General features: G+C 46.9%; 120 protein-coding genes and 1 tRNA gene (2 of these 121 cut by a window edge). 38 read left to right on the top strand and 83 right to left on the bottom strand.

Annotation, left to right across the window (positions count from 1 at the left end):
* Positions 1-177: the 3' portion of a DUF2938 domain-containing protein gene (locus tag DEU30_RS01980; RefSeq protein ID WP_011234053.1), read on the top strand. It extends 315 nt beyond the left edge of the window; 177 of the gene's 492 nt are visible here — the last part of the coding sequence; the start codon falls outside the window, past its left edge; the stop codon is at positions 175-177.
* Positions 178-226: 49 nt separating this feature from the next.
* On the opposite strand, the gene mazG is transcribed toward DEU30_RS01980, so the two are convergent.
* The 14 genes from mazG to rpoE form a co-directional block, all read right to left on the bottom strand.
* Entirely contained in the window at positions 227-1,000 is a 774-nt protein-coding gene (gene mazG, locus DEU30_RS01975; RefSeq protein WP_114981453.1) for a nucleoside triphosphate pyrophosphohydrolase, read from the bottom strand.
* Positions 1,001-1,022: 22 nt separating this feature from the next.
* Positions 1,023-3,212, bottom strand: coding sequence for a GTP diphosphokinase (gene relA, locus DEU30_RS01970; protein ID WP_114981455.1), 2,190 nt, complete (start codon positions 3,210-3,212; stop codon positions 1,023-1,025).
* Between the two features lie 3 nt (positions 3,213-3,215).
* Positions 3,216-4,568, bottom strand: a complete 1,353-nt coding sequence (gene rlmD, locus DEU30_RS01965; RefSeq protein WP_114981456.1) for a 23S rRNA (uracil(1939)-C(5))-methyltransferase RlmD — start codon at positions 4,566-4,568, stop codon at positions 3,216-3,218.
* 27 nt (positions 4,569-4,595) lie between these two features.
* Entirely contained in the window at positions 4,596-4,976 is a 381-nt protein-coding gene (gene acpS / locus DEU30_RS01960; protein WP_114981458.1) for a holo-ACP synthase, read from the bottom strand.
* Complete coding sequence (pdxJ, locus tag DEU30_RS01955) at positions 4,976-5,704, bottom strand: pyridoxine 5'-phosphate synthase (protein WP_011234058.1); 729 nt, start codon at positions 5,702-5,704, stop codon at positions 4,976-4,978. Before pdxJ ends, acpS begins: the two co-directional genes overlap by 1 nt.
* Before the next feature lie 38 nt (positions 5,705-5,742).
* Entirely contained in the window at positions 5,743-6,447 is a 705-nt protein-coding gene (gene recO / locus DEU30_RS01950) for a DNA repair protein RecO (RefSeq protein WP_114981460.1), read from the bottom strand.
* 3 nt (positions 6,448-6,450) lie between these two features.
* The gene (era, locus tag DEU30_RS01945; protein ID WP_011234060.1) at positions 6,451-7,368 is read right to left on the bottom strand and encodes a GTPase Era; all 918 of its coding nucleotides are present in this window, start codon (positions 7,366-7,368) and stop codon (positions 6,451-6,453) included.
* On the bottom strand, positions 7,365-8,054 hold the full coding sequence (rnc, locus tag DEU30_RS01940; RefSeq protein WP_114981462.1) for a ribonuclease III: 690 nt from the start codon (positions 8,052-8,054) through the stop codon (positions 7,365-7,367). Before rnc ends, era begins: the two co-directional genes overlap by 4 nt.
* Positions 8,051-8,971 (bottom strand): signal peptidase I, encoded by a 921-nt coding sequence (lepB, locus tag DEU30_RS01935; protein ID WP_114981463.1) that lies wholly within the window; start codon positions 8,969-8,971, stop codon positions 8,051-8,053. Before lepB ends, rnc begins: the two co-directional genes overlap by 4 nt.
* 3 nt (positions 8,972-8,974) lie before the next feature.
* Entirely contained in the window at positions 8,975-10,786 is a 1,812-nt protein-coding gene (gene lepA / locus DEU30_RS01930) for a translation elongation factor 4 (RefSeq protein ID WP_114981465.1), read from the bottom strand.
* A gap of 103 nt (positions 10,787-10,889) precedes the next feature.
* Positions 10,890-11,333 (bottom strand): SoxR reducing system RseC family protein, encoded by a 444-nt coding sequence (locus DEU30_RS01925; RefSeq protein WP_011234064.1) that lies wholly within the window; start codon positions 11,331-11,333, stop codon positions 10,890-10,892.
* Complete coding sequence (locus tag DEU30_RS01920; protein WP_110012519.1) at positions 11,333-12,298, bottom strand: MucB/RseB C-terminal domain-containing protein; 966 nt, start codon at positions 12,296-12,298, stop codon at positions 11,333-11,335. Before DEU30_RS01920 ends, DEU30_RS01925 begins: the two co-directional genes overlap by 1 nt.
* A 4-nt stretch (positions 12,299-12,302) precedes the next feature.
* Complete coding sequence (locus DEU30_RS01915) at positions 12,303-12,890, bottom strand: sigma-E factor negative regulatory protein (protein WP_110012520.1); 588 nt, start codon at positions 12,888-12,890, stop codon at positions 12,303-12,305.
* An 18-nt stretch (positions 12,891-12,908) separates the two neighbouring features.
* Positions 12,909-13,487 (bottom strand): RNA polymerase sigma factor RpoE, encoded by a 579-nt coding sequence (gene rpoE, locus DEU30_RS01910; RefSeq protein WP_011234067.1) that lies wholly within the window; start codon positions 13,485-13,487, stop codon positions 12,909-12,911.
* A 145-nt stretch (positions 13,488-13,632) separates the two neighbouring features.
* Between rpoE and nadB the strand changes: the two genes are divergently transcribed.
* Positions 13,633-15,234, top strand: coding sequence for an L-aspartate oxidase (gene nadB, locus DEU30_RS01905; protein WP_011234068.1), 1,602 nt, complete (start codon positions 13,633-13,635; stop codon positions 15,232-15,234).
* Here nadB and DEU30_RS01900 read toward each other — a convergent pair.
* A complete protein-coding gene (locus DEU30_RS01900) occupies positions 15,231-15,500 on the bottom strand; it encodes a hypothetical protein (protein WP_011234069.1) in 270 nt (89 codons plus the stop codon). The two genes, nadB and DEU30_RS01900, sit on opposite strands and share 4 nt — an antisense overlap.
* Before the next feature lie 9 nt (positions 15,501-15,509).
* Complete coding sequence (locus tag DEU30_RS01895; protein ID WP_011234070.1) at positions 15,510-15,782, bottom strand: succinate dehydrogenase assembly factor 2; 273 nt, start codon at positions 15,780-15,782, stop codon at positions 15,510-15,512.
* Positions 15,783-15,862: 80 nt separating this feature from the next.
* Between DEU30_RS01895 and DEU30_RS01890 the strand changes: the two genes are divergently transcribed.
* The gene (locus tag DEU30_RS01890; RefSeq protein ID WP_011234071.1) at positions 15,863-16,756 is read left to right on the top strand and encodes a hypothetical protein; all 894 of its coding nucleotides are present in this window, start codon (positions 15,863-15,865) and stop codon (positions 16,754-16,756) included.
* A gap of 4 nt (positions 16,757-16,760) precedes the next feature.
* Positions 16,761-17,243: a peptidylprolyl isomerase gene (gene slyD / locus DEU30_RS01885; protein ID WP_034820491.1), complete on the top strand. Its 483-nt coding sequence runs from the start codon at positions 16,761-16,763 to the stop codon at positions 17,241-17,243.
* Between the two features lie 62 nt (positions 17,244-17,305).
* Here the strand turns inward: slyD and lysS are convergent, their stop codons facing one another.
* The 6 genes from lysS to DEU30_RS01855 form a co-directional block, all read right to left on the bottom strand.
* Positions 17,306-18,817, bottom strand: a complete 1,512-nt coding sequence (lysS, locus tag DEU30_RS01880) for a lysine--tRNA ligase (RefSeq protein WP_011234073.1) — start codon at positions 18,815-18,817, stop codon at positions 17,306-17,308.
* Positions 18,818-18,853: 36 nt separating this feature from the next.
* A protein-coding gene (prfB, locus tag DEU30_RS01875; RefSeq protein WP_110012522.1) for a peptide chain release factor 2 occupies positions 18,854-19,952 on the bottom strand; the annotation gives its coding sequence in 2 pieces (ribosomal slippage) (positions 18,854-19,876 and positions 19,878-19,952; 1,098 coding nt in all).
* A 39-nt stretch (positions 19,953-19,991) separates the two neighbouring features.
* Positions 19,992-21,704, bottom strand: coding sequence for a single-stranded-DNA-specific exonuclease RecJ (recJ, locus tag DEU30_RS01870; protein ID WP_114981467.1), 1,713 nt, complete (start codon positions 21,702-21,704; stop codon positions 19,992-19,994).
* 3 nt (positions 21,705-21,707) lie between these two features.
* Positions 21,708-22,439, bottom strand: coding sequence for a bifunctional protein-disulfide isomerase/oxidoreductase DsbC (gene dsbC, locus DEU30_RS01865; RefSeq protein ID WP_114981469.1), 732 nt, complete (start codon positions 22,437-22,439; stop codon positions 21,708-21,710).
* A 55-nt stretch (positions 22,440-22,494) separates the two neighbouring features.
* Positions 22,495-23,397: a site-specific tyrosine recombinase XerD gene (gene xerD, locus DEU30_RS01860; protein ID WP_114981471.1), complete on the bottom strand. Its 903-nt coding sequence runs from the start codon at positions 23,395-23,397 to the stop codon at positions 22,495-22,497.
* 101 nt (positions 23,398-23,498) lie between these two features.
* Entirely contained in the window at positions 23,499-23,984 is a 486-nt protein-coding gene (locus DEU30_RS01855) for a VC2046/SO_2500 family protein (protein ID WP_011234078.1), read from the bottom strand.
* A 111-nt stretch (positions 23,985-24,095) separates the two neighbouring features.
* Between DEU30_RS01855 and DEU30_RS01850 the strand changes: the two genes are divergently transcribed.
* Positions 24,096-24,180 (top strand) — tRNA-Tyr (locus DEU30_RS01850).
* 37 nt (positions 24,181-24,217) lie between these two features.
* Here the strand turns inward: DEU30_RS01850 and DEU30_RS01845 are convergent.
* Positions 24,218-25,186 carry an NAD(P)H-quinone oxidoreductase gene (locus DEU30_RS01845; protein ID WP_110012527.1) on the bottom strand — a complete coding sequence of 323 codons (969 nt, stop codon included), beginning with the start codon at positions 25,184-25,186 and terminating at the stop codon, positions 24,218-24,220.
* Positions 25,187-25,270: 84 nt separating this feature from the next.
* On the opposite strand from DEU30_RS01845, the gene DEU30_RS01840 reads away from it, so the two are divergent.
* Complete coding sequence (locus DEU30_RS01840; protein WP_114981473.1) at positions 25,271-26,914, top strand: tetratricopeptide repeat-containing response regulator; 1,644 nt, start codon at positions 25,271-25,273, stop codon at positions 26,912-26,914.
* Here the strand turns inward: DEU30_RS01840 and DEU30_RS01835 are convergent.
* From DEU30_RS01835 to rpsB, 16 genes are all read right to left on the bottom strand, one after another.
* Positions 26,911-27,747, bottom strand: a complete 837-nt coding sequence (locus tag DEU30_RS01835; RefSeq protein WP_114981474.1) for a pirin family protein — start codon at positions 27,745-27,747, stop codon at positions 26,911-26,913. The two genes, DEU30_RS01840 and DEU30_RS01835, sit on opposite strands and share 4 nt — an antisense overlap.
* Positions 27,744-28,706, bottom strand: a complete 963-nt coding sequence (locus tag DEU30_RS01830) for a glutathione S-transferase family protein (protein ID WP_114981475.1) — start codon at positions 28,704-28,706, stop codon at positions 27,744-27,746. Before DEU30_RS01830 ends, DEU30_RS01835 begins: the two co-directional genes overlap by 4 nt.
* 94 nt (positions 28,707-28,800) lie before the next feature.
* Positions 28,801-29,940, bottom strand: coding sequence for a lipid-A-disaccharide synthase (gene lpxB, locus DEU30_RS01825; protein ID WP_114981476.1), 1,140 nt, complete (start codon positions 29,938-29,940; stop codon positions 28,801-28,803).
* Positions 29,940-30,707, bottom strand: coding sequence for an acyl-ACP--UDP-N-acetylglucosamine O-acyltransferase (gene lpxA, locus DEU30_RS01820; protein ID WP_034820458.1), 768 nt, complete (start codon positions 30,705-30,707; stop codon positions 29,940-29,942). Before lpxA ends, lpxB begins: the two co-directional genes overlap by 1 nt.
* Positions 30,708-31,163, bottom strand: coding sequence for a 3-hydroxyacyl-ACP dehydratase FabZ (gene fabZ / locus DEU30_RS01815; protein WP_011234085.1), 456 nt, complete (start codon positions 31,161-31,163; stop codon positions 30,708-30,710).
* A gap of 14 nt (positions 31,164-31,177) precedes the next feature.
* A complete protein-coding gene (gene lpxD, locus DEU30_RS01810) occupies positions 31,178-32,203 on the bottom strand; it encodes a UDP-3-O-(3-hydroxymyristoyl)glucosamine N-acyltransferase (protein WP_114981477.1) in 1,026 nt (341 codons plus the stop codon).
* A 3-nt stretch (positions 32,204-32,206) separates the two neighbouring features.
* Positions 32,207-32,722 (bottom strand): OmpH family outer membrane protein, encoded by a 516-nt coding sequence (locus tag DEU30_RS01805; protein WP_051018736.1) that lies wholly within the window; start codon positions 32,720-32,722, stop codon positions 32,207-32,209.
* Between the two features lie 44 nt (positions 32,723-32,766).
* Positions 32,767-35,268, bottom strand: coding sequence for an outer membrane protein assembly factor BamA (gene bamA / locus DEU30_RS01800; protein ID WP_114981478.1), 2,502 nt, complete (start codon positions 35,266-35,268; stop codon positions 32,767-32,769).
* Between the two features lie 31 nt (positions 35,269-35,299).
* Positions 35,300-36,655, bottom strand: a complete 1,356-nt coding sequence (gene rseP / locus DEU30_RS01795; protein WP_114981479.1) for a sigma E protease regulator RseP — start codon at positions 36,653-36,655, stop codon at positions 35,300-35,302.
* Positions 36,652-37,845: a 1-deoxy-D-xylulose-5-phosphate reductoisomerase gene (gene ispC / locus DEU30_RS01790; RefSeq protein ID WP_114981480.1), complete on the bottom strand. Its 1,194-nt coding sequence runs from the start codon at positions 37,843-37,845 to the stop codon at positions 36,652-36,654. The genes rseP and ispC overlap by 4 nt, the downstream gene beginning before the upstream one ends.
* Before the next feature lie 4 nt (positions 37,846-37,849).
* The gene (locus tag DEU30_RS01785) at positions 37,850-38,713 is read right to left on the bottom strand and encodes a phosphatidate cytidylyltransferase (RefSeq protein WP_011234091.1); all 864 of its coding nucleotides are present in this window, start codon (positions 38,711-38,713) and stop codon (positions 37,850-37,852) included.
* Positions 38,714-38,716: 3 nt separating this feature from the next.
* The gene (gene uppS / locus DEU30_RS01780; RefSeq protein WP_011234092.1) at positions 38,717-39,490 is read right to left on the bottom strand and encodes a polyprenyl diphosphate synthase; all 774 of its coding nucleotides are present in this window, start codon (positions 39,488-39,490) and stop codon (positions 38,717-38,719) included.
* 82 nt (positions 39,491-39,572) lie between these two features.
* Positions 39,573-40,130: a ribosome recycling factor gene (gene frr, locus DEU30_RS01775; protein ID WP_011234093.1), complete on the bottom strand. Its 558-nt coding sequence runs from the start codon at positions 40,128-40,130 to the stop codon at positions 39,573-39,575.
* Positions 40,131-40,161: 31 nt separating this feature from the next.
* Entirely contained in the window at positions 40,162-40,896 is a 735-nt protein-coding gene (gene pyrH / locus DEU30_RS01770) for a UMP kinase (RefSeq protein ID WP_016341299.1), read from the bottom strand.
* A gap of 103 nt (positions 40,897-40,999) precedes the next feature.
* Positions 41,000-41,878 carry a translation elongation factor Ts gene (tsf, locus tag DEU30_RS01765; protein ID WP_011234095.1) on the bottom strand — a complete coding sequence of 293 codons (879 nt, stop codon included), beginning with the start codon at positions 41,876-41,878 and terminating at the stop codon, positions 41,000-41,002.
* 15 nt (positions 41,879-41,893) lie between these two features.
* Entirely contained in the window at positions 41,894-42,622 is a 729-nt protein-coding gene (rpsB, locus tag DEU30_RS01760) for a 30S ribosomal protein S2 (RefSeq protein ID WP_011234096.1), read from the bottom strand.
* A gap of 285 nt (positions 42,623-42,907) precedes the next feature.
* Between rpsB and map the strand changes: the two genes are divergently transcribed.
* The 3 genes from map to dapD are packed head-to-tail and all read left to right on the top strand — an operon-like array spanning position 42,908 to position 47,190.
* Positions 42,908-43,696, top strand: coding sequence for a type I methionyl aminopeptidase (gene map / locus DEU30_RS01755; protein ID WP_034820440.1), 789 nt, complete (start codon positions 42,908-42,910; stop codon positions 43,694-43,696).
* A 20-nt stretch (positions 43,697-43,716) separates the two neighbouring features.
* Positions 43,717-46,356: a [protein-PII] uridylyltransferase gene (gene glnD, locus DEU30_RS01750; protein ID WP_114981481.1), complete on the top strand. Its 2,640-nt coding sequence runs from the start codon at positions 43,717-43,719 to the stop codon at positions 46,354-46,356.
* A gap of 9 nt (positions 46,357-46,365) precedes the next feature.
* A complete protein-coding gene (gene dapD, locus DEU30_RS01745) occupies positions 46,366-47,190 on the top strand; it encodes a 2,3,4,5-tetrahydropyridine-2,6-dicarboxylate N-succinyltransferase (RefSeq protein ID WP_034820436.1) in 825 nt (274 codons plus the stop codon).
* Positions 47,191-47,193: 3 nt separating this feature from the next.
* Here dapD and truC read toward each other — a convergent pair whose 3' ends face one another.
* Together truC and DEU30_RS01735 are read right to left on the bottom strand one after the other, a co-directional pair.
* Positions 47,194-47,904 (bottom strand): tRNA pseudouridine(65) synthase TruC, encoded by a 711-nt coding sequence (truC, locus tag DEU30_RS01740; RefSeq protein WP_114981482.1) that lies wholly within the window; start codon positions 47,902-47,904, stop codon positions 47,194-47,196.
* Between the two features lie 2 nt (positions 47,905-47,906).
* Positions 47,907-48,251: a YqcC family protein gene (locus DEU30_RS01735; RefSeq protein WP_011234101.1), complete on the bottom strand. Its 345-nt coding sequence runs from the start codon at positions 48,249-48,251 to the stop codon at positions 47,907-47,909.
* A gap of 93 nt (positions 48,252-48,344) precedes the next feature.
* Here DEU30_RS01735 and DEU30_RS01730 point away from each other — a divergent pair, with 93 nt between their 5' ends.
* Together DEU30_RS01730 and DEU30_RS01725 are read left to right on the top strand one after the other, a co-directional pair.
* On the top strand, positions 48,345-49,376 hold the full coding sequence (locus tag DEU30_RS01730; protein WP_011234102.1) for a DUF3549 family protein: 1,032 nt from the start codon (positions 48,345-48,347) through the stop codon (positions 49,374-49,376).
* Entirely contained in the window at positions 49,376-49,687 is a 312-nt protein-coding gene (locus DEU30_RS01725; protein ID WP_011234103.1) for a DUF3301 domain-containing protein, read from the top strand. Before DEU30_RS01730 ends, DEU30_RS01725 begins: the two co-directional genes overlap by 1 nt.
* Position 49,688: 1 nt before the next feature.
* On the opposite strand, the gene DEU30_RS01720 is transcribed toward DEU30_RS01725, so the two are convergent.
* Positions 49,689-50,369 (bottom strand): GNAT family N-acetyltransferase, encoded by a 681-nt coding sequence (locus DEU30_RS01720; RefSeq protein ID WP_011234104.1) that lies wholly within the window; start codon positions 50,367-50,369, stop codon positions 49,689-49,691.
* Positions 50,370-50,466: 97 nt separating this feature from the next.
* Complete coding sequence (gene syd / locus DEU30_RS01715; RefSeq protein ID WP_114981483.1) at positions 50,467-51,018, bottom strand: SecY-interacting protein; 552 nt, start codon at positions 51,016-51,018, stop codon at positions 50,467-50,469.
* 59 nt (positions 51,019-51,077) lie between these two features.
* On the opposite strand from syd, the gene queF reads away from it, so the two are divergent.
* On the top strand, positions 51,078-51,902 hold the full coding sequence (queF, locus tag DEU30_RS01710) for an NADPH-dependent 7-cyano-7-deazaguanine reductase QueF (protein ID WP_114981484.1): 825 nt from the start codon (positions 51,078-51,080) through the stop codon (positions 51,900-51,902).
* Between the two features lie 6 nt (positions 51,903-51,908).
* Here the strand turns inward: queF and DEU30_RS01705 are convergent, their stop codons facing one another.
* Positions 51,909-53,714, bottom strand: a complete 1,806-nt coding sequence (locus DEU30_RS01705) for a PDZ domain-containing protein (RefSeq protein ID WP_114981485.1) — start codon at positions 53,712-53,714, stop codon at positions 51,909-51,911.
* 151 nt (positions 53,715-53,865) lie between these two features.
* Between DEU30_RS01705 and DEU30_RS01700 the strand changes: the two genes are divergently transcribed.
* The 5 genes from DEU30_RS01700 (at position 53,866) to DEU30_RS01680 (ending at position 59,843) form a co-directional block, all read left to right on the top strand.
* Positions 53,866-55,389 carry a GGDEF domain-containing protein gene (locus tag DEU30_RS01700; RefSeq protein ID WP_114981486.1) on the top strand — a complete coding sequence of 508 codons (1,524 nt, stop codon included), beginning with the start codon at positions 53,866-53,868 and terminating at the stop codon, positions 55,387-55,389.
* A gap of 74 nt (positions 55,390-55,463) precedes the next feature.
* Positions 55,464-56,819: a nucleotide 5'-monophosphate nucleosidase PpnN gene (gene ppnN, locus DEU30_RS01695; protein ID WP_114981487.1), complete on the top strand. Its 1,356-nt coding sequence runs from the start codon at positions 55,464-55,466 to the stop codon at positions 56,817-56,819.
* A 7-nt stretch (positions 56,820-56,826) separates the two neighbouring features.
* A complete protein-coding gene (locus tag DEU30_RS01690) occupies positions 56,827-57,213 on the top strand; it encodes a DUF3192 domain-containing protein (RefSeq protein ID WP_011234110.1) in 387 nt (128 codons plus the stop codon).
* Positions 57,210-58,733, top strand: coding sequence for a hypothetical protein (locus DEU30_RS01685; RefSeq protein ID WP_114981488.1), 1,524 nt, complete (start codon positions 57,210-57,212; stop codon positions 58,731-58,733). The genes DEU30_RS01690 and DEU30_RS01685 overlap by 4 nt, the downstream gene beginning before the upstream one ends.
* A gap of 105 nt (positions 58,734-58,838) precedes the next feature.
* Complete coding sequence (locus tag DEU30_RS01680) at positions 58,839-59,843, top strand: isocitrate dehydrogenase (RefSeq protein WP_011234112.1); 1,005 nt, start codon at positions 58,839-58,841, stop codon at positions 59,841-59,843.
* A gap of 93 nt (positions 59,844-59,936) precedes the next feature.
* Here DEU30_RS01680 and DEU30_RS01675 read toward each other — a convergent pair whose 3' ends face one another.
* From DEU30_RS01675 to DEU30_RS01625, 11 genes are all read right to left on the bottom strand, one after another.
* On the bottom strand, positions 59,937-60,242 hold the full coding sequence (locus DEU30_RS01675; protein ID WP_114981489.1) for a helix-turn-helix domain-containing protein: 306 nt from the start codon (positions 60,240-60,242) through the stop codon (positions 59,937-59,939).
* 15 nt (positions 60,243-60,257) lie between these two features.
* Entirely contained in the window at positions 60,258-60,614 is a 357-nt protein-coding gene (locus tag DEU30_RS01670) for a type II toxin-antitoxin system RelE/ParE family toxin (RefSeq protein ID WP_114981490.1), read from the bottom strand.
* A 271-nt stretch (positions 60,615-60,885) separates the two neighbouring features.
* Positions 60,886-61,995: a 23S rRNA (cytidine(2498)-2'-O)-methyltransferase RlmM gene (gene rlmM, locus DEU30_RS01665; RefSeq protein ID WP_114981491.1), complete on the bottom strand. Its 1,110-nt coding sequence runs from the start codon at positions 61,993-61,995 to the stop codon at positions 60,886-60,888.
* The gene (locus tag DEU30_RS01660; RefSeq protein WP_114981492.1) at positions 61,995-62,375 is read right to left on the bottom strand and encodes a DUF423 domain-containing protein; all 381 of its coding nucleotides are present in this window, start codon (positions 62,373-62,375) and stop codon (positions 61,995-61,997) included. Before DEU30_RS01660 ends, rlmM begins: the two co-directional genes overlap by 1 nt.
* Positions 62,372-62,995, bottom strand: a complete 624-nt coding sequence (locus DEU30_RS01655; RefSeq protein WP_114981494.1) for an alpha/beta family hydrolase — start codon at positions 62,993-62,995, stop codon at positions 62,372-62,374. The genes DEU30_RS01660 and DEU30_RS01655 overlap by 4 nt, the downstream gene beginning before the upstream one ends.
* Positions 62,995-63,894, bottom strand: a complete 900-nt coding sequence (locus tag DEU30_RS01650; RefSeq protein ID WP_011234116.1) for a transcriptional regulator GcvA — start codon at positions 63,892-63,894, stop codon at positions 62,995-62,997. Before DEU30_RS01650 ends, DEU30_RS01655 begins: the two co-directional genes overlap by 1 nt.
* Before the next feature lie 97 nt (positions 63,895-63,991).
* Complete coding sequence (locus DEU30_RS01645; protein WP_011234117.1) at positions 63,992-64,756, bottom strand: SDR family oxidoreductase; 765 nt, start codon at positions 64,754-64,756, stop codon at positions 63,992-63,994.
* A 20-nt stretch (positions 64,757-64,776) separates the two neighbouring features.
* On the bottom strand, positions 64,777-65,673 hold the full coding sequence (mmsB, locus tag DEU30_RS01640; protein ID WP_011234118.1) for a 3-hydroxyisobutyrate dehydrogenase: 897 nt from the start codon (positions 65,671-65,673) through the stop codon (positions 64,777-64,779).
* A 27-nt stretch (positions 65,674-65,700) separates the two neighbouring features.
* Positions 65,701-66,822: an enoyl-CoA hydratase/isomerase family protein gene (locus DEU30_RS01635; RefSeq protein ID WP_114981496.1), complete on the bottom strand. Its 1,122-nt coding sequence runs from the start codon at positions 66,820-66,822 to the stop codon at positions 65,701-65,703.
* 9 nt (positions 66,823-66,831) lie between these two features.
* On the bottom strand, positions 66,832-67,989 hold the full coding sequence (locus tag DEU30_RS01630) for an acyl-CoA dehydrogenase family protein (protein ID WP_110012549.1): 1,158 nt from the start codon (positions 67,987-67,989) through the stop codon (positions 66,832-66,834).
* 12 nt (positions 67,990-68,001) lie between these two features.
* Positions 68,002-69,501 (bottom strand): CoA-acylating methylmalonate-semialdehyde dehydrogenase, encoded by a 1,500-nt coding sequence (locus DEU30_RS01625; protein ID WP_110012550.1) that lies wholly within the window; start codon positions 69,499-69,501, stop codon positions 68,002-68,004.
* Between the two features lie 69 nt (positions 69,502-69,570).
* On the opposite strand from DEU30_RS01625, the gene DEU30_RS01620 reads away from it, so the two are divergent.
* Positions 69,571-70,449, top strand: a complete 879-nt coding sequence (locus DEU30_RS01620) for an EamA family transporter (RefSeq protein WP_114981497.1) — start codon at positions 69,571-69,573, stop codon at positions 70,447-70,449.
* Between the two features lie 8 nt (positions 70,450-70,457).
* Here the strand turns inward: DEU30_RS01620 and DEU30_RS01615 are convergent, their stop codons facing one another.
* A complete protein-coding gene (locus DEU30_RS01615) occupies positions 70,458-71,639 on the bottom strand; it encodes an acetyl-CoA C-acyltransferase (RefSeq protein WP_034820373.1) in 1,182 nt (393 codons plus the stop codon).
* A 78-nt stretch (positions 71,640-71,717) separates the two neighbouring features.
* On the opposite strand from DEU30_RS01615, the gene DEU30_RS01610 reads away from it, so the two are divergent.
* From DEU30_RS01610 to rcsF, 11 genes are all read left to right on the top strand, one after another.
* Positions 71,718-72,137 (top strand): MerR family DNA-binding transcriptional regulator, encoded by a 420-nt coding sequence (locus tag DEU30_RS01610; protein WP_011234124.1) that lies wholly within the window; start codon positions 71,718-71,720, stop codon positions 72,135-72,137.
* The gene (locus tag DEU30_RS01605) at positions 72,134-73,303 is read left to right on the top strand and encodes an isovaleryl-CoA dehydrogenase (protein WP_110012553.1); all 1,170 of its coding nucleotides are present in this window, start codon (positions 72,134-72,136) and stop codon (positions 73,301-73,303) included. The genes DEU30_RS01610 and DEU30_RS01605 overlap by 4 nt, the downstream gene beginning before the upstream one ends.
* A gap of 15 nt (positions 73,304-73,318) precedes the next feature.
* On the top strand, positions 73,319-74,926 hold the full coding sequence (locus DEU30_RS01600; protein ID WP_011234126.1) for a carboxyl transferase domain-containing protein: 1,608 nt from the start codon (positions 73,319-73,321) through the stop codon (positions 74,924-74,926).
* 16 nt (positions 74,927-74,942) lie between these two features.
* Positions 74,943-75,728: an enoyl-CoA hydratase-related protein gene (locus DEU30_RS01595; RefSeq protein ID WP_110012554.1), complete on the top strand. Its 786-nt coding sequence runs from the start codon at positions 74,943-74,945 to the stop codon at positions 75,726-75,728.
* A gap of 14 nt (positions 75,729-75,742) precedes the next feature.
* Positions 75,743-77,713: an acetyl/propionyl/methylcrotonyl-CoA carboxylase subunit alpha gene (locus DEU30_RS01590; protein ID WP_114981498.1), complete on the top strand. Its 1,971-nt coding sequence runs from the start codon at positions 75,743-75,745 to the stop codon at positions 77,711-77,713.
* 32 nt (positions 77,714-77,745) lie between these two features.
* Positions 77,746-78,645, top strand: a complete 900-nt coding sequence (locus DEU30_RS01585; RefSeq protein WP_114981499.1) for a hydroxymethylglutaryl-CoA lyase — start codon at positions 77,746-77,748, stop codon at positions 78,643-78,645.
* 22 nt (positions 78,646-78,667) lie between these two features.
* Positions 78,668-80,611: an acetoacetate--CoA ligase gene (locus DEU30_RS01580; RefSeq protein ID WP_114981500.1), complete on the top strand. Its 1,944-nt coding sequence runs from the start codon at positions 78,668-78,670 to the stop codon at positions 80,609-80,611.
* A gap of 3 nt (positions 80,612-80,614) precedes the next feature.
* Positions 80,615-82,831 carry an EAL domain-containing protein gene (locus DEU30_RS01575; protein WP_114981501.1) on the top strand — a complete coding sequence of 739 codons (2,217 nt, stop codon included), beginning with the start codon at positions 80,615-80,617 and terminating at the stop codon, positions 82,829-82,831.
* A 17-nt stretch (positions 82,832-82,848) separates the two neighbouring features.
* Positions 82,849-84,498 carry an electron transfer flavoprotein-ubiquinone oxidoreductase gene (locus tag DEU30_RS01570; RefSeq protein ID WP_114981502.1) on the top strand — a complete coding sequence of 550 codons (1,650 nt, stop codon included), beginning with the start codon at positions 82,849-82,851 and terminating at the stop codon, positions 84,496-84,498.
* A 326-nt stretch (positions 84,499-84,824) separates the two neighbouring features.
* Positions 84,825-85,241, top strand: a complete 417-nt coding sequence (locus DEU30_RS01565) for an H-NS family nucleoid-associated regulatory protein (protein WP_011234133.1) — start codon at positions 84,825-84,827, stop codon at positions 85,239-85,241.
* A gap of 113 nt (positions 85,242-85,354) precedes the next feature.
* Positions 85,355-85,723 (top strand): Rcs stress response system protein RcsF, encoded by a 369-nt coding sequence (rcsF, locus tag DEU30_RS01560; RefSeq protein WP_227016305.1) that lies wholly within the window; start codon positions 85,355-85,357, stop codon positions 85,721-85,723.
* Here rcsF and DEU30_RS01555 read toward each other — a convergent pair.
* Positions 85,720-86,361: a hypothetical protein gene (locus tag DEU30_RS01555; RefSeq protein WP_011234135.1), complete on the bottom strand. Its 642-nt coding sequence runs from the start codon at positions 86,359-86,361 to the stop codon at positions 85,720-85,722. The genes rcsF and DEU30_RS01555 overlap by 4 nt on opposite strands.
* A gap of 211 nt (positions 86,362-86,572) precedes the next feature.
* Between DEU30_RS01555 and tsaA the strand changes: the two genes are divergently transcribed.
* Complete coding sequence (tsaA, locus tag DEU30_RS01550) at positions 86,573-87,280, top strand: tRNA (N6-threonylcarbamoyladenosine(37)-N6)-methyltransferase TrmO (protein ID WP_114981503.1); 708 nt, start codon at positions 86,573-86,575, stop codon at positions 87,278-87,280.
* A 78-nt stretch (positions 87,281-87,358) separates the two neighbouring features.
* Positions 87,359-89,062, top strand: coding sequence for a proline--tRNA ligase (locus DEU30_RS01545; protein WP_114981504.1), 1,704 nt, complete (start codon positions 87,359-87,361; stop codon positions 89,060-89,062).
* 80 nt (positions 89,063-89,142) lie between these two features.
* On the opposite strand, the gene gpt is transcribed toward DEU30_RS01545, so the two are convergent.
* Positions 89,143-89,628: a xanthine phosphoribosyltransferase gene (gene gpt / locus DEU30_RS01540; RefSeq protein ID WP_034820335.1), complete on the bottom strand. Its 486-nt coding sequence runs from the start codon at positions 89,626-89,628 to the stop codon at positions 89,143-89,145.
* Positions 89,629-89,635: 7 nt separating this feature from the next.
* Positions 89,636-90,928 carry an NCS2 family permease gene (locus tag DEU30_RS01535; protein ID WP_110012563.1) on the bottom strand — a complete coding sequence of 431 codons (1,293 nt, stop codon included), beginning with the start codon at positions 90,926-90,928 and terminating at the stop codon, positions 89,636-89,638.
* A gap of 108 nt (positions 90,929-91,036) precedes the next feature.
* Between DEU30_RS01535 and DEU30_RS01530 the strand changes: the two genes are divergently transcribed.
* On the top strand, positions 91,037-91,357 hold the full coding sequence (locus tag DEU30_RS01530) for a 2Fe-2S iron-sulfur cluster-binding protein (protein WP_011234139.1): 321 nt from the start codon (positions 91,037-91,039) through the stop codon (positions 91,355-91,357).
* A 12-nt stretch (positions 91,358-91,369) separates the two neighbouring features.
* On the opposite strand, the gene DEU30_RS01525 is transcribed toward DEU30_RS01530, so the two are convergent.
* From DEU30_RS01525 to prmB, 5 genes are read right to left on the bottom strand one after another with little or no spacing between them, the layout of a single operon-like run.
* Positions 91,370-92,512: an ATP-NAD kinase family protein gene (locus DEU30_RS01525; RefSeq protein ID WP_114981505.1), complete on the bottom strand. Its 1,143-nt coding sequence runs from the start codon at positions 92,510-92,512 to the stop codon at positions 91,370-91,372.
* A gap of 2 nt (positions 92,513-92,514) precedes the next feature.
* Positions 92,515-92,643 carry an entericidin A/B family lipoprotein gene (locus tag DEU30_RS01520; RefSeq protein ID WP_110012565.1) on the bottom strand — a complete coding sequence of 43 codons (129 nt, stop codon included), beginning with the start codon at positions 92,641-92,643 and terminating at the stop codon, positions 92,515-92,517.
* A gap of 20 nt (positions 92,644-92,663) precedes the next feature.
* The gene (locus tag DEU30_RS01515; RefSeq protein ID WP_114981506.1) at positions 92,664-93,203 is read right to left on the bottom strand and encodes an elongation factor P hydroxylase; all 540 of its coding nucleotides are present in this window, start codon (positions 93,201-93,203) and stop codon (positions 92,664-92,666) included.
* A gap of 6 nt (positions 93,204-93,209) precedes the next feature.
* Complete coding sequence (aroC, locus tag DEU30_RS01510) at positions 93,210-94,298, bottom strand: chorismate synthase (protein WP_114981507.1); 1,089 nt, start codon at positions 94,296-94,298, stop codon at positions 93,210-93,212.
* On the bottom strand, positions 94,298-95,227 hold the full coding sequence (gene prmB, locus DEU30_RS01505; protein WP_011234144.1) for a 50S ribosomal protein L3 N(5)-glutamine methyltransferase: 930 nt from the start codon (positions 95,225-95,227) through the stop codon (positions 94,298-94,300). Before prmB ends, aroC begins: the two co-directional genes overlap by 1 nt.
* An 86-nt stretch (positions 95,228-95,313) precedes the next feature.
* Between prmB and smrB the strand changes: the two genes are divergently transcribed.
* Positions 95,314-95,877, top strand: coding sequence for an endonuclease SmrB (smrB, locus tag DEU30_RS01500; RefSeq protein WP_114981508.1), 564 nt, complete (start codon positions 95,314-95,316; stop codon positions 95,875-95,877).
* A 3-nt stretch (positions 95,878-95,880) separates the two neighbouring features.
* On the opposite strand, the gene sixA is transcribed toward smrB, so the two are convergent.
* Genes sixA through DEU30_RS01485 form a run of 3 tightly spaced genes read right to left on the bottom strand, consistent with a single transcriptional unit; the run spans position 95,881 to position 97,161 of the window.
* Positions 95,881-96,363, bottom strand: a complete 483-nt coding sequence (gene sixA / locus DEU30_RS01495) for a phosphohistidine phosphatase SixA (RefSeq protein ID WP_114981509.1) — start codon at positions 96,361-96,363, stop codon at positions 95,881-95,883.
* Entirely contained in the window at positions 96,360-96,737 is a 378-nt protein-coding gene (locus tag DEU30_RS01490; RefSeq protein WP_114981510.1) for an RnfH family protein, read from the bottom strand. Before DEU30_RS01490 ends, sixA begins: the two co-directional genes overlap by 4 nt.
* A complete protein-coding gene (locus tag DEU30_RS01485; protein WP_114981511.1) occupies positions 96,715-97,161 on the bottom strand; it encodes a type II toxin-antitoxin system RatA family toxin in 447 nt (148 codons plus the stop codon). Before DEU30_RS01485 ends, DEU30_RS01490 begins: the two co-directional genes overlap by 23 nt.
* Before the next feature lie 106 nt (positions 97,162-97,267).
* Between DEU30_RS01485 and smpB the strand changes: the two genes are divergently transcribed.
* On the top strand, positions 97,268-97,747 hold the full coding sequence (gene smpB, locus DEU30_RS01480) for an SsrA-binding protein SmpB (RefSeq protein WP_034820895.1): 480 nt from the start codon (positions 97,268-97,270) through the stop codon (positions 97,745-97,747).
* Here smpB and DEU30_RS01475 read toward each other — a convergent pair.
* From DEU30_RS01475 to DEU30_RS01415, 13 genes are all read right to left on the bottom strand, one after another.
* The gene (locus tag DEU30_RS01475) at positions 97,689-98,201 is read right to left on the bottom strand and encodes a hypothetical protein (protein WP_133493646.1); all 513 of its coding nucleotides are present in this window, start codon (positions 98,199-98,201) and stop codon (positions 97,689-97,691) included. The two genes, smpB and DEU30_RS01475, sit on opposite strands and share 59 nt — an antisense overlap.
* Positions 98,155-98,547 carry a DUF192 domain-containing protein gene (locus DEU30_RS01470; RefSeq protein ID WP_011234151.1) on the bottom strand — a complete coding sequence of 131 codons (393 nt, stop codon included), beginning with the start codon at positions 98,545-98,547 and terminating at the stop codon, positions 98,155-98,157. The genes DEU30_RS01475 and DEU30_RS01470 overlap by 47 nt, the downstream gene beginning before the upstream one ends.
* Positions 98,544-99,332 carry a type II secretion system F family protein gene (locus tag DEU30_RS01465; protein WP_114981512.1) on the bottom strand — a complete coding sequence of 263 codons (789 nt, stop codon included), beginning with the start codon at positions 99,330-99,332 and terminating at the stop codon, positions 98,544-98,546. The genes DEU30_RS01470 and DEU30_RS01465 overlap by 4 nt, the downstream gene beginning before the upstream one ends.
* Positions 99,329-100,180: a type II secretion system F family protein gene (locus DEU30_RS01460; protein WP_114981513.1), complete on the bottom strand. Its 852-nt coding sequence runs from the start codon at positions 100,178-100,180 to the stop codon at positions 99,329-99,331. Before DEU30_RS01460 ends, DEU30_RS01465 begins: the two co-directional genes overlap by 4 nt.
* Positions 100,162-101,385, bottom strand: a complete 1,224-nt coding sequence (locus DEU30_RS01455) for a CpaF family protein (protein WP_114981514.1) — start codon at positions 101,383-101,385, stop codon at positions 100,162-100,164. The genes DEU30_RS01460 and DEU30_RS01455 overlap by 19 nt, the downstream gene beginning before the upstream one ends.
* A complete protein-coding gene (locus tag DEU30_RS01450) occupies positions 101,382-102,596 on the bottom strand; it encodes a pilus assembly protein N-terminal domain-containing protein (protein ID WP_114981515.1) in 1,215 nt (404 codons plus the stop codon). The genes DEU30_RS01455 and DEU30_RS01450 overlap by 4 nt, the downstream gene beginning before the upstream one ends.
* Positions 102,581-103,288: an SAF domain-containing protein gene (locus DEU30_RS01445; protein WP_114981516.1), complete on the bottom strand. Its 708-nt coding sequence runs from the start codon at positions 103,286-103,288 to the stop codon at positions 102,581-102,583. Before DEU30_RS01445 ends, DEU30_RS01450 begins: the two co-directional genes overlap by 16 nt.
* Complete coding sequence (locus DEU30_RS01440) at positions 103,285-103,476, bottom strand: hypothetical protein (RefSeq protein ID WP_016341303.1); 192 nt, start codon at positions 103,474-103,476, stop codon at positions 103,285-103,287. Before DEU30_RS01440 ends, DEU30_RS01445 begins: the two co-directional genes overlap by 4 nt.
* Positions 103,473-103,979: a hypothetical protein gene (locus DEU30_RS01435; RefSeq protein WP_114981517.1), complete on the bottom strand. Its 507-nt coding sequence runs from the start codon at positions 103,977-103,979 to the stop codon at positions 103,473-103,475. The genes DEU30_RS01440 and DEU30_RS01435 overlap by 4 nt, the downstream gene beginning before the upstream one ends.
* 105 nt (positions 103,980-104,084) lie before the next feature.
* Positions 104,085-104,585, bottom strand: coding sequence for a hypothetical protein (locus DEU30_RS01430; protein ID WP_011234158.1), 501 nt, complete (start codon positions 104,583-104,585; stop codon positions 104,085-104,087).
* A 2-nt stretch (positions 104,586-104,587) separates the two neighbouring features.
* On the bottom strand, positions 104,588-105,127 hold the full coding sequence (locus DEU30_RS01425) for a hypothetical protein (RefSeq protein ID WP_133493645.1): 540 nt from the start codon (positions 105,125-105,127) through the stop codon (positions 104,588-104,590).
* Complete coding sequence (locus DEU30_RS01420) at positions 105,114-106,337, bottom strand: Tad domain-containing protein (protein WP_114981518.1); 1,224 nt, start codon at positions 106,335-106,337, stop codon at positions 105,114-105,116. Before DEU30_RS01420 ends, DEU30_RS01425 begins: the two co-directional genes overlap by 14 nt.
* Positions 106,334-106,612: a pilus assembly protein gene (locus DEU30_RS01415; RefSeq protein WP_011234161.1), complete on the bottom strand. Its 279-nt coding sequence runs from the start codon at positions 106,610-106,612 to the stop codon at positions 106,334-106,336. Before DEU30_RS01415 ends, DEU30_RS01420 begins: the two co-directional genes overlap by 4 nt.
* A 352-nt stretch (positions 106,613-106,964) precedes the next feature.
* On the opposite strand from DEU30_RS01415, the gene DEU30_RS01410 reads away from it, so the two are divergent.
* Together DEU30_RS01410 and DEU30_RS01405 are read left to right on the top strand one after the other, a co-directional pair.
* On the top strand, positions 106,965-107,672 hold the full coding sequence (locus DEU30_RS01410) for a HipA family kinase (RefSeq protein WP_181813903.1): 708 nt from the start codon (positions 106,965-106,967) through the stop codon (positions 107,670-107,672).
* Positions 107,669-108,475, top strand: a complete 807-nt coding sequence (locus DEU30_RS01405) for a DUF3037 domain-containing protein (protein ID WP_114981519.1) — start codon at positions 107,669-107,671, stop codon at positions 108,473-108,475. The genes DEU30_RS01410 and DEU30_RS01405 overlap by 4 nt, the downstream gene beginning before the upstream one ends.
* A gap of 36 nt (positions 108,476-108,511) precedes the next feature.
* Here DEU30_RS01405 and queE read toward each other — a convergent pair whose 3' ends face one another.
* Positions 108,512-109,213 carry a 7-carboxy-7-deazaguanine synthase QueE gene (queE, locus tag DEU30_RS01400; protein ID WP_227016306.1) on the bottom strand — a complete coding sequence of 234 codons (702 nt, stop codon included), beginning with the start codon at positions 109,211-109,213 and terminating at the stop codon, positions 108,512-108,514.
* A gap of 32 nt (positions 109,214-109,245) precedes the next feature.
* Here queE and queC point away from each other — a divergent pair, with 32 nt between their 5' ends.
* Positions 109,246-109,902, top strand: a complete 657-nt coding sequence (gene queC / locus DEU30_RS01395; RefSeq protein ID WP_114981520.1) for a 7-cyano-7-deazaguanine synthase QueC — start codon at positions 109,246-109,248, stop codon at positions 109,900-109,902.
* 1 nt (position 109,903) lies between these two features.
* Here the strand turns inward: queC and nagZ are convergent, their stop codons facing one another.
* Positions 109,904-110,896: a beta-N-acetylhexosaminidase gene (gene nagZ / locus DEU30_RS01390; protein WP_114981521.1), complete on the bottom strand. Its 993-nt coding sequence runs from the start codon at positions 110,894-110,896 to the stop codon at positions 109,904-109,906.
* Between the two features lie 130 nt (positions 110,897-111,026).
* Between nagZ and DEU30_RS01385 the strand changes: the two genes are divergently transcribed.
* Complete coding sequence (locus DEU30_RS01385; RefSeq protein WP_114981522.1) at positions 111,027-112,388, top strand: S41 family peptidase; 1,362 nt, start codon at positions 111,027-111,029, stop codon at positions 112,386-112,388.
* A gap of 31 nt (positions 112,389-112,419) precedes the next feature.
* On the opposite strand, the gene DEU30_RS01380 is transcribed toward DEU30_RS01385, so the two are convergent.
* Positions 112,420-114,681, bottom strand: the 3' portion of a protein-coding gene (locus DEU30_RS01380) for an acyl-CoA dehydrogenase (protein ID WP_011234168.1). It continues 78 nt past the right edge of the window; the window shows 2,262 of its 2,340 coding nt (coding positions 79-2,340); its start codon lies off the right edge, out of view — the gene reads right to left on this strand; it ends in the stop codon at positions 112,420-112,422.

Raw genomic sequence — 114,681 nt, 5'->3', positions numbered from 1 at the left:
ATAGCTACCGTTTTAGCCCCTTTTCTCATTATGCAGCCAGGTATGGGAGCAGGTATTGCAGCGTCCAAAACACAACACCCAGCCTCTGCCCGACTACAGAGCTTAATAACACATACAATTTTTGGTCTCGGCTTATATGTATCCGGCTGGGTAGTAAGACTTTTTTACTCAATATAGAAATACCCGAACCGCTGGTTCAGCCGCATTTCCGATCGCAGGCTTGCCCTTACGCCTTCTTAGCTTGCAGCCAGAGCGCTTCGAGTTCCTCGAGGTTGCAGTCAGTTGGGTGTTTACCCTGCTCGCTCAGGCTTCGCTCTATATGCTGAAAACGGCTTTTGAATTTGTCGTTAGCGCGTTGCAGCGCGGCTTCGGGGTTTACTTGTTTGTGGCGGGCCAGGTTAACTACGGCAAACAATAAGTCACCAATTTCTTCTTCAATATGGTCCTGGTCGGTGGCTTCTTTTACTTCCTGAATCTCTTCATCAACTTTGGCGTAAACCGGTTCGGCTTCGGTCCAGTCAAAACCTACTGACGCGGCACGCTTTTGCAGTTTGGCGGCTTTTAGAATACTGGGCAGTTGGCTGGGTATGTCGTCAAACACAGAGCCTTTGGCATTTTTCTTTGTACGTTCCTGCTGCTTTATCTGCTCCCACTGGGCTTTAATTTCGGCGTCAGACAGATTGCGCTGCGCATCGGTGCCGAACACATGCGGGTGGCGGTTTATCAACTTTTCAGCGGTATGTACAGCTATATCATCCAGCTCAAATTGCTGCTCTTCGCGCGCTAATTGAGCATAAAACACCACCTGAAACAGTAAATCGCCCAGCTCATCTTTTATCGACTGCCAGTTACCCGACTGAATGGCATCCACAACTTCGTAGGTTTCCTCTATGGTGTAAGGAATTAACGAGGTCATGTTCTGCTTTAAGTCCCAGGGGCAGCCGCTTTCTGGGTTGCGTAACTGAGTCATAACCTGTTGCAGTTGTTGCATGCCTTTCACTGAGGTACCTCTATTGTTTCAACTAAAGCTTTAAAGTAATGCGCTGAACTTGCTCAACACCATGAACCTGGCGCAGTCTGTCTGTAATGCGGCTGAGCGCGTCGCTGTCTTTTACGGTCAGAGTTAACACTACTGTCGCCGACTGTGACTGCGCATCGCTCTCGCTGTCCATTTGCGCCACCGCCGCCTTTTCATTCGACAGCACGCTGGTAATGTCATGTAACAAACCATTACGATCTAAAGCCGACACACGCAGGCTTGCCCGGTATTCCTGTTTGGAATGCCCCGACCAGGACACTTCAATACCGCGCTCGGGGTGCTGGTGCAATAAATGCTTCAGTTGATCGCAGTCGCTGTGGTGCACGGACACGCCCCGCCCCTGAGTAATAAACCCGGTAATAGGCTCACCCGGCAGCGGTTCACAGCAGTTAGCAAAGTGCATCATCAGGTTACCAATGCCTTCTACCGTTACGTCCGACTTCGGCGTTTTTGGTGACTGCTTGGCTTTACGACGCTTAGTTAAGCGCTCTACTTTGTCGGCTTCGGTTTCCTGCGGTTTCAGGAAGTTCACCACCTGGTGCAAGCGAACGTCGCCAGCGCCAATAGCGGCTAACAAATCGTCCAACGTCGGCACGTTAAAGCGCTCGACCGCTTTGTTGGCATCCTGCACATGCAGTTGATACTTCTGCAGTTCGTTTTCCAGTAACTCTTTACCGGCCTGCAGGTTCTTTTCCCGGTCTTCTTTTTTGAAGTAGGTGTGAACCTTGGCTCGTGCCCGTGACGAATGCAGGTAACCCAGTTGCGGATTTAACCAGTCGCGCCGTGGTTGGGCGTTTTTCTGAGTCAGAATTTCAACCCGGTCACCGTTTTGCAACTGGTAAGTAAAAGGCACAATGCGGCTGTCGATTTTAGCGCCAATGCACTTATGCCCTACTTGACTGTGAATGTAGTAAGCAAAATCGAGCGGGGTTGAGCCCATGGGCAAATCCACTACCTCGCCCTTCGGGGTAAACACGTACACACGGTCTTCAAACACCTGCGAGCGAATTTCATCTACCAGAGTTTCGCTGCCGGCCATGTCTTCGTGCCAGGCCAGTAGCTTACGCAGCCAGGCTATTTTGTCTTCAAAACCGTGGCGTTTACCGGCGGCTGCGCCCTCTTTGTACATCCAGTGCGCGGCCACGCCCAACTCGGCGTCGTCGTGCATGTCGTGCGAGCGTATCTGAATTTCAACGTTCTTGTGTTCAGGACCAATAACCACGGTATGTATGGACTGGTAGCCGTTCGGTTTAGGCGTTGCCACGTAGTCGTCAAACTCGGACGCAATATGGCGCCAACTGGAATGCACAACGCCTAGTGCGGCGTAACAGTCTTTCAGGTTATGCGTCAGAATACGTACGGCGCGAATGTCGAACAGCTGGTCAAACTGCAGATGCTTTTTCTGCATTTTGCGCCAAATAGAATAAATATGTTTGGGGCGACCATAGACATCGGCATCAATACCCTGCTGCTTCAGTGACTCCTGCAAACCTGACACAAAGTTATCTATGTAGAGTTCGCGGTCGGTACGGCGCTCATCTAAACGCTGAGCAATGGTTTTGTAGGTTTTAGGATGCAGGTAACGGAAAGAAATGTCCTCCAGTTCCCACTTCAGCTGCCCTATGCCTAACCGGTTAGCCAGCGGCGCGTATATTTCCGCGCACTCTTTAGCGGCCAGTACCCGGGTTTCTTCGTCGGCTTTCTTCACTTCGCGCAGGTAGCAAATGCGTTCGGCCAGTTTTATCAGCACCGCGCGCACATCTTCCACCATAGACAGTAACATGCGTCTCACATTGTCTATCTGGCTGCCGTCTGGCTGACCGTGTTGGAAGTGTTGTAAGTCACCTATACTTTGCATTTGCTGTACGTTACGCAGCAGCACAATCAAGGTTTTCGACTGTTTACCGGTGATTTTGTCTAAATCGAGCTTGCCTGCTTCCAGCAATGGCACGTATAACGCCGCCAGCAAGGATTCGGCATCCAGCTTTAGCGGTGCCAGTATTTCGACCATTTCCTGGCCTTTCAGCAAGGCTTCAGCTTCCTCAGGAAACTGCTGCTTCAGTTGCTGAAAAGTACTTTCTAACGGCTCAGGATCACTCACAGCGTTCAGCCAGTGCTGTTCACTGTCTTTGTATTTGGGGTCATCCACGTGGGTACTGCGTACATGGACCATGATTTACGACGCTCTCTCCAGACAAACCATAGTTTCAATGTGATGCGTTTGCGGAAACATGTCAACTGTACTCAGGCCAATTATGCGGTAATTACAGCCCTTGCTTTCGGTTAGCATGCCGGCAATATCCCGCGCCAAAGTATCCGGTGCGCAGGAAACATACAAAATGCGTTGTGGTCTGTGTTCGGGCTTCAGCTTATGCAGCAACTTCACCACACCTTCAGCTCCTGGTCTGGCAGGATCTAAACACCACAAATCAGCGGGTTTGCCTAAGTCTGAAGCAGTTATTTCGTTTAAGTCAGCGCTAAGTGAACTCAGGTTATCCATACCGTTGCTTTCGGCGTTAATGCGCGTCTGCTCGGCCATACGGTAAACACCTTCTACCGCCAGTACCGACTGTGCCCGGCGCGCCAACGGCAGACTGAAGTTACCAATACCGGCGAAAAAGTCATACACGCGCTGTGTTTTTTCTGGCTTCAGCCAGTCCATAGCCTGTTGCACCATGCGCTGGTTAATACCGCCGTTAACTTGTAGAAAGTCACCCGGCTGAAAATACAGCTTGTCGCCGTCGATGCTAGTATCAAAAGGCATTGCAGCACCGGCTAAAGGCTGCAGATCATTCTCGCTCTGTAACCAAATATTGGTTTTATTGACCGTTTGCCACTCCTGCAACGCCTGCATAGCATCACCCGGCAGCGCTTCCGTGATACGCAGCAAAATAACGGGCGTGTTGGTGTTTATTGCTTCAATATGGCCCAGCTTGCTGGCAACAGTCGATGTATTTAATAACGGGTATAGGGTATTTACGCAGTGCAGCAGAATTTCATCGGCTACCAGGCAATCTTCTATGGGCACAATATGGTGGCTTTGCGCTTCTCTGAAACCAATTAGCAGCTTTTGCTCTTTGCCCAGCCAGCGCGTTGCCAGCCTCACTCTGCGACGGTAACGCATCGGTTCGCTGACCAGCGGTTCCTGCCACGGCAGACTGCTGGTTTGGGGATTAAATACGCCAAACTTCTGAAACAGCTCTTCCACCACTTGCCGCTTATGAGCCAGCTGTTTTTGCTCGTCTATGTGCTGAAAGTCGCAACCTCCACAGCTAGCATAATACTGACAAGGCGCTTCGCGACGGTCGCTACTGGGCTCCAGAATACGCTCTAAATGACCACTGTGTTTGCCGGCAGTTTTGTATTCTATAACCTCGCCCGGCAAGGCGCCCATAATAAAACGAGTGGGCTGGCCTTTTATAACTGCACGTACAACCGCACGCGCCTGATGGTCAAGTGCTGACACCTGACCTTTTAGGGTTTTACTTACAGACTTATTGCGCTTCTGCGGCTTAAAAAATTGCGCCATGTTGGTTTTGCTTTACCTGATTTATTTCTAATCTGTTTCTAAAATAACCGTTGCTACCGCGTAGTGCTTTTCGTCACTAATGGATAAATGACTGCCAGTAATGCCCTGCTCTTTTATCCATTGTTCGGCGGTTTCGGTGAAATGCCACTCCGGTTTACCGTATTCGTTATGCACTACCTGCATATGCTGAAAAGACAATCCGGCAGAAATACCACGACCAAAAGCTTTGGAGCAGGCTTCTTTGGCAGCAAAACGTTTGGCCAGAAAAGCAGCTTCGTCAACCGAGGCTGTCATTTCTTCCTGTTCTTTTGGTGTTAACACGCGTTTCACTAAACTGTTGCCACGCGCTAACGACTGCTCTATACGGGTTACTTCAACAATGTCAGTACCTAAGCCCCAAATTGCCATTAGCGTGCCTTATCTAAAATATTGCGCATATCGCGCACAGCCTGATCCAAGCCAACCAATACCGCACGGGCAATAATCGAATGACCAATATTCAGTTCACAAACTTGTGGAATTTCCGCCACTTCTAATGTGTTGTGATAGTGCAGACCGTGACCTACATTCACCTGCAAACCAATAGAATGCGCGTATTCTGACGCTTCCATTAAGCGTGCCAGTTCAACAGTACGCTGCTCTTCAGTTTCGGCCTCAGCGTATTGCCCTGTGTGTAACTCCACAATGGGTGCACCGGCTTTTTTAGCGGCGTCTATTTGCTCATGGTCGGCGTCAATAAACAACGACACCTGAATACCGGCATCACTTAAGCGACGAGTGGCATCGGTGATGGTTTCTAACTGACCGGCAACATTCAGGCCACCTTCCGTAGTCAGTTCCTGGCGTTTTTCCGGTACCAGACAACTGTAAGTAGGCTGCGTCTTTATCGCTATATCGAGCATTTCCTCGGTAACAGCCATTTCCAGATTCATGGGAACGTTCAGTGTCTGCTTCAGCATGGCAACGTCGCGGTCAGTAATGTGGCGGCGGTCTTCACGCAAATGAATGGTAATGCCGTCGGCACCAGCTTGTTCGGCAATAGCTGCCGCAGCTACCGGGTCGGGATAACGAACTCCACGCGCGTTACGCAACGTGGCCACATGGTCAATGTTAACGCCCAGGCGTAAACCTTTCATTATTCAGCTCCTTTCGCTTTCGGCTAGTTCTTCGTAATTCACTGACGCTTAGTGCCTCGGAACAATTCACGACTGCGCAGCGGTTTATCACCTAAGTAAACCGCTAAGGCGTCACGCATAATATATTTTAGCAGTCTTAAGCGGTTTTCGTCGTCAACATCCCACGCGGCCAGTTTTTGAATATCCACCACCGAATACGCTCGTTGTTGATTGTCTCTGGCTTGGGTCACAAAGCCATGATCGGGAATAAAATAGCACCACTTCGAGTCGGACAGCACATTACCGGTGTCGGCGTCATAATGCCAGTCAAATGCCGCTCCTAAATGCTGCAATAACTGCCATTCAAACTGACGCAAAGCAGGCTCTACACGCTCGCTGTTGGTCATGTTTTGTAAGGCTGACAAATAGCTTTCAAAAAGCTCGGGGGCTTCAGCTTCTGCCGGCACCAGCCGTTGAATTAACTCATTGAGGTAAAAGCCACTGTAGAGTTTATCGCCCTGCAACAGCAGCTTTTGGGTTGTCTGCTGCGGCTCCAGCAAGGTTAAGGTTTTTAAGTCGCTGCGCCCCTGAAACTCGGCCAACAGTGGCATAAAAGGTTGTGCTAAACCGCGCCAGGGGCTTTTCGGGCGCTTAGCGCCTTTTGCCACCACCCGAACCCGTCCCTTATCTTCAGTGAACAGATCCAGAATGAGACTGGTTTCCTGATAGTCCCAACGATGCAACACCAGTGCCCGCTGCGCCACCGATTAATCTTCCCGGTAGCCCAGACTTTTCAAGGCTCGTTCGTCGTCCGACCAACCAGATTTTACCTTCACCCAAAGTTTCATCATGACTTTGTTGTCCAGCAGTTTTTCTAGATCGCGCCGGGCTTCGGTGCCTATGGTTTTCAGTTTGCTGCCACCCTGCCCGATAATCATCCGCTTCTGCGCTTCGCGTTCAACCAGTATTAAGGCATGAATATGAGTGGTGCCTTTTTCAGACTGACCAAACTGCTCAATTTCCACTGTCGTTTCATACGGCAGTTCGTCACCGGTAAAACGCATAAGCTTTTCACGCACAATTTCTGCCGCCATAAAGCGCACAGAACGGTCCGTTACGTAGTCTTCCGGATAATAGTGGTAGCCTGGCTGCAAATGCGAACGAACAATTTTTCTTAGCTCGTCAACATTGTCGCCGTGTGTTGCCGATATGGGCAGAATAGCATCAAACTTATGCTGTTCATTCAGCCACTGCAAGTGCGGTAATAAGCGCTCTTTGTCTTTCAATTGGTCAACTTTATTAACCAATAACACTACCGGCACTTTACTGCGCTGAATTTTCTCCAGCACCATTTTGTCGTCTTCTAACCACTTTAGGTTTTCAACCACAAAAAGCACTAGGTCCACATCTTTCAAGGCGGAGGATGCAGTCTGGTTCATCACGCGGTTTATCGCACGAGGTTCCTGTTTGTGCATACCAGGCGTGTCGACATAAATAGCCTGACAGCCATCGTCGGTATCTACGCCTAAAATACGATGACGGGTGGTCTGAGGTTTATTCGAGGTAATACTGATTTTCTGCCCCAGCAACCGATTAATCAGTGTGGATTTCCCCACATTCGGACGACCAACAATGGCGACAAAGCCGCTGTGTTTATTCTCGTCCAGTTCTATATCCAGCGTCATGCGCTCTCCTGCAAATGTTCTAATGCGGCCGTTGCTGCAGCCTGTTCGGCTTTACGGCGGCTGGTACCTGTGCCTTTAAAAGGACTTTCGATACCTTCTACAGAACAGTTTACGGTAAATTGTTGATTATGCGCCTGCCCCTGCGTAGCGACCACGTCGTACTCAGGTAAAGGCTTCTGACGGGACTGCAGTAACTCCTGCAGGCGTGTTTTTGGGTCTTTCTGGCTAGTGCCGGGCTCAATCAAGGTTAACTGGGGTTCAAACCAGTTAAGAATGACCTGCCGAATGGTATCCATGTCACTGTCCAGATAAATGGCACCAATAATGGCTTCTACTGCATCAGCAAGAATGGATTCACGGCGATAACCGCCGCTTTTTAACTCGCCCTGGCCTAGCGACAAAAAATCGCCTAGCCCCATTTTCTTACCCAGCTTCGCCAAAGAACGACCACAAACTATCGCGGCGCGCATGCGGCTTAAATCGCCTTCTGCGACTTTGGGAAATTTTTGATACAAAGCTTCAGCTATTACCAGACCTAAAATAGAATCGCCCAGAAACTCCAGGCGTTCATTGTGCGTTGATGAAGCACTACGGTGGGTCATTGCCTGACGCAAGAAATCCTGCTGTTCAAAGCTATAACCAACAATTTTTTCCAGTTCCGTTAAAGGTGGTTTGGGCAAACTCACTCAATACTCCCTAGCCTTTCAAATCGAACTCCCGTAGGAACCCACGACGGCAACCAACTATCGCTACTGCGATCCATTTCAAAACTCATCCAGATGAACACCGCTTTGCCAACCAGCAGTTCTTCGTCAACGAAGCCCCAATAGCGGCTATCACGAGAATTATCGCGGTTATCACCCATAGCAAAATACTGGCCTTCCGGCACCACCCACTCGTCTTTCTGTGTGCCCGGCTGATTAAAATAAAGCATAGTGCGCGGCGCAACACGTGGGTCGATAAGAATTTCGTGGTTTACATCACCTAAGTGCTCGTCATAAGTGCGTAAAGGTGACGAACCGGAGAAATATTCACCATCTGCTTTTAACGCAGTGGATACCACTTTCATTTCTTCACAATCTTTCTCGCCAACAGCGCAAGCGGGCTGAATATAAAGCGACTTGTCACGGTAAATAATACGGTCACCGGGCAAGCCAATAATGCGCTTTATATAATCTATATTTGGTTCTTCTGGGTACTTAAATACCGCAATATCACCGCGTTCCGGCAACGAGGTATCCACCAGCGTCTTTTGAAAAAGCGGATCTTTAATACCGTAGGAAAACTTTTCTACCAGAATGAAATCACCTTTCAGCAACGTCGGCATCATTGAGCCTGACGGTATCTGGAACGGCTCGTATAACAATGTACGAACCACCAGTACTAAAGCAATAACCGGAAAAATAGACTCGCTCAGCTCCATAAGTTTAGGCTGAGGCGCCAGAGTGTCAATTTGCTCGTCGGTTAAAGCCTTGGTTGTTTTTGTCTCAACCTCCGCAATAACCGCTTTACGCTTTGGCTTCAGTACTCGCGCATCGTAAAGCCATAACAACCCGGACAGAACCGTAATAACGGTTAAAATAATTGAAAAATAATTGGCCATTTCCTATTTGCCTACTTTTAAAACCGCAAGGAAGGCTTCCTGAGGTACTTCTACGTTACCCAGGTTCTTCATGCGCTTTTTACCCTCTTTTTGTTTTTGTAAAAGCTTCTTCTTACGACTAACGTCACCGCCATAACACTTAGCTGTTACGTTTTTACGCAGCTGCTTGACCGTCGAGCGCGCAATAACATGGTTGCCAATGGTCGCCTGAATGGCAATATCAAACATTTGTCGTGGAATTAACTCACGCATTTTATCAACTAACAGGCGGCCGCGCCCTTCAGCATGATCACGGTGGGTGATCATTGCCAGCGCATCTACCCGGTCGCCGTTAATCAGTATATCGACACGAACCATGTCCGCAGGTTCAAATTTCTTGAACTGATAATCCAGTGAAGCGTAACCACGACTGGTCGATTTCAACCGGTCGAAGAAATCCATAACCACTTCTGCCATAGGCAGTTCGTAAGTTACCGCAACTTGTTTACCGTGATAAGCCATAGCCGTTTGTACGCCACGCTTATCAACACATAAGGTAATAACATTACCCAGAAACTCTTGCGGAACCAAAATGTTAGCTTCCACAATAGGTTCATAAATGGTTTCAATATCGTTAACCGCTGGCAAGTTCACCGGGTTATCCACTTTGACTATACTGCCATCGGTCTTTTCAACTTCATAAACAACCGTTGGTGCAGTGGTAATCAGGTCTATGTCGTACTCACGCTCTAAGCGTTCCTGAATAATTTCCATGTGCAGCATGCCAAGGAAACCACAACGAAAACCAAAACCAAGTGCAGCAGAATTTTCCGGCTCATAAAAAAGTGACGCGTCATTTAACGACAACTTACCCAAAGCATCCCTAAACGACTCATAGTCCTCTGAGCTGATTGGGAACATACCTGCGTAAACCTGAGGCTTTACTTTTTTAAAGCCGGGTACCGGCTCTTTTGCCGGGTTACGTGTATTGGTCAGGGTGTCACCGACCGGTGCGCCCAGAATGTCTTTGATACCCGAAATAACATAGCCCACCTCGCCGGTGTGCAAAATGCCGGTCTCGTGAGGTTTCGGGTCAAAATAACCAACTTTATCAATTTGATACGACTGACCAGTGGACATTACTGTCATTTTCTCGCCGGCACGCAACGTTCCATTGCGCACGCGAACCAAAGAAACAACCCCCTGATAATTATCAAACCAGGAGTCAATAATCAGTGCCTGTAATGGCTCTTCTGGTTCGCCCTTAGGCGGCGGTATTTGCCGGACAATGCGCTCAAGCACGTCGCCAATACCTAAACCAGTTTTAGCCGAACACTGAACCGCATCCACAGCTTCAATGCCGACAATGTCCTCTATTTCCTGTGCAACGCCCATAGCATCGGCCTGCGGCAAGTCAATTTTGTTCAATACCGGAACAACTTCCAGGTCCATTTCAATAGCGGTATAACAGTTTGCCAAAGTCTGCGCTTCAACACCCTGAGCTGCATCAACAACCAGCAGTGCGCCTTCACAACCCGCCAACGAACGCGAGACTTCATAAGAGAAGTCAACATGCCCTGGCGTATCGATGAAGTTTAACTGATAGGTTTCACCATCTTTAGCCGTGTAATAAAGGGTTACGCTCTGCGCTTTAATCGTAATACCCCGCTCACGCTCCAAATCCATGGAATCGAGTACTTGCTCAGCCATTTCACGGTCAGTCAGTCCACCGCAATGCTGGATCAAGCGGTCGGACAAGGTGGATTTACCGTGGTCAATGTGAGCGATGATCGAGAAGTTACGAATATTACTTTGCTTGAACGCCCTATTCGGCATTGATGATACCTCTGTAAAACTGAATTCTGGAACTTAAAAAATTAGTCCCGATCATACTCATGTTAGCGGCAAGAACAAAGGACTTTATGACAGTTCAGGGGTTTCAGTGCTGAACTTCAGCCGCGACGGTTTCCAGTTTGACCATTGCATTGACTTGAATGTCACGTTTACGGAACCAGCGTTTTAGTCCCCAGAAGGTAAAAGCAAAGCCAGCAAAGGACAATAAAATAACAAAACCTTCGGGTAACGTGCCTGTGTTTTCCAGTAGCACAGCTAATAGCAACAGTGTCAGTATAGGTAAACCGTAGAGTAGTAGAGCAAAACGTGTTACTGCGGTTTCCGGTACTTCTAGTTGCACCTGGTCGCCGGGACTAAACGTTTGTTCGGTAACCACAGTAAACTGCGCATTTCGGTCGGCAAAAACTTTACTTAAAATGCCAGCGCCACAGTTAGATACCTGCGCGCAACCCGAACAGGCCGTTTTTAACTGGGTGGTAACGGTTACGCGGTTGCCATCAACCGCGGTTACTTCTGCTACTTCTTTCATTATTTAACTTCCGCCGCTATGCGTTGAGCCATGGTTAAAGGTACCTGACCCACCACTGTCACAAGAAAGTTATTATAACGCTTTGAGAACAAAGTGTGTGAAGAAGATAGCGCGAGATCGGTTTCCATACCTTCTGTTAGCTCAGCCACATAAACAGAATATTCGGCGAGGCCATCGGAAAACAAATAATGATCAACCGGCGTTGCGTCAACAACGAGAGTGTGGCTTTGCTGGCTTAATAATTTGAATCCTCGCGGTGCCCACCGCGGCCCAACACTGTAGTTTATCGCACTTTGCACACGGAGGTCTTTTAACAGCGGTGGCATTTCAATATTGCTTATTTCTTTGGTTATTTCGGGAGCGGTATCACGAACCGATAAACTGGTTAGTTGCATTTGCTCCACAACATCGCCGGACTGATTCATCATGATCATTTTAAGCGGCATACCGTTCTTGCGGTCAATCCATAGTGCATAGCTGTAACGTTGATTATCTCGGCTTAAAATACGAATATGCTGCGCATTGCGACCTAAAACCCGTGCACCACCACCCACCATAACTTGATAACTATGGCTAAGACCCTCAAAGGGTTGAGAAAATGCGGCCGGAAAGATAGCGGTAATAGTATCAGACTCTAGCGCGTAATTACTGGATGAGGTATTAAAGTGGGCAACCTTGTTATCCACTCTTAAGATGCGAAAGTCCGGACCGTTCATTTGAATTAACAGTTCGGTACTTCCTGTCTCCGGATCGTTGCCCTGTAGCCACTGATAAGGCTCAATTTGATCACCATGTACATGAACTAAAGAAGCCTCAAAATTCAGTTCAGTTAAAGCTTCTGCCATACGGTTGAACCAGTCAGCGCCACTTTCTGCTGGTTCGTTAGTCTGCTGTGCGCTTACCGAGAAGGTGCTGGCGAATAAAACAGCGCCACATAAAATAGACCGATACAACCGAGTTATCATAGCCTTAATTACCTTTGTTGAGCTCCTGCTCTGACTGCTCATCTTTTTCTGCTTGCTCTGTTTTCTGCTGCAACATCAATTGTTGTTGATGATCAATCAGGTATGACTGAACCTGACGGCGTCTTTGCTGATCGCTGATTTGCGACATTGGCTCAACACGATTCAAGCTCACCGGCTCACGGCCACCACCAATGGGGCTGGTCAGCAGAGTAGGTTCTGCGCTGCTACCATCGGGTGTCGCGGGTTGCTGATAAGTTTGCACTGTCATCACCGCAACCACGGCCACACTTGCTGCAACGGCAACTTTGGCGAAAGGCTGGAACCAACGTGAAGCCGCTTTATTCTGGCTCTTAGAGCGACCAAAACCTGGCTTAACGACATTGGACTCCTGGCTTACGCTAACACGAACACGCTCGCTAATATCAAGGCTGATATCCGAGTTTAAGTCACCTTTTATTGCCGCGCGAATAACACTGTAACGGTGCCACTCCTGCTGAGCCTGTTCATCTTGCAACAGTGCTTCAATTTCATCGGCATTGATGAGTTGTTCATCAAACAGCGCGGATGTTGATTCTGATTTATTCCGAGACATAGATGCCCCTCTGTTAGTTTACCGTTCCAGCAACGGTCGGAGTTGATTATCTATTGCTTCCCGAGCGCGAAAGATGCGAGAGCGGACAGTACCTATAGGACAATCCATTTCTAGCGCAATTTCCTCGTAACCGAGACCTTCAATTTCCCTTAAAGTAATTGCCCGACGTAAATCATCCGGCAATTCATCAATTGTTTTTAATACCACATCTCGAATCTCATCAGAGAGCATTTGCCTTTCCGGAGAGGCGCTGTCTCTTAGCGCACCGGCTCCTTCATAAAACTCTGCGTCTTCTGCATCAATGTCAGATGCGGGCGGTTTTCTACCTTGCGAAACTAAATAGTTTTTCGCCGTATTCACCGCAATTCGGTACAGCCAGGTATAAAAGGCACTGTCGCCACGGAAGTTCGGTAACGCCCGATACGCTTTTATAAACGCTTCCTGTGCAACATCAGCTACGTCGCCCTGTTGTTTGACATAACGCGATATCAAACTCATGACTTTATGCTGATACTTTTTTACCAGCAGATCAAAAGCTCGGTTATCACCTTGTTGTACTCTTTCGACCAGCTGTTGGTCACTCACCTGTTCGCTCATCCGAGCCTGTTCTCCCTTAACCCAGGAACTGCTGGAACTGGCGGCCCGTCCTGTTTCTTACTGACTGTGACAGAGCCGCATGTAAAAAGTTCGCAAAAATATCGTCAAATGCGTAAAATCGTTCAAAATTCACATTGAGTACTTTATGGAACCTGTTGCAAATTATCAATGCGATGTACTGATTATTGGTTCGGGAGCCGCGGGATTAACTACCGCTTTACAGTTGGCCGATAACTTAAACGTTACGGTACTAAGTAAAGGCCCGCTGACTGAAGGCTCAACCTTTTACGCGCAAGGCGGCATTGCCGCAGTATTCGACGAAAACGACAGTATTGAGAGTCACATCGAGGATACCTTAATTGCCGGCGCCGGCCTTTGCGATCCCGAAGCCGTTAAGTTTACCACAGAAAACGCGCGCGCAAGTCTGCAATGGCTGATTGATGCCGGCGTGGGTTTTGATCAAGTCGAGTCTAAAGACAGCAACCCAGCGTACCACCTGAACCGTGAAGGCGGTCACAGTCATCGACGAATTCTGCACGCAGCAGATGCCACCGGCAAAGCGGTACAGACAACATTGCAGAAAAAAGCAATGGAGCATCCAAATATTCAGGTGCTGGAACGATACAACGCGGTCGATTTGATCACGGGTTCTCGTATCGGTAAACCTGACGGTTGCTATGGAGCTTATGTCTGGAGCCGTCAGAAAGAACAAGTGGAAACCGTTGCGGCAGGCTGTGTGGTATTGGCTACGGGCGGTGCAAGTAAGGTATATCAGTATACCAGTAACCCGGATATTGCCAGCGGCGACGGTATTGCCATGGCCTGGCGCGCAGGCTGCAGTGTGGCCAATATGGAATTTAATCAGTTCCATCCAACCTGTTTATTTCACCCCAACGCGCAGAGTTTTCTATTAAGCGAAGCCTTGCGTGGCGAAGGCGCTTTGCTGAAACGGCCCGACGGAACTCGTTTTATGCCGGACTTTCATGAGTCTGCTGAATTGGCTCCGCGCGACGTGGTTGCCCGAGCTATCGACTTTGAAATGAAGCGTTTGGGTGCTGACTGCATGTATCTGGATATTTCTCATAAACCGAAAGACTTTATTCAGCATCACTTCCCTACCATTATGGAAAAATGCTTGTCGCTGGGTATTGATATCAGCAAACAGCCGATGCCGGTTGTTCCTGCGGCCCATTACACCTGTGGCGGTGTTAAAACCGATATGAACGCAGCGACCGATTTACCCAACTTGTATGCTGTTGGTGAGGTTGCCTGCACAGGTCTGCACGGAGCCAATCGCATGGCTAGTAACTCGCTGCTGGAATGTCTGGTTTTCGCCCGTGCGGCGGCTAAAGATATTTTATCTAAGCGCCCTCATCAGAAGGCCTTAAATCATATTCCTGGCTGGGATGAAAGTCAGGTAGGCAATTCCGACGAGGAAGTTATAATTCAACATAACTGGCATGAGCTACGTCTGTTTATGTGGGACTACGTGGGTATTGTACGTACCACCAAACGTCTGGAACGGGCTCTTCATCGAATTCAGTTGCTACAGCGCGAAATTCACGAGTATTACTCGAACTTCCGCGTGAGTAACAATTTACTGGAGTTACGTAACTTAGTGCAGGTATCAGAGCTTATTGTACGAAGCGCTATTAGTCGTAAAGAAAGTCGCGGCTTACATTATACTCTGGACTACCCTGACACATTGCCGGATCCTCAGCCTACGGTGCTGACACCGAAAAGTTAAGGCTCTGACAGCTGTTGTAACTGGCGCCGCAGTTTTATCTGCTGCGCCTTTGACAACTGAAACCACCAAACCCGGAGCCAGTGCCGCTTTTCCTGACCTTTTTCTGTTTTATAGGCAAGCGGCAGTAAAACCAACATACCGCCTACGACCAGTGCCTTGCTGAATAATTGACAACGTTCACCCAGCCACCACCAGTAACGTCCGCACGCTGACACAGACAACACGCGCATAGGTCGCTGTAAACGAAAATAACTGTCAGGGTTCACCGCGCGGGTCTATACCTTAACGCGTGACAACATAAACCGAATCATTTCAGCAAGTTCTTCGTCTTCACACTTCTGGTGACCCATAAACCAGGCAAAAAGATCCGGGTCATCGCAGGTAATTAAACGGCGAAATACCGCTTTTTGTTCTTCACTTAGTTCGTCGTAAGCCTGATCAACAAAAGGTTCAAATAATACATCCAGCTCCAGCATGCCCCGGCGGCACGCCCAACGTAAACGACGCTTGTCTTTTAGTGCTTCTTCTGACTGTTTTAACGGCAACATAAAATCTCCGCAGCAATTGCCCTTGTAATTCGATAATGTGCCCTAATATTACCACGTAAGCCATTTAATAAGGAGTCATTGTGGTTGAGTTAACGCAGCATTTTACTGACGCAAATCAGGATCACCTTTCCGTTCAACTGACGGACTATGGTATCCTCTCGGTTTCTGGCGAAGATGCTGACAGTTTTTTACAGGGTCAGCTGACATGTGATTTACGCAAACTCGACCAGGATAATTGCTTATATGGCGCACATTGCGATCAAACCGGAAAAGCGTTTAGCATCTTCTGGCTTTATCGCGAAGACGACGCCGTTTTTTTAATTATGCATCGCAGTGCAATTGAAGGCTCTTTGGCACAATTAAAGAAATTCGGTGTCTTTAGTAAAGTCACTATTGAAGATGTAAGCGACGACTGGAGCATAGCCGGTGTTTTCGGTAGCAAAGCAGCCAGCGTTGCAGCAGAATTTGATGGCCGGGTAATGCAGGTTGGGACCAGTCCCGACCAATATCTGTTACTCAGCCAACAGCCAATTTCTACGGATTATCCGCAACCTTACTGGGATGCGTTGGAAATTGAACGGGTTCGTCCACAACTTACGTCTGAGAACATCCAGGCGTTTGTCCCGCAAATGATGAATTTGCAGGTGTGGGATGGAATCAGTTTTGACAAAGGATGTTATATCGGCCAGGAGACTATTGCCCGGATGAAATATTTGGGCAAACAGAAACGGGCGCTCTTTCGCTTATCCGGTAAAGTAACGGCTCAAGTTACTGCTGGTACGCAATTAGAGAAAGCCATTGGCGAGAACTGGCGTCGTGCAGGTACGGTCATTATGGCAGTGAACCGCACCGACACCCAAGTGGACTTATTAGCTGTTTTACCCAGTGACATAGACACTGACACGGCTATACGAGTCCGGGATGACGACGCAAGTCTTCTGGAAATACACTCACTGCCTTATCAATTAGGTTAAATTTATGAGCGAAACCATTGCACCAAACAAAGTCGTGGCTATCAACTATGCCGTTAAAACGGAAGATGGCCAGACGCTGGACCAGTCTAAAGATGGCAGCCCACTGAACTTCATCCACGGTCGTGGCATGCTGATTCCTGGTCTGGAAAATGCACTGGAAGGCAAAAAAGTTGGCGATAGCTTCACTGCAGAAGTTAAACCAGAAGAAGCTTATGGCGAACGTCATGACGGCTTAATCCAGACTGTACCACGTAACCTGTTCGGCGAAAACGAAGTACAGCCTGGCATGCAGTTCCGTGCCAGCACGGATCAAGGCGAACAGTCTGTTGTTATCGTTGAAGTAAAAGACGACGAAGTGACTGTTGACGGTAACCACCCACTGGCCGGTGTTAACCTCAACTTTGACGTAGAAGTTATTGAAGTTCGTGAAGCGACTGAGCAAGAACTTGAGCACGGTCACGTTCACACTGACGGCGAAGATCACTAAGCGCTGTTTTTGATAAAAGAAACCCGGCTAATAAGCCGGGTTTTTTTGTTTCAGAGAGGTAATTAATCCGCTTTTGGGCGCATATGCGGGAACAATAATACGTCGCGAATAGACGCAGAATCCGTTAGCAACATTACCAGACGGTCAATACCAATGCCCTGACCGGCTGTTGGCGGCATACCGTGTTCCAGTGCGGTGACATAATCTTCGTCGTAGAACATGGCTTCATCATCGCCCGCTTCTTTCTGTTCAACTTGCTCGCGAAAACGTTCAGCCTGATCTTCAGCATCGTTAAGCTCCGAGAAACCATTCGCCAACTCACGACCACCGGCAAAGAATTCAAACCGGTCGGTCACAAACGGATTGTCGTCGTGACGACGAGCCAACGGTGAAACTTCAGCCGGGTACGCAGTAATAAAGGTAGGCTGAATTAAACGATGCTCAGCAACAGTCTCAAAAATTTCGATCTGAACTTTACCTAAGCCCCATGACGGCTTAACACTGACACCAACCTGCTCGGCAATTTCAGTTGCTGTATTCATGTCATTAAGCTGCTCAAGGCTCACTTCCGGCATGTACTTAACAATAGCTTCCAACACTGTCATGCGCTCAAACGGCTTACCGAAATCATAATCCACGCCCTGGCTGGTAAACTGAGCAGAGCCTAAGACCGACTCAGCCGCGCCGCGTAACATCTGCTCGGTTAAATCCATTAAGTCGTGATAATCCGCGTACGCCCAGTAGAACTCCAGCATAGTAAACTCTGGGTTATGGCGTGTGGAGAGACCTTCATTACGGAAATTACGGTTAATTTCGAACACCTTCTCAAAACCACCAACGACTAAACGTTTCAGGTAAAGTTCTGGTGCAATACGTAAAAACAGCTCCATATCCAGTGCGTTATGGTGCGTGCTGAAAGGACGAGCTGCGGCGCCGCCCGGAATCGCCTGCATCATAGGAGTTTCAACTTCCAGAAACTGACGGTCACTTAAAAAACGACGAATATAGTCAATGATTTTAGAGCGAGCCATGAAAGTACTGCGAGACTCTTCGTTGGTAATCAGGTCCAGATAACGCTGACGATAGCGCATTTCCTGATCTGACAAGCCATGGAATTTATCCGGCAAAGGACGCAGTGCTTTAGTCAGCAAACGTACTTCGTCAACTTGCACGCTTAACTCACCGGTTCCGGTAATAAACAAGGTGCCAGAGGCGCCGAGAATATCGCCTAAATCCCATTTTTTAAATTCCGTGTTGTAATAACCTTCAGGCAGATTGTCGCGGGCAACATACAGTTGAATTTTTCCGCTCATATCCTGAATGGTTGCGAAACTGGCTTTCCCCATAATACGGCGGGTCATCATACGGCCGGCAACTTTCACGCGAATGCCTTTTTCTGCCAGCTCTTCTTTACTCAGATTATCGTATTCAGCGTGTAAGTCAGCAGCTAACGAGTCCCGACGGAAATCGTTCGGGAATGCGATACCCTTATCGCGAAGCGCCGACAGTTTCGCCTTTCGCTGCGCGATCTGTTCGTTTACGTCTACTTCAGGTGCCTGCGATTTATCAGTCATTATCGATTTTCCTCTGTCGGGATACTTAAATTAAACTTACAGCCCGCTTTTCAAGCTGGCTTCAATAAACGGGTCAAGTGCGCCATCAAGCACAGCCTGGGTATTACGGTTTTCGATACCCGTACGTAAATCTTTGATACGCGCATCGTCCAGAACATAAGAGCGAATTTGACTGCCCCAGCCGATATCAGCTTTTGAGTCTTCTAATGCCTGTTTCTCTTCGTTCTGTTTCTGTAATTCAAATTCGTACAATTTCGCTTTCAGCTGTTTCATTGCTGAGTCGCGGTTCTTGTGCTGCGAACGGTCACTCTGACATTGCACCACAATGCCTGTTGGTTCGTGCGTTAAACGAACCGCAGAATCGGTACGGTTAACGTGCTGACCACCGGCACCCGATGCCCGATAGGTATCTACCCTCAGGTCAGACGGATCAATCTCAATATCAATGTCGTCGTCTACTTCCGGGTAAACAAAAACCGAAGCGAAAGATGTATGGCGGCGATTACCTGAGTCGAAGGGGGATTTACGTACCAAACGGTGCACACCGGTTTCAGTACGCAGCCAGCCGTAGGCGTATTCTCCGACCACACGTACCGTGGCCGATTTTATACCAGCGACATCGCCTTCTGACAGCTCAGTAATTTCCGCTTTAAAGTCATGCGCTTCTGCCCAGCGCAAATACATGCGTAGCAGCATATTAGCCCAGTCCTGAGCTTCGGTTCCGCCGGAGCCTGACTGAATATCCAGGTAGCAGTCTGCCGAGTCGTTGTCTTTTGAAAACATACGACGAAACTCTAAAGCTTCCAGCTGTTTCACTAAACCGGACAGCTCTTCATGAGCTTCGTTAAAAGTGTCTTCGTCCTCTGCTTCTACCGCAAGATCAACAAGACCCTCGACATCATCCAGCCCCTGCTGAAGTTTATCCAGGGTTTGTACCACTTGCTCTAATGCCGCACGCTCTTTACCTAAGGCTTGCGCCTTGGGTGGATCATCCCACACATTGGGCTGTTCCATCTCACGAGTAACTTCTTCCAGACGCTCTAACTTAGCATCGTAGTCAAAGATACCCCCTAAGCGAATTACTACGCTCACGCATTTCTTTGATGTTGTTGTAGGTTGCGTTAGTTTCAAACATGCGACTACCTAATTCTGTTAATTCTAAAAGGGGCGTAGTTTAACGTATTGCGCGGATTTGCTCCACCAACAACTGAACGTTTGTGCGTCCGCGGAAGTGATTAAGCTGTGGCTTGTATAAAAGTTCAACAACGGAGGCCTGCCGCGCCGGCCATTGTTGTGTATCGACGTTAAAGGCAATCGCATCTAATAATTCGCCTTGCGGATGACGCACCACCAATTTTAGATGTCGCTCTCCGACAATGCGCTGATCCACCAATTCAAACTGGCCGTCAAACATAGGCTCGGGAAACTGCTGACCCCAGGGACCTGCACTTTGCAGCATATTCACACTGTCCTGCGAAAGTTGCAGTGTTGTGAGTTCGCCATCAGACCAGAACACACGTTGCTTCTGTTCTTCTGACAACCACTCCGACGCAACTTGCTCCGCCAGTTCAGAAAAGCGCGCCAGATTTTCTTTTTTCATGGTTAAGCCGGCGGCCATGGCATGTCCCCCGAAACGTTCCATAATGCCCGGCTCAAGACTATGAACACGTTCCAGTAAGTCTCGCATATGCAGACCACTGACCGAACGTGCGGAGCCTTTTAGGAATTCATCGTCATCGTTGGCTAACGCAATAACCGGACGGTTCACCTGCTCTTTTACCCTGCCCGCGACAATACCGATAACACCCGCATGCCAGTCCGGCTGATACAAAGTGACTAAATCAGGCACCTGTCCCTGATCAAAGCGCAACTTTGCGACAGCGCTTTCAGCGTGCTCGCGCATTTCCGTTTCAATTGATTTACGTTGCTGGTTTAAATCGTTAAGTTGCTGCGCTAACTGCTGCGCCCGGGTTTCACCCGCTAACAAGCATTCTATTCCCAGCCCAATATCGTCTAAACGGCCTGCAGCATTGATTCTCGGACCCAGAGCAAAACCTAAGTCGCTGGCAGCCAGCTGACTGGCATCACGGTTCGCAACTTCCAGCAACGCCTTAATTCCTGGGCGGCTCATACCTTTACGAATACGGGCTATACCCTGTTGCACCAATACGCGGTTGTTATAATCCAGCGGCACAACATCAGCTACAGTGCCAAGAGCAACGAGATCCAGCCAGTCAGCCAGGTTAGGTAGTGGCTCAACACCTTGTTCACGTAACGCTGAGCGCAACGCAAGCAGAACATAAAACGCCACACCCACACCGGCTAAATTTTTGCTTGGAAACTCACAGCCGTGCTGATTCGGGTTCACTATCGCATTAGCCGGAGGCAGTTCTTCAGGTGGTAAATGGTGGTCAGTAACCAGCACTTGTATGCCCTTTTCACGAGCAAGTGCAATGGCGTCATGCGCTGCAATACCGTTATCGACAGTCACAATTAACTGCACATTCTCTACGGCCAGTTGTTCTACCATGGCAACAGACAGGCCATAGCCGTCAGTCATTCGATTTGGTACACGATAACCCACTTGCTGCAGACCAAAGGCCTGCAGGGCCGACACCATTAATGCCGAACTGGTTGCGCCGTCGGCATCAAAATCACCGCAAATACAAACCTTTTCTTGATTTTTTAACGCATTTAGCAGCAGTTCAACGGCTTTATCGATATCTCTTAACGAAGAGAAATGGAGTAAACCGGAGGCTTTCAAAGATAATTCGTCAGCACGACGGACACCCCGGCGGGCATAAATTTGCCGCAACAAAGGCGGTATTTGTTGCGGCAAAAAGTCATCGTCAACGACTTGATAACGACGTATTTCATAATCACTCATGAATTACTGTGACTCACCTTTTTTAATTTCAGCAATTAAACGTGATGCAGGTAGCGCTCCCGGCACTAAACGACCGTCGGGCAGAACAATAGCGGGAGTACCGCTTACCCCAAACGATTTACCGAGTTGGTAGTGCTCCGCAACCGGATTGGAACAGCTTAAGTCGCCACTGTAATTTTCGTCTTCTTTAAAGGCGGTAATGGCCGCTTTTTTGTCATCCGCACACCAAACCGTCTGTAGCTGCTGCCCGCCTTTGCTACTCATACCACCACGGGGAAAGGCCAGGTATTTTATGGTAATGCCCTGTGCGTGATAGCTGTCCATGTTTTCGTGCAAGCGCTGACAATAACCGCAGGTAGTGTCTGTAAAAATCGTTACCTGATATTTCTCGTCCTCAGCCGGGTACACGATCATATCGTTTTCAAAACCTTTCAGCATTTTCAGACGAACTTTAGCCATACCCGCTTCACTTAAGTTTTCCGGTTCACTGCCGGTTATATCAAACACATTGCCGCTAATCAGCCGTTCACCATCATCTGACACATAAAACATGCCCTGATTAGTCACCGCACGGACATAGCCGTCAATTTCACCGGGCTCTGTGGACAACACTTCAATACCAATTTTATTCAGGTGCTGGGTGTCGACTTCACTTTGTTCCGCACTAATAGCCGGCGCACTGAAACTTGCGCCGACCAGCCCGACTAATCCAACTACAGACATTAAATTGCGCATAAATACCTCTTAAATTAACTGTCCGAACCCTACCCTGTTACCAGCCAAAATGCAATTAGCCTCGCGGGTGATGCTGAGCATGTAAGGCCTGCAGACGTTCACGTGCAACCTGGGTATAAATTTGTGTGGTAGATAAATCACTGTGACCTAACAGTAGCTGTAAGACACGTAAGTCGGCGCCATGGTTCAGCAAATGCGTGGCAAAAGCATGGCGTAAAGTGTGCGGCGACAAATGTGCGTAAATGCCGGCTTCTTCGGCGTAATGCTTTAATCTGTACCAAAATGCCTGACGTGTTAATAACGAGCCACGTTGCGTAACAAATATCCAGGGGCTGCTTTTATCCGTTATTGCCGGACGTCCATGCTTTAAATAATTGTCCAGCCACTCCAGCGCTTCTTCTCCTAACGGCACCAAACGTTCTTTGTTGCCTTTGCCAACAACCCGAACTAAGCCTTGCTGGCGGCTCAACTGGTCATATTGCAGACGAATAAGTTCGGTTACCCGTAATCCGGTGGCATAGAGAACTTCCAGCATAGTTCGGTCACGCAGACCAATGGGAGTTTCTGTATCCGGTTGTTCCAATAGAGAAATCACATCCTCTTCGCTTAACGAGTGTGGAATGCTTTGCGGTAATTTAGGGCGTTTCAGGCGTGCTGTTGGGTCTACTGCCACCCACTGCTGTTTTACAGCAAACTGGAAGAATTTCTTCGTCGAACTTAAAAATCGCGAGGTGCTTCGTGGCGATAAGCCTTGCATACGCCGCCACAACAGGTAGTCCTGCAGCACCACTTCATCAGTGTCCATTAAGGATTTTTTAAGCGATAGCAAATATTCACAATAACGGCGTAAGTCACTGCGGTACGCGGCTTGAGTATTATTGCTGGAGCCATGATGCAGCCAGAGGTGCTCAGTAAAAGCATCAATACGGTCTTCGTCCTCTGGGCGGAGTTGCTTCATGGTTTTTTGGAAATTAGCGAAATGATAATGCTATTATGCCGCATAGCGAGAGCGGCTGAAACTGCTTGTGCAAAACTCTCCGAAAAGAATCAAGTTAAGCGCTAATGAGTAATGCCTAGTTTCTGCAGAACATCGTATAGGCCAGCGGGCCCTTTATATTTGTACTCGTTTTTTTCGTCCGTTTGCGGCTGCTTCTTCTTTTCCAGCCGCTGACGAACCCGCCAGTCCAGGTTATGAAGAAGCTCCAGGGGCAAACGATCAGGCGTTGCATCGGGAATAAGCGGCTGAGGATGAGTTGCGTCCTGTAGTTTAAAGTCTGACAACTGACTAACTGTTGCATAGACACCACTAGCCAGCACCATGCCTGGCTTTACATCTAAAGGCCGCGTTCTGCCGGCACCAATGGTTCTTTGCCAGTTAACTTGCGCAGGGCGCTCAGAAATAACCGGGTCGTCACCCAAGGCAGACACCCAATAAGCAAACTCGCCCGCGAAGCCGTGATTAACTGCTTCGCTCGCGTGTTGCTCAAAGAAATGAGCGGCCTGGTTTTCGACAGCACTATTCTGTACAGCTGAAACTTGACTCATTAAGACTCTGGATAATCGGTTACAGATACTTCTGTATCGGCCAAAGTCCTAAAAGTTTAAGTTTTCTCTTTACAGCTAAGCTAAGACTGTTATTATACGCGCCTCTTGAGTGGAGGGGTTCCCGAGTGGCCAAAGGGATCAGACTGTAAATCTGACGGCTCAGCCTTCGCAGGTTCGAATCCTGCCCCCTCCACCATTTCTTTACTGCACCGGCAGTTGGCTATCAGCCTGAATTACTCTTCCGAAAGCGTTATAACCACCTTACCCTGAGTTTTATTATCTGCAACATAATCCAGTGCTTGCTGAATATCGTCAGCGGCAAAAACCTCATCGATGATAGGTTTTATGGTGCTGCTTTTAAACTTATCGCCAAAATCACGCCACAAACCCTGTAAAATTTTTCCTTTGCGTTCCGGTGATAATGCTCGCAGAGTTGAGCCAATCAGCTTTTGGCGCTTCATCAGCATACGTCCGAAATCAACTTCGCCAGTCACGCCAGCCATTAAACCAATTAAAATAATACGGCCATCCTGTGCCAGATACTGCTGGTCTTTTGCTATAGACTCACCAGCGACAGGATTCAGAATGACGTCGACTTCGCCAAGAGCTTTAACTTCTTCAACAATGTTCTGTTTGTGCCGGTTTATCGCATTTTTCGCCCCCAGTTTCAGGCAAAACTCTGATTTCTCTCCACTACCCACTATGGCGGTAAGCTCATTACCACTTTCCCGGCACAACTGGATCAGTGACGAACCCACACCGCTGGCACCCGCATGAGCTAATACCCGCTCTCCGGGCTTTAAGTCAGCCAGCTGATACACATTGAGATAAGCAGTGGCAAAAGTTTCCAGCCAACCCGCAGCTTCTGCATTACTCCAGTTTTCAGGCACCTCCAGTATTTGTTCAGCAGAAACATTCACTTGTTCAGCAAAACCGCCGCCAGCCAATAACGCGCTGACACGTTGCCCGGTTTGCCAGCCATTGACTTCGCTACCTACTTTTTCTATAACCCCACAGACTTCTAGTCCAGGAATAGTTGAGGCACCTTTAGGTGGTGGGTATTTCCCTGCTATTTGCATTAAGTCGGCACGATTAAGCCCGGCGCTCAGTACCCGCAGCTGAACTTCATTAGCCTGTGGCTCGTCCAGCTCAGGATGGTTCTTCCAGTGTACTTTTTGTTCGGAAATAGCAATTGCTTTCATATCAGCCTCTGTTGCCGCTTAACATTATTGAAATTAGCCAGTATGCTGTCGGTATGAATAAGATCAGGATACTGTTTGACGCAAATGGACAAAACCTTAGAGCTCAATAATAAACGCGTATTATTAATAGATGACCAGAAGCCCTTTCAGGTCATGCTCAAAGGCTTGCTGTTAAACTTGGGGGCGCAGGACGTACAAGTCAAGACCACCGGCGAAGCAGGTATTGCCGCTTACATTAAAAACCCGCACGATATTCTGTTAGTAGACTATAACCTTGGGCGTGGTCGCAATGGTCGTCAGGTTTTAGAGGAACTGCAAGTTCGAGGGTTAATGAAAGAGCATACTCTGTTCTTTATTATTACCGGTGACAACACCCGACCTATGGTTCTCAGCGCACTTGAACTGCAACCCGATGATTACTTGATGAAACCGTTTTCACATCGAGTGTTGCGCTCCCGTCTTGTGCGAGCCTATAAGCGTCGCATGTGGTTAAAGGACGTATTCAAAGCGCTGACAAATCATGATTATGAAGCCTGTATTGGTGCTTGCCAGAAACATATTCAATCTAACAGCCGCTACAGTAATTACTGCCGCAAACTGCAAATTGAGTTGTACAACAAAACCGGTCAATTAGATAAAGCGGAAACGGCAATTAAAGAACTACTTGAGGAAAACTCTCACAGTTGGGTCTTTCTAAAACTGGCTGAAACGCGGTTATTACAAAACTCTCCCGAAGAAGCCCTGAATATTCTTAATCATTTAATTAAGCGCATGCCTAATGCTGTTGAAGCTTATGACCTGAAAACCGAATGTTACCTTCAACAACAGCAGCTGGAAGACGCTTTGGAAAGCGCCCGTGATGCCATCACCATGGCGCCATTTTCAATTGAAAGGCAAACCAAACTGGCCCATATTGCCCGCGACAACGGCGACTTTGACATTGCCAAGCAAGCCATGAACAACGTTTTGCAAATAGCTCGTAAATCGGTTTTTCGTAACGCACATCACTTATGCAACTATTTACGCAGCATTTTAGATGCGGCCGAAAATAGCGATACACCGCAGCAAATCAGTAAGTATCAGACGGAAGCAACAATGGAGCTGCAACGAGCCCGCTATGACGAGCATCTGTTGCATGCCGATATTTCGTTTGAGGATTTGGAATCCATTTTATTATCGCGTATTGATTCATTTAATGGTCGTTTACGCGAAGCTCAGCAACGCTTAAACGAGGTTGTTGGCGAAAAACTGGCGCACAACCAGCCTATCAATAAAGACTTACTACCTGACGTTATCGCCATTTTACTGGATGTCGGGGAGTATGAAAAAGCGAATGCGCTAGCAGCGAATCAGGATGAAAACCCGACTCTTGACAGTTATACCACTAAAATTTTACAGGCACGCTTAGCTGCAGCTCAAAAACAGCAGGATAACTTCTTTGAAGTTCATAAGGCGGGCTTAGATGCTTATCAGCAAGGCAACTATATTCGTGCACTGGAGCTGTTTCGTAAAGCCATGGAGGCCGCGCCAATGAATAGTGGTGCTGCACTTAACTTTATTCAGGCGGCCGTCCGTTATGTTGAAGAAATTCCAGGTGGAGAGCGAGTTCGGCTTAAGAAAGAATGCGATAATTGCTTTAAAGTCTTAGAGGGGCTCCAATTATCCAGTAGCCACAGTAACCGCTATGAGCGGTTACTGGAGCAAACTGAAGGGTTGGAACTGCGCTAGCTCAGCTTTTGGTTAGCGGCTAACTGACCTGATTGATAATCCTTAATAGCCTGCTCAATCTGATCCGACGAATTCATGACAAAAGGACCGTGTTGGGCAATGGGTTCTTCAATAGGTTTAGCGGCCAACAAGATAAAGCGCGCATGTTCAGTAGCGGAAAAATCTAAGGTTTCAGCAGGATCAAGCAAGATCAACTCGCCCTCTTTCGCCGCCTCCCCATTCACTGTCAGCTCACCCTGATAAACATAAGCCAAGCGTCGTTTTTGCCCTTGTGACGGCAAGCTGAAGCTTTCACTTCCTAAGTGAACATCCAGCATTAGAAAGTCTCTTCCCGGCGCGTTTACGGGGCCTTCCTGTTGCTGGTATCGCCCTGAAATAATCCTGATCAGAGCATCATTATTTTTCAACTCAGGAATACTGGCTGCCGGATAGTCGTGCCACTCAGGTTCACTCATTTTTTCATCGGCCGGCAAATTGACCCAGAGCTGAAAGCCCCACATAAGGCCTTCAACTTGCTTCGGCATTTCGGCGTGAATAATACCTTTCGCTGCTTTCATCCACTGCACACCACCAGCATCCACTTCACCGCTATTACCAACAGAGTCTTTATGCTCCATCGTACCCGCCAACATATAGGTCAGGGTACAAAAACCACGGTGTGGGTGCGGCGGAAAACCGGCAATATAGTCGTCCGGGTTATCGGAGCGAAACTCATCCAGCATTAAAAACGGGTCCTGATGCTTTAAACCCGGCTGGTTAATAATACGAGTGAGTTTAACTCCCGCGCCGTCCTGCGCTGGCATTCCCCGGTGTTTGGCTAAAATAACACTCATGACTGGCTACTCCCCTTGCTACTACGGTTATGTGCCTGATGAAAATCGATTTCCGGCCCCTTAGGCACTATTTGCGTCGGATTAATGGTTTTATGACTGGCATAGTAATGCGTCTTAATATGGTCCATCACGACGGTCTCCTCCACGCCCGGATGCTGGTATAGCTCCAATAGGTAATTCCACATGTTAGGATAATCGACAATGCGCTTCTTATTGGTTTTAAAATGCCCAAAATAAACCGCATCGAAACGCACCAGAGTAGTGAATAAGCGCCAGTCCGCCTCGGTTAACTCGTCACCGGCTAAATAGCGGTTCTGACTAAGAATGTTCTCTACTTTGTCTAAGGCAGCGAATAGCGATTCATACGCTTCTTCATACGCCTGTTGTGTAGTCGCGAAGCCACTGCGGTAAACACCGTTGTTAATGTCGTTATAAACCCATTCATTAACTTCTTCTATCTGCTTTTGCTTATCTGCAGGAAAGAAGTCCAGTGTATTCCCGGTCAGTTCATTAAACGCGGAATTAAAAATACGGATAATTTCGGCCGACTCATTGTTCACAATGGTCTGATTTTTCTTATCCCACAGTACTGGAACGGTTACTCTTCCGGTGTATTCCGGGTCGGCTTTTAAATACAGCTGATAAAGAAAGTCCGCGTCATACAGTGGTTCGTTAAGTGGCGCATCAGCAAACTCCCAGCCATTCTCCAGCATTAGCGGATGCACAACGGAAACGTCGATATGACTTTCCAGACCTTTTAATTTACGGAAGATAAGCGCCCGGTGAGCCCACGGACATGCGTAAGAAACGTAAAGGTGGTAACGCCCGGATTCAGGCTCAAACTCAGTACCCTGCGCTACGGTATTGCGAAATTGTGATTCGCTACGGACAAAGCGGCCACCATGTTTTTTGGTGTCATACCACTTGTCGTGCCATTGACCATCAACTAATAAACCCATAATAAACTCCTTAAGTTGGTATACCCTTATAATAGAGTCTATTTTTTGGAATTATTAGCGCATTATTTTCTATTTATTTTTCTAAAAAATAGAACTATAGAAAAGATTCAACCACATCAGCGGCTTTTTCGCTCGCCGACACCTTCAATTGCTGGTGAATATTCGTAAACTGCTCCAAAAGCGGCTGGTTGTCTTGCTCAATTAACCGCACTAGCGCTTGTTCGATTGCCTCTTCCGAAGCTTCTGATTGAGCCAGTTCCGGCACAATTTCTTTACCCGCTAAGAGGTTAGGTAAAGAGAAAAAAGGTGCGTGAAACAAACGTTTAATGATTTGATAAGACAACCAATGAAAACGATAAGCGACTACCATTGGCCGTTTAATCAGCAAGGCTTCAAGCGCAACAGTTCCCGACGTTAGCAGTAAATAATTGGCTGCCGCCATAACTTTTCGACTTTCACCAACAGGTAATACAATATCCAGTTCAGGACTGAACTGATCAACTAATTCCCGAAATTGTATGGCTCGAGCTTCGCTTATCATAGGAGCAACAAAGCGTAATTCCGGATATTTTTTTGCTAGCTTGTTCGCTACATTCAGAAATACCGGCGCCATACGGGCAATCTCACCCTTACGACTTCCAGGTAAAATGGCAAGATACGTAACATCAGGTTCAAGTTCCAGCTCGTTACGTGCTTCCGTCTGTTGCCACTGCATAGGAATATCATCTGCCAGAGGGTGACCAACAAAGGTTGCTGGTAGCTGGTGTCTATCGTAGAAGTCTTTCTCAAAAGGCAATAAACACAGTACGTGATCCACTGCCTTTTTTATGCCTTTGATACGACCTTCACGCCATGCCCAGACAGATGGACTGACATAATGAATAGTAGGGATACCGGCTTTTTTAAGGCGAGCTTCAACCGTCAGATTAAAGTCAGGAGCATCAATGCCTATCATCACATCCGGTTGCTCAGAAATAAGATAGTTGACCAGGTTCTTTCTGTGTTTTAACAGCTTAGGAAGTTGCTGAAAGACCTCAGCAATGCCCATAACGGCCAAATCATCCATGGCAAAGAACGAGTCCATTCCCCGTTCTGCCATTAAAGGCCCGCCGACTCCAATAAAAGTTGCATTGGGGTGACGTTTGGCAATGGCCTGCATTAGCCCGGCGCCTAACAGATCACCCGAGTGCTCACCGGCAACAATAGCTATTTTAGGCGGCTGATTGCAGCTCATTACGGACGAATAATGCCTCGTGAACTGTTTTCAACAAAAGCTTTAAAACCATCCAGCACCGGTTCATTTAATGCTGAAATACCTTCCAGGGCTTCGTCTACAGTCAGGCTGGAACGGTACAAAATTTTATAGGCACGACGGACATTTTGAATTTGTTCGGGCGTATAGCCGCGACGCTTTAAACCCTCGGAATTGATTGTTCTGGGCTTGGCGTTATGACCCTGCGCCATCACAAAGGGAGGGATATCCTGAACGATAATAGAGTTAACCGCGGCAAAAGAGTGAGAACCAATATGACAAAATTGATGCACACCACTCATGCCACCCAGAATAACCCAGTCACCTACGTGAACATGGCCAGCCAGAGTAACCTGATTAGCAAAGATATTGTCATTACCTATGACGCAATCATGCGCAACATGTACGTAGGCCATAAACAGGTTATTATCGCCAATTTTAGTTAACGAGTTATCCTGCACCGTGCCACGGTGAATGGTTACCGACTCACGGATGACGTTGTTGTCACCAATCTCAAGCTGTGTCGGTTCACCGTCGTATTTCTTATCCTGACAGTCTTCACCAACCGACGCAAATTGATAAATGGTATTATTTTTACCAATGGTTGTCGGGCCTTTTAAAACAACATGAGAGCGGATATCGCAGTTGTCGCCGATAACAACATCGGGGCCAATAACCGTCCAGGGACCGACACTAACGTTAGTACCGAGTTTGGCGCTGGGATCGATAATTGCGGTTTCGTGAATCACTTAAACTTCTCTTCTTGCACAAATAATTTCGGCAGTACAGGCAACGTCACCGTCGACTTCCGCGCGGCCGGTAAATTTCCAGATACCACGACGTTCTTTTTCGAAGGTAACGAAGAAATCAACGGTATCACCGGGGATAACCTGACGTTTAAAACGAGCATTATCGATACCGGCAAAAAGGTACAAATCGTTTGCATTCTTTTTGCTTTCGGTAATTTTAAAGCCTAATAAACCACAAGCCTGAGCTATAGCTTCGAGCAATAACACTCCCGGGAAAATAGGCTTAGCCGGAAAATGCCCATTAAACATAGGCTCATTAAAAGTCACGTTTTTTATCGCGTGCAATGAGTCTTTAGAGTTTGTTTCTATAACTCTGTCTATTAATAAAAACGGATAACGATGAGGCAGTAAATCTAATACGCCCTGAATATCAAACCCTGATTCCGTAATTTTCAAACCTTTCACCTTACTCAATTATTATCGTCAGCTTGTTTTTCTAACTCTTTGACACGCTTGAAAAGATCATCCAGCTGACGGAATCTCGCTCCATTACGTCGCCATTCACGATGTCCACTGGCAGGAATACCTGACGCATAAACACCTGGCTCGGTGATTTCTTTTATCACCATAGCAAATCCCATAATTTGCACGTCGTCGCACACACTAATATGACCGTTAATAGCCGAAGCTCCGCCTATCATACAACGCTTACCAATGCGACAGCTACCGGCTAGTACAGTACAGCCCGCAATAGCCGTGTCTTCATCAATGAAAACGTTATGTGCTATTTGACATTGGTTATCAATAATACAACCCGACGAAATAATGGTGTCATCCAGCGCTCCACGATCGACCGTTGTACTGGCACCAATTTCAACGTTGTCTTTAATAACGACACGCCCCAACTGAGGGATTTTTAGCCATTTACCATTATCAGGTGCCCAGCCAAAACCGTCAGCACCAATAATAGAACCGGAATGAAACAGGCAGTCATCGCCAATAACACAACGATGGTAGATTTTAACGCCTGACCAAAGTGTGCACCCAGAGCCAATTTGCGTTTCAGAGCCAATATAGCAATGTGATCCAATACTGGTGTTATCACCAATTATAGCGCCATCATCAATGACCGTATATTCGCCAATGCTAACATTTTTGCCTATGCTGGCTGACTGCGCAATTTTCGCAGATTCAGCGACACCCTTCGCTGGTTTCGGCGTAGTGTCTAATAGCTGCGCTATTCGAGCAAAAGCCGCGTAAGGGTTGGACACCCGAATCGCGTTATCAATCGCATCGCTGTCGTCTCTTTCAGAGACAATAACAGCACCCGCAGAGGTTGTTTCTAACTGGCTTTTGTAACGGCTATTCGCCAGAAAAGCGATAGCGTCACCAGTAGCAGACTGCAAGGTCGCCACGCGCAAAATGGGGAGCTGCGAATTGCCTCGCACCTCCCCACCCACATGGTCAGCCAACTGCTGCAATGTGTACTCAGACATAAATTAGTTACCTGAAGTCATTTTCTCGACAACGGCGTTAGACAAGTCATTATCGGCTTTCATGTAAGTAACCGCGTTGCTTTCAAGAACCATGTCGTAGTCTTTAGCTTCTGCAACAGCAGTAATCGCGTCCTGAACTTTTCCAAGTAGCTTGTTACGTTCTTCATTTTGGCGACTACGAGTATCTTCTTGTAACGCTTTGCTCTTCAGCTGTGCTTCAGAGATCGTTTGCTCAAGATCACGCTCTAACTGAGTTTTCTCAGAAGCGGACATGATTGATGCATCGCGTTCCTGTTTTTGACGCAGTTCCTGAACTTTCTGTTCAAGGCGACGCATTTCTTCAAAGCGATCCTGAAACTCAGTTTGCAGTTGTTCTGAAATTTGCTCACGTTGTGGCAACTGCTGGAATACTTCCATCATATCGACCACACCTATTTTTTGTTGTGCCTGTGCGGCACCAGCAAAAAGTGCTGTGGAAACAGCAACCGCTGCAGCTGTAGATTTAATTAACTTTTTCAAGGTAAAACTCCTTCAAATTTTATCACTATATTTAATTATTATTATCAGAATGTGGTTCCGATATTAAATGAGAACACTTGGGTTTCATCACCCTCAACTTCTTTCAAAGCCCGACCTAACGAGAAAGTTAATGGGCCCATTGGAGATATCCATTGCACTGACACACCAGCCGATGCACGGAAGTCCCCCGGCGAACTATAGTCGGTTAACGGTTGTGGACTGGTATTCTCCAAGTCCTTGTATCTATCGTAGTCGAATTCAGTATCCCAAACCATACCAAAATCAACAAAGACACTAGTTCGTATGCTATTACGCATACCCTCATCAACAAATGGCGTCGGTACAATCAGCTCCACTCCGCCAGACACTTTAGCGTTACCGCCTAAAGAGTAATTGTTTTGCACAAACAACTGCTGGTTACCCGTTTCTGAACTGTAGTTCGGTGTCGGCAACCCGGTGAAATCCGGAATACCCTCAGAGTTGACCGACTCAGGTACAACATAGACAGCCCTCGGACCGACAGTATTAGGTTCAAAACCGCGTAAATCGCCCTGACCACCAATACGGAAGTATTCCCAGAACGGTAAGAGGTAATCATTTCCAGCATCGTCTTCACCGTAACCGTTACCATAACCTAAATTCAGTCTGGTGAGAAATGACCACTGCTGGTCACGACTTAACGGATAATAGTGCTTGTACTCATAGTTTAAACGAAAATACTTTACGTCACTAAATGGCGCCGAAATTTCGGCACTAGCACGCTGCGAGGATCCACTAGTCGGGAATGTTCCACGATTAAGCGTCACCCGAGACCAACCGGCATTTAATTCATAAATATCGAAACTGATTGGTCGCTCCGGATTCTGGTCATCCAGATAAGAGCGGTAAAACTGCTGGATTTGCTCGATACTTTGGTTCTGCGAATTAACACTCACTTCCTGATTTTTATAACCCACGCCAAAGTTTAAGCGGTTAATTTCATCTATTGGAAAGCTAAGTCCCGTGGATAACCCATAGGTTTTCTGATTATAGTTAACGAGGTTTTGTGCATTACCTGCGTCAAACTCGCTCATATAAATCTGACCTGAGAGTCCAACACCATTCATAGTGAAATAAGGGTCGGAATACGACACACTGACGTTTTTATTAAAACGACTGGTACTGATATTGAACCCGACTCGGGTACCCGTACCTAAAAAGTTGTTTTGCTGAACACCTGCGTTAAGTTGCAGACCTGAGTAGTCTCCGTAACCAATACCCGCATTAAAGGAACCTGAAGGTTGCTCTTTAACCTTATAAGTCACATCTACCTGATCATCCCGGCCTTCAACCCGTTCAGTGGACGTTTCTACGGTTTCGAAATAGCCCAGACGCTCAAGACGAACTTTACCTTGCTCAATGTTGCTGTCAGACAACCATGCGCCTTCAAGTTGACGCATTTCACGGCGTAACACCCGGTCTTTGGTCGCGCCATTGCCTTCAAAATTAATATGACGAACGTAGACGCGTTTTCCTGGGTTTATCGAAAAGGTAATTTTAACCGTTTTATCTTCATCATCGTGCTCAGGGATAGCTCTAACTTCTGGATACGCATAACCATAGCGACCATAAAAGCGGCTGATCATGTCTTCAATATAAGTAACCTGTGCCGCGTTATAGAGCGTGCCTTTCTCAATTTTAGCAATTTTTCCAACCAACTCGTCATGGCCTTTTAAATCACCAATGACATCGGTCTCGCTAATTTTATATTTATCACCTTCACTGACATTTATAGTGATATAAATGCCTTCGCGATCCGGCGTCATAGAGACCTGTACAGACTCTACCCGGAAGCGCAAATAGCCGCGGTCACGATAAAATGACTCTAAGGTTTCCAGGTCACCGCTTAATTGTTGTTTCTGGTAACGCTTTTCGCCTATAAAGTTCCACCATGGAAGGCTATCCCGAAGTTCAAAGGTATCCAGTAATAGCTCATCAGCGAAAGCTTTATTGCCCACAATATTAATTTGCGCAATTTCCGCCGCATCACCTTCTTCAAAGTTCATGCGTAACTCAACACGGTTACGTGGCAAGTCCACAACCTGAACTTCCACCGACGCATTATATTTACCCACACTGTGATAAAAGTCTTCCAGACCTTTTTCAATGCCAGAAATAGTGGTTCTGTCTAAAGGTTCACCAGTAACAATATTATTATCAACTAAGCTTTCCTGAAGCTGCTCGTCTTTAATATCGCTGTTACCTTCAAAGGTGATTTCGGCAATGGTTGGCCGTTCACTAACAGTGAAGATCAAAGTGTCTTCACTTCTGCGCGCATCGATATAGTCGAAATGAGTAGAAGAATAAAGTGAGCGAATAGCGCTGCGAATTTGCAACTCGCTAACTTCGTCACCGACTCTCACAGGTATGTAGGTTAACGCAGCACCTAAAGCGACACGTTGTAATCCTTTTACTTCAATATCTTCGACAACAAATTCATCTTGTGCGTAGGCTGGTGCTACTGCACCTGCAATCATGGCACTCACTAACAGCTTTTTAAACGTCATTATCACTAGCTACTTATTGTTAATTCGTGACTCAGAATGCGAAACGGGCGATGTCATTTGATATTGCTAACGCCATCAACGCGAATACCAGCACCCCACCAATCCTATAGCAAACGTCTTGCACTCTTTCGGATACCGGCTTACCGCGCACCCATTCAATGCTGTAAAACATCAAATGACCGCCGTCTAATACCGGTAAAGGTAATAAATTAATTATCCCTAAATTGACACTTAACAGCGCCAAAAAACTTAAAAAATAAACGAACCCATTGCTGGCACTAACTCCAGCACCTTCGGCAATACTTAAAGGCCCTGCCAGGTTCTTTACAGAAACATCTCCGGTCAGCAGTTTACCTATCATTTTCACGCTAACAACCATCAATTCCCAAGTTTTTTCTGCGCCTTTCGCTAAGCCGCTAAAAAAACCATATTGATGCGTGAAAACGTAATCATCTGGCAAAGGCTCTGTTACCGGAACTACGCCAAGGTAGCCTATGACACCATTTTGGCTTTCCCGTTCCCCTATTTGAACAGAAATTTGCTGCTCAACCTGATTCCTCTGAACCGTAAATAAAACGTCCTGTCCCGCCGATTCAGCGATTATTTTACGTATTTCAGTCCAACTTTCGACACTTTCATCACCAATTCGGGTGATTGTGTCACCTTCTTTTAATCCGCCGGCCTCGGCTGGGGAGCCACTTTCTACCTGGCTAAGTTCGGTATAAACAGCGGGTTGATAAACCTCAATTCCCAAACTGCCAAAGGTCGATTCCGTTTCCGGATCAAACTGCCAGCCACTTAAATTCAGTGTGCGTTTTACTTCGTCACCGTCCGGCGTTCTTAATGTGAGTACTGTTTCATCGTCGCCAATTGCCGACATAAGCCCCAGCTGAACCTGTTGCCAGTCATAGGCTTCAACATTATCAACTGAGAGAATTTCGCTACCTCTTTCAAGCTGAGCTTCGGCTGCAACAGAGTCGGCTTTTACATAGCCGATAACCGGTTTCACCGTGGGAACACCAATGCCAAACATCAACCATAAAACAGCGACCGCTAAAACAAAGTTCGCGATTGGACCGGCAGCAACTATCGCAAAACGTTTATATACTGATTGCGCGTTAAAGCTAACATCTCGCTCTTCCTCGCTGACATCATCAATACGTTCGTCCAGCATGCGAACGTAGCCACCAAGGGGAATAATCCCCAGTTGATAAACCGTGCCGTCTTTGCCTTCACGTTTCCATATAGCCCTGCCAAAACCTACCGAGAAAGTTAACACTTTTACACCGCAGCGGCGCGCAACCCAAAAGTGCCCAAACTCGTGAAAAGCAACTAAAATACCGAGAGTTACAACGAAGGAAAAGAAATACCAAATTGCGTCTATCACTGTGCGTACTCCTGCAACCATTTATTGGCTGCTAAACGCGCTTGTTTATCTATGGCTAACAGCGTCTCTAAGCTGTCGGCCTCATCAGCTTGTATTGACTGCAATACCGAATCACAAACTTTTGCAATATCAGTAAAACCAACCTGTTCTTGTAAAAATGCAGCAACGGCAACTTCGTTCGCCGCGTTTAAAGCCGTAGTGGCCCACTGCCCTTCCCAACATGCTTCTATCGCCAACTGTAAACACGGATAACGTTGCGCTTCGGGCTGCTTAAAGGTCAGTTCGGCTATTTGAGTAAAATCTAAGCCCGCAACACCGCTTTCTAAACGCTCTGGATAACCCAACGAATGGGCTATAGGCGTGCGCATGTCCGGTTCACCCATTTGAGCAAGTACGGAACCGTCGGTGTATTGCACCATAGAATGAATAACGCTCTGCGGGTGAATAACAACTTTCAGTTGGTCACGCGAACAATTGAATAACCAGCGGGCTTCAATGTATTCCAGCCCCTTGTTCAGCATGGTGGCAGAATCCACTGAAATTTTCCGACCCATGGACCAATTTGGGTGATTGCATGCCGCACCAGGGGTTTGTTGCGGCAACTCCTCAAGAGGTATATCGCGAAACGGACCGCCGGAGCCGGTTAACAGTAAATACTGAATGCCATGCTCCGCTAACGCCATAGTACCAACCTGTTGCTGCGCAGCCTGGGGTAAACACTGAAAAATAGCGTTGTGTTCGCTGTCGACCGGAATAATTCTAGCGCCGGAACGTTGAGCATGATCAATAAACAACTGACCGCTCATAACCAGAGCTTCTTTATTGGCTAACAGTACATCTTTACCTGCGTCAATCGCAGCTAGTGTCGGTGATAGTCCGGCCGCACCGACTATAGCCGCCATAACCACATCCACCTCACCGTCCGAACTGACCTCAGCTAAAGCCTGATCTCCATACATAACCTGAGTTGAAGTCTGTTGACCGAGAAGCGCTTTAAGCTCCGCAGCAGCATTTTGTGAGCCCATAACCGCGTATTGCGGATTATGCTTTACACAAAGCTCAGCCATAGCACTAATCTGGCTATGGGCTGTTAAGGCAAAAACCTGAAAGTCATCCGGATGCCGTGAGACAACGTTCAATGTGTTTTGACCAATAGAGCCGGTTGCTCCCAAAACTGTTATTCGACGCATAGGTTTAATGCAAAAACTCCAGATAAGCTAAGGTGAAAATAGGCACTGCAGCGGTAAGACTGTCAATACGGTCAAGAATTCCCCCGTGCCCGGGTAAAATTGAACCGCTGTCCTTAACCCCTGCACTACGCTTAAACATGCTTTCGTTTAAATCACCAAATACTGAAGCAACCACAGTAAACAATCCGGTTAAGTAATAACCGGTAAACTGATCGGCAGGCACTTTAGTCCAGTGCGCCACAACCATCATCACCACAAAAGCTAAGGTCACACCACCACAAAGGCCTTCCATTGTTTTACCCGGGCTTACCGCTGGCATCATCTTATTACGGCCATAACGCACGCCGGCAAAATACGCACCAACATCAGCAGCCCAAACCAGCAGTAAAATAAAGAGAACCACCCAGCCACCAAAGAAGCGCGACTCATCAATATCAATTGAGCGAACCGTGACTAATGCCGCCCAGGTAGGAATAAAAATTAACAAACCAAATACACCGACAATGGCTCGGGTTCGTGACCACATACGTCGGCTGGAGGGATAATTTACGATCATTGCCAACGCAACGACCCACCAGACACCGCCAGCCAAAATAGTGTAGTAGATGAGTTTAGAGAGCTCACCGCCCTCCCACAAATGCTCGTAGGGAGCCAGCCAGGACAACACGCCAATTATGGCGCCGACAAATAAGGTGTAAGCGATGCGCGCTGAAATGCGACGCACGCCCATTAGCGGAGACCATTCCCAGGCGCCCAGCATAAGGACCCCCTGAATGAAAAGAGCAAAGCCCCACAACGGCAGCATAAAAACACCGTACAGTGCCACCGGAACCAGCAATAGTGCTGTAATAATACGTTGTTTTAGCAAGTGTTATTCCTCTATCCGAGTTTCTATGCCTTGCATTAGCACGGTTAATTGTTCGCTCGTTAAACCAAAACGGCGTTCCCGTTGCGCAAAATCTGTAATTGCCTGAGCAAAGGCCGTATCGTCAAAATCAGGCCATAATACTGAGGTGAAATACAGTTCGGCATAAGCCAGCTGCCATAAAAGAAAGTTACTGATACGATGTTCACCGCCTGTACGAATAAGTAAATCCGGCAAAGGCTGGTCTGCCATCATCAATTCGCCTGCTATTGTCTGTTCAGTAATTTCCGCCGGTTCTATTTCACCCGCTTTCACTCTCTCAGCTAATCTACGACTGGCTTGTGTAATATCCCACTGACCGCCGTAGTTCGCCGCTATGTTTAGATTGAGTCCGCTGTTACTGCGCGTTTGCTCTTCTGCTTCACTCATGCGCTTTTGCAAACGCTTTGAAAAAGCCTCTTTGTCACCAACTATGCGCAAGCGAATATCGTTGTCATCTAATTTTTTAATTTCGCTTTTCAGTACTGACATAAACAATTCCATCAATACCGAGACTTCAGTTGCCGGACGCTTCCAGTTTTCACTACTGAATGCGAACAAAGTCAGTGACTCAATACCGTTACGGCGAGCAAAAGCAACAGCCTTGCGCACTGCTTCCGCGCCGGCTTTATGCCCGAAGGTTCTTATTTTACCGCGTTGTTTCGCCCAGCGCCCGTTACCATCCATTATAATGGCAACATGCTTGGGGACTAACTGCTCAATTGACGGTAATTCTTTCATTCAATCTGCCGTAAACATTAAAAAACGCCGTGCGAGTATACCTGACACGGCGTCATAGACCAACGTAGGGACGGTTTGATGGTTAAATTTCCATCAAATCCGCTTCTTTTGCTTTCAGAGCTTCATCAATTTGCTTCACGAATTTATCGGTCAGTTTTTGAATCTCTTCTTCAGCATTACGTTCTTCGTCTTCAGTAATTTCTTTCTCTTTCAGCAGATCTTTAATATCGCCATTAGCATCGCGACGAATATTACGTACCGCAATACGTCCATTCTCAGCTTCGGCACGAACAATTTTAACTAAGTCGCGACGACGCTCTTCTGTCAACGGAGGTAATGGAATACGAATAACTGCGCCTGCTGAGGCCGGATTCAGACCCAAATCAGAATTAATAATGGCTTTTTCAACTGCCGCTGAAGCTGACTTATCAAACACTGTCAGAGCCAGAGTTCTGGAGTCTTCCGTGGTGATATTAGCTAACTGCTTAAGAGGCGTGTCAGTACCGTAATAGTTCACCATGACACTGTCCAGTATGCTTGGATGAGCACGACCCGTACGCACTTTTGACATTTGACTGCGCAGCGACTCAACACTTTTTTCCATGCGATCTTTAGCGTCTTCTATAGTTTCTTTTATCACTGTCTTATACCCTTTTATTCAATAACTGCGTTTACTCTGCGTTCTTGCTAATCAGTGTACCTTCTTCTTCACCCATTATCACGGCTCGTAAGGCACCCGGCTTATTCATATTAAACACCCGGATAGGCAAAGCGTGATCACGCGCCAGAGTAAAAGCCGCTAAATCCATTACTTTTAACTGTTTTTCCAGTATATCATCGTAATTAATATGCTTATACAAAGTCGCATCCGGGTTACTCACCGGGTCATCAGAATATACTCCGTCAACCTTGGTTCCCTTAAGTACGACTTCAGCTTCAATTTCGATACCGCGCAAACAAGCGGCAGAATCTGTAGTAAAGAACGGATTACCGGTTCCCGCAGAAAATATCACTACACGTCCTGATTTTAGCAAACTGATGGCTTCTGCCCAGTTGTAACTGTCACAAACACCGGTCAATTCAATAGCTGACATTAAACGTGCGTTAACAAAGGCTCGGTGTAAAGCGTCGCGCATAGCCAGGCCATTCATTACTGTGGCCAACATGCCCATGTGGTCGCCCACAACCCGATTCATACCAGCTTTTGCTAAGCCTTCTCCACGGAATAAGTTACCGCCCCCAATGACTAAACCAACCTGAACCCCAAGTTCAACCAATTCTTTAATTTCCTGCGCCATACGATCAAGTACTTTGGCGTCAATACCAAATGGCTCATCTCCCATAAGGGCTTCACCACTGAGTTTTAACAATATGCGTCGATAACTGGGTTTCGGATGGGTGCTCATCATTGCCTCTACTCTTTCCTTTAGTTTAAAAAAAACCGCGTCCTGAACGCTCAAGACGCGGTTTATAATTTTCTATTTCATGGGGCTGGTCGAGACCACGCTATTAGCCTTTACTCGCTGCCGCCACTTGTGCCTGAACTTCAGAAGCGAAATCTTCTTCTTTACGTTCAATACCTTCACCCACTTCAAAGCGAACGAAAGTCACAACATCAGCACCAGCTTTCTTCAGTAACTCACCAACAGTCATTGATGGATCTTTAACGAAAGGCTGACCTGTCAGGCTGATTTCGCCGGTAAACTTACGCATACGGCCTTCAACCATTTTTTCAGCAATTTCTTTCGGCTTACCGCTTTGCATTGCGATATCAACCTGAATAGAACGCTCTTTTTCTACAACTTCAGCTGCAACGTCTTCAGGCTTAACGAATTGCGGGCTGCTTGCTGCAACATGCATGCACAGGTCACGAGCCAGATCTTCGTCACCGCCAGTTAAAGCAACAGCAACACCAATGCGGGCACCGTGAGTATAAGTCGCAACAACGTCGCCAGCTTCAAGAGTTTGAACACGACGAACGTTCATGTTCTCGCCAATTTTAGCCACTAAGTCTTCACGAGTTTTCTCAACAGTCTGACCATCAATGTCAGTTGTTTTTAATGCTTCAACGTCATTTTCTTTATTAGCAAATGCTGCGTTGATAACTTTATCACCGAATTCCAGGAAGCTGTCATCGCGAGCAACAAAGTCGGTTTCACAGTTCAGTTCAACCAAAGTTGCCTGATTACCTTCAGATTTAACTAAGATAACGCCTTCAGCCGCAACACGGCCTGCTTTTTTAGCTGCTTTTGCCTGACCGCTCTTACGCATCAGTTCAATTGCCGCTTCCATATCACCGTCGACTTCCTGCAATGCTTTCTTGCAGTCCATCATGCCAGCGCCTGTGCGCTCGCGCAGTTCTTTAACTAGAGCTGCTGTAATAGCCATGATTCTATTCCTCGATTATTCAGTTGCTTCGACGAAATCGTCTGAGTCTTTCGCTTCAACTTGCGCTGTACGTGCTTCTTTTACCGCTTCAGCAGCAGTGTTCAAGTATAATTGAACCGCACGGATTGCGTCATCGTTACCTGGAACAATGTAGTCCACACCGTCAGGGTTAGAGTTTGTATCCACAACAGAAACAACTGGAATGCCCAGGTTATTTGCTTCTTTAATAGAGATGTGTTCGTGATCAGCGTCGATAACAAACAGAACGTCAGGTAAGCCGCCCATGTTTTTGATACCGCCTAAGCCTTTTTCCAGCTTTTCCATTTCACGAGTATTAACCAAAGCTTCTTTCTTGGTCAGTTTCTCGAAAGTACCGTCCTGGCTCATTGTTTCAAGGTCTTTTAAACGCTTGATTGATTGACGAACTGTTTTCCAGTTAGTCAACATGCCACCTAACCAACGGTGGTTTACATAGTACTGACCACAGTTAATGGCTGCTTCTTTAACCGCTTCAGCTGCTGCGCGCTTAGTACCAACAAACAGGATTTTACCTTTGTTAGAAGCAACGTGCTGCATATAGCTCAACGCGTCGTTGAACATAGGCACAGTTTTTTCGAGGTTAATGATATGAATTTTGTTACGAGCACCAAAAATGTAAGGTTTCATTTTTGGGTTCCAGAAACGAGTTTGGTGACCGAAGTGGACACCCGCTTTCAGCATGTCACGCATTGACACGTTAGCCATAATATTTTCCTTTTTAGGGGGTTAAGCCTCCATACATCCCATAAGCCGACCTGTTCTTAGACAAGCACCCCGCCTTATGTGTCGATGTATGTGTGGATTATAATTTACATACAAGTGTACTTTGTTGGCATAAGGCCAAAAAAGCGTGCGTTTTATACCATAAAGCCGAGCCCTGCACAACAAAAAACCTTCGCTAACTTCTGCTTTGACCCACCTCAAAGATAGCGAATTTTATCAGTCACTGTTAAACTGTCGGCTTTTCCAGCAGTCATGGACAGGAAGAGAATGACCATCTCAATTAAGACACCCGAAGAAATCGAAAAAATGCGCGCCGCAGGCAAACTCGCCGCCAGTGTGCTTGAAATGATTGGTGAATACGTCAAACCAGGCGTAACCACGGAAGAACTGGATGATATCTGCCATAAATACATCACGGATCATAACGCCTATCCAGCACCATTAAACTATCACGGTTTCCCTAAATCGATATGTACGTCGGTTAACCATTGTGTCTGTCATGGTATTCCTGGCCCGAAAAAACTGAAAGACGGCGATATCATGAATATTGACGTTACCGTTAAACTGGATGGTTACCATGGCGACACTTCGAAAATGTTTGTTGTGGGTAAACCTTCAATAATGGCCGAGCGGTTAATTAAGGTAACTCAGGAGTCGCTTTATAAAGCCATAGAAATGGTTAAGCCAGGTATCAAGCTGGGTGACTTTGCTGAAGTTATTCAGAAACACGCCGAAGGCCATGGCTATTCTATTGTTAGAGAGTACTGCGGTCACGGTATTGGCTCTGTATTCCATGAAGACCCACAAATTCTGCATTACGGTGAGGCAGGTACTGGCGAAGAGCTAAAAGCCGGTATGTGTTTCACTATTGAACCTATGGTAAATGTGGGTAAGCGCCATACTAAACTGATGAAAGACGGCTGGACCGTACTGACTAAAGATCGCAGCTTAAGTGCACAGTGGGAACATACATTATTAGTTACCGATAACGGTGTTGAAGTACTGACACTGCGCAGTGATGAGCCTGACTTAGCGCGAGTTATCGAGCACAGCTAACGCATTTGCAGGGGGAGCCTATGGCTAACGTTCAAGAAGATAAAGACTTTCACGGGCGCTGGCCTGACCGAACCCTGCAACCTTGCCTAAAAGACTACAAAGCGCTTTTAGAAAGTTACCAAAACTGGTCTGCAGCACGTTTTGTTACCGCCGATATCGATGAGCTGGTTCATCACCGTGCGACCTTCTTTGACCAGCTAATTAGCCAGTTGTGGCAGCAATTTCAGCTTGAAGACGAGCCGGCAAGTATTTTAGCTGTGGGTGGCTATGGTCGTGAGACTCTGCACCCGGGTTCAGATATCGACCTGCTCATTTTAGTGGGCCCTGAAAATGCTGAAGCCGAAGCTAAGTTGTCTGAAAAACTCGGACAGTTTGTTACCTTTTTATGGGACCTGCACCTGGATATCGGCCATTCGGTACGTACTATCGAAGACTGCTTCGCTCAGTCAGAAAACGATATCACGATAGCCACAAACCTTATTGAAAGCCGATACCTCTCAGGAGCTGAATCGCTTTACAATGAATTTCATCAACAGTTGTTAAATGACTTCCCCTGGTCAAGCCGCGATTTCTATCAGGCCAAGCTGGATGAACAAAAGCAGCGCCACCAGCAATACCACAGTACATCTTATAACCTGGAACCGAATATTAAATCGAGCCCCGGAGGGCTACGTGATATTCAGACCGTAGGCTGGATTGCTAAACGTCATTTCCGTACTCACTCAGATGAAAACCTGGTTGAGTACGGTTATATGACAGCCGATGAATTCGTTGAACTGCGTGACTGCATGAACTGGCTATGGCGCATACGCTTTGCCCTTCATCTGGAAGCAGGTAAACGCGAAGACCGCTTACTCTTTGACTTTCAGCCAGGCGTAGCTGTTCGCCTGGGCTACGGTAATGACGGTAAGGCATCCGTTGAAACCATGATGAAAGATTACTTTAAAGTGGTCTTACGCGTCAGCGAGCTTAACCAGATGCTTCTGCAGTTTTTTCATCAGGCGATATTAGGAACACAGGACTTACAACACGCTGAACATATTAGCGATGACTTTGCGGTTGCGAATAAACTGTTAACAGCACGCCACGACAAAGTATTTGATAATCACTGCAATATTATCCGCGCTTTTGTCTGCATTGCGGAACACCCGCAAATACAGGGCATACACTCGAATACCATACGTTTACTCAGAAATGCCCGAGCCCAATTAAGCGAACCGTTAAGCCATGACCCAGAATGCCGCGACTTATTCAATCAGCTGATTCAGCATCCCAGAGGCTGTGGTTTGTCCTTTGCACTGATGCATCACCACAGTGTACTGGCAAGTTACCTGTCGCAGTGGCAACAAATTGTCGGACAAATGCAGTTTGACCTTTTTCACGCGTACACAGTAGATGAACACACCTTTCGTTTAGTGAGAAACTTATACCGCTTTAGTGACGAAGATTATCAGGACCAATTTCCGCTGTGCGAAAAGCTCGTTGCGCAAATGGATCGCCGTTATTGCCTGTATCTGGCGGGTATCTTCCACGACATAGCTAAAGGTCGCGGCGGTGATCACTCAGAGCTTGGTGAAATGGATGCGCGTAATTTTTGCCACCAACATGGTTACAGCGAAGAAGACGCCGAATTGGTTGCCTGGCTGGTGCGGCATCATTTAACCATGTCGGTTACCGCGCAAAAGCGGGATATTCATGACCCTGAAGTTATTCAGGACTTTGCAAATCAAGTTTCGACGCTCGAGCGGCTAGATTACCTTTACTGTCTTACGGTGGCTGATATTCGGGCAACTAACCAGTCGCTGTGGAACAACTGGAAAGCAACTTTACTGGAAGAGCTTTATAACGCCACTTCTTACTTGCTGCAGCAGGACAGTAATAAGCCTACTCTGGATATTCGCCAAAGAATTAATGAAAATAAAGCCAGTGCAATGGCCTTGCTACTAAGTGCAGGCTTTGAAAAAGCGGAAATTCTGGCGTTATGGGGACGTTTTACCGCAGACTATTTCTTCCGCCATACGGCAGAGCAAATCAGTTGGCATTCACAGCATATTCTGAACCTGCCAAGCGAGCAGTTGCCGCTCATTCTCATTGGAGACGAAAACAACTACGGCACAACCGAGTTGTTTATCTACCATCACGAAGAGGGGCATTTGTTTGCCTCGGTTGCCGGTGTTCTCGACAGTCAGCAACTCAACATTCTGGACGCCCAAATTCTGGCTACCCGCGATGGCTTTGTTATGGATACCTTTGTGGTACTGCAACGAGATGGCAAACCGTTAACAGAGCCTCATCGTATTGAAGAGGTAAAACAACAATTGCTGGATGTTCTGCATAAACGGATACCCGTTCCCAGCACTAAGCGGCCATTGTCGCGTCGCATGAAGAACTTTTCGGTGGCAACTGAGGTCACTTTTATACCCAGTAAACACCACGGCCGTACCACCTTCGAGCTGGTGACACTGGACAGACCGGGGCTTATTGCTAAACTTGCCGCTATTTTACAACAACAGAACGTTATCCTGCTGGCAGCGAAAATCACGACTATAGGCGAGCAGGCAGAAGATTTATTTATTGTCACTACCGAGCAGCAAACCGCCCTTAGCGACAAACAGAAAAAAACATTGAAAGCAAAAATTATCAAAGACCTGGAGTTTTAAATTCTTATCATGGAAAACATAAAGCAGCGCATCATCGATGCATTTGAACAACGTGATCAAATCAATGCCCGTACCGACAACGATGACCTTCGTGAAGCTGTGCGTTACGTTATCGACGAAATTGACCGCGGCGAGTTACGGGTAGCCGAAAAAATTTCCGGTGAGTGGGTTGTTCATCAATGGCTGAAGAAAGCGGTTCTGTTGTCATTTCGCTTAAACGACAACGACCTGATTGAAGGCGGAGAAACCCGCTTCTGGGACAAAGTGCCAGCCAAATTTGCCGACTATGACAGTGCCCGTTTCCGCGCCGAAGGCATGCGTGTTGTACCACCCGCCATGGTTCGTAAAGGTGCCTTTATTGGCCGCAACGTTGTCGTAATGCCATCGTACGTTAATATTGGTGCTTACGTTGGTGAAGGCACTATGGTGGATACCTGGGCTACCGTGGGCTCCTGTGCGCAAATTGGTAAAAATGTTCACTTGTCCGGCGGCGTAGGCATCGGTGGTGTTCTGGAGCCGCTGCAGGCCAACCCAACGATTATTGAAGATAACTGCTTCATTGGTGCGCGCTCAGAAATTGTTGAAGGCGTTATTGTTGAAGAAGGCGCAGTGATTTCCATGGGCGTTTACATTGGCCAGAGTACCCGTATTTATGACCGCGAAAATGACCGCATTCTTTATGGTCGCGTACCTTCGGGTTCCGTTGTTGTACCGGGTTCCTTGCCTTCCGCAAATGGAACGCACAGTCTTTACGCTGCTATCATTGTTAAGCGGGTTGATGCTAAAACTCGTGCCAAAGTCGGTATCAATGCCCTGCTACGCAGCGCGGAATAACTTTTACTTAAGAAATGGCTGGTGAAACTCATTCGGCAGTGGTATTTCCAAATTGATGGACTCGCCACTGACCGGATGTTTAAAGCTAAGTCCAGTCGCTGCCAGCAGTAAACGGTGACAATTAAAGTGCTCGCGAAAGAAGTTATTATGCCGTCCATCACCATGGTTAGTATCACCGACAATGGGATGCCGAATGTGTGCCATGTGCCGACGTAACTGGTGCTTACGACCCGTTTCTGGTTGCATCTGAACCAGTGAATAACGTGTGGTGTCATGTTTTTTACTGACTTTATAAGGCAGTTCAATCTGCTTTAAACATTGATAATGCGTTACCGCAGGCTGCTTATCTTTATCCGGATCCGCGTCTTTATCAGCAAGCTTATCAAGTTCTTCTTTCAGTGCGTAATCAATAGTGCCCTTTTCTGGTAAGTAACCTCTGACCACAGCGTGATATGTTTTGCTCACTTCGCGCGCGGTCAGTTGCTCTGTCATGGTACGGGCAACATCGCTATTTAAGCCAAAAATCAACAAACCGGATGTCGGGCGATCTAAACGATGAACAGGATAAACGTGGCAACCCAGTTGATTCCGCAGCATTTGCATTGCAAACTCACGGGCACCGCTGGCTATACGGCTTCGGTGAACCAATAAGCCACTGGGCTTATTAATAACGGCAAGGTGATCATCCAGATAAACAAGTTCTAACTGACTCACCGTTAGACATCTTCCTGCAAAGGGTCAGTTCCGCTGAGCAACACATCAAATTCACGTATCAGTGCAATAAGTTGTTCGTATTGTTCCAGCTCGCTGCGGTATATATGCGCAGCCATGGGGCTAACGGCAATCCCCTCAGGCAGAGGTCGCTTGCTATCCACTAACGCCCACATTCGGGGAAGCATAATAAACTGCAACCACTGATGAAACTCCAGCGTGTCGACAGCAAAAGGCTGCTGACTCTCTAACGCCTGCACCGGCGGGTGGTGAGACTGCCATAAGCCAAGACTGTTCAGTTCACGCTCTATTCTATCCAGCAATCGAGCGGCTTTCTGATACTGCTCCATATCAGACTCCGTTACCACATCATTGTATAAACCGATATAATGGCGCCATAGTGATTTAATACGCCTTAAAATTCAAGCAAAAAGGGAGCGCCTGTGTCAGCACCGACCATCACCACCTTGGGTGAGTTTTTGCAAGCCGGCCAAGCCGAATACAAAATTTTTGATATTGGCAGATGCCTGACGGAGCTGTCTCAAGAAGAGTTTGCAGCCATTGAGCAACAACAGCGTCCGTACCCCTACCCCATTGCGCGGCAAGCTCAATTGGCAATACTGTTCCAGCATAAACAACATGACCAACAGCCTTTTATTTGGTTTTTGCAATTTCCGTTGGACGAGCGCGGTCTTTTAAATATAGCCGCACGTAATCAATACCTGGAGTATGTGGTCAATGCATTGGGCCATGAAATAACCGGAGAAATGACCGAAGAGCAGCAAAAGCAGCTGCAACAAAACCCGTATTTATTAACGCCGAATGAGCAACAGCGCGCGGCTTTGCATGCCCGGGTTCAGCGCCAGCAAAAGTTGTCGCCGTCTATACATTTTGAAACGGCGGAAGCGTATTTAAAGCAGCCTGAAAGCGGCATAGACTGGCAACAAATGGGCTTGCAGGGGTTACATGACTGCGCTGCCCGGTTAGAGCAATTGCCGGAACTGAGCAAAGCCATAGCAACGCATTTCTCTCATTATCCGAGTGCGGTGCGCCAGCCGTTGGCGGTTGCGCTTGAGCAACAAAGCCTGACGCCACCGGTAAGAGACGCTCTTCTGCAAAACCTCGAGAGCAGTAATGCTCAACTATGCACTGACAGTTTGCGTGCGCTGGCCTCCGCTTCAGCTCATCCTCGGGTAAAAAAGGCAGTAAACAAGCTGGTTCCACATGCCAATGCCGATCAGCTCGTTGTTATTGCTGCGCGTTTATGGCCCGTGCTTTGCGAAGAGCAAAATTTGTTGCGCTACTTAGACGCCATAGCAGAGCTTGATAATTCACTGTTTGATGCCTTATTCCAGGATATTATTGCCCTGCCGGACATACGTCCGTTACTGTTATCTATTATTGCTCAACAAAAACAGTCTGCGGCGGTTAATGAAGCATTAAACCGATTAAAACAACAGACTCAGGGAAGCTGATGAATTTACTCGATGTCATTGTTTTACTGGCGCTGGCAACCGCAATATGGGTGTTTTGGCAACACCGCCAACAGTCAGAAAGCGCACAAAAACATGCAGTATTTTACTGTAAGCAGCAGGGGCTTCAGTTTTTAGATATTCGTCGCGAGGACACGCGCTGGTCTTTTAAAGGCAGCCAGCCGGGCTGGCGTAGTACTTTTAAAATGGGCTTTAGTAGCGACGGCGAAACTCGTTATGAAGGCGACTTAACCCTTCATAACCAGCGTTTGGTAGGTGTTGAGCTACCGCCGTTTCGAATTCCCGCGCAATAATTTAATCAGGCTGCCGTTGGTAGAACAGAACTTCACCTGGCAGCTTTTCCACTTCTATCTGAGCTTGAATGCGATAGCCGCGCTTTTTAAAGAAAGCCTGATAATCCGAACGAGTCACGTAAACGGCTATCCCTTGTGATTCCGGGTCTTCCTCAAAAACCGCTTTGGCAGCTTCAACAAGTAAATGCCCCACTCCCTGCGACTGATACTGTGGTGCTACCGCAATAAATGCCAGCATATGGTAAGGCACATCAGGCATCGCTTCCTGAATTAAGCGTTCCTTTTCAAGTACCTGCTTAGTACTCAAAAAACCAGCCGTTAATAACATGCTTATTCGCCAATGCCAGAAACGTCCGGGACCAAAGCTTTTACCAGGACGGGTAAGACACGCGACACCTAGTAGTGTGCCACCATCTCTAATACCAATAATAGGCTGTCCGCTTTCCCAGAAAGCGTTTAAGTCTTCGCGGATAGCCGCCCGTAAACGCTTATCGTAGTCAGGTTTGTCTGACCGGAAAATCTTTTGCAGTAATTCATCATCGTAATACGTCTGGAACAAAAGCGAGGCCGCTAATTTCAGATCTTCAGCAACAAGGTAAACCAGCTCGCCCTGAACATGCTCATTGCTGTTTTCACCTGCTTCATCAATTTCGTTTTCCGTTTTTTCTGTCAGACCCTGCATAATGAATAGCCAATTGTAAGTTTTTCATAACACCAACTTAACCATTTTTCGGAATTCTGTCGAGAGTCATTTATCCGCCATTCAGGCAAGACTCTCATCAAGAGTTTTTATCAGTCTCAACTTGAGGCTGACAATTATCAAGCCAGTCAGCCAATGAGTCAGACAGAACTTCGTGTTGTTCCTTACCTACCCATTCGAGTCCAACCGCACCACTTTGGTTATCTATGGTTACCAACAACCCGTCATCCTCGCTACCTAAACCAATAAAGACCGTTTCAGGCTGTTTCAAACGACGCTTCATTAAAATGTGACCAGTAATATTCTCTAATAAACGTTCACCGTCTTCTGCACTCTGCGTCTGTAGTAAACTAATTGTGTGCCCCTGATAATCAAGCGCAAGGTCTCCTGCATACCAGCGGCCAAACAAAGTTTTAATACTCTGATGGAAACTCATTTCCAGAGCACTCTCAAGATCATCAAAGTTTAACGCTTCGGGTTGCCGGCACGGCGTCCACTCAACCGTATTCTCATCAATCACAGTTCCGTAAATTGGGCTATTCCACTCTTCTACATACTCGGTATAGCGCACAGGAACATTTTCCTGATAGCGTGTCATTAGTGCATCTATTGATTCTTCTAACGTCTTCATCTGGTACTTACACCTCAGAAAATTTACAATACGGCCATTGTACTTACGGAGCGACTTAAATGCCAAAGAAGGACGCACTAGACCATTTATCACTGGGTCAGCACACCGACTACCCGAATGAATATGATCCGAAGCAGCTGCAGCCAGTCCCCCGCTCACTGAATCGGGAACCTATAGGGCTTAAAGATAAGCTACCTTTTTCGGGTGTGGATTTATGGACCGGTTATGAAGTCTCCTGGCTAAACTCAAACGGACTGCCACAGGTTGCGGTGGGGTATTTTGCAGTGCCAGCAGAAAGCCCTAACCTGGTCGAGTCCAAGTCGTTTAAGCTTTATTTAAACAGCTTCAATGACTCGCGTTTTGAGACCTGGGAGCAGGTGCAACAACTGATGGAGACCGATCTTTCCGCTTGTGCCGGCGCGCCGGTTAAAGTCAAGCTAAAACAGGTATCTGAGCTGGAAGGTGAATCTGTGGCGACTTTCCCGGGTCATTGCATAGATGATCAGAATATCAGTATTTCGCATTACGACTATCAGCCGTCGCTGCTTGCTACAGAACAAAATGAAACAGAAGAAGAACTGCACAGTCATCTGTTAAAATCGAACTGCCTGATAACCAATCAACCCGATTGGGGTTCGGTTTACATTCATTATCAGGGGCCGAAGTTGGATCGCGCTGCGCTGCTGGCTTATCTGGTCTCATTCAGACGTCATAACGAATTCCACGAGCAATGTGTTGAGCGCATTTATCAGGACTTGAAAGCACTAGGAATGAAAAAGTTGACGGTTTATGCCCGTTACACACGTCGTGGCGGTCTGGACATAAACCCATTTCGTTCCGACTTCGAGCCAGCGCTGCAAATGCAACGCATGGCCCGACAATAACGAATTTTAAGCGTTAGGGTGCGGAATTTGTAACCATTGCAGAAAACGAGCTTTCTGTTCAGCTGTGGGCTCGTCCAATGGTTCAATTTTCGCATCGGTTGCAGGGGTTGGTTGCACCGTTAAGGTTTTCTTGTGCAACTGGTCGCGACGGAAGAATGTCACTTCAATTGAATCACCCGCTTTATATTCAGAAAAAGCGTCTTTAAAACGACCATCAACTACGGTGTGTCCGTCGTAAGCAACAATGACATCGCCCGGCGTAAAGCCCGCTTCCCAGGCGGGGCTGCCTTTACTAACCCGGGTCAATTCCATTCCTCCGCTGGCTTCACTGGCACTCCAGCCAGCCCAGACTTTCTCAGCTTCGGGTTCACCCTCGTCTTCATCCTTGTCCTGATCGTAAACCAGCTCTAAACCCACCTGATCCAGCATACTCTCAAACGGAATATTTGCAGCCGGACTTTCAACATTTTCTTGCCACCAGTCCTGCCAGGACTCACCCGTTAAATCTTTCAAAATAGTTAGCACGTCGGCTGAGGTGAAGCCCTGCTCTTCGGCATCGAAGCGCTGATACAATTCATTATGCACGTCGCGATAGCTAACTTCCCCATCAGTTGTTTTCAACAATTCGCTGTCCAGCAGCCAGGAAACCAAAGCACCTTCCGAATAAATATTCACAGAATCGTTGTGCGCACGGTCTCCATATTGATCAATCCACGCCTCAAAAGAGGCCTCAGCCACTGACATAACCTCCCGGCCTGGTTTTGATCGATAACGGTCAATACTAGTTGCTACTCGTTCAAAATATTCAGACGGTTCCATAATGCCCGCCTGTAATAACAAATGGTTCTGGAAGTAGCTGGTTGAACCTTCCGCAATCCAGAATAAATCAGTGTAGTTTTCCTCTTGATAATCGTATGGAACCAGCCCGTCCGGACGATAAGCTTTCACGTTCCATGTATGCACAAACTCGTGTGACGCTGTGGACATAAACGACAGGTAATCATCGCGACTGGCAAAGCTGTATCTGGGGCGCTGGATAATCGTCGAGTTTTTGTGCTCAGTCGCACCACCCGCGCCGGTTGTCGCGTGGATCATGAAAACATAACGCTCAAATGGGTAACTGCTCCAAATCGAATCACCGGTAGCCACCAGCTTGTGTAAGTCTTCGACCGTTTTTTCAGCGTCGTAGTTACCCTCTCCCCAGAATACGACTTCATAATCGCGATTATCCTGAGTGAATTCATAGTGTTTGTTAATGCCCGTTTCTATCGGCGAGTCAACTAAGACATCCCAGTTTGCGGCCGAGAACTGGTGCTCGCCTTCTCTCTCCATACCGGAGTAACTCTTCCACTCGCCCGGAACATCCAGAGAAACGGACACCGGCTCATCACGCCAGGCGTCTGCATACATAAATACAGCAGAGGCATCTAAGTAGGCATGAGTATCATCGATATGACGACTGCGACGCCCAAGTTGATTGGCGTAAATTTCGTAGTCAACGGTTACTTCACCGCTGTCTTCAGGTAAGTATACGCGCCAGGTGCTTTTATCGACCTTTTCCCAGCGAAGTTCTTCCCCGTTGCTCTGAGCATCAAAGTCACGAACGCCATTAGCGAGATTCAAAATGCGATAATAACCTGTTCTCCAGGCTGGCATTTTTACATCCAGAAACTTAGCGTCACTGGCCGGGAAGGTTATAGACACTTCGCCTTTGTGGTGCTCAGGTTGCGTTAAATCAATTTTATAATCGGTATTTGCCAATACAATGGAAGGTGCCAACATAACACCAACAGCTAATAAGCTCTTGCGCACAGTTTATCTCCGTTAGTTTCGCTTTATTTGTTAGTTAACTTGTTCAAAGACTACCACAATTCACCAATAGAAAATAAATTCAGATAGGTTAGACTTTATGGGATTATTTTTCGTATTATGCGTATTGACTTCAACATTTGGTAGGTGAGCATTGGCAATACCGGAAACACCGCAAGAGCAGGTTCAGCACCTTAGCAAGAAGCTACGACAGAGCATCCAGTCGCGTAAACAGATAGAAGACGACTATCTGCGCGATTCGCAACGTTACTCAAACTTTGTGAACGACCTTTGTCTGGCATTAAATGGTGTTGATAGTGAGTTAGACGGTTTACTGCATAAATTACGCGGTCACCTGCAGCAAAATGCGTCCGCTGCGGTTCTAGAGCCCATGATGCAACAAGTGGGTGAGGTAATTTCTCAGCATACCATTCGTATGCAAACGCTGCTGAAAGAAACCAACGAAAGTATCCAACTGGCATTACAGTCTATTAAGCCACGTGATAGCAGTGGCAGAAGCCAGCTGCAAAAAATAGCAAATGAATTCGAGCAACCAACAATGACGGTTTCTCATTATTTGCCATTAGTAAACCAATTACTGGCACTTTCCTACCAGCAGCAAGGTACTCAGACAGAAACCCAAGTAGCTCAATATCAAAGTCAATTGCTTGATTTACTCAGCGAAGTCGAGTTTCTGGGAAATGCTGCTGACACCTTGCAGCAAGTAAAAGTAGCTTTACAAAAGCCGCAAACTAACGAAACCTTGTTAGCTATAACCTTGAAGGTTATGCGGCTGGTGTTTAACAACATCAACGATGAACGCCGCTCAGCACAACTATTTCTGCAACAATTAAATGCTTCTTTAGAGTCTGTTCAGAGTGTATTAGGTAAAACCATAAGTCATTCTGCGGACTTTGCCGACCAGCGACTGCACCTGAACCAACAACTAAAAAGTGGCGTCTCCGAGATAAAAGCTTGTGTCACTGACGCGTATGAACTGAACGATTTAAAAGAATCGGTAGGTTTGCAGCTACACCGTTTAGGTGAAACTTTAAATCAGCACCTAAAGTTGCATGACGAAGAACGTCAAAGTTTCCATAGCAACACACAGGCCATGGAGCAGAAACTCCGTGAAACCGAAGAGCAGGTTTTACATTACAAGCAGGAGCTGGCTAAACAAAAGTTCCGCAGCTTACAGGACAACCTGACCAAGCTGCCTAACCGCTCTGCTTTTGATGAGCGCTTAAACCTGGAATTCCAGCGTTGGGTCAACGATGAAACCCCGCTGAGTATAGCCATTATCGATGTTGATCATTTTAAGAATATTAATGATAGCTTCGGCCACATTGCCGGCGACAAGACCTTACAAGTTATCGCAGGTACTCTTAGCAAATCGTTACGAGAATCAGCTTTTGTTTGTCGCTATGGTGGCGAAGAGTTTGCTATCATATTCTGTTCTGATGGACAAAGTGCCTATCAACATATCGAGAATACGCGGGAGAAAGTGGCTAATATCCCGTTTAAATTTAAAACCGACGATATACGCATTACTATTTCCGCGGGAATAGCCGAATTTAAATACAATGAAGATACACCGCTGGCGGTTTTTGAAAGAGCCGATAAGGCGCTCTATGAAGCAAAAAATAGCGGGCGCAACAAAGTCATCACAGCAAAATAGAAACCAACGCTGAGGATCACCGCCGGCACAAGGATGACGCCGAGTCATCGTTATTACAGGAGTATGGAAAAATAATGAGAGCAAGCATTTCTCCAAGAGGCACTATGTCTCTTTTGTCACAACTGGAAATAGAACGTTTAAAGCAATCCTCAAACAGCCAACTTTATAAATTATTTCGCAACTGCTGTCTCGCGGTCCTAAATGCCGGAAGTAATACCGACAGCAGCGCTGAAATTTACGATAAGTATAAAGATTTCTCCGTTAATATTATCCGCAAAGAGCGCGGTATTAAAATTGAGTTGATTGAACCGCCGGCGGAAGCTTTTGTTGATGGCGAACTCATTGTCGGTATTCGTGAGTTACTGGAATCCGTATTGCGCGATATTCTCTTTACCGGAGAGCGCTACTCAGAAGAAGAACTGAAAGACGCCGACAGCGCTACCCTAACCCACGTGGTGTTCGATATTTTACGCAACGCCCGTACTATTCAGGCCATGCAAGAGCCCGATATGGTTGTTTGCTGGGGTGGTCACTCGATTAACGAAGCTGAGTATAAATACACTAAAGAAGTGGGTTATCAGTTGGGTTTGCGTGGCTTAAATATCTGTACCGGGTGTGGTCCGGGTGCCATGAAAGGCCCTATGAAAGGCGCGACCATTGGTCATGCTAAACAGCGTATTAGTGGTGGTCGTTACCTGGGCCTTACTGAGCCTGGCATTATCGCTGCCGAGCCACCTAATCCTATTGTTAACGAACTGGTTATTTTGCCCGATATTGAAAAACGCCTGGAAGCTTTTGTTCGCTGTGCGCACGGCATCGTTATTTTCCCGGGTGGCGCGGGTACGGCTGAAGAGCTGCTGTATCTTCTTGGCATACTGATGCACCCGAAAAACCAACAACAAAGCTTACCAGTTATATTGACGGGCCCTGAAGCGTCTAAAGATTACTTTGATGCGCTGGATGCCTTCATTGTCGAAACTCTGGGTGAAGAGGCTCGCGGCTTTTACCGTATTATTATTGCTGACCCATCAGGGGTTGCACAGCACATGCACGCAGGCATGGCAGCCGTAAAACAATACCGCCGTGATTCTGGTGACGCTTACTACTTTAACTGGACCTTGTTTATTGATGAAAACTTCCAACGCCCGTTCTACCCGACTCACGAAAATGTGGCGTCACTGAACCTGCACCCGGAACAGCCTAAAGAAGAGTTAGCAGCGGACTTACGCCGCGCATTCTCAGCTATTGTTGCCGGCAATGTGAAAGATGGTGGCATTCGCCAAATTAGAGAAAAAGGCGTATTTACCATTCACGGTGAAAAAGAGTTAATGAAACGACTGGACGTATTGTTAAGAGCATTCGTCGAACAAGGGCGTATGAAATTACCAGGTTCGGTGTATCATCCTTGTTATAAGGTTGTTACTGACTGAAGGATTTATGAAAAATAAAGTCTTTGTCATACTCGCCATTGGCGCTGTTTCTTATCTAGCTATAGTAGGAGCAGTGCTGATGCTTTATCAGGCTGATCCTGCTGATTTACAGTGGCAGGAACGAGAGACCTACAACGCCAGACAAATTGGTCAATTTGATCTGGGTATGTCAAAAGACAGTGTTATTCGAGTTTTAGGCTCACCAGACATAACTGAAGCGAAAGCGTCATCTGAAGGTGACATGCAAGTTCTGTTTTATCGAACTCATCACGTGACTTCTGACGGAATCACGACTAAAGATGAATGTACCCCTTTGGTTTTTCGCGATAATAAGCTTATCGCCTGGGGTAACGACTCTTATCGTGACTATCAGAATTATCAGAGGCGAGAATGAGAGAACTGACCGAGTGTTGTGAAAAAGCGGCAAGTTTACTGAAACAACACGACGTTCGTCAGCTTTATCGTCTGGTTCAGTTTATTGATGAAGAGTATCAACAAAACCGCTGGCCTGAACTGCTTCCCCTTTACGCTCAGCAACATGCTCAGGACAATAATCAGCTAATAAGTGAGTTACTCGCGGTTTGTGTAAACGCGCTGCATTGCGGTTACCAATGGTCTTTGCACTCACATTATCGCCGAATTCTGGCCGCCGCTTGCGTCAGTGAGAAACTCAACCCAGACCCGAACTACTGGAAGCAACTTCATTTAAGACAGCCGCTGTGGCTGTCTGCTTTAGAGTCTTTAACACTAAAATCCGCTGATATTGTCTTTTTTCGCTACTGGGTTAACGCCTTAACTCAGGTTCAGCTGCAACGTAGTAAGCCCACACAGGCATTTTTTCCCTTATTGAATGGCGAATTCCGCTACCGCTTCTGGGCGCTGTTAAATCAGCAGGATACGCTTCCGGTAAGACTCACTGGTCAAAAGTTTTCACATCACAAAAACCAGCAGACCGCGGTACTTTTAGGTTATGAAGGAAAGCACCAGATTCTGGCTCTATTACATAAGCTGGACAGCCCGTTTTATGTCAGCCCGGACGAAACACAAAATTGGCAAGTTAACGACAAACCTCTGACACAGGAACAAATGAGCGCACTGGCTCAGCATCGGTTGCTAAAACAAGAGCAAACAAGCACAACACAACAAACGCCCAGACAACTGTTACGGGCAATAAACCGTTACGCCAATGCCAGTGGCGCCTTAAACGCAGTAATTCAGCAAATTAACCAATTGCCTTTTTTAGCCAGCAGTCTTCATGCCGCCGTGCATCAGAGCGAACGCATTGGCTACAGCGAAGCCAGCCGTATGGACTTGAAACAGTCTTATTTATGGCTAGGCTCTAAACGAGCTTCAGTTATTCTTGCGACCGCTTTTTTACAACACCAATTTTCATTAAATACAATTCCTCTGCATAACGCATTGATGCAAAAGCTCGGCTTACTGACCACAACGCTACAGCACTTATCGGCAGAAACCGGCGTTAGCCTGCCAACCCCGGCTCCGCTACTTGCCCTACTTTCAGGCTCCGATCTTTTTCGTCACCCAGAGCTGCTTAAATCAGCGAAGTGGCCCCGTCCGCGAGAAATAGAACACTGCTATAGCACAAGTTGGGTTGGCTCTGCACTGGATATCAGTGACTTTCGCCGCAGTCGACAATTAGTTAAGCGCTGGCAATTGCCTCCGGCTACCGAAAATTTATTAAACCCCGATAAAGCCGAGACCAGCAAATTAAGTGCACTATTTTTCTTAGCCCACTATTTAACGCTAAGCACTTATTATCCAGAGGTGTCGTTAAGCAGTTCAGTAAAATCGATGCTAAAGTCTTATTGTCAGCAACTGCAAATAAACAGTGAGCAACTGACCCGAATTAAAGCTAAATCGGCTTTTGAAAGTCACTGTTACTCACCGTTATAACCTATATTCACTGGCTGAATAATGCTTTGCTAGTCAGTATTAGCGCGGCAATGGTAGAATTACCGTTCCTGTTTTTGTTGTAACACGGTTTAAAGGAATCAATTCATGAGTAGAACTATCACAGTTATTCCAGGTGACGGCATCGGCCCGGATATTGTCGAGTCTGCAACAGCCATTCTTGATAAAGCAGGTTGTGACTTTGAATATGAATACGTCGACGCTGGTCTGACTGCTTTGGAAAAAACCGGAGAGTTATTACCTCAAAATACTCTTGATGCGATTGAACGTAACGGTGTTACATTAAAAGGTCCACTGACTACTCCGGTTGGCGAAGGCTTCACCTCTATTAATGTCAGCCTGCGTAAACATTTTTCGCTATATGCTAACGTACGCCCTGTTTTGTCTTTTACCGGCACCCAAGCGCGCTACGAAAACATTGATATTATTACCATTCGTGAAAATACCGAAGGTATGTATTCCGGCTTAGGCCAAAAAGTGTCTGAAGACGGTAATGAAGCAGAAGCAGTCAGCAAAATTACCCGTGAAGGCGCTGAGCGGATTGTCCGTTTCGCCTATGAAACCGCACGCCGCGAAGGCCGTAAGAAAGTCACCGCAGTGCATAAAGCCAATATTCTGAAGTCCACTTCTGGTCTATTCTTAAAAGTAGCGCGTGAAATTGCGGAAGAGTATCCGGACATTGAATCAACAGAAATGATTGTTGATGCGGCCTGCATGCGCTTAGTTATGAACCCTGAAGAGTTTGACGTTATTGTTACCACCAACCTGTTTGGCGATATTCTGTCAGACCTGTGCGCAGGTTTGGTCGGCGGCTTAGGTATGGCACCCGGCGCTAACATTGGTAAAGACTGCGCCATTTTCGAAGCTGTACACGGCTCAGCCCCGGATATTGCCGGTAAAAACCTGGCAAACCCAACCTCAGTTATCTTAGCGTCAATTCAGATGCTGGAATACTTGGGCATGCAAGAGCAAGCCGAAAAAATCACCAAAGCACTAGAAGACGTGATTTCCAGTGGTGACCGTACCACTCGTGATTTAGGCGGTTCGCACGGTACCACTGATTTTACTCAGGCAGTTATTGAGCGTCTTTAACAAGACTCAGCTTACAAGGCCAGCCTGAATTAACAGCAGCCAGTTTTCCCGAATTGGGAAAGCTGGTCTAATAGTATAGTCAGACTAACTTATTTACTTAAACTGATTTATCTCAACGTTCTGGCCATCTGGGAACTTAGCGTGTAACTCCAGTGTTCCCCCTAAAGCTTCAACGTAATGTTTCAATGTACTTAGCAGAGCATCAGGCCGTGTCTCGACCTGAGATATATTAGATTGAGCAAGGTTAAGCTTTTTAGCAACAACAGACTGGTTAAACCCCCGCGCTTTTCGTACTTCCGCCAGAGTCATTTCCGCAATGATACCAACCGCTTTAGCTCTCGCAGCGGCTTGTACTTCTGGCTTAATTTTCTTTTTCATCTCGTGCAATGACTTTGCCATAACCACCCTTAATCTCTAGCTACTATCAGTTTTCAAATAATCCAGAAACAACTTTTCAGCTAACGGGATCATTCGTTTATAAAAGGCTTTATCCCTACTTCCATCTTTACGCCCGCCACATAACAAAACTGCCTGTCTTTTAGGATCAAATGCGTAGAACACTCTAAATGGCTTCCCGTCATGTTGAATCCGGAGCTCTTTCAGGTTCTTCAAGGCTTTTGTTCCTTTTAAAGTATCAGCTTGCGGCCTTCCCAAGCCAGGACCTTTAATTTCCAGTACATCTATCATCGCCTGAACATCGACTTGCTCTGCATCATTAAGCGTAAAAAACCAGTCTTCGTAGTCATCCGTAACTAAAATTACCCAATCCATGGTTTACCTCTAAAATATACACTTAAAAGTATATACTTTCAAAAGTATATTACATATATTTATTCACTGAAAAAGTCATCCAGTAAGTGACGGAGTATAGACAGTAATTTAAGAGTTGAAGGCGGGAACTTAGCTCATTCTTACATAGGACATCAGGAGTTAAAGGATATTATTCAATTGTACTTAAAGTCTTAGTGAAAAGCAGAGATATTGAGAGTATGACAGGAAGTACAGGCATAGCCATGAATGAACTCAGGCTATGCCATTAAAGCTAGCTGCGGGGCAGCCAGCGCAAGTGTACGGTAATTTCTTCACGGTCGTGGTAAAGGTGCTTGGCCTGAATTTCAAACGGCTTAGTCCCCTCGGTTTGTAGCTGTTCTTTAATCTGATCCAGGTAGCCTTTAACAGCAGCATAGCGCTGACGCATTGGTAGCTTAAGATTAAAGATGGCTTCTTCACAGTCACCTTCGAGTAACCAACTGGTCATCAGCTCGCCGACACGTGCGGGTTTTTCAACCATATCGCACACCAGCCAGGTAACATTTTTGCGTTTCGGACGAAATTTAAAGCCGTCTTCCTGAATGTGCTTAACCTGCCCGGTTTCCATTAAGGACTCAGCCATCGGGCCGTTATCAACCGCTTGCACCATCATACCGCGGCGAACCAGCTGATAAGTCCAGCCTCCCGGCGCTGCACCAAGATCTACCGCCTTCATGCCCGAGTGAACACGTTTTTCATGTTCGTTTTCAGGTACAAATACCTGAAAGGCTTCATCCAGTTTTAACGTTGAACGGCTTGGTGCCTCTTTTGGCATACGCAAACGCACAATACCACCGTTGTGTAAGGTTTGGTTATAGCTGTATGAATAGCCCACCAAGGCATGCGCCGGGTTGACGAATAACACATGCAGCATCGGTCGTTTAGCTAGCGGCTTATTACTTAAAAGATCTTCTTTACGCAACGCCTGACGCAGCGGCACGCTGAATTTTCGGCAGAATTTGGATAGCTGGTTAGCTTCATTAGTATCTGGAGTTCCCACCCGTAACTCACCGGCTAAACCGAAGGTTTCCTGGTGAGGTTTTAATACCTTTATGACTTCGCTGGCACGGTCTTCAATACCAGCCACTTTAACAGACCCCAGTAAGGCAAACATTTCGCGCGCAAAGACCAGGTCTTTCAGCGTCAGTTTACGGGCAATATGCTCTGCTTCTTCGTGCTGACAATGATAGGTAACGTAAGCTTGCTCGGGTTGTGTCTGGCAATAACCATAAACACCCAGTTCCGCGGTTTTATCCTGAATTTCGGCCGCGCAATCACCTTCGAACCCAGCACGACACAGCAATACAATGCCACTACCTCTGCCGTTAACAATCTCACTCATTAACTACCTGCTCCTAACTTTATTGCGCCAACTAATAAACTGACCCAGCCAGCAATAAATAATAACCCGCCAATAGGCGTTATAGGCCCAAACCATTTAACACCGGTAAGTGCTAAGGCATACAAACTGCCGGAAAATAAAACCACGCCAGCCAGCCACAAATAACCACTGGCAACAAACCAGACTGACTGTGACTGCTTTAACCAAAGCGCTAAAACAAACAGTGCCAACGCGTGATAAAATTGATAAGTGACTCCGGTCTCAAAAGCGCTCAGCAAACTCTCGCTTAATTTCGATTTTAAACCGTGCGAAGCAAAAGCGCCCAACATAACGCCGGTACCGCCTAAAATGGCGGCCACAATTAAAAATATCTGACTCATTGAATAAACTCCTTAATGGCATCTGCGGCCTGTTGCCAAAGCTTAGGCGTATTCTCCGCTTTGGCTTTTGTGGCGGCAAAACCGTGATCGGCACCCTCTAGCCACTGCAACTGCCAGTTATGCGGCAACTCCACGCTTTGCCCCTGCTCCGCTCTTTTTAAAAGCGGTTTACTGAACGGGTCCCGTGTTCCCTGCAAAATAAGACCGGGCGCCTGCGTCATTTCTAATTCTTCAAGGCGTGACTTCTCAGGTTTTTGCGGCGGATGGAACGGAAACCCCAAAGCAATTACTGCTTTCGCGCCGGATTTATCGGCTAAACGCAACATCACCCGGCTTCCTAATGACTTCCCCATCAAAACTAACGGCTTATTATCTTGCTGTAATTCGATCAGTAGTTCATCAATCGCATCGAACAATGCCTGCATTTTATTCGGCGGCCGTGGCTTACCAGTTTCACGAACCTTTTCCCAATACGGAAAGTCCGGACGGACAAGCTCTGCGCCAAGCGCTATGCCCTGCTCCGCAAAGAAATCCATAAAAGCTGTGTCGGGACCACCTCCTGAACCGTGCAAAAACACGATGCGGAAGGCTCCTTCCGGGTTCTGTTGTTGATAACGCATTATTGATTAAACTCTTGCTCTTCTTTTTGAACCAAGTTTAGCAACCACTGACGGAAGGTCGCGATTTTACCTATCTCCGCCTGATTGTCACGACAAACCAGATAAAACGCTTTATTCCGCTGCAAAGCCTGAGGGAAAATACGAACCAGGTGGCCACTGTCAATTTCAGACTTCACCAGCACATTATTGGCTAATGCAATGCCCTGCCCGTGGACCGCCGCCTGTAAAGCCAGGCTCGAATGACTGAATACCGGTCCGTTATCGCCTTTATACTGAGGTAATCCCACCAACTGAAACCAGTCCTTCCAGGCATTACGGGTTTCGTCGTGCAGCAAAGTTTGCTTGAATAAATCTATCGGCTCTTTGATATTCGCTTTGTTCAGTAACAACGGCGAACAAACCGGCCATAAGTATTCTTCATGCAATTGGTATGCTTTTACCCCGGGCCAACGCCCGTCGCCATAATAAATAGCAACGTCCACGTCGTCGGTTAACGAACCACTAATTTCATCCACGGCTTTAATTCGTATATCCATATCCGGGTGTTCTTCGCGAAAACTACTGAGCCGGGGAACAAACCATAAAATAGCGAAACTTGGAGGAACCGACACGGTCAAAGCCCCACGCTCAGACACTAGCCGAAGTTTATCGGTAGCCTGCGCCAGTTGCTCAAAAATATCCCGTAATTCTAAGTAGTATTCCTGCCCTTCTTCGGTCAGTAACAGCGAGCGGTTACGTCGAATAAAAAGCTTAAGCTCAAGAAAGTCTTCTAACGCTTTTACCTGGTGACTGACGGCCGCCTGGGTCACAAATAACTCTTCGGCTGCTTTGGTAAAACTGAGGTGACGCGCTGCCACTTCAAATGATTTAAGCGCGTTTAAGGGAGGTAATTTCCGCATGCCATTAACTAAAAAGCGTCTCTGTTTAGTAGATAACCACCACTATAACAGAGACGCCCTTAGTTCGGCTATTCATCATTACTTTATCTAATGTGACTTACAACCGAACGCCGCCGTCAATTTCGACCACACGGCCGCTGAAGAAGTCATTTTCAATAATGTAGCGCGCACTGTGGGCAATTTCATTAGGCTGGCCCCAGCGTTTTAGCGGAACCATAGACAACGCGCGATCAACAGCTTCAGGTTTCATCTGTGCCGTCATTGGAGTTTCAATAAAGCCCGGCGCAATGGCACCGCAGCGAATGCCGTAACGACCCAGTTCGCGAGCCCAGGTCACCGTCATAGCAACCACACCGGCTTTGGTTGCGGAATAGTTAGTCTGTCCCATATTACCAGCACGCGCGACGCTGGAAATATTGATGATAACGCCTTTCTTGCCGGCTTTTACCATCTGTGCCGCGGCTTCACGGCCGCATAAGAAGGTACCGGTGAGATTCACATCCAGTACCGACTGGAACTGTTGTAAAGGCATTTTCTGTTTCAGTTCGCCGTCTTTGAATTTGATCAGCAAGCCGTCACGCAATAGGCCTGCGTTGTTCACCAGCACATCAATGCCATCAAACTCTTGCTGAATTTGCTCAAATACGGTTTCTACCGACTCTTCGTCGGTGATATCAACTTCATAACCAACCACTTTGGCTGCGCCCAGCTTTTCGCATTGCTCCTGAGCTTCACCTAATACGTCGCCGTTAATATCAATAAGCGCAAGTTTGGCACCTTGTCTGGCGAAATCTTCAGCCATCGCAAGGCCCAGCCCCTGAGCACCACCGGTAATAACAATGACACTGTCTTTAATTTGCATGTGTTTCCCCAATTCTTAGGTTACTTCTGTGACTTAGGTGCCACATAATTAAAAATACTGGAAAAGTCCTGGCGACCATGGCCTTGCTCAGACCAGCTGTGGTAAAGGTTGCGAGTCAGTGATCCCATAGGCGTTGCGGCACCACTTTCTAATGCGGTTTGTTGCGCCAGACCTAAATCTTTAGCCATTAAGTCAACCAGAAAGCCGCCTTGGTAGTCGTTACTTGAAGGCACGTTGTCCATTACCCCTGGGCACGGATTATATACCTGTAATGTCCAATTACTACCCGAGCTTGCCAGCATAATTTCCGATAAAACTTTCGGGTCCAACCCGTTAGCCTTACCTAATTGCAGAGCTTCAGAAGTACCCACCATTAATACTGACAACAACATGTTATTACAGATTTTTGCAATCTGTCCGGCACCGACATCACCGGCGCGGAAAACATTTTTGCCCATGTCGTTAAGCACGCTACGAGCCCGGTCAACGTTAGTTTCTGTACCACCGCAAATAAAGGTTAAGGTACCCGCTTTCGCGCCACCAACACCACCAGAAACAGGAGCGTCGATAAAGGCAATACCAGCTTTCTCTAACTGTTCACCCACATACATAGCGGTTTCAGAAGAAATGGTACTGCAATCAATAACGAGCTGATCTTTATTCAGCTTGTTGATTAGGCCGTCGTCACCAAGGTAAACGCCTTTTACGTGACGGTCTGCAGGCAGCATAGACACCACAAATTCAGCTCCGTCGATGGCTTCAGCTGCTGTTTTCGCAGCCTGTGCACCGTCAGCAACTATCGCTTTAAGTGCTTCCTCAGATAAGTCAAAAGCCTTAACCTTGTGGCCGGCTTTTGCCAGATTGCTGGCCATTGGGCCACCCATGTTACCCAGTCCAATAAATCCTACGGTTGCCATAAAGGCACTCCTTCTTGTTAATTCGTTTTATTTATCAAGATCGGCTAATGGATGCGTTCGCTCGCCCCAGGGCGGTAAAAAGAATGCATCAACCTCTTCCGCTGGTACTTCGGCTACCGAGCTATGCTGCCATTGTGGATTCTTATCTTTATCAATCAGCAGTGCCCGAATACCTTCCACAAAGTCACCACGAACTGCACAGTTACAGGACAAGGTTAGCTCTAAACGGAAACAGTCAGCCAAAGACAAGTCAGAGCCTTGCTGCAACTGGTTCCAGACCAGGTGCGATGTAAACGGACAACCATTGGCCAGGTTCTTACGCGCCCGCGCCAGCCATTTATCATCGGTTTCGTCACTGACAATACGTTCAACAATTTCACCAATATCATTGCCCGTTGTCAGCTCTATTATTAGCTTCTGATGTGGTTCTACCTGAGGCGTGGGTAATGCTGTTGGGTCACTACTTGCCACGTCACTCAGTAAGTCCGTCACTTTTTGTTTGTTCAGAGCCTCGGTATTGCCCCATTGAACTTCTTTCAGCTTATTCAGAATGCTTTCTTTGCTCTCATGCCCAACAAAGTGATCGGCCAGGTTCAGATACAGTGCATCGTTCGCATTCATCGTTGCGCCGGTAATACCTAAGAACAAACCGCAACCTCGTGGCATGCGATTAAGGAAGTAGGTCGCACCAACATCCGGGTACAAACCAATAGTCACTTCTGGCATAGCCAGTAACGAACGTTCGGTCACAATACGGTGGCTGGCGCCATTCATTAGCCCCATACCGCCGCCCATCACAATGCCGTCACCCCAGCAAATAAGAGGTTTAGGGAAGGTCTGAATAAAGTAGTCCAGTTGATATTCCTGGGTGAAGAAGTTTTCGACTTCTTCCACTAATTTGCCCGGCTCTGCCTGCATGGCTTTATACATAGCCACAATGTCACCACCGGCACAGAATGCTTTTTCACCGGCACCCTGTAACCAGACACAAGCAACTTTGTCATCTTCTGCCCATTTTTTCAGCTGCGGTAACAGCTTTTCAGCCATTGCCAGGCTTAGGGCATTCAATGATTTCTCGGAATTTAACGTAGCAACGCCGATGACTTTGTCACCGGCGTTCAGTTCTTCAAAAAGTACAACGTCTTGCATGGAATCTCCTTACAAGATTTCGCGATCGTTATCAGCCAGAATGCGACGTCCAATAATCATGCGCATAACTTCGTTTGTGCCTTCCAGGATCTGGTGCACACGAACATCACGCACATGGCGCTCTAACGGATACTCTTTAATGTAGCCATAACCACCGTGCAGCTGCAGTGCGTCGTTACACACTTTAAAACCAACATCGGTCGCAAACTGTTTTGCCATAGCACAATAGGTAGTTTTATCAGCATCGTTGTTATCGACTTTACTGGCTGCCAGACGCACCATTTGACGGGCTGCAACCAGCTCAGTCGCCATATCGGCTAACTTAAACTGTAGCGCCTGAAAAGCCGCGAGGGGCTTACCAAATTGCGTACGTTCCTGCATATAAGCTTTGGCAGTATTTAATGCCGCCTGCGCAGTACCCACAGAACATACCGCAATGTTAATGCGTCCGCCGTCTAAGCCCATCATGGCAAACTTAAAGCCTTCGCCTTCTTTACCCAGCAGGTTTTCTGCCGGAATGCGAACGTCTTCAAAGGTCACTAAGCGGGTTGGCTGGGCGTTCCAGCCCATTTTATCTTCGGCTTTACCGTAAATAACTCCTTTGGCGTCCGCCGGTACAGCAAAGGCAGAAATGCCTTTAGGTCCGTCTTCGCCAGTACGAGCCATAACCACTAAAACGTCAGTTTCACCGGCACCGGAGATGAACATTTTAGAGCCATTTAAGACGTACTCGTCGCCGTCTTTTTTCGCACTGGTACGCAAGCTGGCAGCGTCTGAACCAGAGCCTGGTTCGGTCAGGCAGTAAGAGCCAAGCTTCTCACCGGTAACCAATTCTGGTACCCACTGGTCAATCACAGACTGTTGGCCGAAGGAGCCAATCATCCAGGTGACCATGTTATGAATCGTCATCATGGCGGTGGTTGCGGTACAGCCTCCTGCCAACTGCTCAAAAATGAGCGCTGAGTCTAAGCGGCTCATTCCAAAGCCGCCAGCCTCTTCCGGCGTATACATGCCCATAAAGCCCATTTCACCAGCTTTACGGAACACTTCAACGGGGAAGTAGTGCTCTTCGTCCCACTTAGCCGCATTAGGCGCCAGCTCTTTGTCGGCAAAAGCTTTGGCTGTATCCACAAAGGCTTGCTGGTCTTCTGTCAATTCGAAATTCATCGTTATCCCCTATTATCTCAGGTTAATTGACATGTTCGGACCTGCTGGATCTTCAAGGTCGCTCTCAAACCAACGCGCTGTTACCGTCTTAGTTTCGCTGTAGAAACGAACGCCCTGCTTACCATAAGCGTGAAGGTCACCAAAGAATGAACGCTTCCAGCCAGTAAATGAGAAGAACGGCAGCGGTACCGGAATTGGAATGTTGATACCGACCTGACCCACTTCAACTTCGTGCTGGTATTTACGCGCGGCGGCACCACTTGCGGTAAAGATAGAAGTACCATTACCGTAAGGGTTGTTGTTAACCAATTCCAAAGCGTCTTCAAGGCTGTCCACTTCTGTGGCGCACAATACCGGACCGAAAATTTCTGTTTTATAGATTTCCATATCCGGCGTTACGTTAGAGAACACTGTTGGGCCAACCCAGTTACCATTTGGCAGACCGTCAACTTTGCAATTACGACCATCAACCAGCAATTTAGCGCCTTCTTTCTCACCCTGAGTAATCAAAGCTTCAACGCGTTCTTTCGCTTGTGGACTAATAACCGGGCCATAAGCGGCACCTTCGTCATTCCATGCGCCCGGACGAACCTTAGCAATAGCTTCCGCTATTTCAGGGATCCACTCTTTTGCCGCGCCAACAAATACTGCGACAGAAATCGCCATACAACGTTGACCCGCCGCACCGACAGAAGAGCCAACCATATTGTTGATGACTTGCTGTTTATTGGCGTCAGGCATAATAACGCAATGGTTTTTCGCACCGGCAAAGGCCTGTACACGCTTACCATTTTCAGTACCACGGCGGTAAATATATTCAGCAACCGGCACTGAGCCTACAAAAGACAAGGCACGAACGTCGGGGTGGTCTAACAGAAAATCGACCTGATCTTTATTACCATGCAAGACCTGCAACACACCTTTAGGTGCGCCTGCTTCTTCGAACAGTTCAGCCAAACGGGTTGGCGTTAACGGATCTTGCTCGGAAGGCTTCAGAATGAAGGTATTACCACAAGCAATGGCCAGCGGGAACATCCACAGTGGGATCATCGCCGGAAAGTTAAACGGCGTAATACCAGCGCAAACACCTAATGGCTGAGTGTAGCTGTAAGAATCAATTTTACGGGCAACGTTTTCAACGGTCTCGCCCATTAATAACGAAGGAATATTCGCCGCGTGTTCAACCACTTCAATACCACGCCAGACATCACCTTTGGCATCTTCAAAAGTTTTACCAGTTTCTTGCGCCAGAGTCTCTGCAATTTCTTCCTGATGTTCTTTTAACAAGGCCTGATAACGCATCATTACGCGAGCACGCTCAGAAACCGGCACTTCTTTCCAGGTTTTAAAAGCTTCGCGGGCACTCTCAACCGCCGCGTCCATTTCGCTCTGAGTAGCAACTGGCACTTGAGCAATAACTTCCTGAGTTGCAGGGTTGGTCACAGGTATCCACTGTTCTGACTTCGAGGCGATAAATTCGCCATCTATATACAGAGGCACTTTCTTAGACATAATTCACCTTCTTATTGTGTTATTTTGTCATCTATTGATGAGCTAAATTTAGTTAAGTGAGCCTTTTACGTGACCCTCTTAATTCTGATTACTTTACTTTGGGCCGCCAGTTTTTCGCTAATTGGCGTTTACCTTGCGGGCCAGGTTGATGGTTATCTGGTTGTCTTTATTCGCATGATTTTAGCACTGATAACAGTGTTGCCCTTATTCCGCTGGCGTCATCTGTCGCCCCAAAATGGGCAATTGCCTCAACTAGCTAAACTGGCCGTTATTGGCGCTGTACAAATTGGCGCCATGTATTTGTTTCTTTATCATGCGTTTTTGTATTTGAGCGTTGCCGAAGTGCTTTTGTTCACTATCTTTACACCACTCTACATAACGCTAATTGATGAGCTGATACTTAACCGCAAGCATCTGCCGCTGTTATGGTGGATAGCCGCTGCAGTATCGGTATGCGGCGCCGCCATTATTCGCTATCAACCCTTGTCCGATGACTTCATCACCGGCTTCTTTTTAATTCAGGCAGCCAATGCGTGCTTTGCTGCCGGTCAAGTTGCTTATAAACGTTTACCCACGGGTAAAACCTTAGAACAAAGCCAGCAATTTGCTGCCTTTTTCTTTGGTGCCAGCGTCGTTGCCGGCCTTGGTGTTTTATTATTTGGCGACTTAACCAAAATGCCGACCACCAATCTTCAATGGGGCATTTTATTGTGGCTCGGTATTGTTGCCTCCGGCCTTGGTTACCTTGGTTGGAACCTTTCCGGAAAACGAGTCAATACCGGGCAACTGGCCACCATGAACAATGCGTTAATTCCCGCGGGCATTTTGGTTAATGTCGTGTTTTGGGAACAGTCTTTCGACTATACCCGCTTAAGCATTGGTGCTCTTATTATTTTTCTTGCCGTATGGCTGGCAGGACGGGTTAACAAACTTAAACCCGCCCGCTAACCAGCGCTTTAGATCATTTCTACGGCCAGAGCAACGGCTTCTCCACCACCAATACACAGTGAGGTGATGCCCCGTTTCTGGCCTTTTTGTTTCAGTGCATGCAGCAAAGTAACCAATAACCGCGCCCCACTTGCGCCAATGGGATGCCCTAAAGCACAGGCTCCGCCATGCACATTCACTTTCTCCGGATCCAGTTTCATTTGCTGAATAGCCAGCATGGTAACCATGGCAAAGGCTTCATTAATTTCCCATAAATCGACGTCGTCTTTAGTCCAGTCCAGCTTACTCAGCAAAGAGTTCATTGCACCAATTGGGGCAACGGTAAATTCAGACGGCGCCTGAGAATGCGTAGTGTGACCCATAACTCGCGCCAGCGGCTGCAGGCCTTTGGCCTTTGCATCGCTTTCACGCATTAAAATGAGTGCTGCTGCGCCATCAGAAATGGAACTGGAATTAGCCGCGGTAATGGTGCCGTCTTTTTTAAATGCCGCACGCAACTGAGGAATTTTGTCCAGACGCGCTTTACCCGGTTGCTCGTCAGTATCGACAGTGACGTCGCCTTTACGAGTAGAGTATGTAACTGGGGTGATTTCGTCTTTAAAAAAGCCATCTTTAATAGCAGCCTGAGCTTTGGTAAGTGAATGAATGGCAAACTCATCCATTGCTTCACGGCCCAGACCGTATTCGTCAGCAGTGTCCTGTGCGTAACACCCCATAGCTTTATGCTCGTAGGCGTCTTCCAGACCGTCCAGCATCATATGATCCAGCACTTGTCCGTGCCCCATACGATAACCGCTGCGGCCTTTTGGCAGCATGTAAGGTGCATTCGACATGCTTTCCATGCCACCGGCCAGCACCACGTCTGCAGAGCCCGCTTTAATTAAATCGTGCGCCATCATTGCAGCTTTCAAGCCAGAGCCGCATACTTTGTTAATGGTTGTGGCGCCTGTTGAGCGAGGTAAATCGGCATGCAGCATTGCCTGACGCGCCGGCGCCTGACCTAAGCCGGCAGGTAACACATTGCCCATGATAACTTCTGAAATATCATCGGCTGTTAAACCGCTGTTACTCAGCGCTGCTTTTATAGCTGTTGCGCCCAAATTGGGAGCAGTAACTTCACTTAAGCTGCCCTGAAAACCGCCCATTGGCGTACGGTTGGCCGCTACTATAACGATTGAATCGCTCGACATTTTTCCTCCAAATGCACTTTACGTTAACGTAAACTTCCTCTAAGCTTAGATCTTAGGACAACCAAAAAGCAAGTACCGATGAACAATAAAGTGACCTACAGTATTGGCGAACTGGCAAAAGAATTTGACATTACCACCCGTAGCATTCGTTTTTATGAGGACGAAGGCTTGCTTTCCCCCAGGCGCCAGGGGCAGCAGCGCATATATACCAACAAAGACCGGGTTCGTTTAAAGCTGATTCTACGCGGCAAACGACTCGGTTTTTCACTGGCCGAAACCCGTCGTTTGTTCGAACTTTACGACGCGGATAATAGCAGTGCGGCCCAGCTCGAAAAGGTACTTGAGCTGGTCAGTGAGAAAAAACACTCACTTAAACAACAAATGGAAGATATTAATGTGTTACTGACCGAACTCAGTGGTCTGGAGCAACGTTGCCAAGACGAGCTCGAGAATATTCAGTCGTCAGTTTCAGAAGTTCATTCTCAGGAGTCGTTATGATCAGTCAATATACCACCTTTAACTTTGGTCTCGGCGAAACAGCCGATATGATCCGTGAACAGGTTAATGCCTTCGCGCGTGATGAAATAGCCCCACGCGCCGCCGAAATTGATGAAAAAAATGAATTTCCCGGCGATTTATGGCAAAAACTTGGCGACATGGGTCTGCTTGGCTTAACCGTTGCTGAAGAATATGGTGGTTCCGGCATGGGCTACCTTGAACATGTTATTGCTATGGAAGAAATTAGCCGCGCTTCTGCCTCGGTTGGCTTAAGTTATGGTGCCCATTCAAACCTTTGTGTTAACCAAATTCACCGTAATGGTAACGAAGAACAGAAGAAAAAATACTTACCGAAACTGTGCACCGGTGAACACGTTGGCGCTTTAGCTATGAGTGAACCTAATGCCGGTTCTGATGTAGTCAGCATGAAATTACGTGCAGAGAAGAAAGGCGACAAGTACATTCTGAACGGCAATAAAATGTGGATCACTAACGGTCCGGAAGCTAATGTCTTCGTAATTTACGCGAAAACCGAACCCGAGAAGAACTCACGGGGCATTACGGCCTTTATCGTTGAAAAAGACACACCAGGATTCAGCCAGGCGCAAAAACTCGACAAACTTGGTATGCGTGGTTCAAATACCTGTGAACTGGTCTTCGAAGATGTCGAGATTCCTGAAGAAAACATTCTGGGTGAACTTAACGACGGCGTTAAAGTGTTGATGAGTGGCCTTGATTACGAGCGCGCTGTTCTTGCAGCGGGCCCTTTAGGCATTATGCAGGCCTGCCTTGATACTTGCGTACCTTATATTCATGATCGTAAACAGTTCGGTAAAGAGATCGGCGAATTCCAGCTAATTCAGGGCAAAGTTGCTGATATGTACACTCGCACCAATGCGGCGCGTGCCTACGTTTACGCCGTGGCTCAATCTTGCGACCGTGGCGAGACCACTCGTAAAGATGCCGCCGGAGCAATTCTTTACGCCGCAGAATTAGCCACTCAGCTAGCACTGGACGCTATTCAGTTATTGGGCGGTAACGGCTACATTAACGAATACCCCACAGGACGCCTGCTACGTGACGCCAAGCTATACGAAATTGGCGCTGGTACGTCAGAAATTCGCCGTATGCTCATTGGCCGCGAACTGTTCACTGAATCCAAATAATAAGGAGGCAACGCCGTGGCGATTTTATCCAGTAAAATCAACACCCGCGATGCACAATTTGCAGCTAACAGCGAGTCTATGCAGACCGTCGTTAACGACCTGCAGGAAAAAGCGGCAAAAATTCATCAAGGTGGCGGTCCGAAGTATCAGGAGCGCCATTTGTCCCGTGGTAAGTTATTGCCCCGCGACCGTATTAATAAACTACTGGACGCGGGTTCACCGTTTCTGGAAATAGGTCAGTTTGCGGCCTGGGAATGTTACGAAGACTACGTTCCTTCTGCTGGTGTGGTTGCCGGTATTGGTCAGGTTGAAGGCACTGAGTGCATGATCATCGCCAACGACGCCACCGTTAAAGGCGGTACTTATTACCCGCTAACCGTAAAAAAACACCTGCGCGCTCAGGAAATTGCCGAGCGTTGCCACCTGCCTTGTATTTATCTGGTGGACTCTGGCGGTGCTAATCTGCCCCGTCAGGATGAAGTATTCCCGGACAAAGAACACTTTGGTCGCATTTTCTTTAATCAGGCAAATATGTCAGCCAAAGGCATTCCACAAATTGCGGTGGTTATGGGTCTTTGTACCGCAGGCGGTGCTTACGTACCGGCTATGGCCGATGAAAGCGTTATTGTGAAAGAGCAAGGCACTATTTTCCTTGCGGGTCCGCCGTTAGTTAAAGCAGCAACAGGTGAAGAAGTCTCAGCCGAAGAGCTCGGCGGTGCCGATGTGCACACACGCATCTCCGGTGTTGCGGATCATTTTGCTCACAACGACGAACACGCTTTAGCCTTAGCGCGTCGCTCAGTAGCCCGCCTTAACCGCGGTGAACCAACTAAGCTCGACCGCCAGCCAGCCAAACCGCCGCGTTACGACGCAAAAGAGCTGTATGGCATTGTCGGCACTGACTTGCGTAAACCTTATGATGTACACGAAGTGATTGCGCGCATTGTCGATGACTCAGACTTTGACGAATTTAAAGCCAATTATGGCAATACATTGGTGACCGGCTTTGCCCGCATTGACGGCTACCCGGTAGGCATTGTCGCAAACAACGGTATTTTGTTCTCTGAATCTGCACAAAAAGGCGCTCACTTTATTGAACTTTGCGCCCAGCGCAAAATTCCACTGGTGTTCTTACAAAACATTACCGGCTTTATGGTAGGTAAAAAATACGAAGCCGAAGGCATTGCCAAGCATGGTGCGAAAATGGTGATGGCGGTTTCCTGTGCCAAAGTACCTAAGTTTACCGTGTTAATCGGTGGCAGCTACGGCGCCGGTAACTATGGCATGTGTGGTCGCGCCTATGACCCAACCATGATGTTCATGTGGCCTAATGCCCGTATCTCAGTTATGGGCGGTGAACAGGCCGCCGGCGTTATGGCGCAGGTGACTAAAGACAACTTAGCCCGTAAAGGCGAAAGCTTAAGTGAAGAGAAAGAACAAGCGCTGAAAAAGCCCATTGTTGAACAGTACGATAAACAGGGGCACCCCTATTATGCGTCAGCCCGCTTATGGGACGATGGCATTATTGACCCGGCACAAACGCGCGAAGTTCTGGCATTGAGCCTTGCCGCTTCATTAAATGCACCGATTGAAGACAGCCGCTTCGGCGTCTTCCGCATGTAATCGGAGGTTATTAATAATGGCAAAATACACCAAGCTCGATATTAACGACCAGGGCGTTGCCACGCTGACATTGAACCGGCCTGACGTTCACAACGCGTTTGACGACGTGATGATTGCAGAGCTGCTGCAGGCGTTAAAAGAAGTTGAAGAAAGTGCCAGCGCGAGAGTGCTGGTGCTTCGCTCAGAAGGTAAAAACTTTTCTGCCGGTGCGGATCTTAAATGGATGCGCTCCATGGCCGATAAAAACTACCAGCAAAACGTGGATGACGCCGGTGAGCTCGGGCTGTTAATGGAGCGTCTGGATTTGCTCAGCAAGCCCAGCATTGCTTTAGTCCAGGGAGCCGCTTTCGGCGGTGCCGTAGGCCTGGCCGCTTGCTGTGACATTGTACTGGCGCAGCCGCGCAGCAGCTTCTGCCTGAGTGAAGTCAAAATTGGGCTTATTCCTGCGGTTATCAGCCCTTATGTTGTGCGTACTATTGGCGAGCGCCAGTCGCGTCGCTATATGCTCACCGCCGAGCGCTTCTTTGCCGACAAAGCACAGGAGCTAGGTCTGGTTAACGAAGTTGTAGAAGATTTCGAGGAGCCACTGAATAAGTTATTAGAAGCTCTTCTAGCCAATAGTCCACAAGCGGTAGACGCCTGTAAGCAACTGATTCGCAATGTTGGTTCACGTCCAATTGATAAAGACGTGCGTGAACACACCATTAAAGCCATTGCCGAAATTCGCGTGTCGGAACAAGGTCAGGAAGGACTCAGTGCGTTTCTTGAAAAACGCCCCGCCGCCTGGCTTAAACAGAGTTAACAACAGGTCTCATTATGATCAAAACATTATTGATTGCGAACCGTGGTGAAATTGCCTGTCGTATTATTGCCACAGCTAAAAAAATGGGAATTCGCACCGTAGCGGTATTCTCCGATGCCGACCGTAACTCACGCCACGTTAAGCTGGCAGATCAGGCCGTACATATTGGTCCTGCAGCGAGCACGGACAGTTACCTGCGTGCGGATAAAATTATCGCCGCCGCTAAACAAACTGATGCCGAAGCCATTCATCCTGGTTACGGTTTTCTCTCAGAAAACGAAGATTTTGCCGACCAATGTCAGGCTAACGATATTATCTTTGTTGGCCCGCCAGTATCATCCATTGCTGCTATGGGTTCGAAGAGCGCGGCTAAATCCATTATGCAGGACGCCGGCGTACCTCTGGTTCCGGGTTACCACGGAAGCGAGCAGGACATTAAAACGCTAAAAGCAGAAGCTGAAAAAGTGGGTTTCCCGTTACTGCTGAAAGCGGCGTACGGCGGCGGTGGTAAAGGCATGCGTGTGGTCGAAAACATGGGCGAATTCGATGACGCTCTGAATTCCGCCAAACGCGAAGCTAAGTCCTCTTTCGGCAATGATAAAATGCTGATGGAACGTTTTATTCGTAACCCTCGCCACGTAGAGATTCAGGTATTTACCGATGAACACGGTAACGCCGTTTATCTAGCAGAGCGCGACTGTTCAGTGCAACGCCGTCACCAGAAGGTGCTTGAAGAGGCTCCTGCTCCGGCACTGACCGAGAAAACACGTACCGAAATGGGCGAAGCTGCCATTCGAGCAGCCCAGGCAATAGATTACGTTGGCGCCGGTACGGTTGAGTTTTTGTTCGACCAAAGTGGCGAGTTCTACTTTATGGAGATGAACACTCGCTTACAGGTTGAGCATCCGGTTACGGAGATGATCACCGGCCAGGATTTAGTCGAATGGCAGTTGCTGGTCGCTTCGGGTCAGCCATTACCTCTGGCGCAAAATGACATTCAGGTAAACGGTCACGCGTTTGAGGCACGGATTTACGCCGAAGACCCAGACAACGATTTCTTACCTTGCACCGGTACCATTAAGCATTTACGTACGCCTGCAGAAGAAAACGGCATCCGCATTGACACCGGTATTGAAGAAGGCGATGAGATATCTGCTTTCTATGACCCAATGATAGCTAAGCTGATTGTCTGGGACACCGATCGTACCCGTGCCCTGCTGCGTCTGCAAAAGGCTTTGCGTGAATATCGTTTAACTGGGTTAACAACTAACGTAGACTTTTTGCATCGTTTGGCCTCACATCCGGAGTTTGTGAAAACAAACCTGACAACCGAATTTATCCAGCAACATCAGGAAGAGCTGCTGCCCGATAGCTCGGTAAATTATCAGCAAATTGCAACGGAAGCGGCTTTGTTTGATATTTGTCAGCGCCAACAACAGCGTGGCAGTTCACCATGGCAAAGTGGTAATGCATTTAGAATGAACTCAGCGGCGACACATACGGTTCCACTGCAATTTGGCGAAGAAACCTACTCCATTTCACTAATAGAAACCGCTAACGGAGAGTTCCTGCAGCAAGTTGATGACGAAAGCATACAATGGCAGGCATCTTTAACCGACGACAAACTCACTCTGACTGCCGGTAGTATGCGCTATCATCGCTATGTCAGTGCCGACGACCAGCAAATTACCGTATTCACCGATAACGGCCCTATGACTTTCCATCGACACCGCGTGACTGATACGCTGTCGGATGAAGCGGCCCATGGTGGTCACGTTGCCCCAATGAACGGGACCATCATGGAAGTACTGGTCAAAAAAGGCGATACAGTCAAGAAAGATCAACCGCTGGTCATTATGGAAGCCATGAAAATGGAGTACACCATTAAAGCTGGCCATGAAGGTGAAGTCACCGACGTCTTTTTCGCCGCGGGGGATTTGGTCAGCGACGGCGATGAACTGCTTACAGTGAGCGAAGCCGAATAATAAGACATTATTAGAAGTAACCAGGAGTAATTATGGCAATTGCAGAACAGATAAAAATCGTCGAAGTTGGTCCTCGTGACGGCTTGCAAAATGAAGCAGCTGTTTCTGTCGATGCAAAAGTTGCCTTAATTGAAGCGCTGGCAGAAGCCGGCGTTTCTTACATTGAAAGTGCCAGCTTTGTCAGCCCCAAATGGGTGCCGCAAATGGCCGACAGCCCTGCCGTTATGGAGCAGATTAAGCGTCGCCCTGGAGTGACTTACGCTGGTTTAACGCCCAATTTGAAAGGGTTTGAAGCGGCAGTTGCAGTCAACATGGACGAAGTCGCAGTGTTCGGTGCAGCATCGGAAGCCTTTGCCCAAAAAAATATTAACTGCAGCATCGACGAATCACTGGAGCGTTTTAAGCCAGTTATTGCCGCGGCTAAAGAAAAAGGCATTCCCGTCAGAGGTTATGTTTCCTGCGTTTTGGGTTGCCCTTACCAGGGTGAGGTTCCGGTAGAAAATGTGGTTAAAGTTGCAGAAGCTTTATACCACATGGGCTGTTATGAAGTATCGCTGGGCGACACCATAGGCGTCGGTACACCGCTAAAAGCTCAGGAAATGCTTGCTGCGGTGGCGGAAAAAGTCCCCATGGACAAACTGGCGCTGCATTTTCACAATACATACGGACAAGCTTTGGCCAATATCATAGCCTGCCTGCCACTAGGTGTAGCCACCATTGACTCGGCCGTAGCTGGCCTGGGTGGTTGCCCATACGCTAAAGGCGCCAGTGGCAATGTTGCCACCGAAGACGTGGTTTACATGTTAAATGGTATGGGCATTAAAACCGGTATTGACCTGAACAAGTTAATCGCGGCCGGAGCCGATATTTGTCAGCATTTAGCGCATGGCCCCCGCTCTCAGGTCGCAGTAGCAGAATTGGCAAAAGCTTAATTAGCAAAATAAGGGGATTAAAATGACTTCAGAAGCTTTATGGCAACCGTCAGCAGATACCATTGCTAATGCCCGCATGACAGACTTTCTACAACAAGTGAATACAGAAGAAGCCGCTGCGCTGGCCAATTATCACGACCTTTATCAGTGGTCCGTCGAGAACGACGAAAGTTTCTGGTCTATGGTGTGGGATTACTTTGATGTTATTGGTGAAAAAGGCTCTACGATAGTTACCGATAAAGAAAAAATGCCCGGTGCTCAATGGTTTCCTGAAGCCAGCCTGAATTTTGCCGAAAACCTGTTGCGTCATAAAGACGATCATATTGCTCTAATTTTTCGCGGTGAGAATGGCACACGCCAGCAGTTAACTTATGCCGAACTCAACCACGAAGTTGCCGCTTTTGCCGAAGGTCTACGCCAACGCGGAGTTGAAGCCGGTGACCGTGTTGCCGCCATGATGCCTAACTGCATTGAGACCATAATTGGTATGCTGGCAACCACCAGCATCGGCGCTATCTGGTCGTCTTGCTCGCCAGACTTTGGCGTTCAGGGCGTGCTTGACCGTTTCGGTCAAATAGAACCTAAAGTTCTGATTACTGTTGATGGTTATTTTTATAACGGCAAAAACCTCAACATAAAGAGCAAAACCGCCGATATCATTAAACAAATTCCCAGCATTGAAGCCACGGTGTTGGTTAATTTCAGCGAACAAAAAGATCGCATAAAAGGCGACAAAATATTTTCATGGAGTGATTTTGGCGACGCTGAAAAGACCCAGATAGATTTCGCTCCACGCAACTTTAATGACCCGCTCTATATCATGTTTTCATCAGGTACCACGGGCGTCCCTAAATGCATTGTTCATGGTACGGGCGGTACTTTATTGCAGCACTTAAAAGAGCACGGTCTGCATACCGACTTAGATCGTGACGACAATCTGTTTTACTTCACCACCTGCGGATGGATGATGTGGAACTGGCTGGTCAGTGGTCTGGCTGTGGGCGCAACTCTAACCTTATTCGACGGTTCGCCGTTTGCACCTAAACCTGAGTTTTTATGGGACGTGGCTGACGAAGAAGGCATTACCGTATTTGGTACCAGCGCCAAATATTTAGCCGCACTTGAAAAAGAAGGCGTTAAACCGGGAGAAAGTCATAACCTGGAAAAGCTGCGCAGCATCTTAACCACGGGCTCGGTACTACCGCCAGAAAGCTTTGACTACGTTTACCGCGACATTAAAAAAGACCTGTGTCTTTCGTCGATATCAGGTGGTACTGACATTGTTTCCTGCTTTGCCCTTGGCTGCCCTATTCTGCCTGTTTACCGGGGAGAATTACAATGTCGGGGGCTTGGTTTAGCCGTTAACGTTTATGACGAGAACGGAAAACCGGTTAAAGGCGAAAAAGGCGAACTGGTTTGCGAAAACTCATTCCCCTGCATGCCCGTGAGCTTCTGGAACGACGAGAATGGCGAACGTTACTTCAATGCGTATTTCGACCGCTTTAAAAATACCTGGGCACATGGTGACTTTGCCGAGCTCACCGAGCACGACGGCGTTATTATTTACGGTCGTTCCGATGCCGTTCTCAACCCGGGTGGCGTACGTATTGGCACTGCCGAAATTTACCGTCAGGTAGAAAAGGTTGATGAAGTATTGGAAAGTATTGCTGTCGGTCAGCAATACGATGATGACGAGCGCGTCGTTCTTTTTGTAAAACTCAGAGACGGAGTAGAGCTTAACGACGAACTTCGCCAAAACATTGCGAAAACCATTCGTGCTAACGCGACTCCACGGCACGTACCTGCTGTAATTTTGCAGGTTGACGACATACCCCGTACTATAAGCGGTAAGATAGTCGAATTAGCGGTACGTAATGTGGTTCACGGCGAGCCCGTGAAAAACACGGATGCTCTGGCAAACCCAGAAGCACTGGATTACTTCCGTGATAGAGAGGAGTTGCGTTAATCCATGATGTTCCTGCACGGATCACGGCAGGCTGTTATAGCAGCCCTTGTTGGTTTGGTCATTACTGTTACCGCTTTTAGCTATTTGCGTTATCAGGAAAATCAAGTTGTCCACGATGCCCTGGAAGCTGAAACTTACAACTTGCAACGCGACATTCGGCAAAGCCTGGTCTCACATTTATTTGTCGCTGAATTGCTAGCGCGCGAGTGGGAACGCAGTGATCTTTCGATAGAGGAACGCTGGAAGGAAAACGCCGATATCGTTACTTTGTACTATCAAAATGTACAAGGCATCACCTGGCTCAATGACCAGTTGGATATTGAGCTTATCTATCCTCAGAACGAGCAGCCCGAGCTACTGGGAACGCCTTTCGCTAAAACGCCATTGCTGGAAAAACTAAAAGCTTCTGAAGGAAACCGTCACGCAATGATGGGAGCCGCCGGAAACTTGGGGCGTATTAGCAGCGACATAGCTATTTTTGTCCGTGTAGAGCAAGAGCAAACCCACGGTTTTCTGGGTTTTGTGATAAGCCTGCAAAGCCTGTTTAATAATGTCGTACGCAGTAACATCAGTGAAGGTTTCCAACTCAGCGTACGCAGTGACAACGACATACTGTATCAATTTGCCGGCGATACCTCATTACGCGATGAATGGTCACATTTTCATTCACTACAATTAGTAGGAAACAGCTGGGAGCTCTCAGTCTGGCCAACCGCTGGTCACCTGGAGCAACTCCGTGGTGGAATTTCAGTAGCCGCTTTAATCGCCGGTTTACTCGTAACCAGCATGCTGACTTTTGTCCTTTATATTTTAGGCCAAAGCCGCTTTAAAGCGCAGCAACTGGCCGATTCCAATATTGAACTTTATAGTGAAATTGATGAACGCGAGCGCATTGAAAAGCAGATGGCTTATCTTGCCGAGCATGATTCTCTTACTGGCCTTGTAAACCGAAACGCATTAAAACGCATTCTGGGTGAGTGGCTGGAAACCGAGTCACCGCATAAAAAAGCCGCTTTATTATTTATAGATTTAGATAGATTTAAAGAAGTCAATGATGCGCTGGGCCATACGGTTGGTGACGAATTGCTGCGCCGGGTTGCGCGACGCATTACGAAATTAGCGCCTAAAGGAAGCGTTCTGGCACGAGCTGGCGGTGATGAGTTTTTACTGGCAATAGCAAAGCCTGATAGTCGTGAAGCTGTAATCAAACTGTCGGAACAACTGCTTCAGGCGCTCGACACGCACTTTTTCGTGGACGTCTATGAGCTCTTTATTAGTGCCTCTATTGGGGTCACTTTCGCGGATGATGCCGATTTTAACGCTGAATACTTTATTCGTAACGCCGACACTGCGCTTTATCAGGCAAAAGAACATGGCCGCAATACCTATAAAGTTTACGATAAAGCCATTCATCGTGACTTGACCAAAAAACTGGAACTGGTTAAACGGCTGCGCCACGCCGTTTCCAAGCAGCAACTAACGGTTTATTACCAACCTAAAGTTGAGCTCGGTAGCCGCCGTATCAGTGGCTTAGAGGCTCTGGTTCGCTGGGTTGACGATGATGGCAGCATCATTCCTCCGGATGAGTTTATTCCACTGGCTGAAGACACCGGTCTCATTATTCCAATATCGGAATACGTGATGGAAGAAGCCTTTCTACAATTAAAGCAATGGCACGAACTTGGCTTCGAAGAATTGAGCATTGCCATCAATATATCAGGAAAGCAACTACACTTAGCTGATTTGGTCGATGACATTATGGAACGGGTGAACGAAGCCCAAATACCGCCAAACAAAGTAGAGCTAGAGCTAACTGAGCAAGTGTTTATTGAAAACATTCAATCCCATACCCGTTTCATGCATTCGGTGCGTGAACAGGGAATGTCGCTGGCTATAGACGACTTTGGTGTGGGCTATTCGTCACTGTCATACTTGAAGAATTTTCCGGTTACTTCGTTAAAAATAGATCGCTCTTTTGTCAGAGATCTACCGCACAATGAAGACGACGCAACCATTACGCAGACCATTATTAGTCTGGCGCGTAATTTAAACCTGCAATTGGTTGCCGAGGGTATCGAAACCGAAGAACAAGTCGAATTTTTATTACAACGTGAATGCAGTACCGGACAAGGCTTTCTTTTCAGTAGACCGGTCCCGGCGCGGCAAATCACTGAATTATTACAGCAGTATAACGGGCTTATCCCTATCCAGATAGCCTGAATATAGTGGAGGTTAATGTGGAACGCGAAAGCATGGAATTTGACGTCGTCATAGTTGGTGCAGGCCCATCAGGGCTGGCAACCGCCTGTCGACTCGGACAACTCGCGCAGGAAAATGAGCAAGAGCTCATGATATGCGTGGTTGAAAAAGGCGCAGATATTGGCGCTCATATATTATCCGGCGCGGTGTTCGAACCTCGAGCCCTGAACGAGCTTTTTCCTGACTGGAAAGAGCGCGGCGCTCCACTCAACACCGAAGTAACCGGCGACGATGTTTTATTGCTAAAAGACGAAAATAACCACAGTCGCCTGCCAGACTTTAGTGTCCCTAAAACCTTCCATAATAAAGGCAATTATATTGCCAGCATGGGTAACCTGTGCCGTTGGATGGCAGAACAGGCCGAACAACTGGGCATTGAGATATTCCCTGGTTTTGCGGCCTCTGAAATTCTGTATAACGACGATGGCAGCGTTGCGGGTATTCAAACCGGTGACATGGGTGTGGCTAAAGACGGTAGCGAAAAAGACGGCTATATGCCGGGAATGGAACTGCGTGCTAAATACACCTTATTCGCAGAAGGTTGTCGCGGTCATTTAGGCAAAGAGCTGATTAGCAGGTTTGAACTGGATAAAGACAGCACCCCGCAACATTATGGTCTAGGCTTTAAAGAAATTTGGGATGTACCAGAGGACATGCACGAGCCCGGCAAAGTGGTTCACACCGCAGGCTGGCCGCTAACCGACAGTGATGCTACTGGCGGCGGTTATCTATATCATGCCGAAGACGGACAAGTGTACTTAGGCCTTATTGTTGATCTTAACTACGCTAACCCTTACCTGAATCCATTTCAGGAGTTTCAGCGGTTCAAAACTCACCCGGCTATTAAGCAAATCATTGAAAATGGTAAGCGGGTGTCCTACGGCGCACGCGCTATTGCTAAAGGTGGCTATTATTCGTTACCGAAAATGACCTTCCCCGGAGGTTTGCTGGTTGGCTGTAACGCAGGCACCTTAAACTTTGCCAAGATCAAAGGAAACCATACCGCAATGAAGTCGGGTATGGTGGCCGCTGAATGTGTATTTGAACAGCTAAAAAATGGTAAAGCCAACGACGACATTACCAGCTACAAAGAGGCGTTTGAAAAGTCCTGGGTATTTGATGAATTGTATCGCTCACGCAATTTCGGCGGTGCTGTGCATAAATTGGGCACAATACTTGGCGGCGCTTATAATATGGTCGATCAAAATTGGTTTGGTGGTAAATTACCCTTTAAATTTAAAGAGTGGACACCGGATTATAAAGCGACAGGTAAAGCCGAAAACTATACGGCAATCGACTATCCAAAAGCAGATAATAAACTGACATTTGATCGTCTGTCATCGGTATTTTTGTCCAATACCAATCACGCAGAAGATCAACCCTGCCATTTAAAGCTCAGTGACGCTAATATTCCATTAGAGGTCAATTTACCGAAGTATGCAGAGCCTGCGCAACGCTATTGCCCTGCCGGGGTTTATGAAGTGGTTGAAGAAGACGGCAAACAAGTTTTTCAAATTAATGCGCAAAACTGCATACACTGTAAAACTTGTGATATTAAAGATCCTAGCCAGAATATAACCTGGGTTGTGCCCGAAGGTGGCGGCGGACCTACCTACCCTAATATGTAAACACTTCGTAAAGTTAATAACAAAAAACACCAAAGCATGTTAAATGTTTTGGTGTTTTTTCGTTTTAGGAACTAAAAATTATAAGTTTGTCGACTTATTAAGTCATAAATGTACTTTTAAACGAGTCATATAAAAATGAAGTGAAAAGAGAGCAGTATTGATAGTAATTATAAGTAATTGTTAATAAGTAACGCTATAGGTGATTTTAATCCTCTTTCTCTATTTCTATGTACTTATTCAATAAAAAGAAGTTTCAACTTAAACTGTAATAACAGCTATAATGCAAACAAACCAATATTTAAGCAATCAAATAAGGTAAGCAAAAAATGAGTGAATTCATTAACATTCTTCGTCACGAACGCCGTTTAAAAGCAGCATTAAAAGAACTGGATTTAAACGAGCTGGAAAGTGTTAAATCTAAATTTGATTCGGTAATTTCTCAGCGTCGCGAAGAGGAAGCTGAAAAGCAACGCCAGAACGAAGCAAAGCAGAAAAAAATTGAAGAATTTAAAAGCGCGATGGCCGATGCCGGCATTGAATTGTCCGACATATTAGAGCAAGAGCTGGGTGGCGAACCTATCGTTAAAACCACTCGTAAAAAACGGGCACCTAAGCCTCCTAAATACGAATACACCGACGAAAACGGCGAAAAACAAACCTGGACTGGTCAGGGTCGCATGCCTAAAGCCATGAAAACAGCGGTCGATAATGGCAAATCATTAGAAGCATTTCTAATTAAGTAGCGTTAGTCAAACGTAATCTCTACCAATAATAAAGAGTAGAGATTACGCTTTTTGTTGAACAATAGGCTCAGCTTGATTAGGCTATAGAAAATTCAAACTGGCAAGGATCGACATTGCGCTATCGTTTCATAGCATTCGTATTAACGCCATTATTCGGCCTTTCTGCCTGTAGCATCTTACCTCAGATGTCAGGAGGCTTTAATCAGATCGACTCAGGTGATGTTGAAGTTTATCGCGGTGACAACAAGCCCTCGCGTGCATACGAGTTGATAAGTATTGTAAATGGTGAAAGCTGCCAGCGAAAATTTAGAGGCGCAGAAGCGTCGGCGAACGATGCCGTTCAAGCCCTGCGGGAAGACGCTGCCCGATTTAAAGCTCATGCCATTATCGGCGCTCAATGCTTTTCTTTTAAACCCGAAGCCGACTCCATCTGTTACAGTGAAGTCAGCTGCGTGGGTCGCGCTATTCAATGGCGTGATTAATAACCTTGTTTCAAGGTAACGTCGCCAACGCCAACTTCAACCTTAACTCTGACAGAGCCGTTACCCTGATAACTCGACTCAGATGTCACAATCATTCTGTCTTCCTGAGTGTTGCCGAAGTTCTTTAAACTGGTATCGCCAACTCCTACCGATGCTTCTACTTGCTTGTAGTCGCCCTTGGCCAGATTCAAAGAGACATCACCAACACCTAAATCAACTTTTAAGTCGTTGAATGGTACGTCACCTTCAATCTGACCAACACCCAGATCTATCTCAAGCAATCGGCTGCGCGGCACGGACACTATCCAATGTTGTGACATATCGTCATCGGGTGTTGCCGAAATTTCCAGGCGATTCCCGTCTCGTTCACCTTTTATAATCACTTTATCAAGCTCACCGCCACTGACGAACCAGCCGTCATCATCCGACTCTACACGAAGCTCAATTCCGACCGTATCGCCTTCTGTTACACTTAACTCAACCGTTCCCACCGTTGCGTCTAAATGAATTTCTGTATCACTGCTAACAATATAACTACTGGTTAACGTGCGTTCACTTTCGGCAGAAAACGCGGCTGTACTTACTGTAACTAAACCAATAAAACCTAAAGTTAAAGGCCAGATTTTGTGTTTCATCATTTTTCTTTTCCTATTGTTATTAAAACGATTCATGCTAACCCCTAAAGCACTAAAAGTTGCTTATGACTAGCTTTTGCAACGCCTGTGCCAAAAATAAAAGTCACATAAAATCAGTGGGTTAATCCATCTTTAATTTTCGAGGTTAGTGAATTAACAAACTATGTGGTCAAATTGGCTACCACAATTCTGAATATTCACTAACGGAGGCAGAATGAAAAGCCAGCAACAACTAACACCCATAGCTATCATTCGTACGCCTTTTCCTGAAAAGTTTAGTGTTCCCCGGCAACCCGGCCTGGCTCCCTCTGCATTGGCTCAGGTTGAGCTCGTTGGGAATTACCAGCATGCACAAGCCATAGAGGGTATAGAACAGTTCTCTCACCTTTGGCTAACCTTCGAGTTTCATCAGCACAGTTCGTGGCAGGAGCGCGTTCGCCCGCCCCGGCTTGGCGGTAATGAACAGCTGGGCGTCTTTGCCACCCGCTCCCCCTTCCGGCCGAATCAATTAGGCTTATCTGTGGTTGAGTTAGTTGCAGTAGAAACCGAGCCTAAGGTGGTGTTGACGGTACGCGGAGCTGACTTGGTGGATAACACCCCTATTGTTGATATAAAACCTTATATTCCCTACGTCGACGCTATTAGTGACGCTCGTGCGGGATTTGCTCAGCAAAAACCGGAAGAAAGCTTAGAGGTGAAATTTTTGGAAGCGGCGGATTCGACTCTTATCAGGGAGTCAGAGTGCGCTCCTGAGCTTAAAACACTGATTACCGAGGTGCTCAGCCAGGACCCCAGACCCGCTTACCACAAGTTACAGGAAAACCAGAGAAATTACGGCACAGCGCTTTTGAACTACAATATTCGCTGGTATGTACAACAAAACACCGTTTTTGTTGAAGAAATCTCACTAAAACAGCTGTAAAAGGCTTTTGGGCGGCGTCAGACACTGCTAAACTTCGCTCTAATTTTTGACCACTATAACTTGCAGAGATGCCGGACTATGCGCAGCAGCAAATATTTATTATCAACGCTTAAAGAGACACCTTCTGATGCAGAGATCGTGAGTCATCAGCTGATGTTGCGGGCAGGTATGATCCGTAAAGTCGCCGCTGGGTTGTATACCTGGACGCCAACCGGTTTGCGTGTACTGCGCAAAGTTGAAAACGTTGTGCGCGAGGAAATGGAAGCCATTAACGCATTGGAAATTTTAATGCCAATGGTACAACCCGCCGATCTTTGGCAGGAGTCAGGACGCTGGGATGACTACGGCCCGGAATTACTGCGTATAAAAGACCGCAACCAACGTGACTTTTTACTGGGGCCAACCCACGAAGAAATTATCAGTCAACTGGTACGTAAGGAAGTTAGCAGCTACAAACAACTGCCATTAACCTTGTTCCAAATCCAGACCAAATTCCGTGATGAAATACGCCCTCGTTTTGGCGTGATGCGTGCGCGCGAATTTCTGATGAAGGACGCCTACTCTTTCCATTTGACAGACGAATCTCTGCAGAAAACATACGACGATATGTATCAGGCCTACTGCCGTATTTTCGAGCGTCTTGGTTTAGATTATCGTCCGGTTATAGCCGATACAGGCTCTATTGGCGGAAGCCACTCGCACGAGTTTCATGTGCTGGCAAGCTCCGGTGAGGACGCCATCGCGTTTTCTGACTCTTCAGATTACGCCGCAAACGTGGAAATGGCAGAAGCTCTGGCTCCTGCTGGTGAGCGCCCTGCTCCTAATCAAAAAGTAGAAAAGCATGAAGTACAAGGCGACGAACTAGCTGCTGTACTACAGCCTTTGTCTGTAGAAAGCCAGCAAGCAACCAAGTCTTTTATTGTTAAAGCAGCGGACGACATTGATTCTGAATACGTTCAGCTAGTTCTTCGCGCTGACCATGAACTGAACACAGTAAAAGCTGAGAAACTGGCTCAGGTTGCGGCTCCGCTGGAAATACTGACTGAAACAGAGAAAGCCACCGGCGTAGAAGCACCTTACATTGGTGTCGTGAACGCGAAATTGCCTCTGTTAGTTGACAGCAGTGCAGCGCACCTTGCCGACTTTGCCTGTGGTGCAAATGAGAACGGCCAGTGGTTAACCGGTGTTAATTGGAAGCGTGACACAGGTGATTTCAGCGTCGTGGATATTCGTAACGTTGTTGCCGGTGACCCGAGTCCTTGTGGTCAGGGCAAAGTCAAAATTGCTCGCGGTATTGAAGTTGGTCATATTTTCCAGCTGGGCAAAAAATACAGTGACGCTATGAAAGTCGGCGTGTTGTCTGAAAGCGGTAAACATGAAACTTTAACCATGGGCTGCTATGGAATAGGTGTTTCGCGCATAGTCGCTGCCGCCATAGAGCAAAATAACGACGAGCGCGGTATTTGCTGGCCGGAAGCTTTAGCGCCTTTCCAGGTTGTTATAGTGCCAATGAATATGCACAAGTCGGCACGGGTACAGGAAGCCGCTGAGAAGCTTTATACCGACTTAAAGGCTCAAGGTATTGATGTGCTGTTTGATGACCGTAAGGAGCGCCCCGGGGTCATGTTTACCGACATGGAGCTCATAGGCATTCCTCATCAGGTTGTGGTTGGTGAGCGTAACCTTGATGAAAACCAGGTTGAGTACCAAAGTCGTAAAGGCGGAGAGAAGCAGAAAATCAATTTAGATGACTGCATTAGCTTCATACAGCAACAACTCTAACTGACGTTATTAATAAAAATGGCCTGATAGTTTTCGCTATCAGGCCATTTTTTTTGCCTTAATTTTTTAACGAGAGAGTCTTAAGACTCCTGACCCGCTAAAGGCTCAATGTAGTGTAAGTGCATATCCCACGGGAAGTGGATCCAGGTGTCCTGGGCTAAGTCGGCAACAAAATCGTCGACCATTTCCATACCACTGGGTTTTGCGTAAACCGTCACAAACTTAGCTTTCGGCAAGCGTTCCCGCAGAAACTTCAGCGTATTGCCGGTATCCACTAAGTCATCAACGACCAGAAAACCTTCGCCGTCTTCGGTTGCCGTTACGTCTTTCATTACCTGCAAGTCGTCACGCTGTTCGGTGTGGTCATATGAGCTTACAGCAACACAGTCGACAACTCGAATATTAAGCTCGCGCGACACAATTGCCGCCGGAACCAAGCCACCACGGCTAACCGCAATAATACCTTTATATTGCTCCGCCGGTAATTGCCGACGCGCTAGTTCACGCGTTGCGCGGTGCAACTCTTCCCATGATACAAAAAACTCGCGGTTTGAATGCCATCCCATAATTTCGTTACCCTAACCAAATAAATTTAGCGACAAAAAGTGCGCCCAAGAAAACGACGCTTGGTGTTAAATCCTGATAGCGTCCGCCCAGTAATTTCACCACAACGTAACTAATAAACCCTAGTGCAATGCCGTCGGCTATCGAGAATGTCAGTGGTGTCATCAATAAAACCACTGTTACCGGCGCGGCCTCAGTAATGTCGTCCCATTCTACGTCTTTCAGCGTAAACAGCATTAGCACCGCAACGTAAATAATTGCACCTGCGGTTGCGTAAGCAGGGATCATACCAGCCAACGGCGCAAAGAACATGGCCAATAAAAATAAAATACCAACAACCACCGCGGCAAGCCCCGTTTTACCACCTGATGCCACACCGGCAGCTGACTCAATATAGCTGGTGGTGGTTGAGGTACCCAGCATGGAACCAGCAACGGTTGCAGTGCTGTCTGCCATTAATGCTTTATTCAAGCGCGGCATTTCCCCATTGGCTTTTGCCAACCCAGCTTTCTGCGCCACTGCCAGTAAAGTGCCGGACGTATCAAACAGATCTACAAACAAGAAAGCAAAAATAACCGACAACATGCCAATATCAAAAGCCGCTGCTAAATCCATTTGCATAAAGGTTGGCAGCAAGCTCGGTGGTGCAGACACAATACCATTATATTCAACCAGCCCGGTTGCCCAGGCAATAACGGTTACCAGCAAAATACTGATTAAAGCCGCGCCCTGCACTTGTCGCGCAACTAACCCAATAATAAGAAAGAAGCCCGCGGCTGCAAGCAATACTGAAGGCTCAGACAAAGAGCCTAAAGTCACCATGGTGTCGTCATTGGCAACAATAATATTGGCGTTCTGCAAACCAATTAGCGCCAGAAAAGCCCCAATACCCGCAGCAATAGCCAAACGCAATGTGGTTGGAATGGACTTTATTATCCACTCACGAACACGCAAAGCCGACAGCAAGAAAAATAAGCAACCGGAAAAGAACACCGCTCCAAGAGCAGTCTGCCAAGTGTAACCCATGCTAAAAACAACGGTGTAGGTGAAAAAAGCATTTAGCCCCATGCCCGGCGCCAGAGCTACCGGATAATTTGCCCACAGCCCCATGACCAGACAGCCAATAGCCGCAGCCAGACAGGTAGCGACAAATACGGCGCCGTAATCCATACCGGTTTCACTTAAAATGGACGGGTTAACAAAGATAATGTAAGCCATAGTCAGAAAGGTTGTGAGCCCGCCAATAACCTCAGACTTAACCGAACTGCCACTAGCTTTAATTGAAAACAGCTTTTCCAGCATGAGCAACCTTGAAAGTTTAGCGTTGTGGTTAAAGGGCAGGTATTTTATCCTAACCGCCACAGAATTTGTTGCTCACTTTTTATTTTTTAACAGGACACAGAATTTATCATGCCAACCGTTTACTTTGTTGATGCCGATGGTAACCAATTTGAAGCTACTGTCGATGCAGGAACCAACGTTATGGAAGCCGCTGTCGAAAACTTTATTGACGGCATTATTGGCGAATGTGGCGGCGTTATGTCGTGCGCAACTTGCCATTGTTACATACCGCCAGAATGGCAAAGCAAAATTCCTGCCCCATCGGAGCAGGAAGAAGACATGATAGATATGGTTTTAGAGCCGCAGGACAATAGCCGCTTAAGCTGTCAGATAGAAATAACGGACGAATTAGACGGCTTAGTTGTGCACATGCCGAAAACTCAGTTCTAAATAAGCCTGAAATTAATTTACGGCTGCCACCGGCATAAGAACTTCGTCGTGGTAGCCGGTAATAACCCGAATAGTGCCTGAGAGTTCACGGTCTAGTTCCGAATCGCCGGTATCGACTCGTAGTGGTTTGTTATTCAGTGCCTGCAACTTAGTTTTAGTGGCAACCACCCAAATGTTCTCTTTACCAATATGCCGAATAACCCGTGGACTTAATTGCTGATTTCCACGACCAAATAAATGCCCCTGCCCGCCAATTAAGGTTATAACCAATTTAATGCTTCCAGTTTCGCGCTGAGCCACTTCTTCGTATAAACGGTTTTCTGTTACGTCGCTGGCTAACAGGTTATTCTGTTGGACTAAGTCGACACCGAGCAAAGTATTCTCGTGCCCCATGGACTGCATAATAGCTTCTACTGTAGAGCCAGACCCCATGACTAAAAGTTCGTCGTCAATGCGCTCTGTTACTTCAGCCGCAATATCATCCAGTACCATCTCGTCGCTTTCTTTGCCGCCCATTTTTACCGCCTGAACGTATTCCAGTTCGGCCGGTACCGACATTTCACCAAAACGTCGGGCTTTTACGGTACCTTTTCTAAAGGCTTCTTCGTCAATATCCATTACATCGGCATTATGAATACTGGATAACTCGCCCTGCAGGATCTTCTCAATAACCCTTCCGGCCCCGGTTGGACTGATAGCGTAAACGCCTGAATGAATTTTAACGCCGGCCGGTATACCCAAAACTAATTGTTGCTCAGGAACCACCTGATAAATATCGCGCGCAGTACCGTCACCGCCGGCGAATAAAAGAATATCGACGTTATGAGTCACAATTTCAGACACCGCTTTTTTTGTGTCTTCTGGTGAGGATAGCGTTTCAGCAGCTTTGTAGACCGAGTCAAATGAAAAACCCAGAGCTTTGAGGCTATCCGCGCCCATTTCATTATCGGCGGTAACAAAATGAAGTTGCTGATTGTATGGGAGCAAAAGTTCTAATGCGGTTTCAGCTCTTCTAGCGGCCTTTTTCTCAACCCCGGCCGCTAATGCTTTTTGCCGAATATCGGCGCCATCGCTTCCCTTTAAAGCTAAAGCGCCACCAATACCCGCATACGGGTTAATAATAAAACCAACGGTTAATCTACTACTTGTTTCCATTACTACTCGTCATCAGCCTCATCTTCTATCGCTTCACCGGCATTTTGTAAGTCGCGGCCAGCGCCTTCTATTGTTTCACAAGCGCTTAACCCTAGTATTGCAACGGTTACTAACAATGCTCTTAAAAACATAGATAACTCCTTATTCATGACTAAAAATTAACGGACTGACCGTTTGGCCAGCTACAATTAAAGTCGTGACAGAGTGCTTTTGCAAACTTTGCAGCGCGTGGCGGTATGGTATTTTCTTCCAGTAAACGGTTTAACTGTGCAGCCACTTTTTCTGTGAACGCCTGCCTGTCTACTTCAACGCCATTCAAATTATCCACACTTACCTGAAACGGAAAACCACAACATAAAGAAAACAGCCACTCCAGCGCTTGTGGCTTTTGCTCAACCTGCTCAAAGGATTTCTGCTGGGCTTCGTTGCGCCCGTCCGGTTCGTACCAGTAACCATAATCAAACTGCTTTCTGCGCGCTTCGCCCGCTATACACCAATGAGCGGTCTCGTGCAGCGCTGAGGCAAAAAAACCATGAGCAAACACTACTTTATGCGGTTCACCCGCTTTTGTTGCTGGTTGATAATACGGTTCATCGTCACCGGCAAACAGTATGGTGTTGTAATCTTCGCTGAAACAGCGCTTAAAAATCTCAATTAAGCGCTCATAATGGTGTTCTGACGTCTGACTCATATTCGCTTAGCGACTAATATCCGGCGTTTCAGTTTGCGCTGTTAAATTATGCGCCCGCTGGCGTAACCAATGGTCGGCTAAAACCAGGCTGGTCATAGCTTCAACAATAGGTACCGCACGTATACCGACACAGGGGTCGTGACGGCCTTTCGTTACTATGGCCTGTTCGTTACCCCAACGGTCAATTGTACGCCCGCTAATGGCAATACTTGAGGTTGGTTTCAGTGCGATATCAGCAAAAATTGGCTGCCCACTGCTAATACCGCCTAAGACACCGCCCGCGTGGTTCGATAAGAAACCGTCCGGCGTCATTTCATCACGGTGTTCTCTGCCACGCTGGCTTACCACCTCAAAACCATCGCCAACACTCACCGCCTTTACCGCATTAATGCTCATCAGTGCTTTGGCTAAATCAGCATCCAGCCTGTCAAAAACCGGTTCGCCCCAACCCGGCGGCACTCCAGTAGCCTGCACCCGAATTTTTGCACCAATTGAGTCGCCTTCTTTTTTCAGCTGACGAATAAGCTCCTGCATAGCTTCAACCGCATTGGCGTCTCCGCAAAACAGTTCATTCTCGCGTACCTGCTGCCAGTCAATGTTACTAGCAACAACATCGCCCATTTGCGTTAATGCCGCCTGAACCTGTATACCCTGCTGCCGTAGTAATTTATCGGCTATAGCACCAGCCGCCACCCGCATTGCGGTTTCACGCGCTGAAGAACGACCGCCACCGCGATAATCCCGCACACCGTACTTATGTTGGTAGGTGTAATCGGCATGGCCGGGCCGGAAGGTATCTTTTATGTCAGAGTAATCCTGGCTGCGCTGGTCAGTGTTTTCAATCAGCAAACCAATAGAGGTGCCGGTTGTCACGCCTTCAAATACCCCGGAGAGGATCTTGACTTGATCGGCCTCACGACGTGCTGTGGTATAGCGGTTTTGTCCTGGCTTACGCCGGTCTAAAGCTTCCTGTAAATCGGCTTCGGTTAACTCTAACCCCGCAGGACAACCGTCAACAACTGCACCCAGTGAAGGCCCGTGGCTTTCACCAAAGGTGGTAATTTTGAATAACTGACCAAAACTGTTTCCTGGCATTAGCTGGCCTTAGTTTCCCGTTGTTTATGTTCAATTAATTGCTGTTTTGTCAGCAAAAATACCCCGTCGCCGCCATTGGCAAACTCAAGCCACATAAACGGCGTTTTCGGATACTTTTCAGCTAAAGCCGGCATTGAATTGCCCACCTCACAAACAAACAGGCCGCCGTCGTTCAACAAGTCCGAAGCCTGCATCAGCATTTTGTCTACCAAAATTAAGCCATCTTCACCGGCCGCCAACCCAAGTTCCGGTTCGTGGTGATACTCAGGTGGTAAATCAGTCATATCTTCGGCATCGACATACGGAGGATTGGTAACAATTAAATCGTATTTCTCGGCTTTTACTGCATCGAATAAGTCCGACTGAATGGGCGTCACTCTATGAGTTAAACCGTGCTGTTCAATGTTGAACTCAGCCACTTCCAGCGCTTCGGTGGAAATATCCAGCGCATCGACTTCGGCTTCAGGAAACGCATAGGCACAGGCTATGGCAATACAGCCACCGCCGGTGCATAAGTCCAGAACACGGTGCGGGGCTTCGACTAACCAAGTCTGAAAGCCATTTTCAATAAGCTCGGCTATTGGAGAGCGTGGCACCAGAACCCGTTCGTCGACATAAAATGGCAATCCGGCAAACCAGGCCTGATGAGTCAGATACGCAGCCGGAATGTGTTGCTCAACGCGTTGCTTTAATAACTCAACAAATTCTTGTTTCTCTGAGTTGAGCATACGGCAATGACCCATAGCGGCTAACTGAGCCGTTGTTAGCTGTAGCACGAAGCTTAATAAAGCCCGGGTTTCATCAATTGGGTTGTCGGTGCCATGACCGTAATACACATCAGACTGGTTGAGCTGAGTTACGCTCCAGCGGGTAATGTCATCAATGCTTACTAACTCTTGAATGGCTTGTTCCAGATTACGCACTTGCAAAGGCTGTCTCCCGACCACTGAATGTTTTATACTGAGTAAACTTAATGCCTTAAAGATACCTTAATTCAGCGCGGTTTTCATCAATCATGGTCGTAAACAAACGTCAGTCATCATCACTTTCTGAAGACGATATCGAGCTTTTTCGTGAAGCCGCAAAAGGTGCTGCCCGTATAAAGCAGGACAAACTGCCGCCGGAACCACCAAAAATTGCTGAATTACGGCAGCGCCGACAACTATCGCAAGACCCCAGCGCCCAGCAAATTGCCGACGCCAGTCGCTCGGCCAGTCATTATTTTTCCGATGATTTTGAAGCCTACTTTGCCGACGGCCCGGTTCGTTTTGCTGCGGAGGGTGAGTCTGGATATTTGGTTAAGCAGTTACGCCGGGGAGACTACACGCCCGAGTTACTACTGGACTTACACGGCATGACATTAGCCACGGCACGCCAGGAGTTAGCAGCATTATTACTGGCATGTGAGCGCGAACACATAGACTGTTGCTGCATTATGCACGGGCACGGCAGTGGTAAGTTAAAACAACAACTGCCGCATTGGTTAGTACAGCACCCTCATGTAAGGGCGTTTCATCAGGCTCCGCTGGAATGGGGCGGCGCAGCGTCGTTATTGGTGCTGTTAAAAGTTGCGAGCTAGTAATTAGCCCGCACACCGCTCCGCTATTAACAGTTGCTGAAATTTACCGCGCAAAGTTTCCGGCGAGAAGTCGACAACCGCAATACCCGCTGTCGGAAAAATAGGAGGCTGCACGCTGGCATCCAGCTCATGCACTAAATAACTCACTAGCGGCATGTGCGACACCAACACCACACTCTCATAGCCGTGCTGCTGAATTTCCGCAGCAAGCCAACTGACAACTGAACCAGCATGACCATCGGGCGTAATGTCATCGCAATTTTGCTTCTGCCCGGTTTTCAGATGCGACAATAAGATAGAAGCCGTTTGCTGAGCGCGTATATAAGGGCTGACATAAACACAGTCAACTTTCGGTTGCTTGTCTATTAGCCATTTCGCCGTGGTTATAACTTCGTGTTCACCGTTGGTGGTTAAACGGCGCTCGCGATCGGAATAACTGCCCTGTGGGTAGTTTGCTTCACCATGACGCATGATATACAGCTTCATTCTGGCTTAGACTCCTCGGCCTGCGTTCGGCGATTTGTGTCAGGTCGGCCACCGGTAACCCGATTAGCCCGGCCGGACTGTTTGGCTTCTTCCGCACGACGTTTGCGTACGGCTTTTGGATCGGCAATTAACGGACGATAAATTTCAATGCGGTCCCCGTCTCGCGGTTGTGCATTTAACTTCACCGTCTTATTCCAGATACCCACTTTTTGCTGTTCAAGATCAATTTCCGGAAACTGCTCGAACACGTCCGACATGCGTATGCACTCTTCCACCGTTGCGCCCTCTTGCGGATGCACGGTTAACAGCACTTGCTTGTCAGGGGTAGCGTAAGCCACTTCAATAGTTAATTTATTGCCCATGCTGGTTTCCATACACCTGCTCCGCCCTTTTCACAAAGGCATCGACCATACGAGAAGTCACTTCTTTAAATATTTTACCAAAGGCCATGCCCAGCAAGCGACTGGAAAACTCAAAGTCCAGCTTAAGCTCAACTTTGCAGGCGTCGTCGGCCAGTGGCGTAAATACCCAGCCACCGGTTAACTTTTTAAATGGCCCGTCTACCAGGCCCATATCTATACGTTCGGGTTCGTGCAGCGTATTACGGGTGGTAAAGGTTTTGCTGATACCCGCCTTGCTTATGTCTAACGCAGCCACTTTTTGTTGGCTGGACGACTCCAGCACCCGCGCAGCAGCACATCCGGGCACAAACTCCGGGTAAGCTTCAACGTGGTTAACGAGGTCGAACATTTGTTTGGCGCTGTACGAAACTAAAGCACTTTTCTCGATACTCGGCATTTTTTTACCTACGACTAAAATCAACTGCGCAATAATAACGCAACCAGAAGCGCTTTGAAGCCCTTAAAGCAATTTTCTTTTCAGTGCGCATAGGTATAATGGGGCTATGAGTAAAAAGAAACCACAACAATCATCCAATACCATAGCTCGTAATAAAAAAGCGCGGCATGAATACTTCCTTGAAGACAAGTTCGAGGCAGGTGTTAGTTTGCAAGGCTGGGAAATTAAGAGCATACGGGCTGGCAAGGTCAACATTAGCGACAGCTACGTCATTATTAAAAATGGCGAGGCTTACCTTTTGGGTGCCGAAATTCAGCCTCTTAACCAAGCCTCAAGCCATGTTTATTGCGAGCCAGACCGCAGCCGTAAACTGCTGCTGAAGCGCCGCGAGCTGGATAAGCTTATTGGCGCCTCAGAGCGTGAGGGCTATTCCATTGTTGCCACAACCATGTACTGGAAAGGCCCATGGGCAAAACTGGAAATATTTTTAGCCCAGGGTAAAAAGTCACACGATAAGCGCGACACCATTAAAGAGCGCGACTGGCAACGCCAGAAGGCTCGGATAATGAAGCATTCGGTGCGTTAGTTGGAACTTCAGGTGCGTCATTCAGGCGTGCCTGTTGAAGTTTCAATAGTTGATTGAGCAGCCTTTCGAGCTCTCCGTCAAAAGTATCCAGCTCAACCCGGGCATCCATAAGAATGTTGGTGGTCTGACGTAAATTAAGTAATGCCAGATTGAACCACACATTCCGATCAGAAGAATTAAGTCTCAGAGATTGCCCGTAAGCTGATTCGCTAGCTTTAAAACGATACTGTCTAAAGTAAATGTTACCGAGTAGCGCCCAACTTTTATCCGTCCCTAACCCCTTACGGTGTAACCATTGCAAATGCTGTTCCGCTGATAAGAGATCGCCATTTTTATACCAGTTAATGGCGGTATCCAGGCTCTGTTCCTTAACTTGCCTCTCTTCTACTGTCGCGCTACAGCCTTGATTAATTAAGCTCAATAGCAATACAGCAATCAAAATGCTTGTTTTCATTTAGCTCTCCATGCTTGTTTATAAACTTTAATCTCTTTCCAACCCATTTTTCTAAAGGCCAAAAGTTTCCAGCAGCCATTTCAATTAATCCGTGAGCTCCTTTAAAGCGAGCGATTTCATTGGGACAAATGAATCGACGAACCTCTATAATTTGATTTCCTTTGTCGAGGGCCACAACATCAATTGGCTCTTTCATTCCCCAAGTGTGTATTGACCTACAAAATGGAAACCAAAAGGCCATCTCTGGCGTTGGTTGCTGCTCGCCCAGCATGCCAATTAACCTTTGATGAAACTTTTTCATGGCCTTCACCTTGGGCCATGCAATAATTTCTTTCTCACTCGTCATCCAAACCCTCCTTGGCTTATTTGAACAATAACTGGCCCGAGAATAACCAGAAAGTTTACGGGAAAAAAACAAGTTACTAGTGGAAAAAGGAGCTTTACGGGCGCTTCTTGCGCTCTCTTCTCCGCTGAGTTTAGTAGATCCTGTCTTAATTGGTTAGCATAAAACCTTAACGACTTGGTTAGGCTAGTTCCTTGCTGATATCCTTTTATTAGCATCGAACTCCACTCATGGATCTGCTTCGCGTCATACCGTTCAGATAGTTCATACATTGACTGAGCAAAACTTGTCCCTCGTCGCAACCGACTGAGCATCGATGTGATCTCCCGCGCCAGCAGAAGATCGCTGCACGACGCAGATACCTTTTCTAAAGCGGAAATTAACGGAATACCTGAAGCAATCATCATAGAAGTTAGATCACAAAAATCAGGAAGTTGGCGAACTATCGCTTTATTGTTTTTTAGAGCTAACTGTCTTCTCTTATTTATTACCATTAGTAGTAAGAGAACATAAGCAATACTTAAAAGCCAAACCCCGGAAAGCAGGGAAATAGAGACAGATACACATGCCATAAAAACCCAGAAGAAAAATGATCGCGCGGCTCCTTTTAGAAAATCTACTTCCAGATAACGAACAGTCCATCTTTTGACATTTTCCGGTAAAACCGACCACATTTTTGACACTGCATAATCAAGCTTTTGCCCAAGCCCCAGTATTTGCCAGAACGCGAGGACTAAAAGCGAAAAGCTAAGAGTCGCGAGAAATGTTAAGACAGCAACTATAATCATTTTTCATCTTCCGGATGCATAATTCGCTTAACCATCCATCCACCAATAATCATCAATATAAGAGCCACTATAAGCATAAAAATACCAACCCGTGACTCAGTGAAAAGCGCTGTATGTTCTGGTTTCATCCAACTTAAAAGAAAATACAATCCAACCGGCATCATAACGAGAATTTTAGCCTGCATTCTGGCTTGTGAAGTCAGCGTTATCTGCCGCTCTTTAATGTGCTGCTGTTGTTGGAGGTTGTCAGCCAACCTTAGAAATAAATCCGACTGTTGCCCTCCACTTTTCAAACCTAGAACTAAAGATTGAACCACGAGTTTAATGGAGAAAACAGGAACTCTCCGCTGCCAGTCTTCCAGGCAATCTGTTAAGGGTTTACCCACTTTTTCCTGTCTCAATAGCTCGTCCACCTCTTGTCCTAAAGGAGCTAATAACGTTCCTTTTAAATTCTTCAAAGCTGCTCCGACACTCGTACCACTTCTTAACTGGTTACTAAGCCCGATCAACATACCGGGCAACTGTTTTTCAATTTTTATGTAACGTTGCTTTTTAAGATGACGATAAACAAATGGAGGAGCCAACAAAGTCAGAATAAACGTCGCTACTGCCCAGGTTCTATTAACATAAAACCATACGATTAGAGGCGATAAGAGTGTGACTACCAGATAACTTCTGACCAAAATTGTTACCGGCATTCTCAAGAAAAATTCTTCTAAAGAGCGTACCGTTGATAGCGTCAGTTTGTCTTCAAGTTGTCGATATCGCTTTGGTGTTAAATGCGAAAAGATCCATAGCCAGCAAAGTCCGCTGCAAACGATTAAGAGGGCTAATCCGAAGATGAACATAATCCATCTCCCATAAGTGACTCCCAGACCTCTTGACGAATATCGTCCCCTTGCTCATCTGCGAACTTACATAATGTCATACTACTTATTAATGATTGAGTCGTATTGCTTCTTTCAAATAGTGGTGACAGCTGTAAAACATTATCGTCTATCCCCGTAACTTCACTGATACTAATCACGGCTCTTCGGCCATCAGAAAGACGCGCTATCTGAACCACAATATTAACAGCACTGGCTATTTGCTGTCGTAACGCAGAAATCGGAAGCTCTATTCCACCCATCAAGACCATAATTTCCAAACGTCTTAAAGCATCGCGAGCGCTGTTCGCATGAACGGTACTCAAAGATCCCGCATGACCCGTGTTCATAGCCTGTAACATGTCTAAAGCTTCCGACCCACGGCACTCACCTACAATAAGTCGATCAGGACGCATTCGCAGTGCATTGATAACGAGTTCACGAATATTTATAGCCCCTGTTCCCTCCTGATTTTTAGGTCTGGCCTCAAGACTTATCAGATTATTGTGAGCTAATTGCAGTTCAGCCGCGTCTTCGATACTTATAATTCTTTCACCTTCAGGAATTTCCTGAGATAGAATATTTAATAAGGTTGTTTTACCCGTTCCTGTTCCACCAGAAACAATAATATTTTGGCGACAACGAACAGCAAGCCTTAAGAATTCAGCAGCTTGCTCCGTTAATGAGCCACTATCTACCAAGTTCTCGATCGTTAGCGATTTCTTGGTGAACTTTCGAATAGTGAGACACGACCCTTTGGTTGCTAAAGGAGCTAGAACAGCGTTTACGCGAGAACCGTCTGGTAGACGAGCATCGACCATGGGGGATGCATCATCAACGTGACGGCCTAAAGGCAGAACAATCTTATCGATGGTTCGCCGCAGGGAAACCTCGTTACTGAATTGTTCATCCGCTTTCTTCAACTTACCTGAGCGCTCAACATAGATCTGATCATAACTATTGACCATGATTTCAGTTACTGAATTATCTTCTAAAAGACCCTCAATAGGCCCCAGGCCAATGACTTCAGCTACTGCATCTGCTATATCTTTTCCAGACTCGCCTGTAGTTTCCTTTAAATAGGATTCAGCATAGCGCCTCAACTCACATTCACTCATAGACTCAAAACGCGGATCTCTGGTATCTAAATGCTCTTTGAGGCTGTTAATTAAATTAACTGATATCATCGAAATGTCTCCCTTAGCTGTAAAATGGAGTCCTTCTGGTACCAGTCGTGTTTTTGCGCTAACCGTTTTTGCTTATCATGCAACCGCTCTTTAGCCGTATCCATACGCTCAGCCGTAACCATAATAATTAGTTCCGTGGTTTGCTCTCTGTTTTGCTGACTTCTGAAAGCATTTTCCAGAATCGGTAATGAACCTAAACCCGGTATCTGGTCATCCTGAGCTGACTCATCTGTACTTAAAAGACCAGACAAAACCAGTGTGTCTCCATCATTTGAGAGAAACACCGATTCCGTACGACGACTAAGTATGCCCGGTACACCTGAAACCGAAACAGCAGGATCAATATTGCTTAATTCGGCATGAAGCTGCGTTTTTATTCTGTTGTCATCTAAAACCACCGGCTGAATAACAAGCCTTATACCGTATTCGCGGAAAGTAACGTCCTGCATACCCTGCGCGACAACTTGAGGAATAGGCAGTTCTCCTCCCGCAAGAAACGTCGCCTTCTCACCGCTTTGGGTAGATAAAACAGGATTTGCCAATAGTTTGGCGAGACCGCGTCGCTGCATAAGCATCAGTTGGGAATTAATTTCGGCGTCCCACTCGAACAAACCTGATAAAGAGCTCGAAAATGTAGGGCCGCTCGTTGTCCCTTGCCATCTAATTCCAAGGTCTTCGAGATACTGGCGCTTGGTTTCCAGAATATTGACTCGCAAAGTCAACATAGGAGGCTCTTCCTGAAAAGATTCAGTTAAATTTAAAATCTCTTCGTGATTCTCGGAAATTTCCTCGAGTTCTTCGTAATTTCTTTTGGATACCTTGCCCGATAAAACTGTAAGCCCTGACTTTTCTGTTTTGTTAAGACTCTGTTCTGCTTCAGATATAGCTTCTAAACGCCCCTCCAGGGAGAGTTTCAGGCTAGCCGTTACCATAATCTTTAACTCTTTTAATACCTCTTCGGATTTAAACCAGATATCTGCTTTGCCAACTCCCACCCCTCTTAGAATTGCCCGGCTATTGTCGAGAACGTGAACATCTACAACACTCTCGTCACTGATAAGAATATCGCTTCCGGGTTCTATACTGATAATTCGAGTCTCACCTTCTTCAAGATGATAGGAGCTATGATTAACCTCGGCCCGAACACTAATAGCGACGAAAAATAACAGAGTCACGACTAGATAATGTTTGAACTTTACTGAACCTTCCATGGTTGCACCTTGCTTTGTTTAGAATCTTGATGCCAAATACTTGCTTGGTCTAAATGACGGCCTCTCGCCCAGACCAACATTGGACTTCCAATAGCTCTTGTAAATGCCGCTACCTTCTCAGGCTCCACCAACAAAGTCAGCGAATATGAACCATATCCCTCCTGCAAACCGTGAATATCGAAAACCTCGATTTCTTCAAAAGAAACGTATTCTCGTGAACTTTCAAAAGACTCCCCGACAAATACAATATCGACCAGATCTCCGACTTTCAGCAGCGCATTGTGGTGGCCTAAATTGTCCGTAGTGACCGTAATAGCGTAGTAACCGTTAGGCAGAACTTCCGATAAACCATTGTTCTGATTATTCGATAGAACGCGTTCAGAAACCGGTTCACCAGATTTAACAGAACTTCGCAGTTTCCTACCGATAATCAAATTAGCGGCGCTCTCCAAATACCAATGCTCATTGATAAGTTCGTGCGGATATTTTCGAACCAAGAGGTCGCTTACTTCTAAAATATCCCCGACATTAAGATCTTTGGAAAAAACAACAACACTATCAGCATTTCCTGACGCCTCTTGAAGTCGTCGGGAAGTTTCTTGCTGTAGATATTGATTAATTAGAAAAATCGTCACCATCGAAATTATTGAGCTAAAAATCACGGCAAAAATCCATTTCGCCTTTTTTTTCATGATCCTCCTCCTGGTATTAGTACTAAATAGCGCCAAATAAAATAATAAAACTCTTTCGCCTCACGACCCACTTCAATTAGGTAGTCAATGAGTGAAAGTTGCTCTTCAACAACAAATAAAATGGTCATTATTAAGAGAGAGAGCAATAACCACTCTGTCGATGCCTGGCCATTTTGTTGTCTTCTCATAGAACATGAACCAAAATCACATACTCACCTTGCTCGGAGAACATTAGGCGTCCCATATCTTCTTTAAAGATCCAAAAGTCATGGGGTTTCTCAATCGATTGAAAAGAATCGATTTTTTGGCTGTAAGTTAATTTTAATACGTTTTTTATATCTTTGAATTTGAATGTCGATAAATAAACCCAGACCTCTCTTCCATTTTTCCGGTTTTTTGAAATGGCATGAAAAGGCCCGTCAAGCTTAGGCTTTTCCATATACGGAAGAATTATTTTACTTAAAATCCATGAACCATCATTTCCTTTGAAGAAAGTCCAGTTGTCTTCTCCAATTGGACAGATCCAAAAATCTCCATGAGGGGCTGGACAGTAGGAATAGAAATCTTCAATAACACTCCAGTCTGGAACATTAGGACTTTGTAAAAAATAAGCAGTAGCCGTCGCATTCTGAGAAATTGGCATTTCAGACCATTCCCATTTATCAAACCCTGCAGGAATATCAGCAATCATATACGCACCTTAATTAAAGCTCTACTAAGAGTTTGTTACAGCTAAACCCACAGATTTTTAGAAAAGTAATTCCATTTTTATGTAGATAAATCTTTAGTATTCCAGTCATAAATAATGTGCCAAAATCACATATTCACCTTGTTCAGAAAAAACTACGCGCCCCATATCTTCTTTTAATATCCAAACATCATTTTCTTTCTCAATAGATTGAAAAGAGTCTACTTTTTGGCTGTAATAAGACATCATTGCCGTTTGCAATGGTTTAAGCGGATATCTAGCTAAATAAATCCATATCTTTTCTCCATTACTTTCATATCCTGAAATTGGAGTAATGGGTCCCTTTAAAGATTCTTCATGTCCTGGAGACTTAGTCAGTGGCATTAGTATCCATTGTCCGTTTTCTCCCTCAAACAACGTCCATTCAGTATCTTCTATGGGACAAAGCCAAAAAATTATTTCCCCTCCGGGACAATATGGATAAAACTGGCTCAACTCTTTCCAGTCAGGAATTTCTGGTTTTCTCAAAAAAAGAGCATCAATATTGATGGATGAACTAATCGGTTGCTCAGCCCAGCTCCAGTCCTCTAAAACTACGGGTAAATCCATAACTATTCCTTTTTTTGAAGTACTTCCTCGGGCACGACATCTGGAGATATCGTACCGAAAACTAAATAATCGGAACTAAGCTCTTTAGCCAAAAAAAGTGAGCTAAGCCCATCTTGGATTAATTCTGTTATTTCTCCCGAGAGTAAGTTATTTACAACTAAAGACGCAGGCCTAGTCGATAGCTCCTCGCTGCTTCTTGCCTGCCAACTATCTGTTAACCTACTCATTGGATAAAAAGGTTTTTTATCCAGTTTCTTCAACTCTCTTAAGTTTTTCCCTTGGAGCTTTACTGGAAGAAGTCTATTTAAAGGGATAAATAACTTTTCTGTATGTTTATTTAGCCGATATTCTCCCGATAATTGAGCTCGATCAACATCCATAACCCTGCTCCAAATAATTTTACGAGCCTCAATAAGGTTAACGGTACTGTTGTTAATCGCAGGTATAAGGACTTGATACAACGACAAGTAAATAGCTAGCAAAATACCAATTGATAACATGACCTCAACAGTAGCTTGACCTTTACATTTAAAGCGCATCACGACCTAAAATTCCTGTTTTATCTTTATAAGATATTGAAGTTAGCTGAGGCTCCCAGAGCGCATTAAACAAGTTATCCGTTTCATAAAGATCATCTTTTCTATAGAAGATTTTGTCTGGACGACTAAAATGCGTTTTTGCTTTAGCATATGCAACTTGGTTACTGTCCCCCACTTTTATTATCACCGTATCCATGCCCATCTTTAAAAAGTTGCTTAGCCGCATATAGCTAAATTTTTGTGGGTTCGAATTAAACGACTCCATCTGCGCCAAACCAAGTCTGGAAGACATAGAATTACTTTGAAAGGCTGCACCATAACCAGAGCGATGATAACGTCTTTGCTGTTGTGCTTTAGCGCCCCAGCCTAATGGCAATTGCTCCCGAAAACTTCCTACGAACCATTTTCGCCCGTGAAGCGAAACGGAATCCAGCGCATGCCAGTCCCAGCCTCCGTTTCTGTTCCTTGATAATTCTGTTCCTCCACGCTTTATTATTTTATGAGTGAATACGTCTATCCAGTTATATCCTCTGGATTTGCTGAAGGGATCCAGACTTTTCAGTGTCAACTCTTCTAGTTCTTTTGATTGTCTTTCGTTACTGGTTTTACGGACTTCTGTTTTGCGCCACCAAAGAGTTGGAAATGGCACAACACCACCTCCCTGATACGCTTCCCAACTTAGATCTCCTGAATGTTTAGAAACGATATCTTGAATAAGAAGTGGTAGCTCCAAGACGAAACTTGCATCTAAAAGTCTCTGTGCCGCTGATATTCCCTGTATCACAGCCGATTGAAAACGGATTAAGACGCGCGCCAATTGCTGATAAGCTTCCTCGACTCGGTCGAGAATGGTTGATAACACTCTGGTTATTTGCCCGATATAAGGAATGAATGACGTTACTGTCTCTAAGTTGTCCGCCGTCCGGTCTAACATAGACATATAGCTCGCTAGACCAACCCACTGAGCTATTGCTACCTGGTTTCCAATAAGTGCACGATTTGTTAAAGCTAGAAAATTCATCTGCCGGGACATAGCAACAGCTGCGCTATAAGCCGCGTTATCAGCAACACTTTGCAAGTACCATTGACGCCGGGCGTGTTTTCCCATGTCCGTTACAGCGAAAAGCAACATCGAAACGAGTAACAAAACCCCGACCATTAAAATCAGGGTTTGTCCTTTTATTCGCGTATTGGATTTTGCCAAAGCAATCATTTCTTCTTGCCTTGCTCGGTGGCCTCGTCATAATTTCCGAGGTTTACTTCAGTATTTGCCACGGTTCCTGCGCGCCTTGACGACTGGCGAGCTCGGTTTAACTGTTGCGTAGATGATTGCCCTGTCATTTCTTGAGCAAGTCCAGCCACCTGGTTACGTATGGACTTACCAAAAAGTGAATAGACTCCGATTGCAGCAACAGCAATCAAAGCGACAATAATGATGTATTCCGTCATTCCCTGACCACGAGAACGCCGAGCTAAATGCGTATTCATAATTCCCTCCTGGCAATAGGCAACACCATAATTGGCGTTGACGTCAGGAAGTATAGAACGAGTTTTAGAGGGTCAGATCAGAAGTAGCAAATGTCTTACTCAATATTAAGATATTTATGCATCTGCAATAACGGATGCTGGCTCGATGAGCTTTTAACCTTTTCGGGTAATTGAGCCTCGCCCACTCCACCTTTAGTTCGAACCATCGTCAATTTGTACATAGCACTGCTCTGATGACAGACGAATAAATAAGCGAACCCCCTAATAATAGTAGTTGATATTAGTTTGTGATTTGGCGATATAGTCGATAACCTGAGGTTATAAGGTTAGTAGAAAGGGATACAAGCCGCCCATGATCGAAATAACGGAAATTATTAGGCCATTCGAGCAAGGCAGCACACGACCTTTTCTATGTATAGCCGAGAACGGCAAAAAATACGTCGTAAAAGGTCAAGCAGCCACACGTCGGCAGTTAATTGCTGAGTATGTATGCGCTCATCTAGCGAAGCGGTTTGGTTTACCCATCCCAAACTTTAATATTGCCTACATTGATTCATCAATCATCAAATATAACGAAGATGCCAGGGAATCATTAGGCGAAGGCGAAGTTTTTGCCTCGGAATTTATCAATGGTTTGCAGGAAGTTAATTACCAGTTGATGATGAAGCGTGGTAGTACCCTTGCCGCAGATTTGTTTCTGTTTGACTTGTGGATCCGTAATGACGATCGAACCCTATCAATCAAAGGCGGTAACCCAAACTTGTTCTACCAAGTAGCTAAAAAGCAGTTTTGGGCACTAGATCACAATTTAGCATTCGACGATGAGTTTGAGTTTCATGATTTTAAAGCGCATCATTTGGGGACGTACGCTTGGGAACAGAAACACGATAGCCTTTCAGCTGAACTTTATCAGAATAGGGCGAAAAATTGTTTTACCGAGCTCGATACAATCTTCTCACTGATACCGGATGAATGGAGGCCTACTGATGACTTTTTGGAACATATTCGGTTACTATTAGGTCAAATTAATAACAGCAACTTCTGGGAGCGAATATCGTGAAAACATTGTGCATGTATGCAACTGTTCGATTTATGCCATTCGCTGAGACTCAGGAGTTCGCGAACATTGGTGTGGTGTTATGCGCACCTGACACAGGCAAACTCTGCTTCAGGCTTGCCCGAAAACGTTTTGGACGAATTAATCAATTCTTTGATGATCTTGACGGTAAGCTCTATGGCAACACATTAGAGTTATTAGAAGCGGAGCTCAAGCGCATCCAGCAATATGCGTTTAATGTGCCAGGAAAAAATACCGCAGCGCTCTTTAATGAGCTAACACGACACCGTGAGGGTGTCGTTTATTTTGGCAATGTCAGCACAGCCATCGTCGATAACATTGATAATAAACTTACTGAGCTCTACGAGCATTATGTTGAGAGAAACTTCCTGAATGAGAAGTACCGTGAAGATGTACTTGAGCACAACATTCGTAAGCTGTTTAAACACGAAAGCATAAAAGGTTTCAAACGAGCTCAGTTAAAAACGAAACTTGGTGAGTTCAAGCTCCCCTTTGTCAGAAATAACCATAACGCCCTTCAAGTCATAAAACCTATAGCGTTTGACCGCAAAACGCCATTAGCAGCCTACGAACATGCAACTCAATGGATAGATAGGTTTGCCCGTTTGCAAGATGAACAAATCGTTTTACCTGACAACATGATGCTAGCTGTTGAAAAACCTAAAGGCATCAAATTTGAGGAAGCCTATATTGAAGCTCTTAACATAGCAGCTCAGCGTGAGCTTCAATTAGCCGATGCCAATAACCAGCAGCAAATTTTAGCGTTCGCTAAGCCGTCCAACTAAAAGTATCAAAATAAATCCGCTCACTATTTTTTCTGATTACTCAATATTAAGATATTTATGCATCTGCACAGAAAGACGCCAGTTGCGCGCTATGCAGGTTTTCATCGCAAGCTCGGTGGCGCGTGGCCGCTGGCTTATGGGTTGCAGGCAAATAATAGCGTCTGCTTTGGGTGGGCAGCGTTCTAGTAAGGAATCTAACGCGTCTATGTGCTTTTGCATGGCTATGGGGTGCTTTATTTCATTGGCGCGAGCCATGCAGTCGGGGCGTACTAAATAGCCGCCGGGCATATCCAGCTTGGGCGATACCGTTACCCAGGTGCTGTCGGTCACTTTTAGCTCAAAGGTACCGCTGGTTTCTATTTGCAACTGGTAGCCTTTGGCTTCTAAAGCTTCGCCAAGCGGCAGTAAGTCAAACATAGCGGGTTCACCGCCGGTTATTACTACATGTTTGGCGGAGTAACCTTCTTGTTCAAAGCGCGCGATAATGTCCTCGGCGGTCATTTCTGACCATTTTTCTGAGGCTTCGGTTTTTGCCATTAATGCGTCTATGCTTACCTGGTCGCTGGGGTTGGTTTCCCATGTGTGCTGGGTATCGCACCAGGGGCAGCCCACAGGACAACCCTGCAAACGCAGAAAAATAGATGGCACCCCGGTAAAGGTGCCCTCGCCTTGCAAGGTTTCAAAAATTTCGTTGATGCGGTAAGACATAGCTTCCGTTAAAATGGCTTTGGTTAACATGAGTGAATGCGGATTATACGGGGAGTTACAGCATGTCGCAAAAGGTCGTTGTTATTTATTCAGGCGGAATGGACTCTTTTACCGTTTTGCACAAAGCCCTGGCCGAGGGAAACGAGGTACTGGCACTGTCGTTTAACTACGGACAACGCCATGTAAAAGAATTAGAAGTTGCGGCTAAAGTCTGTAAACAGCATGGAATACCCCACAAAGTTGTGGACATTACCGCTATTAACTCGCTGCTGTCGGGTAGCTCGCTAACCGACGACATAGACATTCCTGAAGGCCACTACGAAGAAGAGTCGATGAAATCCACCGTGGTGCCTAACCGCAATATGATTTTACTGTCGCTGGCCATTGGTTATGCGGTGTCTGAAGAGGCTTCTGCGGTGTATTACGGCGCGCATTCGGGTGACCACGCTATTTACCCGGACTGTCGGCCGGAGTTTGTGCGGCAAATGGACGTAGTGAGTAAAATGGCGAACTACGAACCGGTAGCGGTTCATGCGCCCTATTTAGACGTAGACAAAAACGCGATTTTAGCCGACGGCATTAAAATGGATCTGGACTATAGCCAAACCTGGACTTGCTATAACGGCCGCGACAAAGCTTGTGGTAAATGCGGAGCCTGCCAGGAACGCTTAGAGGCCTTCGCCGCCAACGGCATTGAAGACCCTCTTAGCTACGAATAACCTACAGCCAGCGTTGGGCTTGTTCCCAGCGCTGAGTGCGTTTTAACTCTTCGAGCGACACCGCGTTCGACGACATTAGCATTCGGTTCACGCGTTGGGCACTTTCCGGCTCAGTGGCGGGTAAGTCAGCGTCCAATACTTGCACCGCTCCGGCTCTGTCGTTACACACCAGTATCATGTCGCAGCCAGCGTTCAGAGCGGCTACGGCGCGTTGCTGCATGTCACCGGCAACGGTAGCACCCTGCATAGACAAATCGTCACTAAATATGGTGCCGTTAAACTGCAGTTCACTGCGCAGTATTTGCTGTAACCAGAACTCGCTGAAACCGGCAGGCTGCGGGTCTATTTGCGGGTAAATAACGTGAGCCGGCATTATGCCGTCTAGTTTCTGGCTTAATGACAAAAACGGCTTTAAGTCGTGTGCGCGAATTTGCTCTAAGGTACGGTCGTCTTCCGGAATGGCAATGTGGGAATCGGCCTGAACAGAACCGTGCCCAGGGAAGTGCTTGCCGGTGCAGGCCATACCGGCTTCATGCATGCCTTCAATAAACGACGACGCCAGTTTAGAAATTTCCGACGGCACTGCAGAAAATGCGCGGTCACCTATAACGTCACTGCAGTCGTCTACGTCCAGTACCGGGGCAAAACTGATATCAATGCCCACAGCCTGAACTTCTGCTGCCATTAGCCAGCCTAAGTCGCGCGCGGCACGCTGGCGCTCATCTTCATTTTCTATTTTTTGCAAAGAGCCCATAGACGGAATGGCGCTAAACCCCTCACGAAAGCGCTGTACCCGACCACCTTCGTGGTCTACTGCAATAAGCAACGGCTTAGCAGCAGCGGCTCGTGCCTCACGTATTAACTCCTGCAGTTGTTCCAGCGAGGCAAAATTTCGCGTAAATAGAATTAGTCCGTTTACGGCGGGTGACGCAAGAAGTTTTTTGTCCTCGGCGGTCAGCTCTGTGCCCGCAATATCTATCATTAATTGTGCCATAACAGCAGCTGTCTCATTTCGTTTTCAATAGTCAGCAGTTTGCCATGAGTTCAGTAAAGACGCCATGTTCCCTGTTTATCTTTTCGTTCGCTGTGCTAAATTAACATTATTACAACAAGAGAGACGTAGTATGAAACTCGAAAAATCGCTTTTATGTATTGGTATTACTTTGGCACTGTCGGCCTGTGGCGGCTCAGACAGCGGCAGTTCTGGTAGTTCTGGTAGTTCTGGTAGTTCAGGTGGCTCCGCTGGTGGTGAAAATGACTACGCGTTTTGTTCCGCTGAATACCAAAATGAAGAGTTTTTCGAGTACATGAAAGAGGATTACTTCTGGGCAAGTCAGCTACCGGACAACTTAGATCCTGAGGCCTTTGACAACGTTTATGCGGTTCTTGAGGAATTGCGAGTACCAGAGGACACCTACAGCTACATTCTTACAGAAGAGGAATACGATGACCTGTTTGTCAGTGCGACTTACTTTGGGTTTGGTTTTTCTATGGAGCAGATTAGTGCAAGCCGGGTAAAAATTCGTTTTGTTTATGACAACTCCCCCGCCGCTGCAGCTGGCATTGCCCGAGGCGATGAACTATTGGAAATAGATGGGCAGTCGGTAGCGGACTTACTTGCCAATGGGGAGTTTAATAACGCATTGGGCCCCAACGAGAGTGGCGTCAGTAAAAGCGTTACCTGGAGACGTCCGGACGGTAGTGAAGAAACCGAACTCTTAAGTAAAGTTGAAGTAGAAACCAATACCGTTATGGGGTCTCAAACTTACACACAAAATGGAGAAACAGTTGGTTACTTTGCTCTGGACTCATTCATTAACCGCACGGGTTCAGACTTAAACACGGCATTTGATCAGTTTGCCGCCGACAACATCGACCATTTAGTCATTGATGTGCGCTATAACGGCGGTGGTTTAATTCGTTACGCTAATCAAATTTCTACTCAGACTGCCGGCAGCAATGTGCTGGGTAAAACCTTTCTGCAATACCGCTTTAACGAGCAGAATAGCGACCAGAACCAGACACTCCCTTTTAGTTTGGTCGATGGTGTCGAGCAACTCGATTTAGACCGGGTGTTTGTGCTAACCACCGGCAGCAGTTGTTCGTCTTCCGAAATTATTATTAACTCGTTAAGCCCGCATATTGAAGTTGTCACTATAGGCGAACAGACATGTGGAAAGCCTGTCGGCCAGCAACCCGCCGAACTCTGCGATAAAGTCACTTTTGCCATTAACTTTGAAACGGTTAACTCAGAGGGTGAAGGGAAATACTACAATGGTCTGGCACCAACCTGTTCGGTTGAAGACCAACTGGTCGCTGACTGGGGAAGCTCAGAAGATCCATTAACAGCGGCCGCAAACACATACATTAGTACCGGCAGTTGCCCGGTAAGCTCTGCCAGCGCAGAAATAAAAAAGAGCGCTCAGGCGCGCTCTTTTGTTAAACCTATTCACAACATGAAGGATAAGCGCGAGTCCCTGCAGTAAGGCTATACGCAGGAACCCGATGCAGCAGCGGTTAGTCTTTAACCGCTGCTTTTCTTATGTCGCCTTTAGCCGTGTAAAACTGGTTGTTTTCGATAATACCGGGAGCAAAGCTGTCCACGCCAATGGCGGTTAAACGAAGCTCTTCAGTTTCTGCCAATTTTGCAGCCGTGTCTGCATCCACCAAACCTTTTTCCAAAGCCACATCGGCAAGCTCTTTACCATTGAGGTTAGAGGATAATTCACCGCGTTTTTGCGCTTTACGCAGCGTTTTGTAAACCGACTTCATTTCCAGCATAGAAGTAAAAGCTTTTTCCATGTGCCCTGTTGCATCACCAATACTGTCTTTCCAGTAACACAGGAAAGTATGGCGGTCACGAGTAACGCCCGGCTCCATCATGCTGACACTGATATCCTGTAAAATTTCATCAGACGGCTTTTTGAAGTGATTGCCCAGCGGGAATATCAAAATACGCATTACCCAAGCCATAAAGCGATTCGGGAAGTTATCAAAAAAGCCATAGAACGCATCGGCAATGCTGTATAAATGGTGCTTCAGCGCATAATGAACGTAAGGTAAGTCGGCTACCTGACGGCCTTCGTCTTCAAAGCGCTTCAGTACTGCCGAGCCCATATATAAATGACTCAAAATGTCACCTAAGCGGGCTGAAATCATTTCTTTACGTTTCAAATCGCCACCCATCATCAGCATAGAAATATCTGATGCTAAAGCTAAACCACGGCTCATACGACCCAGCTTACGATAATAATGAGCAGTTTCACCACTCACCGGAGACTCGCCAAAGCGTGCGCCACTTAAGCCCAGCCATAAGCTGCCAAAGACGTTACTGGCGGCAAAACCGATATGCTTCATCAGCAGGCCGTCAAACTCACGCATACCCTCATCTTCATTAGGGTTAGCCGCAGCTTTCATTTCTTTAAGTACATAGGGGTGACAACGCGTTGCACCCTGACCAAATATCATCAGGTTACGGGTCAGAATATTTGCACCCTCAACCGTAATAGACACTGGCGTCGCCATGTAGGCGTGGCCTAAATAGTTATGCGGACCTAATTGAATGCCCTTACCGGCGTGAATATCCATTGCATGCTCTAATACCTCACGACCCATTTCGGTCATATGGTATTTAGTCATGGCAGTTACTACTGAAGGACTCTGTCCCTGACATAAAGCCGAAATGGTCAGACGACGCATAGATTCCAGAATGTAGTTGGTGCCACCAATTTTACCCATTGATGACTGCACACCTTCGAACATACCAATTGGCATGCCAAATTGCTGACGCACATAAGCGTAAGCACCGGTCATACGCTGAGTTACGTGGCCTGATGCAGCAGCCAGTGCCGGCAGTGAAATACCACGCCCTGCCGACAAACATTCAACCAGCATACGCCAGCCTTTACCGGCATAGTCTGAACCACCAATAATCCATTTCAGCGGAATAAAGACGTCTTTACCATAGGTTGTACCGTTCAGAAACGCCTGGTTCAGAGGAAAATGACGGTCGCCAATTTCAACACCTTTGTGCGATGTCGGAATTAACGCACAAGTAATGCCAATTTCTTTCTTATCACCTAATAAGGCATCCGGGTCGTAGAGTTTAAATGCCAAACCCAGAACCGTTGCTGAAGGCGCTAAGGTAATATAACGCTTCGACCAGTTAAGACGAATGCCAACAACTTCTTCACCCTCGTGCTCGCCTTTACAAATAATACCTTCATCCGGAATAGCACCAGCATCTGAGCCAGCTTCCGGTCCGGTTAAGGCAAAACACGGAATGTCGGTACCATCAGACAGGCGTGGCAACCAATAGTCTTTTTGCTCTTTGGTACCATAATGAGTTAGTAACTCGCCCGGCCCCAGGGAGTTTGGAACCATAACAGAGACCGCAGCACTGATAGAACGACTGGCAATTCGCGAAACAATGTAGGAGTTTGCCGCCGGGGTAAAGTCGAGGCCGCCGTAATCTTTACCAATAATCATGGCGAAGAAGCGTTCTTTACGCAGATAATCCCAAACTTGTTTAGGTAAATCGCGATCCTGCTGAACAATTTTAAAATCATCCAGCATGTCCAGCAGTTTAGCCAACTGGTTGTCGACAAACGCCTGTTCTTCGGCAGTGAGTTTAGGTTCAGGTACATCCAGCAGTTTTTGCCAGTCCGGACGTCCGCTGAACAGCTCTCCGTCCCACCATACATCGCCCGCTTCCATGGCCTCACGTTCTGTGTCAGACATAGGCGGCAAAATGCGTTTAAAAATAGCAAAAACGGGTTT

Source organism: Idiomarina sp. 017G (assembly GCF_004362265.1).
Taxonomy (GTDB): Bacteria; Pseudomonadota; Gammaproteobacteria; order Enterobacterales; family Alteromonadaceae; genus Idiomarina; species Idiomarina loihiensis.
The sequence above is the reverse complement of the archived record's forward strand: the minus strand, read 5'-3'. Positions and strand labels throughout refer to the sequence as shown.

What these genes read in the sequence shown, in the direction of transcription:
- smrB (WP_114981508.1), top strand. Translation starts at nt 95,314, where the DNA reads ATGGTCGTAAACAAACGTCAGTCATCATCACTTTCTGAAGACGATATC.
- DEU30_RS01605 (WP_110012553.1), top strand. Translation starts at nt 72,134, where the DNA reads ATGATCAGTCAATATACCACCTTTAACTTTGGTCTCGGCGAAACAGCC.
- nagZ (WP_114981521.1), bottom strand. Translation starts at nt 110,896, where the DNA reads ATGGCACAATTAATGATAGATATTGCGGGCACAGAGCTGACCGCCGAG.
- aroC (WP_114981507.1), bottom strand. Translation starts at nt 94,298, where the DNA reads ATGCCAGGAAACAGTTTTGGTCAGTTATTCAAAATTACCACCTTTGGT.
- lepB (WP_114981463.1), bottom strand. Translation starts at nt 8,971, where the DNA reads ATGGCCAATTATTTTTCAATTATTTTAACCGTTATTACGGTTCTGTCC.
- DEU30_RS01595 (WP_110012554.1), top strand. Translation starts at nt 74,943, where the DNA reads ATGGCAAAATACACCAAGCTCGATATTAACGACCAGGGCGTTGCCACG.
- DEU30_RS01680 (WP_011234112.1), top strand. Translation starts at nt 58,839, where the DNA reads ATGAGTAGAACTATCACAGTTATTCCAGGTGACGGCATCGGCCCGGAT.
- DEU30_RS01530 (WP_011234139.1), top strand. Translation starts at nt 91,037, where the DNA reads ATGCCAACCGTTTACTTTGTTGATGCCGATGGTAACCAATTTGAAGCT.
- DEU30_RS01470 (WP_011234151.1), bottom strand. Translation starts at nt 98,547, where the DNA reads ATGACGAGTGAGAAAGAAATTATTGCATGGCCCAAGGTGAAGGCCATG.
- DEU30_RS01925 (WP_011234064.1), bottom strand. Translation starts at nt 11,333, where the DNA reads ATGAAAGAAGTAGCAGAAGTAACCGCGGTTGATGGCAACCGCGTAACC.
- DEU30_RS01440 (WP_016341303.1), bottom strand. Translation starts at nt 103,476, where the DNA reads ATGAGAAGACAACAAAATGGCCAGGCATCGACAGAGTGGTTATTGCTC.
- DEU30_RS01915 (WP_110012520.1), bottom strand. Translation starts at nt 12,890, where the DNA reads ATGTCTCGGAATAAATCAGAATCAACATCCGCGCTGTTTGATGAACAA.
- rlmM (WP_114981491.1), bottom strand. Translation starts at nt 61,995, where the DNA reads ATGAGTGAGATTGTTAACGGCAGAGGTAGTGGCATTGTATTGCTGTGT.
- DEU30_RS01630 (WP_110012549.1), bottom strand. Translation starts at nt 67,989, where the DNA reads ATGAATTTCGAATTGACAGAAGACCAGCAAGCCTTTGTGGATACAGCC.
- DEU30_RS01655 (WP_114981494.1), bottom strand. Translation starts at nt 62,995, where the DNA reads ATGCGTTATCAACAACAGAACCCGGAAGGAGCCTTCCGCATCGTGTTT.
- sixA (WP_114981509.1), bottom strand. Translation starts at nt 96,363, where the DNA reads ATGAAGCTGTATATCATGCGTCATGGTGAAGCAAACTACCCACAGGGC.
- DEU30_RS01445 (WP_114981516.1), bottom strand. Translation starts at nt 103,288, where the DNA reads ATGAAAAAAAAGGCGAAATGGATTTTTGCCGTGATTTTTAGCTCAATA.
- DEU30_RS01415 (WP_011234161.1), bottom strand. Translation starts at nt 106,612, where the DNA reads ATGAATACGCATTTAGCTCGGCGTTCTCGTGGTCAGGGAATGACGGAA.
- DEU30_RS01525 (WP_114981505.1), bottom strand. Translation starts at nt 92,512, where the DNA reads ATGGAAACAAGTAGTAGATTAACCGTTGGTTTTATTATTAACCCGTAT.
- recJ (WP_114981467.1), bottom strand. Translation starts at nt 21,704, where the DNA reads ATGAGTGATTATGAAATACGTCGTTATCAAGTCGTTGACGATGACTTT.
- rpsB (WP_011234096.1), bottom strand. Translation starts at nt 42,622, where the DNA reads ATGGCTAACGTGTCAATGCGTGACATGCTGAAAGCGGGTGTCCACTTC.
- DEU30_RS01725 (WP_011234103.1), top strand. Translation starts at nt 49,376, where the DNA reads ATGAATTTACTCGATGTCATTGTTTTACTGGCGCTGGCAACCGCAATA.
- DEU30_RS01515 (WP_114981506.1), bottom strand. Translation starts at nt 93,203, where the DNA reads ATGAGTCAGACGTCAGAACACCATTATGAGCGCTTAATTGAGATTTTT.
- DEU30_RS01460 (WP_114981513.1), bottom strand. Translation starts at nt 100,180, where the DNA reads ATGTTCATCTTCGGATTAGCCCTCTTAATCGTTTGCAGCGGACTTTGC.
- dapD (WP_034820436.1), top strand. Translation starts at nt 46,366, where the DNA reads ATGGAAAACATAAAGCAGCGCATCATCGATGCATTTGAACAACGTGAT.
- DEU30_RS01735 (WP_011234101.1), bottom strand. Translation starts at nt 48,251, where the DNA reads ATGGAGCAGTATCAGAAAGCCGCTCGATTGCTGGATAGAATAGAGCGT.
- DEU30_RS01580 (WP_114981500.1), top strand. Translation starts at nt 78,668, where the DNA reads ATGACTTCAGAAGCTTTATGGCAACCGTCAGCAGATACCATTGCTAAT.
- pdxJ (WP_011234058.1), bottom strand. Translation starts at nt 5,704, where the DNA reads ATGAAAGGTTTACGCCTGGGCGTTAACATTGACCATGTGGCCACGTTG.
- DEU30_RS01465 (WP_114981512.1), bottom strand. Translation starts at nt 99,332, where the DNA reads ATGATTATAGTTGCTGTCTTAACATTTCTCGCGACTCTTAGCTTTTCG.
- lpxB (WP_114981476.1), bottom strand. Translation starts at nt 29,940, where the DNA reads ATGAGCTGCAATCAGCCGCCTAAAATAGCTATTGTTGCCGGTGAGCAC.
- DEU30_RS01485 (WP_114981511.1), bottom strand. Translation starts at nt 97,161, where the DNA reads ATGCCGAGTATCGAGAAAAGTGCTTTAGTTTCGTACAGCGCCAAACAA.
- DEU30_RS01520 (WP_110012565.1), bottom strand. Translation starts at nt 92,643, where the DNA reads ATGTTTTTAAGAGCATTGTTAGTAACCGTTGCAATACTAGGGTTAAGC.
- DEU30_RS01845 (WP_110012527.1), bottom strand. Translation starts at nt 25,186, where the DNA reads ATGAAAGCAATTGCTATTTCCGAACAAAAAGTACACTGGAAGAACCAT.
- smpB (WP_034820895.1), top strand. Translation starts at nt 97,268, where the DNA reads ATGAGTAAAAAGAAACCACAACAATCATCCAATACCATAGCTCGTAAT.
- DEU30_RS01385 (WP_114981522.1), top strand. Translation starts at nt 111,027, where the DNA reads ATGAAACTCGAAAAATCGCTTTTATGTATTGGTATTACTTTGGCACTG.
- lpxD (WP_114981477.1), bottom strand. Translation starts at nt 32,203, where the DNA reads ATGTCTGAGTACACATTGCAGCAGTTGGCTGACCATGTGGGTGGGGAG.
- DEU30_RS01615 (WP_034820373.1), bottom strand. Translation starts at nt 71,639, where the DNA reads ATGTCGAGCGATTCAATCGTTATAGTAGCGGCCAACCGTACGCCAATG.
- DEU30_RS01490 (WP_114981510.1), bottom strand. Translation starts at nt 96,737, where the DNA reads ATGGAAACCAGCATGGGCAATAAATTAACTATTGAAGTGGCTTACGCT.
- lepA (WP_114981465.1), bottom strand. Translation starts at nt 10,786, where the DNA reads ATGCCGAATAGGGCGTTCAAGCAAAGTAATATTCGTAACTTCTCGATC.
- DEU30_RS01475 (WP_133493646.1), bottom strand. Translation starts at nt 98,201, where the DNA reads ATGAAAACAAGCATTTTGATTGCTGTATTGCTATTGAGCTTAATTAAT.
- map (WP_034820440.1), top strand. Translation starts at nt 42,908, where the DNA reads ATGACCATCTCAATTAAGACACCCGAAGAAATCGAAAAAATGCGCGCC.
- DEU30_RS01670 (WP_114981490.1), bottom strand. Translation starts at nt 60,614, where the DNA reads ATGGATTGGGTAATTTTAGTTACGGATGACTACGAAGACTGGTTTTTT.
- xerD (WP_114981471.1), bottom strand. Translation starts at nt 23,397, where the DNA reads ATGAAGCAACTCCGCCCAGAGGACGAAGACCGTATTGATGCTTTTACT.
- DEU30_RS01545 (WP_114981504.1), top strand. Translation starts at nt 87,359, where the DNA reads ATGCGCAGCAGCAAATATTTATTATCAACGCTTAAAGAGACACCTTCT.
- DEU30_RS01835 (WP_114981474.1), bottom strand. Translation starts at nt 27,747, where the DNA reads ATGAGTGTTATTTTAGCCAAACACCGGGGAATGCCAGCGCAGGACGGC.
- DEU30_RS01590 (WP_114981498.1), top strand. Translation starts at nt 75,743, where the DNA reads ATGATCAAAACATTATTGATTGCGAACCGTGGTGAAATTGCCTGTCGT.
- DEU30_RS01690 (WP_011234110.1), top strand. Translation starts at nt 56,827, where the DNA reads ATGAAAAATAAAGTCTTTGTCATACTCGCCATTGGCGCTGTTTCTTAT.
- DEU30_RS01565 (WP_011234133.1), top strand. Translation starts at nt 84,825, where the DNA reads ATGAGTGAATTCATTAACATTCTTCGTCACGAACGCCGTTTAAAAGCA.
- DEU30_RS01645 (WP_011234117.1), bottom strand. Translation starts at nt 64,756, where the DNA reads ATGCAAATTAAAGACAGTGTCATTGTTATTACCGGTGGTGCTCAGGGG.
- rlmD (WP_114981456.1), bottom strand. Translation starts at nt 4,568, where the DNA reads ATGGCGCAATTTTTTAAGCCGCAGAAGCGCAATAAGTCTGTAAGTAAA.
- acpS (WP_114981458.1), bottom strand. Translation starts at nt 4,976, where the DNA reads ATGGCAATTTGGGGCTTAGGTACTGACATTGTTGAAGTAACCCGTATA.
- ppnN (WP_114981487.1), top strand. Translation starts at nt 55,464, where the DNA reads ATGAGAGCAAGCATTTCTCCAAGAGGCACTATGTCTCTTTTGTCACAA.
- DEU30_RS01625 (WP_110012550.1), bottom strand. Translation starts at nt 69,501, where the DNA reads ATGTCTAAGAAAGTGCCTCTGTATATAGATGGCGAATTTATCGCCTCG.
- era (WP_011234060.1), bottom strand. Translation starts at nt 7,368, where the DNA reads ATGACGCTGGATATAGAACTGGACGAGAATAAACACAGCGGCTTTGTC.
- tsf (WP_011234095.1), bottom strand. Translation starts at nt 41,878, where the DNA reads ATGGCTATTACAGCAGCTCTAGTTAAAGAACTGCGCGAGCGCACAGGC.
- DEU30_RS01410 (WP_181813903.1), top strand. Translation starts at nt 106,965, where the DNA reads ATGATCGAAATAACGGAAATTATTAGGCCATTCGAGCAAGGCAGCACA.
- DEU30_RS01840 (WP_114981473.1), top strand. Translation starts at nt 25,271, where the DNA reads ATGGACAAAACCTTAGAGCTCAATAATAAACGCGTATTATTAATAGAT.
- DEU30_RS01895 (WP_011234070.1), bottom strand. Translation starts at nt 15,782, where the DNA reads ATGTTGCCGTTAAAACAGTCAGAAGAAGCACTAAAAGACAAGCGTCGT.
- DEU30_RS01575 (WP_114981501.1), top strand. Translation starts at nt 80,615, where the DNA reads ATGATGTTCCTGCACGGATCACGGCAGGCTGTTATAGCAGCCCTTGTT.
- DEU30_RS01635 (WP_114981496.1), bottom strand. Translation starts at nt 66,822, where the DNA reads ATGCAAGACGTTGTACTTTTTGAAGAACTGAACGCCGGTGACAAAGTC.
- queC (WP_114981520.1), top strand. Translation starts at nt 109,246, where the DNA reads ATGTCGCAAAAGGTCGTTGTTATTTATTCAGGCGGAATGGACTCTTTT.
- pyrH (WP_016341299.1), bottom strand. Translation starts at nt 40,896, where the DNA reads ATGAGCACCCATCCGAAACCCAGTTATCGACGCATATTGTTAAAACTC.
- DEU30_RS01660 (WP_114981492.1), bottom strand. Translation starts at nt 62,375, where the DNA reads ATGAGTCAGATATTTTTAATTGTGGCCGCCATTTTAGGCGGTACCGGC.
- queE (WP_227016306.1), bottom strand. Translation starts at nt 109,213, where the DNA reads ATGTTAACCAAAGCCATTTTAACGGAAGCTATGTCTTACCGCATCAAC.
- DEU30_RS01585 (WP_114981499.1), top strand. Translation starts at nt 77,746, where the DNA reads ATGGCAATTGCAGAACAGATAAAAATCGTCGAAGTTGGTCCTCGTGAC.
- DEU30_RS01535 (WP_110012563.1), bottom strand. Translation starts at nt 90,928, where the DNA reads ATGCTGGAAAAGCTGTTTTCAATTAAAGCTAGTGGCAGTTCGGTTAAG.
- DEU30_RS01420 (WP_114981518.1), bottom strand. Translation starts at nt 106,337, where the DNA reads ATGATTGCTTTGGCAAAATCCAATACGCGAATAAAAGGACAAACCCTG.
- DEU30_RS01435 (WP_114981517.1), bottom strand. Translation starts at nt 103,979, where the DNA reads ATGATTGCTGATATTCCTGCAGGGTTTGATAAATGGGAATGGTCTGAA.
- DEU30_RS01720 (WP_011234104.1), bottom strand. Translation starts at nt 50,369, where the DNA reads ATGCAGGGTCTGACAGAAAAAACGGAAAACGAAATTGATGAAGCAGGT.
- dsbC (WP_114981469.1), bottom strand. Translation starts at nt 22,439, where the DNA reads ATGCGCAATTTAATGTCTGTAGTTGGATTAGTCGGGCTGGTCGGCGCA.
- nadB (WP_011234068.1), top strand. Translation starts at nt 13,633, where the DNA reads ATGGAACCTGTTGCAAATTATCAATGCGATGTACTGATTATTGGTTCG.
- relA (WP_114981455.1), bottom strand. Translation starts at nt 3,212, where the DNA reads ATGGTCCATGTACGCAGTACCCACGTGGATGACCCCAAATACAAAGAC.
- syd (WP_114981483.1), bottom strand. Translation starts at nt 51,018, where the DNA reads ATGAAGACGTTAGAAGAATCAATAGATGCACTAATGACACGCTATCAG.
- DEU30_RS01450 (WP_114981515.1), bottom strand. Translation starts at nt 102,596, where the DNA reads ATGGAAGGTTCAGTAAAGTTCAAACATTATCTAGTCGTGACTCTGTTA.
- queF (WP_114981484.1), top strand. Translation starts at nt 51,078, where the DNA reads ATGCCAAAGAAGGACGCACTAGACCATTTATCACTGGGTCAGCACACC.
- DEU30_RS01455 (WP_114981514.1), bottom strand. Translation starts at nt 101,385, where the DNA reads ATGATATCAGTTAATTTAATTAACAGCCTCAAAGAGCATTTAGATACC.
- DEU30_RS01855 (WP_011234078.1), bottom strand. Translation starts at nt 23,984, where the DNA reads ATGAGTCAAGTTTCAGCTGTACAGAATAGTGCTGTCGAAAACCAGGCC.
- DEU30_RS01610 (WP_011234124.1), top strand. Translation starts at nt 71,718, where the DNA reads ATGAACAATAAAGTGACCTACAGTATTGGCGAACTGGCAAAAGAATTT.
- DEU30_RS01650 (WP_011234116.1), bottom strand. Translation starts at nt 63,894, where the DNA reads ATGCGGAAATTACCTCCCTTAAACGCGCTTAAATCATTTGAAGTGGCA.
- DEU30_RS01675 (WP_114981489.1), bottom strand. Translation starts at nt 60,242, where the DNA reads ATGGCAAAGTCATTGCACGAGATGAAAAAGAAAATTAAGCCAGAAGTA.
- glnD (WP_114981481.1), top strand. Translation starts at nt 43,717, where the DNA reads ATGGCTAACGTTCAAGAAGATAAAGACTTTCACGGGCGCTGGCCTGAC.
- uppS (WP_011234092.1), bottom strand. Translation starts at nt 39,490, where the DNA reads ATGAAAGAATTACCGTCAATTGAGCAGTTAGTCCCCAAGCATGTTGCC.
- slyD (WP_034820491.1), top strand. Translation starts at nt 16,761, where the DNA reads ATGAGCGAAACCATTGCACCAAACAAAGTCGTGGCTATCAACTATGCC.
- lysS (WP_011234073.1), bottom strand. Translation starts at nt 18,817, where the DNA reads ATGACTGATAAATCGCAGGCACCTGAAGTAGACGTAAACGAACAGATC.
- DEU30_RS01830 (WP_114981475.1), bottom strand. Translation starts at nt 28,706, where the DNA reads ATGGGTTTATTAGTTGATGGTCAATGGCACGACAAGTGGTATGACACC.
- rpoE (WP_011234067.1), bottom strand. Translation starts at nt 13,487, where the DNA reads ATGAGCGAACAGGTGAGTGACCAACAGCTGGTCGAAAGAGTACAACAA.
- DEU30_RS01685 (WP_114981488.1), top strand. Translation starts at nt 57,210, where the DNA reads ATGAGAGAACTGACCGAGTGTTGTGAAAAAGCGGCAAGTTTACTGAAA.
- DEU30_RS01920 (WP_110012519.1), bottom strand. Translation starts at nt 12,298, where the DNA reads ATGATAACTCGGTTGTATCGGTCTATTTTATGTGGCGCTGTTTTATTC.
- DEU30_RS01555 (WP_011234135.1), bottom strand. Translation starts at nt 86,361, where the DNA reads ATGATGAAACACAAAATCTGGCCTTTAACTTTAGGTTTTATTGGTTTA.
- bamA (WP_114981478.1), bottom strand. Translation starts at nt 35,268, where the DNA reads ATGACGTTTAAAAAGCTGTTAGTGAGTGCCATGATTGCAGGTGCAGTA.
- mmsB (WP_011234118.1), bottom strand. Translation starts at nt 65,673, where the DNA reads ATGGCAACCGTAGGATTTATTGGACTGGGTAACATGGGTGGCCCAATG.
- tsaA (WP_114981503.1), top strand. Translation starts at nt 86,573, where the DNA reads ATGAAAAGCCAGCAACAACTAACACCCATAGCTATCATTCGTACGCCT.
- DEU30_RS01430 (WP_011234158.1), bottom strand. Translation starts at nt 104,585, where the DNA reads ATGGATTTACCCGTAGTTTTAGAGGACTGGAGCTGGGCTGAGCAACCG.
- gpt (WP_034820335.1), bottom strand. Translation starts at nt 89,628, where the DNA reads ATGGGATGGCATTCAAACCGCGAGTTTTTTGTATCATGGGAAGAGTTG.
- ispC (WP_114981480.1), bottom strand. Translation starts at nt 37,845, where the DNA reads ATGCGTCGAATAACAGTTTTGGGAGCAACCGGCTCTATTGGTCAAAAC.